Source organism: Streptomyces sp. NBC_01233 (assembly GCF_035989305.1).
GTDB lineage: Bacteria > Actinomycetota > Actinomycetes > Streptomycetales > Streptomycetaceae > Streptomyces.
This window is the reverse complement of sequence record NZ_CP108514.1, coordinates 1,783,931-1,897,966: the sequence shown is the minus strand read 5'-3', so window position 1 is coordinate 1,897,966 and position 114,036 is coordinate 1,783,931. Positions and strand designations below refer to the sequence as shown.

The 114,036-nt window shown below is 71.4% G+C and carries 112 protein-coding genes, 3 pseudogenes and 1 riboswitch; of the genes and pseudogenes, 85 read left to right on the top strand and 30 right to left on the bottom strand.

What is annotated here, in order from left to right:
- Positions 1-15: 15 nt before the first annotated feature.
- Positions 16-1,411 (bottom strand): annotated as a pseudogene (locus OG332_RS08680) (ATP-binding protein); the annotation flags it as partial.
- Between the two features lie 51 nt (positions 1,412-1,462).
- On the opposite strand from OG332_RS08680, the gene OG332_RS08675 reads away from it, so the two are divergent.
- The 15 genes from OG332_RS08675 (at position 1,463) to nusB (ending at position 14,882) form a co-directional block, all read left to right on the top strand.
- A complete protein-coding gene (locus OG332_RS08675; protein ID WP_327412902.1) occupies positions 1,463-1,906 on the top strand; it encodes a DUF948 domain-containing protein in 444 nt (147 codons plus the stop codon).
- An 8-nt stretch (positions 1,907-1,914) separates the two neighbouring features.
- A complete protein-coding gene (locus OG332_RS08670; RefSeq protein ID WP_327412901.1) occupies positions 1,915-2,259 on the top strand; it encodes a DUF6167 family protein in 345 nt (114 codons plus the stop codon).
- The gene (gene alaS, locus OG332_RS08665; protein ID WP_327412900.1) at positions 2,259-4,928 is read left to right on the top strand and encodes an alanine--tRNA ligase; all 2,670 of its coding nucleotides are present in this window, start codon (positions 2,259-2,261) and stop codon (positions 4,926-4,928) included. The genes OG332_RS08670 and alaS overlap by 1 nt, the downstream gene beginning before the upstream one ends.
- 2 nt (positions 4,929-4,930) lie before the next feature.
- The gene (gene ruvX, locus OG332_RS08660; protein WP_150256582.1) at positions 4,931-5,401 is read left to right on the top strand and encodes a Holliday junction resolvase RuvX; all 471 of its coding nucleotides are present in this window, start codon (positions 4,931-4,933) and stop codon (positions 5,399-5,401) included.
- Between the two features lie 128 nt (positions 5,402-5,529).
- Complete coding sequence (gene mltG, locus OG332_RS08655; protein WP_327412899.1) at positions 5,530-7,281, top strand: endolytic transglycosylase MltG; 1,752 nt, start codon at positions 5,530-5,532, stop codon at positions 7,279-7,281.
- 6 nt (positions 7,282-7,287) lie between these two features.
- Positions 7,288-8,115, top strand: a complete 828-nt coding sequence (locus OG332_RS08650) for a shikimate dehydrogenase (RefSeq protein ID WP_327412898.1) — start codon at positions 7,288-7,290, stop codon at positions 8,113-8,115.
- Positions 8,116-8,242: 127 nt separating this feature from the next.
- On the top strand, positions 8,243-8,434 hold the full coding sequence (locus OG332_RS08645; protein ID WP_327412897.1) for a hypothetical protein: 192 nt from the start codon (positions 8,243-8,245) through the stop codon (positions 8,432-8,434).
- A gap of 134 nt (positions 8,435-8,568) precedes the next feature.
- Positions 8,569-9,753, top strand: a complete 1,185-nt coding sequence (aroC, locus tag OG332_RS08640; RefSeq protein WP_327412896.1) for a chorismate synthase — start codon at positions 8,569-8,571, stop codon at positions 9,751-9,753.
- Entirely contained in the window at positions 9,750-10,268 is a 519-nt protein-coding gene (locus tag OG332_RS08635) for a shikimate kinase (RefSeq protein WP_327412895.1), read from the top strand. The genes aroC and OG332_RS08635 overlap by 4 nt, the downstream gene beginning before the upstream one ends.
- Entirely contained in the window at positions 10,265-11,356 is a 1,092-nt protein-coding gene (gene aroB / locus OG332_RS08630) for a 3-dehydroquinate synthase (protein ID WP_327412894.1), read from the top strand. The genes OG332_RS08635 and aroB overlap by 4 nt, the downstream gene beginning before the upstream one ends.
- Positions 11,353-11,793, top strand: coding sequence for a type II 3-dehydroquinate dehydratase (gene aroQ / locus OG332_RS08625; protein WP_327412893.1), 441 nt, complete (start codon positions 11,353-11,355; stop codon positions 11,791-11,793). Before aroB ends, aroQ begins: the two co-directional genes overlap by 4 nt.
- A gap of 92 nt (positions 11,794-11,885) precedes the next feature.
- Complete coding sequence (locus tag OG332_RS08620) at positions 11,886-12,644, top strand: AAA family ATPase (protein ID WP_327412892.1); 759 nt, start codon at positions 11,886-11,888, stop codon at positions 12,642-12,644.
- Between the two features lie 73 nt (positions 12,645-12,717).
- On the top strand, positions 12,718-13,824 hold the full coding sequence (locus OG332_RS08615; RefSeq protein ID WP_327412891.1) for a M24 family metallopeptidase: 1,107 nt from the start codon (positions 12,718-12,720) through the stop codon (positions 13,822-13,824).
- Between the two features lie 59 nt (positions 13,825-13,883).
- Positions 13,884-14,450 (top strand): elongation factor P, encoded by a 567-nt coding sequence (gene efp, locus OG332_RS08610; RefSeq protein WP_327412890.1) that lies wholly within the window; start codon positions 13,884-13,886, stop codon positions 14,448-14,450.
- A 3-nt stretch (positions 14,451-14,453) separates the two neighbouring features.
- A complete protein-coding gene (gene nusB / locus OG332_RS08605) occupies positions 14,454-14,882 on the top strand; it encodes a transcription antitermination factor NusB (protein ID WP_319721152.1) in 429 nt (142 codons plus the stop codon).
- 150 nt (positions 14,883-15,032) lie between these two features.
- Here the strand turns inward: nusB and bldD are convergent, their stop codons facing one another.
- Entirely contained in the window at positions 15,033-15,533 is a 501-nt protein-coding gene (gene bldD / locus OG332_RS08600) for a transcriptional regulator BldD (protein ID WP_007263032.1), read from the bottom strand.
- 289 nt (positions 15,534-15,822) lie between these two features.
- Between bldD and pyrR the strand changes: the two genes are divergently transcribed.
- The 13 genes from pyrR (at position 15,823) to metK (ending at position 30,209) form a co-directional block, all read left to right on the top strand.
- Positions 15,823-16,398: a bifunctional pyr operon transcriptional regulator/uracil phosphoribosyltransferase PyrR gene (gene pyrR / locus OG332_RS08595; RefSeq protein WP_327412889.1), complete on the top strand. Its 576-nt coding sequence runs from the start codon at positions 15,823-15,825 to the stop codon at positions 16,396-16,398.
- 114 nt (positions 16,399-16,512) lie between these two features.
- Positions 16,513-17,505 (top strand): aspartate carbamoyltransferase catalytic subunit, encoded by a 993-nt coding sequence (locus OG332_RS08590; protein WP_327412888.1) that lies wholly within the window; start codon positions 16,513-16,515, stop codon positions 17,503-17,505.
- A 2-nt stretch (positions 17,506-17,507) separates the two neighbouring features.
- Positions 17,508-18,794 (top strand): dihydroorotase, encoded by a 1,287-nt coding sequence (locus OG332_RS08585; RefSeq protein ID WP_319721156.1) that lies wholly within the window; start codon positions 17,508-17,510, stop codon positions 18,792-18,794.
- A complete protein-coding gene (locus OG332_RS08580) occupies positions 18,791-19,372 on the top strand; it encodes a PH-like domain-containing protein (RefSeq protein WP_327412887.1) in 582 nt (193 codons plus the stop codon). The genes OG332_RS08585 and OG332_RS08580 overlap by 4 nt, the downstream gene beginning before the upstream one ends.
- Complete coding sequence (gene carA, locus OG332_RS08575; RefSeq protein ID WP_327412886.1) at positions 19,369-20,532, top strand: glutamine-hydrolyzing carbamoyl-phosphate synthase small subunit; 1,164 nt, start codon at positions 19,369-19,371, stop codon at positions 20,530-20,532. The genes OG332_RS08580 and carA overlap by 4 nt, the downstream gene beginning before the upstream one ends.
- On the top strand, positions 20,525-23,833 hold the full coding sequence (gene carB, locus OG332_RS08570) for a carbamoyl-phosphate synthase large subunit (RefSeq protein WP_327412885.1): 3,309 nt from the start codon (positions 20,525-20,527) through the stop codon (positions 23,831-23,833). Before carA ends, carB begins: the two co-directional genes overlap by 8 nt.
- 99 nt (positions 23,834-23,932) lie before the next feature.
- Positions 23,933-25,042, top strand: coding sequence for a quinone-dependent dihydroorotate dehydrogenase (locus OG332_RS08565; protein WP_327412884.1), 1,110 nt, complete (start codon positions 23,933-23,935; stop codon positions 25,040-25,042).
- The gene (gene pyrF / locus OG332_RS08560) at positions 25,039-25,881 is read left to right on the top strand and encodes an orotidine-5'-phosphate decarboxylase (RefSeq protein ID WP_327412883.1); all 843 of its coding nucleotides are present in this window, start codon (positions 25,039-25,041) and stop codon (positions 25,879-25,881) included. Before OG332_RS08565 ends, pyrF begins: the two co-directional genes overlap by 4 nt.
- A gap of 304 nt (positions 25,882-26,185) precedes the next feature.
- The gene (locus OG332_RS08555; RefSeq protein ID WP_030008746.1) at positions 26,186-26,509 is read left to right on the top strand and encodes an integration host factor; all 324 of its coding nucleotides are present in this window, start codon (positions 26,186-26,188) and stop codon (positions 26,507-26,509) included.
- 61 nt (positions 26,510-26,570) lie between these two features.
- The gene (gene gmk / locus OG332_RS08550) at positions 26,571-27,134 is read left to right on the top strand and encodes a guanylate kinase (RefSeq protein ID WP_327412882.1); all 564 of its coding nucleotides are present in this window, start codon (positions 26,571-26,573) and stop codon (positions 27,132-27,134) included.
- Positions 27,135-27,209: 75 nt separating this feature from the next.
- The gene (rpoZ, locus tag OG332_RS08545) at positions 27,210-27,482 is read left to right on the top strand and encodes a DNA-directed RNA polymerase subunit omega (protein ID WP_004948662.1); all 273 of its coding nucleotides are present in this window, start codon (positions 27,210-27,212) and stop codon (positions 27,480-27,482) included.
- Positions 27,483-27,589: 107 nt separating this feature from the next.
- Entirely contained in the window at positions 27,590-28,804 is a 1,215-nt protein-coding gene (coaBC, locus tag OG332_RS08540) for a bifunctional phosphopantothenoylcysteine decarboxylase/phosphopantothenate--cysteine ligase CoaBC (protein WP_327412881.1), read from the top strand.
- 196 nt (positions 28,805-29,000) lie between these two features.
- Positions 29,001-30,209 (top strand): methionine adenosyltransferase, encoded by a 1,209-nt coding sequence (gene metK / locus OG332_RS08535; protein WP_319721164.1) that lies wholly within the window; start codon positions 29,001-29,003, stop codon positions 30,207-30,209.
- A gap of 153 nt (positions 30,210-30,362) precedes the next feature.
- Here metK and OG332_RS08530 read toward each other — a convergent pair whose 3' ends face one another.
- A complete protein-coding gene (locus tag OG332_RS08530; protein WP_327411792.1) occupies positions 30,363-31,724 on the bottom strand; it encodes an IS110 family transposase in 1,362 nt (453 codons plus the stop codon).
- A gap of 363 nt (positions 31,725-32,087) precedes the next feature.
- On the opposite strand from OG332_RS08530, the gene OG332_RS08525 reads away from it, so the two are divergent.
- Positions 32,088-34,217: a primosomal protein N' gene (locus tag OG332_RS08525; protein ID WP_327412880.1), complete on the top strand. Its 2,130-nt coding sequence runs from the start codon at positions 32,088-32,090 to the stop codon at positions 34,215-34,217.
- A gap of 171 nt (positions 34,218-34,388) precedes the next feature.
- Here OG332_RS08525 and OG332_RS08520 read toward each other — a convergent pair whose 3' ends face one another.
- Positions 34,389-34,937: a hypothetical protein gene (locus OG332_RS08520; protein ID WP_327412879.1), complete on the bottom strand. Its 549-nt coding sequence runs from the start codon at positions 34,935-34,937 to the stop codon at positions 34,389-34,391.
- Between the two features lie 275 nt (positions 34,938-35,212).
- Here OG332_RS08520 and fmt point away from each other — a divergent pair, with 275 nt between their 5' ends.
- From fmt to OG332_RS08490, 6 genes are all read left to right on the top strand, one after another.
- Positions 35,213-36,157, top strand: a complete 945-nt coding sequence (gene fmt / locus OG332_RS08515; protein ID WP_327412878.1) for a methionyl-tRNA formyltransferase — start codon at positions 35,213-35,215, stop codon at positions 36,155-36,157.
- Positions 36,158-36,297: 140 nt separating this feature from the next.
- Positions 36,298-37,758, top strand: coding sequence for an RsmB/NOP family class I SAM-dependent RNA methyltransferase (locus OG332_RS08510; protein ID WP_327412877.1), 1,461 nt, complete (start codon positions 36,298-36,300; stop codon positions 37,756-37,758).
- Between the two features lie 137 nt (positions 37,759-37,895).
- Positions 37,896-38,105, top strand: coding sequence for a hypothetical protein (locus tag OG332_RS08505; protein WP_327412876.1), 210 nt, complete (start codon positions 37,896-37,898; stop codon positions 38,103-38,105).
- Between the two features lie 60 nt (positions 38,106-38,165).
- Entirely contained in the window at positions 38,166-38,339 is a 174-nt protein-coding gene (locus tag OG332_RS08500) for a hypothetical protein (RefSeq protein ID WP_327412875.1), read from the top strand.
- Positions 38,340-38,527: 188 nt separating this feature from the next.
- Entirely contained in the window at positions 38,528-39,127 is a 600-nt protein-coding gene (locus OG332_RS08495) for a hypothetical protein (RefSeq protein WP_327412874.1), read from the top strand.
- Positions 39,128-39,243: 116 nt separating this feature from the next.
- Positions 39,244-39,540 (top strand): transposase, encoded by a 297-nt coding sequence (locus OG332_RS08490; RefSeq protein ID WP_442816122.1) that lies wholly within the window; start codon positions 39,244-39,246, stop codon positions 39,538-39,540.
- A gap of 46 nt (positions 39,541-39,586) precedes the next feature.
- On the opposite strand, the gene OG332_RS08485 is transcribed toward OG332_RS08490, so the two are convergent.
- The 4 genes from OG332_RS08485 to OG332_RS08470 all read right to left on the bottom strand — a co-directional run bounded on the left by OG332_RS08485 (position 39,587) and on the right by OG332_RS08470 (position 43,175).
- On the bottom strand, positions 39,587-40,276 hold the full coding sequence (locus OG332_RS08485; protein WP_442816121.1) for a recombinase family protein: 690 nt from the start codon (positions 40,274-40,276) through the stop codon (positions 39,587-39,589).
- Between the two features lie 123 nt (positions 40,277-40,399).
- Positions 40,400-41,278 carry a helix-turn-helix transcriptional regulator gene (locus OG332_RS08480; protein ID WP_327412872.1) on the bottom strand — a complete coding sequence of 293 codons (879 nt, stop codon included), beginning with the start codon at positions 41,276-41,278 and terminating at the stop codon, positions 40,400-40,402.
- Positions 41,279-41,390: 112 nt separating this feature from the next.
- Positions 41,391-42,152, bottom strand: a complete 762-nt coding sequence (locus tag OG332_RS08475; RefSeq protein WP_266403952.1) for an SDR family oxidoreductase — start codon at positions 42,150-42,152, stop codon at positions 41,391-41,393.
- Between the two features lie 456 nt (positions 42,153-42,608).
- Positions 42,609-43,175 carry a Tn3 family transposase gene (locus OG332_RS08470; RefSeq protein WP_327419146.1) on the bottom strand — a complete coding sequence of 189 codons (567 nt, stop codon included), beginning with the start codon at positions 43,173-43,175 and terminating at the stop codon, positions 42,609-42,611.
- 621 nt (positions 43,176-43,796) lie between these two features.
- Here OG332_RS08470 and OG332_RS08465 point away from each other — a divergent pair.
- The 6 genes from OG332_RS08465 (at position 43,797) to OG332_RS08440 (ending at position 47,913) form a co-directional block, all read left to right on the top strand.
- On the top strand, positions 43,797-44,669 hold the full coding sequence (locus tag OG332_RS08465; RefSeq protein ID WP_327412871.1) for an alpha/beta hydrolase: 873 nt from the start codon (positions 43,797-43,799) through the stop codon (positions 44,667-44,669).
- Positions 44,670-44,811: 142 nt separating this feature from the next.
- Positions 44,812-45,498 (top strand): ribulose-phosphate 3-epimerase, encoded by a 687-nt coding sequence (gene rpe / locus OG332_RS08460; protein ID WP_327412870.1) that lies wholly within the window; start codon positions 44,812-44,814, stop codon positions 45,496-45,498.
- Positions 45,499-45,636: 138 nt separating this feature from the next.
- Entirely contained in the window at positions 45,637-46,653 is a 1,017-nt protein-coding gene (locus tag OG332_RS08455; protein ID WP_442816339.1) for a sugar-binding transcriptional regulator, read from the top strand.
- Between the two features lie 102 nt (positions 46,654-46,755).
- A complete protein-coding gene (locus OG332_RS08450) occupies positions 46,756-46,977 on the top strand; it encodes a CarD family transcriptional regulator (RefSeq protein ID WP_189740325.1) in 222 nt (73 codons plus the stop codon).
- A gap of 49 nt (positions 46,978-47,026) precedes the next feature.
- Positions 47,027-47,485 (top strand): ribonuclease domain-containing protein, encoded by a 459-nt coding sequence (locus OG332_RS08445; protein WP_327412868.1) that lies wholly within the window; start codon positions 47,027-47,029, stop codon positions 47,483-47,485.
- On the top strand, positions 47,482-47,913 hold the full coding sequence (locus OG332_RS08440) for a barstar family protein (protein WP_327412867.1): 432 nt from the start codon (positions 47,482-47,484) through the stop codon (positions 47,911-47,913). Before OG332_RS08445 ends, OG332_RS08440 begins: the two co-directional genes overlap by 4 nt.
- 232 nt (positions 47,914-48,145) lie before the next feature.
- Here the strand turns inward: OG332_RS08440 and OG332_RS08435 are convergent, their stop codons facing one another.
- The 5 genes from OG332_RS08435 to OG332_RS08415 all read right to left on the bottom strand — a co-directional run bounded on the left by OG332_RS08435 (position 48,146) and on the right by OG332_RS08415 (position 51,577).
- Positions 48,146-48,616, bottom strand: a complete 471-nt coding sequence (locus OG332_RS08435; protein ID WP_327412866.1) for a group II truncated hemoglobin — start codon at positions 48,614-48,616, stop codon at positions 48,146-48,148.
- Positions 48,617-48,621: 5 nt separating this feature from the next.
- On the bottom strand, positions 48,622-48,942 hold the full coding sequence (locus OG332_RS08430; RefSeq protein ID WP_327412865.1) for a putative quinol monooxygenase: 321 nt from the start codon (positions 48,940-48,942) through the stop codon (positions 48,622-48,624).
- 73 nt (positions 48,943-49,015) lie between these two features.
- Complete coding sequence (locus OG332_RS08425; protein ID WP_327412864.1) at positions 49,016-49,525, bottom strand: hypothetical protein; 510 nt, start codon at positions 49,523-49,525, stop codon at positions 49,016-49,018.
- 55 nt (positions 49,526-49,580) lie between these two features.
- Positions 49,581-51,308, bottom strand: coding sequence for an FAD-dependent oxidoreductase (locus OG332_RS08420; protein WP_327412863.1), 1,728 nt, complete (start codon positions 51,306-51,308; stop codon positions 49,581-49,583).
- Positions 51,305-51,577 carry a UBP-type zinc finger domain-containing protein gene (locus tag OG332_RS08415; protein ID WP_442816120.1) on the bottom strand — a complete coding sequence of 91 codons (273 nt, stop codon included), beginning with the start codon at positions 51,575-51,577 and terminating at the stop codon, positions 51,305-51,307. Before OG332_RS08415 ends, OG332_RS08420 begins: the two co-directional genes overlap by 4 nt.
- A 281-nt stretch (positions 51,578-51,858) precedes the next feature.
- On the opposite strand from OG332_RS08415, the gene OG332_RS08410 reads away from it, so the two are divergent.
- The 27 genes from OG332_RS08410 to OG332_RS08280 all read left to right on the top strand — a co-directional run bounded on the left by OG332_RS08410 (position 51,859) and on the right by OG332_RS08280 (position 78,750).
- Positions 51,859-52,683, top strand: a complete 825-nt coding sequence (locus OG332_RS08410) for a type 1 glutamine amidotransferase domain-containing protein (RefSeq protein ID WP_327412862.1) — start codon at positions 51,859-51,861, stop codon at positions 52,681-52,683.
- 42 nt (positions 52,684-52,725) lie between these two features.
- The gene (locus OG332_RS08405; protein WP_327412861.1) at positions 52,726-54,363 is read left to right on the top strand and encodes a thiamine pyrophosphate-binding protein; all 1,638 of its coding nucleotides are present in this window, start codon (positions 52,726-52,728) and stop codon (positions 54,361-54,363) included.
- 43 nt (positions 54,364-54,406) lie between these two features.
- Entirely contained in the window at positions 54,407-54,841 is a 435-nt protein-coding gene (locus OG332_RS08400; RefSeq protein WP_327412860.1) for a nuclear transport factor 2 family protein, read from the top strand.
- Positions 54,842-54,864: 23 nt separating this feature from the next.
- Positions 54,865-55,320, top strand: a complete 456-nt coding sequence (locus OG332_RS08395; RefSeq protein ID WP_327412859.1) for a nuclear transport factor 2 family protein — start codon at positions 54,865-54,867, stop codon at positions 55,318-55,320.
- A 14-nt stretch (positions 55,321-55,334) separates the two neighbouring features.
- Positions 55,335-55,706 carry a nuclear transport factor 2 family protein gene (locus OG332_RS08390; RefSeq protein WP_327412858.1) on the top strand — a complete coding sequence of 124 codons (372 nt, stop codon included), beginning with the start codon at positions 55,335-55,337 and terminating at the stop codon, positions 55,704-55,706.
- A gap of 11 nt (positions 55,707-55,717) precedes the next feature.
- Positions 55,718-57,322: a GMC family oxidoreductase gene (locus OG332_RS08385; protein ID WP_327412857.1), complete on the top strand. Its 1,605-nt coding sequence runs from the start codon at positions 55,718-55,720 to the stop codon at positions 57,320-57,322.
- Complete coding sequence (locus tag OG332_RS08380) at positions 57,315-57,926, top strand: DJ-1/PfpI family protein (protein WP_327412856.1); 612 nt, start codon at positions 57,315-57,317, stop codon at positions 57,924-57,926. Before OG332_RS08385 ends, OG332_RS08380 begins: the two co-directional genes overlap by 8 nt.
- A complete protein-coding gene (locus OG332_RS08375) occupies positions 57,926-58,381 on the top strand; it encodes a VOC family protein (protein ID WP_327412855.1) in 456 nt (151 codons plus the stop codon). Before OG332_RS08380 ends, OG332_RS08375 begins: the two co-directional genes overlap by 1 nt.
- A gap of 1 nt (position 58,382) precedes the next feature.
- Positions 58,383-60,206, top strand: coding sequence for an AGE family epimerase/isomerase (locus OG332_RS08370; protein ID WP_327412854.1), 1,824 nt, complete (start codon positions 58,383-58,385; stop codon positions 60,204-60,206).
- 37 nt (positions 60,207-60,243) lie between these two features.
- Entirely contained in the window at positions 60,244-60,618 is a 375-nt protein-coding gene (locus OG332_RS08365; protein ID WP_327412853.1) for an STAS domain-containing protein, read from the top strand.
- Complete coding sequence (gene glgX / locus OG332_RS08360; RefSeq protein ID WP_327412852.1) at positions 60,615-62,753, top strand: glycogen debranching protein GlgX; 2,139 nt, start codon at positions 60,615-60,617, stop codon at positions 62,751-62,753. Before OG332_RS08365 ends, glgX begins: the two co-directional genes overlap by 4 nt.
- Positions 62,754-62,769: 16 nt before the next feature.
- On the top strand, positions 62,770-63,081 hold the full coding sequence (locus OG332_RS08355) for an STAS domain-containing protein (protein ID WP_215147958.1): 312 nt from the start codon (positions 62,770-62,772) through the stop codon (positions 63,079-63,081).
- A complete protein-coding gene (locus tag OG332_RS08350) occupies positions 63,078-63,551 on the top strand; it encodes an ATP-binding protein (RefSeq protein ID WP_327412851.1) in 474 nt (157 codons plus the stop codon). Before OG332_RS08355 ends, OG332_RS08350 begins: the two co-directional genes overlap by 4 nt.
- Entirely contained in the window at positions 63,533-64,792 is a 1,260-nt protein-coding gene (locus OG332_RS08345) for a PP2C family protein-serine/threonine phosphatase (RefSeq protein ID WP_327412850.1), read from the top strand. The genes OG332_RS08350 and OG332_RS08345 overlap by 19 nt, the downstream gene beginning before the upstream one ends.
- Positions 64,793-65,536 carry a MinD/ParA family protein gene (locus OG332_RS08340; RefSeq protein WP_327412849.1) on the top strand — a complete coding sequence of 248 codons (744 nt, stop codon included), beginning with the start codon at positions 64,793-64,795 and terminating at the stop codon, positions 65,534-65,536. It abuts the gene before it with no gap.
- Positions 65,537-65,605: 69 nt separating this feature from the next.
- A complete protein-coding gene (locus tag OG332_RS08335) occupies positions 65,606-66,346 on the top strand; it encodes a type 1 glutamine amidotransferase domain-containing protein (protein WP_327412848.1) in 741 nt (246 codons plus the stop codon).
- 32 nt (positions 66,347-66,378) lie between these two features.
- A complete protein-coding gene (locus tag OG332_RS08330; RefSeq protein WP_327412847.1) occupies positions 66,379-67,863 on the top strand; it encodes an aldehyde dehydrogenase family protein in 1,485 nt (494 codons plus the stop codon).
- A gap of 23 nt (positions 67,864-67,886) precedes the next feature.
- The gene (locus tag OG332_RS08325; RefSeq protein WP_327412846.1) at positions 67,887-68,501 is read left to right on the top strand and encodes an NADPH-dependent F420 reductase; all 615 of its coding nucleotides are present in this window, start codon (positions 67,887-67,889) and stop codon (positions 68,499-68,501) included.
- Between the two features lie 2 nt (positions 68,502-68,503).
- Entirely contained in the window at positions 68,504-69,028 is a 525-nt protein-coding gene (locus tag OG332_RS08320) for a (2Fe-2S)-binding protein (RefSeq protein ID WP_327412845.1), read from the top strand.
- A 5-nt stretch (positions 69,029-69,033) separates the two neighbouring features.
- Positions 69,034-71,439: a xanthine dehydrogenase family protein molybdopterin-binding subunit gene (locus tag OG332_RS08315; protein ID WP_327412844.1), complete on the top strand. Its 2,406-nt coding sequence runs from the start codon at positions 69,034-69,036 to the stop codon at positions 71,437-71,439.
- Positions 71,436-72,266 (top strand): FAD binding domain-containing protein, encoded by an 831-nt coding sequence (locus tag OG332_RS08310; RefSeq protein WP_327412843.1) that lies wholly within the window; start codon positions 71,436-71,438, stop codon positions 72,264-72,266. Before OG332_RS08315 ends, OG332_RS08310 begins: the two co-directional genes overlap by 4 nt.
- A 42-nt stretch (positions 72,267-72,308) precedes the next feature.
- Positions 72,309-73,577 carry an MFS transporter gene (locus OG332_RS08305; protein ID WP_327412842.1) on the top strand — a complete coding sequence of 423 codons (1,269 nt, stop codon included), beginning with the start codon at positions 72,309-72,311 and terminating at the stop codon, positions 73,575-73,577.
- Complete coding sequence (locus tag OG332_RS08300) at positions 73,574-75,085, top strand: ATP-binding protein (protein ID WP_327412841.1); 1,512 nt, start codon at positions 73,574-73,576, stop codon at positions 75,083-75,085. Before OG332_RS08305 ends, OG332_RS08300 begins: the two co-directional genes overlap by 4 nt.
- Positions 75,086-75,097: 12 nt before the next feature.
- Positions 75,098-75,439, top strand: coding sequence for a nuclear transport factor 2 family protein (locus OG332_RS08295; RefSeq protein ID WP_030656331.1), 342 nt, complete (start codon positions 75,098-75,100; stop codon positions 75,437-75,439).
- A gap of 117 nt (positions 75,440-75,556) precedes the next feature.
- Entirely contained in the window at positions 75,557-76,204 is a 648-nt protein-coding gene (locus tag OG332_RS08290; RefSeq protein ID WP_327412840.1) for a TMEM175 family protein, read from the top strand.
- A 72-nt stretch (positions 76,205-76,276) separates the two neighbouring features.
- The gene (locus OG332_RS08285; RefSeq protein ID WP_327412839.1) at positions 76,277-77,593 is read left to right on the top strand and encodes an IS701 family transposase; all 1,317 of its coding nucleotides are present in this window, start codon (positions 76,277-76,279) and stop codon (positions 77,591-77,593) included.
- Positions 77,593-78,750: an XdhC/CoxI family protein gene (locus tag OG332_RS08280; RefSeq protein WP_327412838.1), complete on the top strand. Its 1,158-nt coding sequence runs from the start codon at positions 77,593-77,595 to the stop codon at positions 78,748-78,750. The genes OG332_RS08285 and OG332_RS08280 overlap by 1 nt, the downstream gene beginning before the upstream one ends.
- 87 nt (positions 78,751-78,837) lie before the next feature.
- Here OG332_RS08280 and OG332_RS08275 read toward each other — a convergent pair.
- Together OG332_RS08275 and OG332_RS08270 are read right to left on the bottom strand one after the other, a co-directional pair.
- Positions 78,838-79,251, bottom strand: a pseudogene (locus OG332_RS08275) (serine hydrolase); the annotation flags it as partial.
- Between the two features lie 66 nt (positions 79,252-79,317).
- Positions 79,318-79,683 carry a hypothetical protein gene (locus tag OG332_RS08270; protein ID WP_327412837.1) on the bottom strand — a complete coding sequence of 122 codons (366 nt, stop codon included), beginning with the start codon at positions 79,681-79,683 and terminating at the stop codon, positions 79,318-79,320.
- Between the two features lie 236 nt (positions 79,684-79,919).
- On the opposite strand from OG332_RS08270, the gene OG332_RS08265 reads away from it, so the two are divergent.
- Positions 79,920-81,362 (top strand): GuaB1 family IMP dehydrogenase-related protein, encoded by a 1,443-nt coding sequence (locus tag OG332_RS08265; protein ID WP_327412836.1) that lies wholly within the window; start codon positions 79,920-79,922, stop codon positions 81,360-81,362.
- A gap of 415 nt (positions 81,363-81,777) precedes the next feature.
- Here OG332_RS08265 and OG332_RS08260 read toward each other — a convergent pair whose 3' ends face one another.
- From OG332_RS08260 to OG332_RS08235, 6 genes are all read right to left on the bottom strand, one after another.
- Entirely contained in the window at positions 81,778-83,013 is a 1,236-nt protein-coding gene (locus tag OG332_RS08260) for a sensor histidine kinase (protein ID WP_327419144.1), read from the bottom strand.
- Between the two features lie 5 nt (positions 83,014-83,018).
- Positions 83,019-84,776 (bottom strand): sodium/solute symporter, encoded by a 1,758-nt coding sequence (locus OG332_RS08255; protein WP_327412835.1) that lies wholly within the window; start codon positions 84,774-84,776, stop codon positions 83,019-83,021.
- A gap of 135 nt (positions 84,777-84,911) precedes the next feature.
- Positions 84,912-85,187 carry a hypothetical protein gene (locus OG332_RS08250; RefSeq protein ID WP_327412834.1) on the bottom strand — a complete coding sequence of 92 codons (276 nt, stop codon included), beginning with the start codon at positions 85,185-85,187 and terminating at the stop codon, positions 84,912-84,914.
- 196 nt (positions 85,188-85,383) lie between these two features.
- Positions 85,384-86,208, bottom strand: coding sequence for a LytR/AlgR family response regulator transcription factor (locus OG332_RS08245; RefSeq protein ID WP_327412833.1), 825 nt, complete (start codon positions 86,206-86,208; stop codon positions 85,384-85,386).
- 123 nt (positions 86,209-86,331) lie between these two features.
- Positions 86,332-87,285, bottom strand: a complete 954-nt coding sequence (locus OG332_RS08240) for an SCO0930 family lipoprotein (RefSeq protein ID WP_327412832.1) — start codon at positions 87,283-87,285, stop codon at positions 86,332-86,334.
- 118 nt (positions 87,286-87,403) lie between these two features.
- Positions 87,404-88,423 (bottom strand): GDSL-type esterase/lipase family protein, encoded by a 1,020-nt coding sequence (locus tag OG332_RS08235; RefSeq protein WP_327412831.1) that lies wholly within the window; start codon positions 88,421-88,423, stop codon positions 87,404-87,406.
- 444 nt (positions 88,424-88,867) lie between these two features.
- On the opposite strand from OG332_RS08235, the gene OG332_RS08230 reads away from it, so the two are divergent.
- Positions 88,868-90,343 (top strand): amino acid permease, encoded by a 1,476-nt coding sequence (locus tag OG332_RS08230; RefSeq protein ID WP_327412830.1) that lies wholly within the window; start codon positions 88,868-88,870, stop codon positions 90,341-90,343.
- Between the two features lie 16 nt (positions 90,344-90,359).
- Positions 90,360-90,815: an Lrp/AsnC family transcriptional regulator gene (locus OG332_RS08225; RefSeq protein WP_030027017.1), complete on the top strand. Its 456-nt coding sequence runs from the start codon at positions 90,360-90,362 to the stop codon at positions 90,813-90,815.
- 81 nt (positions 90,816-90,896) lie between these two features.
- Here OG332_RS08225 and OG332_RS08220 read toward each other — a convergent pair.
- A pseudogene (locus OG332_RS08220) lies at positions 90,897-91,198 on the bottom strand (WhiB family transcriptional regulator).
- A gap of 92 nt (positions 91,199-91,290) precedes the next feature.
- Positions 91,291-91,518 (bottom strand): GNAT family N-acetyltransferase, encoded by a 228-nt coding sequence (locus OG332_RS08215; RefSeq protein ID WP_442816119.1) that lies wholly within the window; start codon positions 91,516-91,518, stop codon positions 91,291-91,293.
- A 45-nt stretch (positions 91,519-91,563) separates the two neighbouring features.
- On the opposite strand from OG332_RS08215, the gene OG332_RS08210 reads away from it, so the two are divergent.
- The 3 genes from OG332_RS08210 (at position 91,564) to OG332_RS08200 (ending at position 94,610) form a co-directional block, all read left to right on the top strand.
- Positions 91,564-91,872, top strand: a complete 309-nt coding sequence (locus OG332_RS08210) for a hypothetical protein (RefSeq protein ID WP_327412828.1) — start codon at positions 91,564-91,566, stop codon at positions 91,870-91,872.
- A 199-nt stretch (positions 91,873-92,071) separates the two neighbouring features.
- Positions 92,072-92,872 (top strand): carbon-nitrogen hydrolase family protein, encoded by an 801-nt coding sequence (locus OG332_RS08205; protein WP_327412827.1) that lies wholly within the window; start codon positions 92,072-92,074, stop codon positions 92,870-92,872.
- Between the two features lie 40 nt (positions 92,873-92,912).
- Positions 92,913-94,610 carry a flavin monoamine oxidase family protein gene (locus tag OG332_RS08200; protein ID WP_327412826.1) on the top strand — a complete coding sequence of 566 codons (1,698 nt, stop codon included), beginning with the start codon at positions 92,913-92,915 and terminating at the stop codon, positions 94,608-94,610.
- Positions 94,611-94,677: 67 nt separating this feature from the next.
- Here OG332_RS08200 and OG332_RS08195 read toward each other — a convergent pair whose 3' ends face one another.
- The 4 genes from OG332_RS08195 to OG332_RS08180 form a co-directional block, all read right to left on the bottom strand.
- Positions 94,678-95,259 (bottom strand): hypothetical protein, encoded by a 582-nt coding sequence (locus tag OG332_RS08195; RefSeq protein ID WP_327412825.1) that lies wholly within the window; start codon positions 95,257-95,259, stop codon positions 94,678-94,680.
- A gap of 46 nt (positions 95,260-95,305) precedes the next feature.
- Entirely contained in the window at positions 95,306-95,983 is a 678-nt protein-coding gene (locus OG332_RS08190; protein WP_327412824.1) for a DUF5995 family protein, read from the bottom strand.
- 90 nt (positions 95,984-96,073) lie between these two features.
- Complete coding sequence (locus tag OG332_RS08185; RefSeq protein WP_327412823.1) at positions 96,074-97,456, bottom strand: uracil-xanthine permease family protein; 1,383 nt, start codon at positions 97,454-97,456, stop codon at positions 96,074-96,076.
- Positions 97,457-97,549: 93 nt separating this feature from the next.
- Positions 97,550-98,788, bottom strand: a complete 1,239-nt coding sequence (locus tag OG332_RS08180) for an MFS transporter (protein WP_327412822.1) — start codon at positions 98,786-98,788, stop codon at positions 97,550-97,552.
- Between the two features lie 55 nt (positions 98,789-98,843).
- Between OG332_RS08180 and OG332_RS08175 the strand changes: the two genes are divergently transcribed.
- The gene (locus tag OG332_RS08175) at positions 98,844-99,995 is read left to right on the top strand and encodes an ROK family transcriptional regulator (protein ID WP_327412821.1); all 1,152 of its coding nucleotides are present in this window, start codon (positions 98,844-98,846) and stop codon (positions 99,993-99,995) included.
- Positions 99,996-100,574: 579 nt separating this feature from the next.
- Here OG332_RS08175 and OG332_RS08170 read toward each other — a convergent pair.
- The 3 genes from OG332_RS08170 to OG332_RS08160 form a co-directional block, all read right to left on the bottom strand.
- A complete protein-coding gene (locus tag OG332_RS08170; RefSeq protein ID WP_327412820.1) occupies positions 100,575-101,324 on the bottom strand; it encodes an SDR family oxidoreductase in 750 nt (249 codons plus the stop codon).
- A gap of 52 nt (positions 101,325-101,376) precedes the next feature.
- Positions 101,377-102,276: an RNA polymerase sigma-70 factor gene (locus OG332_RS08165; RefSeq protein WP_327412819.1), complete on the bottom strand. Its 900-nt coding sequence runs from the start codon at positions 102,274-102,276 to the stop codon at positions 101,377-101,379.
- A gap of 78 nt (positions 102,277-102,354) precedes the next feature.
- On the bottom strand, positions 102,355-104,709 hold the full coding sequence (locus OG332_RS08160) for a chitinase C-terminal domain-containing protein (protein WP_327412818.1): 2,355 nt from the start codon (positions 104,707-104,709) through the stop codon (positions 102,355-102,357).
- A gap of 297 nt (positions 104,710-105,006) precedes the next feature.
- A riboswitch (FMN riboswitch) is annotated at positions 105,007-105,137 on the top strand.
- Positions 105,138-105,287: 150 nt separating this feature from the next.
- Here OG332_RS08160 and ribD point away from each other — a divergent pair.
- The 10 genes from ribD to OG332_RS08110 all read left to right on the top strand — a co-directional run bounded on the left by ribD (position 105,288) and on the right by OG332_RS08110 (position 113,954).
- Complete coding sequence (gene ribD, locus OG332_RS08155; protein WP_442816118.1) at positions 105,288-106,424, top strand: bifunctional diaminohydroxyphosphoribosylaminopyrimidine deaminase/5-amino-6-(5-phosphoribosylamino)uracil reductase RibD; 1,137 nt, start codon at positions 105,288-105,290, stop codon at positions 106,422-106,424.
- Positions 106,425-107,054, top strand: coding sequence for a riboflavin synthase (locus OG332_RS08150; RefSeq protein ID WP_327412817.1), 630 nt, complete (start codon positions 106,425-106,427; stop codon positions 107,052-107,054).
- Positions 107,051-107,707 (top strand): nicotinamide mononucleotide transporter family protein, encoded by a 657-nt coding sequence (locus OG332_RS08145; RefSeq protein ID WP_327412816.1) that lies wholly within the window; start codon positions 107,051-107,053, stop codon positions 107,705-107,707. Before OG332_RS08150 ends, OG332_RS08145 begins: the two co-directional genes overlap by 4 nt.
- The gene (locus tag OG332_RS08140) at positions 107,704-108,993 is read left to right on the top strand and encodes a bifunctional 3,4-dihydroxy-2-butanone-4-phosphate synthase/GTP cyclohydrolase II (protein ID WP_327412815.1); all 1,290 of its coding nucleotides are present in this window, start codon (positions 107,704-107,706) and stop codon (positions 108,991-108,993) included. The genes OG332_RS08145 and OG332_RS08140 overlap by 4 nt, the downstream gene beginning before the upstream one ends.
- 51 nt (positions 108,994-109,044) lie before the next feature.
- Positions 109,045-109,542 (top strand): 6,7-dimethyl-8-ribityllumazine synthase, encoded by a 498-nt coding sequence (ribH, locus tag OG332_RS08135; protein WP_327412814.1) that lies wholly within the window; start codon positions 109,045-109,047, stop codon positions 109,540-109,542.
- 46 nt (positions 109,543-109,588) lie between these two features.
- The gene (locus tag OG332_RS08130; protein WP_327412813.1) at positions 109,589-109,870 is read left to right on the top strand and encodes a phosphoribosyl-ATP diphosphatase; all 282 of its coding nucleotides are present in this window, start codon (positions 109,589-109,591) and stop codon (positions 109,868-109,870) included.
- A gap of 56 nt (positions 109,871-109,926) precedes the next feature.
- The gene (gene hisG, locus OG332_RS08125) at positions 109,927-110,775 is read left to right on the top strand and encodes an ATP phosphoribosyltransferase (protein WP_327412812.1); all 849 of its coding nucleotides are present in this window, start codon (positions 109,927-109,929) and stop codon (positions 110,773-110,775) included.
- 44 nt (positions 110,776-110,819) lie between these two features.
- Entirely contained in the window at positions 110,820-111,284 is a 465-nt protein-coding gene (locus tag OG332_RS08120) for a PH domain-containing protein (protein ID WP_327412811.1), read from the top strand.
- Between the two features lie 199 nt (positions 111,285-111,483).
- On the top strand, positions 111,484-112,914 hold the full coding sequence (locus tag OG332_RS08115) for a hemolysin family protein (protein WP_327412810.1): 1,431 nt from the start codon (positions 111,484-111,486) through the stop codon (positions 112,912-112,914).
- Complete coding sequence (locus OG332_RS08110; RefSeq protein ID WP_327412809.1) at positions 112,911-113,954, top strand: hemolysin family protein; 1,044 nt, start codon at positions 112,911-112,913, stop codon at positions 113,952-113,954. The genes OG332_RS08115 and OG332_RS08110 overlap by 4 nt, the downstream gene beginning before the upstream one ends.
- The last annotated feature ends 82 nt before the right edge of the window (positions 113,955-114,036 follow it).

Here is a 114,036-nt window from a genome sequence, read left to right as displayed (position 1 = left end):
CCCAGGGCCTCGCGACCACAGGGTGCCCGCCAGGTACTGGCCCAGGTGCACCTCGTCCGGCTCGGCGAGGCAGCACTCCAGGGCGAGCCGCAGGTTCGGCAGCTCCGCCTCCACCAGCGCGGCGACCTCCTGCCGGCGCGGGCTGAACCAGTCCAGCTCGCACCAGGTGGCCAGCCCCATGTACCAGTCCCGGTGCCGCCTGCGCAGCCGCCGGGCGTCGCCCGGCGACTCCAGCCGGCCCGCCTCGTACACCCGTACGGTCTCCAGCATCCGGAAGCGCACCCCGGCGGCCGTCTCCTCGCGGACCAGCAGGGACTGGTCCTGGAGCTTCCCGACGAGGTCCAGTACGTCCTCCACCGGCAGGTCGGGACCCGCGCACACGTATTCGACGGCGTCCAGGTCGCACTGCCGGCGAACACCGACAGCCGCGTCCACAGCAGCCGCTGCGCGGGCGTGCACAGCTCGTGGCTCCAGCCGATCGCCGTGCGCAGCGCCCGGTGCCGGGGCAGCGCCCCGCGCGCACCACCCGTCAGCAACGCGAAGCGGTCCTCCAGCCGGGCCGGCACCTGCACGGGGGACAGGGTCCGCAGCCGGGCCGCCGCCAGCTCCAGGGCGAGCGGAATCCCGTCGAGGCGCTCGCACACCTCGACCAGGCGTTCCGGTTCGCCGCGGTCACCGCGAAGGCCGGATCGGCCGCGGCGGCCCGCGCCGCCAGCAGGGCCAGCGCCTCCTCCGGGACCGGCGGGGCCAGCGGGAAGGCCGGCTCCCCGTCCAGGGCGAGCGGGCGCCGGCCCGCCGCGAGCACCCGCAGGCCGGGGGCGCGGCGCAGCAGGTCCCCCACCAGGTCCGCGGTCTCGTCGACCAGCTGCTCGAAGGCGTCCAGGACCAGCAGCAGCCGCCGTCCGGCCAGGTGTTCGGCCAGGACGGTCCGGGGCGGCCGGGTGGTGGGGTCGGTCAGCCCGAGCGCCTCGGAGACGGTCAGCTCCAGAAGCGCGGGATCCCGTACGGAGGCCGGCTCGGCCAGCCACACCCCGTCACCGTGGCGTTCCTGCGCCGCCCGTTCCGCGAGCGTCCCCTCCGCCGCCCGCGCTCCCGGGGCCCCGTGCGCCGCCTCGGCGGCCGACCGGGCGGCCGCGAGCACGAGCCGGGACTTGCCCACCCCGCCCACGCCGGTCACCGTCACCAGCCGGGAGGAGTCCAGGAGCCGTTCCAGCTCGGCGAGTTCGGCACCCCGCCCGATGAACCGGCCCAGCTCCGAGGGAAGATTGCCCCAGGGCCTGGCTCGCAGGGGTCTGTGTCGCAGGGGACGCGGAGGGTACTGGCCCGGCTGCGCTGCGTTCAAGGCGGTGCCTCCCGGCCCCGTATTCCGGTACGGCCGGGGATCCCCGGCGCGATAGGGTCGGAGGGCCATTGAGGAATCGGTGCAGCCGGCAGTTCAGGCGCAGACAGAGAGCGGTGTGACGTGTCCGGTGTAGAGGTGGCCGGGATCATCGTGGCCGTCTTCTGGGCCATCCTGATCTCCTTCCTCGCCGTGGCGCTGGCGAGGCTGGCCCAGGTGCTCAGGGCGACCACCAAGCTGGTGGCCGACGTGACCGACCAGGCCGTTCCGCTGCTGGCCGACGCCTCCACGACCGTCCGCTCCGCGCGCACCCAGCTGGACCGGGTCGACGCCATCGCGAGCGACGTCCAGGAGGTCACCTCCAACGCCTCCGCGCTGTCCTCCACCGTGGCCACCGCCTTCGGCGGGCCGCTGGTGAAGGTCGCGGCCTTCGGCTACGGCGTCCGCAAGGCGCTGGGCAAGGGGGATGCCGCGACGTCGGGCGGCATGCCGCCGAAGACATCCCGACGTAACGTGATCGTTGGCCGTACGGTGCCGCCCGCCCGGCGCCGGAAGCAGAAGGGCTGAGACCGCCGATGTTCCGCCGAGCCTTCTGGTTCACCGCCGGCGCAGCCGCCGGCGTGTGGGCCACCACCAAGGTCAACCGTCAGCTCAAGAAGCTGACACCGGAGAGTCTCGCGGCCCAGGCGGCCGACAAGGCCGTCGAGGCGGGTCACCGCCTCAAGGACTTCGCCCTCGACGTCAAAGCGGGAATGACGCAGCGCGAGGACGAGCTGAACGACGCACTGGGGCTCCACCAGGACCCAGCCCGGCCCGACAACGTCACCGCCCTCCCCGGGCCGCGGCGGCTGCGGGCCATCGAGAACGACCACACCACCCACCGACCAACGTTTTCGTACGACCGGAATGAGGACCACTGATGGAGTCGGCTGAAATTCGCCGCCGCTGGCTGAGCTTCTTCGAGGAGCGCGGTCACGCCGTTGTCCCTTCGGCGTCGCTCATCGCGGACGACCCGACTCTGCTGCTGGTGCCCGCGGGCATGGTGCCGTTCAAGCCCTACTTCCTGGGCGAGGTCAAGCCTCCGGCGCCGACGCTCACGAGCGTGCAGAAGTGCGTCCGTACGCCGGACATCGAAGAGGTCGGCAAGACCACCCGCCACGGCACGTTCTTCCAGATGTGCGGCAACTTCTCCTTCGGCGACTACTTCAAGGAAGGCGCCATCAAGTACGCCTGGGAGCTGCTCACCAGCTCCGTGGCGGACGGCGGCTACGGCCTCGAGCCGGAGAAGCTCTGGATCACCGTCTACCTCGACGACGACGAGGCCGAGACGATCTGGCGCGACGTGATCGGCGTGCCCGCCGAGCGGATCCAGCGCCTGGGCAAGAAGGACAACTTCTGGTCCATGGGCGTCCCCGGCCCCTGCGGTCCGTGCTCCGAGATCAACTACGACCGCGGCCCCGAGTTCGGCGTCGAGGGCGGCCCGGCCGTCAACGACGAGCGCTACGTGGAGATCTGGAACCTGGTCTTCATGCAGTACGAGCGCGGCGCCGGCGACGGGAAGGAAGACTTCCCGATCCTCGGCGACCTGCCGTCGAAGAACATCGACACGGGCCTGGGCCTGGAACGCCTCGCGATGATCCTGCAGGGCGTGCAGAACATGTACGAGACCGACACCCTGCGCGTGGTCATGGACAAGGCCACCGAGCTGACCGGCGTGCGGTACGGCGCCGAGCAGGGCACGGACGTCTCGCTGCGCGTGGTCGCCGACCACATCCGCACCTCGACCATGCTCATCGGCGACGGCGTCACCCCCGGCAACGAGGGCCGCGGCTACGTGCTGCGCCGCATCATGCGCCGGGCCATCCGCAACATGCGCCTCATGGGCGCCACCGGTCCCGTCGTCCAGGACCTGGTGGACGTCGTGATCAACACGATGGGCCAGCAGTACCCGGAGCTCGTCACCGACCGCAAGCGCATCGAGACCGTCGCGCTCGCCGAGGAGGCCGCCTTCCTCAAGGCCGTCAAGGGTGGCACCAACATCCTCGACACCGCCGTGACCGAGACCAAGGCCGCCGGCGGCACGGTCCTCTCCGGCGACAAGGCGTTCCTGCTCCACGACACCTGGGGCTTCCCGATCGACCTCACCCTGGAGATGGCCGCCGAGCAGGGCCTCTCCGTGGACGAGCCCGGCTTCCGCCGCCTGATGCAGGAGCAGCGCGACCGCGCCAAGGCCGACGCCAAGGCCAAGAAGACCGGCCATGCGGACATGTCCGCCTACCGGGAGATCGCCGACGGCTCCGGCGCCACCGAGTTCACCGGCTACGCCACCACCCAGGGCGAGTCCACCATCGTCGGCCTCCTGGTCAACGGCGTCTCCGCGCCCGCCGCCTCCGAGGGCGACGAGGTCGAGGTCGTCCTCGACCGCACCCCCTTCTACGCCGAGGGCGGCGGCCAGCTCGCCGACCAGGGCCGCATCAAGCTCGACACGGGCGCCGTCATCGAGGTCCGCGACGTCCAGCAGCCCGTCCCCGGTGTCTCCGTGCACAAGGGCTCCGTCCAGGTCGGCGAGGTGACGGTGGGCGCCTCCGCGTACGCCGCCATCGACATCAAGCGCCGCCGGGCCATCGCCCGCGCCCACTCGGCCACCCACCTGACCCACCAGGCGCTGCGCGACGCCCTCGGCCCGACCGCCGCCCAGGCCGGTTCGGAGAACTCCCCGGGCCGCTTCCGCTTCGACTTCGGTTCGCCGAACGCCGTTCCCGGCTCGGTCCTCACCGACGTCGAGCAGAAGATCAACGACGTGCTCTCGCGCGAGCTGGACGTCACCGCCGAGGTCATGAGCATCGACGAGGCCAAGAAGCAGGGCGCCATCGCCGAGTTCGGCGAGAAGTACGGCGAGCGCGTGCGCGTCGTCACCATCGGCGATTTCTCCAAGGAGCTGTGCGGCGGCACGCACGTCGGCAACACCTCTCAGCTGGGCCTGGTGAAGCTGCTCGGCGAGTCCTCCATCGGTTCCGGCGTGCGCCGTGTCGAGGCCCTCGTCGGCGTGGACGCGTACCACTTCCTCGCCAAGGAGCACACGGTCGTCGCCCAGCTCCAGGAGCTGGTCAAGGGCCGTTCGGAGGAGCTGCCGGAGAAGATCGCCTCCATGCTCGGCAAGCTGAAGGACGCCGAGAAGGAGATCGAGAAGTTCCGCGCGGAGAAGGTCCTGCAGGCAGCCGCCGGTCTCGCCGCGAACGCCCAGGACATCCACGGCGTCGCCCTGGTCATCGGCCAGGTGGCGGACGGCATCGGCGCCGACGACCTGCGCAAGCTGGTCCTCGACGTCCGCGTCCGGATCCCCGGCGACCGTCCGGCGGTCGTGGCCCTGTTCACCGTGGCCAATGACCGCCCGCTGACCGTCATCGCGACCAACGAGGCGGCCCGCGAGCGCGGCCTCAAGGCCGGCGACCTGGTCCGTACGGCCGCCAAGACCCTCGGCGGCGGCGGTGGCGGCAAGCCGGACGTCGCCCAGGGCGGCGGCCAGAACCCGGCCGCCATCCCGGAGGCCATCAGCGCCGTCGAGCGCCTCGTCGTCGAGACGGCCTGACGATGACGCTGCGCCGCGGACGCCGGCTCGCCATCGACGTCGGGGACGCCCGGATCGGGGTCGCCTCGTGCGACCCCGACGGGGTGCTCGCCACTCCGGTGGAAACCGTCCCGGGCCGGGACATCCCGTTCGCCCACCGGCGGCTGCGGCAGCTCGTCGAAGAATACGAGCCCCTCGAAGTCGTGGTCGGCCTCCCCCGCTCGCTCAGCGGGCGGGAGGGGCCGGCCGCGGCCAAGGTGCGCGCCTTCGCGAACGAACTCGCCAAGGGGATCAAGCCGGTGACGGTCCGTCTGGTGGACGAGCGGATGACCACGGTCACCGCCGCCCAGGGTCTGCGGGCCTCCGGCAAGAACGCGAAGAAGGGCCGGTCGGTCATCGATCAGGCGGCCGCTGTGGTGATCCTTCAGAACGCTCTTGAGACCGAACGGGTATCAGGTAATCCGCCTGGTGAGTGCGTCGAAGTGGTTGTCTGATCGCGATACGGTAACGTTCCGCGCGATGAGACGGCATTCGAACAGCCGTCGCCCACCGTCAAAGAGACGGAACCGGGTGCCACGGACGACGGAGTCCGTGGCCTCCGTCTCGCGGCTCTAGGGGACCGATGACTGAGTATGGCCGGGGCCGTGGCCCCGAACCCTGGCACCCCGAGGATCCCCTGTACGGGGACCAGGGGTGGACCGGGCACCAGACCCAGCAGGGCCAGGTGCCCCACGGCGGTGCCCCGCAGCAGGAGTACCCGCCGCAGGAGCCCCAGTACCAGCAGCAGTACCCCCAGCAGTACCCGGAGTACGAGCAGCAGCAGTACCAGCAACAGCAGTACCAGCAGCAGTACCCCGACCAGCAGCAGTACGCCGCGCAGCAGGAGGCCTATGCCCCGCAGCAGCAGGCGTACCCCCCGCAGCAGCAGGCCTACGCCCCGCAGCAGGCGCAGCCCCACCCCCAGCAGCCGGTGTACGACAACCAGGGCTGGGACACCGGCCAGGGCCAGTACGTTGCCGCCGTGCAGGCCGACCCCTACGTGGGCGCGGACCCGTACGCGCAGCAGTCCGTCTCCGGCTATCCCGGTGAGGCACCCGACCTCTACACCACGCCCGAGGCCTACCCGCCGCCGCAGCCCCCGGGCCGGCGCCACCTGGAGCCGGAACCGGTCGAGGAGGAGGCCGAGGAGCCCGAGGGCGGCTTCTTCGCCGGCGGCGGTCGCGACGACGACGGCGACGAGCCCGGCGACGGTCGCCGGGGCGGCCGCCCGAAGGGCGGCAAGCAGAAGAAGCGCAGCGGCATGGCCTGTCTGATCGCGGCCGTCGTCATCATCGGCGTGGTCGGCGGTGGCGGCTACTACGGCTACAGCTACCTCAAGGCGAGGTTCGGCGCAGCCGAGGACTTCGCGGGCGAGGGCACGGACGAGCTGGTCGACGTGGAGATCCCCAAGGGCGCGCTCCTGGGGCAGATGGGCCGCATCCTCAAGGACGCCGGCGTGGTCGCCAGCGCCCAGGCCTTCGTCGACGCCGCGAACATCAACCCCAAGGGCAAGACGATCCAGCCCGGCATCTACCCGATGAACAAGAAGATGTCGGGTGCGGCCGCCGTCGCGCTGATGGTCGACCCCAGCAAGCTGAACGTCATCACCGTCACCGAGGGCATGCGCAACACCAAGGTGTACGACGCGATCGACAAGAAGCTGGGCAAGCCCGCCGGCACCACCAAGGACATCGCGCTGCGCGACGCCAAGAACCTCGGCCTGCCGGCCTGGGCGGGCAACGACCCGAAGCTGATCGACCCGCTCGAAGGCTTCCTCTACCCGACGCGCTACGACCTGGGCAAGGACAGCACTCCCGAGTCCCTGCTCAAGGAGATGGTCAAGAACGCGAACGCCAAGTACGCGGAGCTGGGCGTCGAGGGCAAGGCCAAGGAGCTGGGCCTGGACAACCCGCTCCAGGTGGTCACGGTCGCCAGCCTCGTCAACGCCGAGGGCAAGAACCACGACGACTTCCGGAAGATGGCGGAGGTGGTCTACAACCGCCTCAAGAAGACCAACGACGTCACGAACCAGAAGCTCCAGTTCGACTCGACGTACAACTACGTCAAGGGCCAGAGCGAGATCAACTTCAACCTCAAGGAAGCCCAGGCGTTCAACCACCCCTACAACACGCACTTCATCAGGGGACTGCCCACCGGCCCGATCGGGAACCCGGGCATGGACGCGCTGACCGCTACGCTCAACCCGGACCACGGCGGATGGATGTTCTTCGTGTCGGTCGACGGCAACACGACGACCTTCACCCAGACCTACGACGAGCACCTCAAGCTCGTGGACGAGTTCCAGGAACGGCAGAAGCAGAAGAACGGCGGATAGCAGGACATGTCAGGGATAAGGGCCGCGGTGCTGGGTTCGCCCATCGAGCACTCCCTCTCACCGGTGCTGCACCGCGCCGCCTACCAGGAGCTCGGCCTCGACGACTGGTCGTACGACCGCTTCGAGATCGACGAGGCCGCGCTCCCGGAGTTCGTCGCCGGACTCGGCCCCGAGTGGGCCGGGCTGTCGCTGACGATGCCGCTCAAGCGGGCGGTCATGCCGCTCCTGGACGGCATCAGCGACACGGCCGCCTCCGTCGAGGCGGTCAACACGGTCGTCCTCACGGAGGACGGCCGGCGCCTCGGTGACAACACGGACATCCCCGGCATCGTCGCCGCGCTCCACGAGCGCGGCGTCGAGAAGGTGTCCTCGGCCGCCGTCCTCGGCGCCGGAGCCACCGCCTCCTCGGCGCTCGCCGCGCTCTCCCGGATCTGCTCCGGCGAGGTCACGGTGTACGTCCGCTCGCGGGCGCGCGCCGACGAGATGCGGCAGTGGGGCGAGCGGCTGGGGGTTCCCGTCCGCACGGCCGACTGGTCGGAGGCGGCCGGGGCGCTGGCCGCCCCCCTGGTCATCGCCACCACCCCGGCCGGGGCCACCGACGAACTGGCCACCGCCGTGCCCGACGCGCCGGGCACCCTCTTCGACGTCCTCTACGACCCCTGGCCCACCGCCCTCGCCGCAGCCTGGTCGCGGCGCGGGGGCAAGCTCCTCGGCGGCCTGGACCTCCTGGTGCACCAGGCGGTCTTCCAGGTCGAGCAGATGACCGGCCGCTCCCCGGCGCCGCTCGAGGTGATGCGGCGTGCGGGCCTCGCGGCCCTCTCGGGATCCCACTGAGGTTCCGGCCGAGGTTCCGGCGCCGCCGGGCGATCCCGCCAGGTCCGACGGTCTTGGCGGGAAATTGGGTACTCGCCGGTAATATCACCCGTTAGGCTGTTCACCTGCACATTTACAGGGGGATGGGATGGACGGGGCGGACACGGACCAGGTACTCGCGTCGAAGTGGGACCTCCCCTTCGCGCTCTTCAGCCTCGTCAGGGTGGCCTTCGGAGACCTGCCCGTCTGGGCCAAGGCCACCGTTTTCGGACTCCTAGGTTCCGTTGCCGTGTGGACGGGGATCAGCTGGCTCCGCGGGCGCCGCAGCCGGGTCCGCTGACCGGCCGGGCGTCCGACAGCTGGACCGGGGCCCGGGAAACCGCTCCGGACATGGGAGGATTCGGGTGAGGCGGGTCCGGGCCGCGCACCCCGATCGCGCCGTCGCTGTACCAGGCGCGAGCATGAGGAGCATCGTTGAGCAGGTTGCGTTGGCTGACCGCCGGGGAGTCGCACGGACCGGCGCTGGTAGCGACGCTGGAGGGCCTTCCCGCCGGCGTCCCGGTCACCACCGAGCTGGTGGCCGACCACCTGGCCCGGCGTCGGCTCGGCTATGGCCGCGGTGCCCGGATGAAGTTCGAGCAGGACGAGATCACCTTCCTGGGCGGCGTCAGGCACGGCCTGTCCCTGGGTTCGCCCGTGGCCGTCATGGTCGGCAACAGCGAATGGCCCAAGTGGGAGACGGTCATGTCGGCCGACCCGGTGGACCCCTCGCTGCTCAAGGACACCGGCCGTAACGCGCCGCTCACCCGCCCGCGGCCCGGCCACGCCGACCTCGCGGGCATGCAGAAGTACGGCTTCGACGAGGCCCGGCCGATCCTGGAGCGCGCCAGCGCCCGCGAGACCGCCGCCCGCGTCGCCCTGGGCGCGATCGCCCGCTCCTTCCTCAAGGAGGTCGCCGGCATCGAGATCGTCTCGCACGTGGTGGAACTGGCCGCGGCCAAGGCCCCGTACGGCGTCTACCCGACCCCGGCCGACGTCGAGAAGCTCGACGCCGACCCGGTGCGCTGCCTCGACGCCGACGCGAGCAAGGCGATGGTCGCGGAGATCGACCAGGCCCACAGGGACGGCGACACCCTCGGCGGCGTCGTCGAGGTGCTGGCGTACGGCGTCCCCGTCGGCCTCGGCTCGCACGTCCACTGGGACCGCCGCCTCGACGCCCGCCTGGCCGCAGCCCTCATGGGCATCCAGGCCATCAAGGGCGTCGAGGTCGGTGACGGCTTCGAACTCGCCCGCGTGCCCGGCTCGAAGGCGCACGACGAGATCGTCTCCACCCCCGAGGGCCTGAGGCGCACCTCCGGCCGCGCCGGCGGCACCGAGGGCGGTCTGACCACCGGTGAGCTGCTGCGCGTACGGGCCGCCATGAAGCCCATCGCGACCGTTCCGCGCGCCCTGGCGACCGTGGACGTGGCGACCGGAGAGGCGACGGTGGCCCACCACCAGCGCTCCGACGTCTGCGCCGTCCCGGCCGCGGGCATCGTGGCCGAGGCCATGGTCGCCCTCGTGCTGGCCGACGCCGTCGTCGAGAAGTTCGGCGGCGACTCGGTCCCGGAGACCCGCCGCAACGTCCAGTCGTACCTCGACCACCTCCAGATCCGGTGACGGGCGGACCACTGGTCGTCCTCGTCGGCCCCATGGGGTCCGGCAAGTCCACGGTGGGGGCGCTGCTCGCCGAGCGGCTCGGAGTCCCCTACCGGGACACCGACGCGGACATCGTCGCGGCCCAGGGCCGGGAGATCTCCGACCTCTTCGTCGACGAGGGCGAGCCGTACTTCCGTGAGCTGGAGCGGGAGGCGGTCGCCGCCGCCGTCGCCGAGCACACCGGAGTCCTCGCCCTCGGCGGCGGCGCCGTGCTCGACGAGGGCACCCGCAAGCTGCTCACCGGCCTGCCCGTCGCCTATCTGTCGATGGACGTCGAGGAAGCCGTACGGCGCGTGGGCCTCGGTGCCGCGCGCCCGCTGCTCGCCGTCAACCCGCGCCGCCAGTGGCGCGAGCTGATGGATGCCCGCCGCCCCCTGTACACCGAAGTCGCGCGCGTCGTCGTGGCCACCGACGACCGCACCCCCGAAGAGGTCGCCCAGGCGGTCCTCGACGCTCTGGAGTTGAAGGACGTATGACAGACCAGGTGACGCGGATCCAGGTCGGCGCCAGCGCCGGACACGACGCGTACGACGTGCTGGTCGGCCGGCAGCTGCTCGGCGAGCTCGGCTCCCTGATCGGTACGAAGGCCCAGCGGGTCGCCGTGATCCACCCCGAGGCGCTCGCCTCGACCGGTGAGGCGCTGCGCGACGACCTCGCCGAGCAGGGCTACGAGGCGGTCGCCATCCAGGTGCCGAACGCCGAGGAGGCCAAGACCATCGAGGTCGCCGCCTACTGCTGGAAGGCCCTCGGCCAGTCCGGCTTCACCCGTACCGACGTCATCGTCGGCGTCGGCGGGGGAGCCACCACCGACCTCGCGGGCTTCGTCGCGGCCAGCTGGCTGCGCGGGGTGCGCTGGATCGCCGTACCGACCACCGTCCTCGCGATGGTGGACGCGGCCGTCGGCGGCAAGACGGGCATCAACACCGCCGAGGGCAAGAACCTGGTCGGCGCCTTCCACCCGCCGGCCGGCGTGCTGTGCGACCTCGCGGCGCTGGACTCGCTGCCGGTCAACGACTACGTCAGCGGCCTCGCCGAGATCATCAAGGCCGGATTCATCTCCGACCCGACGATCCTCGACCTGATCGAGGAGGACCCGCAGGCGGCCCGCACGCCCGAGGGCCCGCACACCGCCGAGCTCATCGTGCGCTCCATCCAGGTCAAGGCCGACGTGGTCTCCAGCGACCTCAAGGAGTCGGGGCTGCGCGAGATCCTCAACTACGGCCACACCCTCGCGCACGCCATCGAGAAGAACGAGCGCTACAAGTGGCGGCACGGTGCGGCCGTCTCGGTCGGCATGGTCTTCGCCGCCGAACTCGGCCGGCTCGCGGGCCGGCTCGACGACGTGACCGCAGACCGGCACAAGGAGATCCTCGCCGCCGTCGGGCTGCCGCTCACCTACCGCGGCGACCAGTGGCCCAAGCTGCTCCAGACCATGCAGGTCGACAAGAAGTCCCGCGGCAACCTGCTGCGCTTCATCGTCCTCGACGGACTGGCCAAGCCGACCGTCCTGGAGGGCCCCGACCCCGCGCACCTGATCGCCGCCTACGGCGAGGTGTCGGCGTGAGCCGCCGGGTACTCGTGCTGAACGGGCCGAACCTGGGCCGGCTCGGCTCGCGCGAGCCCGACGTGTACGGGGCCACCTCGTACGCCGGACTGGTCGACAGCTGCCGCACGCTGGGCGAGGAGCTCGGCTTCGACGTCGAGGTCCGGGAGACCAACGACGAGGGCGAGCTCGTGCGCTGGCTGCACGAGGCGGCGGACGGGAAGATCCCCGTGGTCATCAACCCGGGGGCCTTCACCCACTACTCGTACGCCATGCGGGACGCGGCCGCGCAGCGCACGGCGCCGCTGATCGAGGTGCACATCTCGAACCCGTACGCCCGCGAGGAGTTCCGGCACACCTCGGTCATCGCGGCCGTGGCGACCGGCACGGTGGCGGGCTTCGGCATCGGTTCGTACCGGCTCGCGCTGCGCGCACTGGCGGACGAGATCTCCACCTGACACTCTGCCTGACGGTGCTGGTGGACGCTCTGACCTCTGCGGTCATATAACGTTCTCGCATCAGTCGCCGGAACGAGACGGAGTGGCAGCGGATGCACCAAGGAGTGGGGGGCGGGGGAGCGGGATGGGGACAGCCGGGACCGCACCCGGCGGCGCCCCCGCAGCCGCCCATACCCCCGGCGCAGGGCTGGCCGGGCACTCCCCAGCCCGGGCACCGGCCCCCGCCGCCCCCGCACCCGGTGCCACCCGTGCCGGAGGCCACCGGACACATCCCGCTGCCGCCCGCGGTGGCGGGTACCGGAGCGGCCGTGCTCGCCGTACTGCTGATCGGCCCGGCCGGCGCGGGGAAGACCACCGTCGCGCGGCACTGGGCCGGCACCCGGCCCGTGCCGACGGCCCACATCAGCCTGGACGACGTCCGGGAGTGGGTGTGCTCGGGCTTCGCGGACCCGCAGGCGGGCTGGAACGAGCACTCCGAGGCCCAGTACCGGCTCGCCCGCCGCACCTGCGGCTTCGCCGCCCGCAACTACCTGGCGAACGGGATCTCCTGCATCCTGGACGACGCCGTCTTCCCCGACCGGCCCGTGGTCGGGCTGGGCGGCTGGAAGAGGCACGTGGGCCCCACGCTGCTCCCGGTCGTGCTGCTGCCCGGCCTGGAGATCGTCCTGGAGCGGAACACGCACCGCTCCGGCAACCGCCGCCTCTCCGACGAGGAGGTCGCCCGGATCCACGGCAGGATGGCCGGCTGGTACGGCTCGGGCCTGCCCATCATCGACAACTCCCACCTCGACGTCGAGGGCACGGCGCGCGCCCTGGACGACGTGCTGGCCCGGGCCCTGGCGGGGCAGTAGACGCGGCCGGCCGGCGCCCCGTCCGGACGCGCTCACCAGGCCGGATCCGCGGGGCGCTCGTACGCTCGAAGACATGTCAGACGTGTACGCCGCCCGCCGGGGCCTGCTTCGCGACCGATGCGCCGCCGCGGGGAACGCCGCCGCACTGATCACGCGTCCGGCGAACGTCCGCTACCTCTCCGGGGCGTTCCCGCTCGGCGCCGTACTGCTGGTCGGGCCCACCGAAGACGTGATGTTCTGCGCCGGCGCGCCCACCGGCGAGGCGGACGAGGGGCGCCCCGACGAGCACCTGAGGGTCTCCGTGCTGGGGAACCCCGGCGCCGACCCGGCCGTCGCGGCCGCCGACATGGCCGCCGGCGTAAGGGCCGACTCGCTCGCGGTGGAGGAACACCACCTCACCGTCGGCCGGCACCGGGCCCTGCGCTCCGTGGCGCCCAAGCTGCACCTCGCCGACCTCGGGACCGCGGTGGAGCAGCAGCGCCTCGTCAAGGACGAGGAGGAGATCGCCTGCCTGCGGATCGCCGCCGAGATCGCCGACCAGGCCCTCGGCGAGCTGCTGGAATCCATCCTCGTGGGACGCACCGAACGGCACCTCGCCCTGGAGCTGGAGCGGCGGCTCGTCGACCACGGGGCGGACGGTCCCGCCTTCCCGACCTCCGTCGGCACCGGCCCGCACTCGGGGCGCTCCCGGCACCGGCCCTCCGACCGCCGGGTGGAGGAGGGCGACTTCCTCTCGGTCTGTCTCGGCGCCAACTACCGCGGCTACCGGTGCGAGATCGGCCGGACCTTCGTGATCGGCACCAGCCCTGCGGACTGGCAGATCGCGCTGTACGACCTCGTGTTCACCGCCCAGCGGGCGGGCCGCGAGGCCCTGCTGCCCGGTGCGGCGTACCGGGACGTGGACCATGCCGCACGCTCCGTCCTGGACTCCGCGGGCCACTCGGAAGCCATCGCTCCGTGGACCGGACACGGCGTGGGCCTCGAAATCGACGAGGACCCGCAGCTTGCACCTACGGCAATGGGTAAACTGGACGCTTGCGTGCCGGTCACCGTCGAACCGGGGGTTCACCTCCCGGGCCGGGGAGGTGTCCGGATCGATGACACGCTCGTCGTACGCCCCGAGGCGGACGGCGGTCCCGAGCTACTCACCATTACGACCAAGGAGCTGCTCGCGCTCTAGCCCGCTCTGCCGGGCTGTGCGCGCACCCGTGGTCTTCCAGTGCAGGAGATTCCGCAACCGTGGCTTCCACGAACGACCTCAAGAACGGCATGGTGCTGAAGCTCGACGGGGGCCAGCTCTGGTCCGTCGTCGAGTTCCAGCACGTCAAGCCCGGCAAGGGCCCGGCCTTCGTGCGCACCAAGCTCAAGCACGTGCTCTCCGGCAAGGTCGTCGACAAGACCTTCAACGCCGGCACGAAGGTCGACACGGCCACGATCGACCGCCGCGACATGCAGTTCTCTTACATGGACGGCGAGTACTTCGTCTTCATGGACATGACCACCTTCGACCAGCTGATGGTGGACAAGAAGGCTGTCGGCGACGCCGCCAACTTCCTGATCGAGGGCTTCACCGCCTCGGTCGCCCAGCACGAGGGCGAGGTGCTCTACGTCGAGCTCCCGGCCGCGGTCGAGCTCAAGATCGAGCACACCGACCCGGGCGTCCAGGGCGACCGCTCCACCGGTGGCACCAAGCCCGCCACCCTGGAGACCGGCTACGAGATCCAGGTCCCGCTCTTCGTCACCACCGGCGAGACGGTCAAGGTCGACACCCGCACCAGCGACTACCTCGGCCGGAAGAGCAACTAACCCGTGGCTGCTCGGAGCAATGCGCGCAAGCGCGCCTTCCAGATCCTTTTCGAGGCGGACCAGCGCGACGTGCCCGTGCGCGAGGTCCTCGCGGACTGGATCCGCCACTCGCGGTCGGACGACCGGCAGCCGCCGGTCAGCGCCTTCACGATGGATCTCGTCGAGGGGTACGCCGACAAGGTGAACCGCATCGACGACCTGATCGTCACCTACGCCGTGGACTGGGAGCTCGACCGCATGCCGGTCGCGGACCGGAACATCCTGCGGCTCGGTGCCTACGAGCTGATCTGGGTGGACGACACCCCGGACGCCGTGGCCATCGACGAGGCCGTCCAGCTGGCCAAGGAGTTCTCGACGGACGAGTCGCCCTCGTTCGTGAACGGGCTGCTGGCCCGGTTCAAGGACCTGAAGCCGAGCCTGCGCCGCGAGTAGCCTCCGGCGGTTCGGCACAGCGGAGGGGCCGCAGCGCGTGCGCTGCGGCCCCTCCGCTTTTCAAGAACAACGAAAACCGGCGGGTGCCGGGAACCCTCTCGGGCTCCCGGCACCCGCCGGTAACGTTTCTGCTGGTCCTGGGACCGGGGACTAGATGTCCTCGTGCGCCACCGCACGGCGCGCGTCCGCGTCCAGCACGCCCCAGCTGATCAGCTGCTCGGTCAGGACTGAGGGGGACTGGTCGTAGATGACGGCCAGGGTGCGCAGGTCGTCCTGGCGGATCGACAGCACCTTGCCGTTGTAGTCGCCGCGCTGGCTCTGGATCGTGGCCGCGTAACGCTGCAGCGGGCCGGCCTTCTCGGCGGGAACGCCCGCCAGGCGCTCCAGGTCGAGGCGCAGCTTCGGCGGCGGCTCGGCAGCCCCGCCGGGAGTCGTGCCCGGAAGCAGTTCCTGCACCGGAACCCCGTAGAAGTCCGCCAGCTCGGCAAGGCGCTGGACGGTCACGGCGCGGTCCCCGCGCTCGTAGGACCCGACCACCACGGCCTTCCACCGGCCCTGGGACTTCTCCTCGACACCGTGGAGGGAAAGGCCCTGCTGGGTGCGGATGGCGCGGAGCTTGGCCCCGAGCTGTTTGGCGTATTCGCTGGACATAACGCTCCCGGACGCTGTGACGCTGTGACGACATGGACGCTGTGACGACATTGACCACGTGCGGCTCCGCCGCGCGGCTGGTAACTCACTGTGAGGTTACGCAGCGTTACTTGGATGCGTCAAGCCGAATGGTCTTCACCGCCCCCGCAAGAGGGGCCCCTGCAGCCCCGTGAGAGCCCCTCCGCACCAGGCCGGTGCCCGAGGACCGGCCGCGCCCTGGTACCGTGGGACACGTACATCAGACGTCCTTTAAGGTCCGTCCCGTGAGGCGGAGAAGGAGGTCCTTTTCATGGACACCCAGCAGCACGCAGATTCCATGCGCCCCGTACTCGAAGCGCAGGACATCGCGCGGGTCCTGACCCGCATCGCCCACGAGATCGTCGAACGCGCCAAGGGCGCCGACGACGTGGTGCTCCTCGGCATTCCCACCCGCGGTGTGTACCTCGCCCGCCGGCTGGCCGCCAAGCTCGAAGAGATCACCGGCTCGAAGATCCCGGTCGGCTCCCTCGACATCACCATGTACCGCGACGACCTGCGGATGAAGCCCGCCCGCGCGATCGGGCGCACCGAGATCCCCGGCGACGACCTCGACGGCCGCCTCGTCGTCCTCGTCGACGACGTGCTCTTCTCCGGCCGCACCATCCGCGCCGCGCTCGACGCCCTCGGCGACCTCGGCCGCCCGCGCGCCGTGCAGCTCGCCGTCCTCGTCGACCGCGGCCACCGCGAACTGCCGATCCGCGCCGACTACGTCGGCAAGAACCTCCCCACGTCGCTGCGGGAGACCGTCAAGGTCCAGCTCGAGGAGGAGGACGGCCGTGACGCCGTGCTGCTCGGCCAGCGGACCGCCCAGGCAGCAGGGCTGTAGCCCTTCCGGAGTGACGGGCCCCCGAGGGGGGTCCGCGCCGAAGCCTGCCCTGCCCGCTCGCACCTCCGCCCGTCAGTCCGCCTGCCTGCCCTCCCGACCTACGGAGCCATCCAGATGAAGCGCCACCTCATCTCGGCCGCCGATCTCACGCGCGACGACGCCGTCCTGATCCTCGACACCGCCGAGGAGATGGCCCGCGTCGCGGACCGGCCGATCAAGAAGCTGCCCACCCTGCGCGGTCTCACGGTCGTCAACCTCTTCTTCGAGGACTCGACCCGCACCCGGATCTCCTTCGAGGCGGCCGCCAAGCGACTCTCCGCCGACGTCATCAACTTCTCCGCCAAGGGTTCCTCCGTTTCCAAGGGCGAATCCCTGAAGGACACCGCGCTGACCCTGGAGGCCATGGGCGCCGACGCGGTCGTCATCCGCCACCACGCCTCCGGCGCGCCCTACCGGCTCGCGACCTCCGGCTGGATCGACTCCGCCGTGGTCAACGCCGGCGACGGCACCCACGAGCACCCCACCCAGGCCCTGCTGGACGCCTTCACCATGCGCCGCCGCCTGGTCGGCCGCGACGCCGGCCTCGGCAAGGACCTGAACGGCCGCCGGATCACGATCGTCGGCGACGTCCTGCACAGCCGCGTGGCCCGCTCCAACGTCCACCTGCTGCACACCCTCGGCGCCGAGGTCACCCTGGTGGCCCCGCCCACGCTCGTCCCGATCGGCGTCGAGACCTGGCCGTGCGAGGTCTCGTACAGCCTCGACGACGTGCTGCCGAAGTCCGATGCGGTGATGATGCTGCGTGTGCAGCGCGAACGCATGAACGCCGCCTTCTTCCCGACGGAGCGCGAGTACTCCCGCCGGTACGGGCTCGACGGCGACCGCATGGCGAAGATGCCCGAGCACGCCATCGTGATGCACCCCGGCCCCATGAACCGCGGCATGGAGATCACCGCCCAGGTCGCCGACTCCGACCGCTGCACGGCCGTCGAGCAGGTCGCCAACGGCGTCTCCACCCGGATGGCCGTCCTGTACCTGCTGCTCGGAGGCTCCGAGCCCGCCGTCACCACCACCCCCGCCGCCGCGCGCACCGAGGAGACCAAGTAACCATGAGCAAGATCCTTATCCGTGGCGCGAAGGTACTCGGCGGCGAGGCGCAGGACGTCCTGATCGACGGCGAGACCATCGCCGAGGTCGGCACCGGCCTGTCCGCCGAGGGCGCGACCGTCATCGAGGCCGAGGGCCAGGTCCTCCTGCCGGGCCTCGTCGACCTGCACACCCACCTGCGCGAGCCCGGCCGCGAGGACTCCGAGACCGTCCTCACCGGCACCCGCGCCGCAGCCTCCGGCGGCTACACCGCCGTCTTCGCGATGGCGAACACCTTCCCCGTCGCCGACACCGCCGGCGTGGTCGAGCAGGTCTGGCGCCTGGGCAAGGAGTCCGGCTACTGCGACGTGCAGCCCATCGGCGCCGTCACCGTCGGCCTGGAGGGCAAGCAGCTCTCCGAGCTGGGCGCCATGCACGACTCCGCCGCCCGCGTCACCGTCTTCTCCGACGACGGCAAGTGCGTGGACGACGCCGTGATCATGCGCCGCGCCCTGGAGTACGTGAAGGCCTTCGGCGGCGTCGTCGCCCAGCACGCCCAGGAGCCCCGCCTCACCGAGGGCGCCCAGATGAACGAGGGCATCGTCTCCGCCGAGCTCGGTCTGGGCGGCTGGCCGGCCGTCGCCGAGGAGTCGATCATCGCCCGCGACGTCCTCCTCGCCGAGCACGTCGGCTCCCGCGTCCACATCTGCCACCTCTCCACCGCCGGCTCCGTCGAGATCGTCCGCTGGGCCAAGTCCCGCGGCATCGACGTCACCGCCGAGGTCACCCCGCACCACCTCCTCCTCACCGAGGAGCTCGTGCGCTCGTACAACGCGGTCTACAAGGTCAACCCGCCGCTGCGCACCGAGCGCGACGTGCTGGCCCTGCGCGAGGCCCTCGCCGACGGCACGATCGACATCGTCGCCACCGACCACGCCCCGCACCCGCACGAGGACAAGGACTGCGAGTGGGCCGCCGCCGCCATGGGCATGGTCGGCCTGGAGACGGCGCTCTCCGTCGTCCAGCAGACGATGGTGGAGACCGGGCTGCTCGACTGGGCCGGGGTCGCCGAGCGGATGTCCTTCGCTCCGGCGCGCATCGGCAGCCTGGAGAACCACGGCCGTCCCGTCTCGGCAGGTGAACCCGCGAACCTGACCTTGGTCGATACCTCGTACCGTGGTGTCGTGGACCCCGCACACTTCGCCTCCCGCAGCCGCAACACGCCTTACGAGGGCCGTGAGCTGCCGGGGCGCGTCACTCACACCTTCCTGCGGGGCCGGGCAACGGTCGTGGACGGGAAACTGGCGTGACACCTGCAGTAATCCAACTGGCCGCCGAGGCCGCCGAACGACAGTCGGCGGAGGTGACCAGCGTCGGCGCCCGCATCGCGTGGGTGGTCGGCCTGATCGTCTTCATCGCGTTCGTGTACTGGCTGATGCGGCAGGGCTGGAAATGGCGCGGCGCTCTGCAGAACGATCTGCCGGAGCTGCCCGCCGCCCCCGACGGCCTTCCCGAGCACCGGCTGGCCCTGACCGGCCGGTACCACGGGTCCACCACCGCCGGGCAGTGGCTCGACCGGATCGTCGCCCACGGCCTGGGCCTGCGCAGCCGGGTCGAGCTCACGCTCACCGACGCGGGCCTCGACGTGGTCCGACCGGGGGCCAACGACTTCTTCGTACCGGCCGCGCAGCTGCGCGGCGCCCGCCTCGACAAGGGAATCGCGGGCAAGGTACTCACCGAGGGCGGTCTGCTCGTCGTCACCTGGGCGCACGGCGACAAGCTGATCGACTCCGGATTCCGCTCCGACCGCGCGGCCGAACACGCCGCCTGGGTCGAGGCGATCAACTCCATGAACTCATCCATCACGACGGAAGGCGCCGAACGATGACGACCTCCACCAGGGGAGCAGCCAAAGCTCCCGCCGTACTCGTCCTGGAGGACGGTCGGATCTTCCGCGGCCGTGCCTACGGCGCTGTGGGGGAGACCTTCGGCGAGGCCGTGTTCTCCACCGGCATGACCGGATACCAGGAGACCCTCACCGACCCGTCGTACCACCGGCAGGTCGTCGTGATGACCGCCCCGCACGTGGGCAACACCGGCGTCAACGACGAGGACCCCGAGTCCTCCCGCATCTGGGTGGCCGGCTACGTCGTGCGCGACCCCGCACGCGTCCCCTCCAACTGGCGCTCGCAGCGCTCGCTGGACGAGGAGCTGGTCAAGCAGGGCGTCGTCGGCATCTCCGGCATCGACACCCGCGCCCTGACCCGCCACCTGCGCGAGCGCGGCGCCATGCGCGTCGGCATCTTCTCCGGCGACGCCTGGACGGGCATCCGCGACGAGGCCCTGCTGGCCAAGGTCCAGTCGCAGCCGCAGATGAAGGGCGCGAACCTCTCCGCCGAGGTCGCCACCAAGGAGGCGTACGTCGTCCCCGCGATCGGCGAGAAGCGCTTCACCGTCGCCGCCGTCGACCTCGGCATCAAGGGCATGACCCCGCACCGGATGGCCGAGCGCGGCATCGAGGTGCACGTGCTGCCCGCCACCGCCACCGTCGAGGACGTGTACGCGGTCAACCCGGACGGCGTGTTCTTCTCCAACGGCCCGGGCGACCCGGCCACCGCCGACGGCCCCGTCGCCGTCATGCAGGGAGTGCTGGAGCGCAAGACCCCGCTCTTCGGCATCTGCTTCGGCAACCAGATCCTGGGCCGCGCGCTCGGCTTCGGCACCTACAAGCTGAAGTACGGCCACCGCGGCATCAACCAGCCGGTGCAGGACCGCACCACCGGCAAGGTCGAGATCACCGCGCACAACCACGGCTTCGCCGTCGACGCGCCCCTCGACAAGGTCACCGAGACCGCCTACGGCCGCGCCGAGGTCTCCCACGTCTGCCTGAACGACCAGGTCGTCGAAGGCCTCCAGCTGCTCGACCAGCCGGCCTTCTCCGTCCAGTACCACCCCGAGGCGGCTGCCGGCCCGCACGACGCCGCGTACCTCTTCGACCGCTTCACGTCTTTGATGGAAACCGCCCTGATGGAGGCCGAGCGTGCCTAAGCGCACCGATATCCAGTCCGTCCTGGTCATCGGCTCCGGCCCGATCGTCATCGGACAGGCCGCCGAGTTCGACTACTCCGGCACCCAGGCCTGCCGCATCCTCAAGGCCGAGGGCCTGCGGGTCATCCTGGTCAACTCCAACCCCGCGACGATCATGACCGACCCGGAGATCGCCGACGCCACGTACGTCGAGCCGATCACCCCCGAGTTCGTCGAGAAGATCATCGCGAAGGAGCGCCCCGACGCGCTCCTGCCGACCCTCGGCGGCCAGACCGCGCTCAACACCGCGATCTCCATGCACGAGCAGGGTGTGCTGGAGAAGTACGGCGTCGAGCTCATCGGCGCCAACGTCGAGGCCATCAACAAGGGCGAGGACCGCGACCTCTTCAAGGGCGTCGTCGAGGCCGTCAAGGCGAAGATCGGCTACGGCGAGTCCGCCCGCTCGGTCATCTGCCACTCGATGGACGACGTCATCAAGGGCGTCGAGACCCTCGGCGGCTACCCGGTCGTCGTGCGCCCCTCCTTCACCATGGGCGGCGCCGGCTCCGGCTTCGCCCACGACGAGGAGGAGCTGCGCCGCATCGCAGGCCAGGGCCTCACGCTCTCCCCGACCACCGAGGTGCTCCTGGAGGAGTCCATCCTCGGCTGGAAGGAGTACGAGCTGGAGCTGATGCGCGACACCAAGGACAACGTGGTCGTCGTCTGCTCCATCGAGAACTTCGACCCGATGGGCGTCCACACCGGTGACTCGATCACCGTCGCCCCGGCGATGACGCTGACCGACCGCGAGTACCAGCGGCTGCGCGACATCGGCATCGCGATCATCCGCGAGGTCGGCGTCGACACCGGCGGCTGCAACATCCAGTTCGCGATCGACCCGACCGACGGCCGCGTCATCGTCATCGAGATGAACCCGCGCGTCTCGCGCTCCTCGGCGCTCGCCTCGAAGGCCACCGGCTTCCCGATCGCCAAGATCGCCGCCAAGCTGGCCATCGGCTACACGCTCGACGAGGTCCCCAACGACATCACCGAGAAGACGCCGGCCTCCTTCGAGCCGTCCCTCGACTACGTCGTCGTCAAGGCCCCGCGCTTCGCCTTCGAGAAGTTCCCGCTCGCCGACGCCACCCTCACCACCACCATGAAGTCGGTCGGCGAGGCCATGGCCATCGGCCGCAACTTCACCGAGGCGCTCCAGAAGGCCCTGCGCTCCCTGGAGAAGAAGGGCTCGCAGTTCACCTTCGTCGGCGACCCGGGTGACAAGGACGAGCTGCTGCGCACGGCGGTCCGCCCGACCGACGGCCGCATCAACACCGTCATGCAGGCCATCCGCGCCGGCGCCACCCAGGAAGAGGTCTTCGAGTCCACGAAGATCGACCCCTGGTTCGTCGACCAGCTCTTCCTCATCAAGGAGATCGCGGACGAGCTGACGGCGGCCGACAAGCTCTACCCCGAGCTGCTCGCCGAGGCCAAGCGCCACGGCTTCTCCGACGCCCAGATCGCCGAGATCCGCGGCCTGCGCGAGGACGTCGTCCGCGAGGTCCGCCACGCCCTCGGCGTCCGCCCGGTCTACAAGACGGTCGACACCTGCGCCGCCGAATTCGCCGCGAAGACCCCGTACTTCTACTCCTCGTACGACGAGGAGTCCGAGGTCGCCCCGCGCACCAAGCCCGCGGTCATCATCCTGGGCTCCGGCCCGAACCGCATCGGCCAGGGCATCGAGTTCGACTACTCCTGCGTCCACGCCTCCTTCGCGCTCAGCGACGCCGGCTTCGAGACCGTGATGGTCAACTGCAACCCGGAGACCGTCTCCACGGACTACGACACCTCCGACCGCCTGTACTTCGAGCCGCTGACGCTCGAGGACGTGCTGGAGATCGTCCACGCCGAGTCGCTGGCCGGCCCCATCGCCGGTGTCATCGTCCAGCTCGGCGGCCAGACCCCCCTGGGTCTCGCCCAGGCGCTCAAGGACAACGGCGTGCCCGTCGTCGGCACCTCGCCCGAGGCCATCCACGCCGCCGAGGACCGCGGTGCGTTCGGCCAGGTCCTCGCCGAGGCCGGCCTGCCGGCCCCCAAGCACGGCACCGCCACCACCTTCACGGGTGCGAAGGCCATCGCCGACGAGATCGGCTACCCGGTCCTCGTCCGCCCGTCCTACGTGCTCGGCGGCCGCGGCATGGAGATCGTCTACGACGAGGCCCGCCTGGAGTCGTACATCGCCGAGTCCACCGAGATCTCCCCGACCCGCCCCGTGCTGGTCGACCGCTTCCTCGACGACGCGATCGAGATCGACGTCGACGCCCTCTACGACGGCCACGAGCTCTACCTCGGCGGCGTCATGGAGCACATCGAGGAAGCCGGCATCCACTCCGGCGACTCGGCCTGCGCGCTGCCCCCGATCACGCTCGGCGGCTACGACATCAAGCGCCTGCGCGCCTCCACGGAGGCCATCGCCAAGGGCGTCGGCGTCCGCGGCCTGATCAACATCCAGTTCGCGATGGCGGGCGACATCCTCTACGTCCTGGAGGCCAACCCGCGCGCCTCCCGGACCGTCCCCTTCACCTCGAAGGCGACCGCCGTCCCGCTGGCGAAGGCCGCCGCCCGCATCTCGCTCGGCACCACCATCGCCGAGCTGCGCGAGCAGGGCCTGCTGCCGAAGACCGGCGACGGCGGCACCCTGCCGATCGACGCGCCGATCTCCGTCAAGGAGGCCGTCATGCCGTGGTCGCGCTTCCGCGACATCCACGGCCGCGGCGTGGACACCGTCCTCGGCCCGGAGATGCGCTCCACCGGCGAGGTCATGGGCATCGACGCCGTCTTCGGCACCGCCTACGCCAAGTCGCAGGCCGGCGCCTACGGCCCGCTGCCCACCAAGGGCCGGGCGTTCATCTCCGTCGCCAACCGCGACAAGCGCTCGATGATCTTCCCGGCGCGCGAGCTCGTCGCCCACGGCTTCGAGCTGATGGCCACCTCCGGCACCGCCGAGGTGCTGCGCCGCAACGGCATCAACGCCACCGTGGTGCGCAAGCTCAGCGAGGGCGAGGGCCCGAACGGCGAGAAGACCATCGTCCAGCTGATCCACGACGGCCAGGTCGACCTGATCGTCAACACCCCGTACGGCACCGGCGGCCGCCTCGACGGCTACGAGATCCGCACGGCGGCGGTGGCCCGCAGCGTCCCCTGCCTGACCACGGTCCAGGCGCTCGCCGCGGCCGTCCAGGGCATCGACGCGCTCAACCGCGGCGACGTGGGCGTGCGCTCCCTCCAGGAGCACGCGGAGCACCTGACCGCGGCCCGCGCCTGACCAGTCCGTACAGCCCGCACAGCCCGGTAACGGGAGGGGGGACACCGGTTTCACGACGGGTGTCCCCCTTTCCATGAGCGCAGAGGGATCCTCTCGACGATGTACGAACTCTTCTTCAACCTGGTCTTCAAGCGGATGGACCCGGAGAAGGCCCACCACACGGCCTTCCGCTGGATCCGCCTCGCGGCCCGCACCCCCGTGCTGCGCACCTTCGTGGCGGCCTACCTCGCCCCCCGCCACAAGGAGCTCCGCACCGAGGCCCTCGGCCTGCGCATGCACGGCCCCTTCGGCCTCGCGGCCGGCTTCGACAAGAACGCCGTGGCCATCGACGGCATGTCGATGCTCGGCTTCGACCACATCGAGATCGGCACGGTCACGGCCGAGCCGCAGCCCGGCAACCCCAAGAAGCGGCTGTTCCGCCTCGTACCGGACCGCGCGCTGATCAACCGCATGGGCTTCAACAACGAGGGCTCCGCGGCCGTGGCGGACCGCCTGGCGGCCCGCCGGCCCGTCTTCAAGACGGTCGTCGGCGTCAACATCGGCAAGACGAAGGTCGTGCCGGAGGAGGAGGCGGTGGCGGACTACGTCGCCTCCACCGAGCGGCTCGCCCGCCACGCCGACTACCTCGTCGTGAACGTCTCCTCGCCGAACACCCCGGGGCTGCGCAACCTCCAGGCCACCGAGTCGCTGCGCCCGCTGCTCACGGCCGTACGGGAGGCCGCGGACCGCACGGTGACCGACCGCCGGGTCCCGCTGCTGGTCAAGATCGCCCCCGACCTGGCCGACGAGGACGTCGACGCGGTCGCCGACCTGGCCCTGGAGCTGGGACTCGACGGCATCATCGCGACGAACACCACGATCGCGCGGGAGGGGCTCGGCCTGAAGTCCTCCCCGTCCCTCGTGAAGGAGACCGGCGGACTGTCCGGCGCCCCGGTCAAGGAGCGCTCGCTGGCGGTCCTGCGCCGCCTGTACGCCCGTGTGGGGGACCGGCTGGTCCTGGTCGGGGTCGGCGGCATCGAGAACGCCGAGGACGCCTGGCAGCGGATCCTGGCCGGGGCCACGCTGATCCAGGGCTACAGCGCCTTCATCTACGAGGGCCCCTGCTACGCCCGCGCCATCCACAAGGGCCTGGCCGCGCGCCTGGCCGTCAGCCCGTACGCGACGCTCGCCGAAGCGGTGGGCGCCGAGACCCGAAAGGCCGCGAAGTGAGCGCTGTGACCCCGTTCGGCACCCGCCTGCGCCAGGCGATGGACACCCGCGGACCCCTGTGCGTGGGCATCGACCCGCACGCCGAGCTGCTGGCCCAGTGGGGCCTGTCCGACGACATCGCGGGCCTGGAGCGGTTCTCCCGCACCGTCGTGGAGGCGCTCGCGGAGTCGGTGGCGGTCTTCAAGCCGCAGGCGGCCTTCTTCGAGCGGTTCGGCTCCAAGGGCGTGGCCGTCCTGGAGCAGACCGTGGCGGACGCCCGGGCGGCCGGGACCCTGGTCGTCATGGACGCCAAGCGGGGCGACATCGGCTCGACCATGGCCGCGTACGCCTCGGCCTTCCTGGACCCGGCCTCGCCGCTGTTCTCGGACGCGCTGACGGTCTCCCCGTACCTGGGCTACGGCTCGCTGAAGCCCGCGGTGGACCTGGCCCGAGCCTCGGGCGCCGGCCTGTTCGTGCTCGCCCTGACCTCGAACCCGGAGGGCGCGGAGGTCCAGCGGGCGGTCCGGGAGGACGGCCGGACCATCGGCGCGACGATGCTGGCGCACCTGGCGGCGGAGAACGCGGACGCCGCTCCGATGGGGTCCTTCGGCGCGGTGGTCGGAGCCACGCTGGGCGACCTGTCCTCCTTCGACCTGGACATCAACGGGCCCCTGCTGGCCCCCGGCATCGGCGCGCAGGGCGCGACGGCGGCGGACCTGCCGGCGGTGTTCGGCAAGGCCGTGCGCAACGTCGTCCCGAACGTGTCGCGGGGCGTCCTGAAGCACGGTCCGGACGTCACGGCGCTGCGCGACTCGGCGCGTCGGTTCGCCGACGAGATCGGCGAGGCCGTCTCCGCGTAATCGACCGTCCGTGGAGGCCGCCCGCATCTCCCGCGGCGCGGCCTCTCGCACTTCTTGGCGAAACCCGAACGCTCTTCATCGGACAAAACAGAGGTATTTTGTCCGTGATGTACGGTTCAGTGGAGGCTGACCAGGACTTTTCGTCCGTTCTCGCTGACTGGAGCGGTGTTGCCCGCTAGTCTCCGAGCAGAGTGAACGTGCAGCGAACGCGTTTCCATCGCTGTTCGGGAGCTCGCCAGGTGTGGTGCCTTCGGGCTGCCCACCGGTCCGTATCCGACAGTTCGACATCCGAGGTGACGTAGGCGTGGCTCTTCCGCCCCTTACCCCTGAACAGCGCGCAGCCGCGCTCGAAAAGGCCGCCGCGGCTCGCCGGGAGCGGGCCGAGGTCAAGAATCGACTCAAGCACTCCGGTGCCTCGCTCCAAGAGGTCATCAAGACGGGCCAGGAGAACGACGTCATCGGCAAGATGAAGGTCTCCGCCCTGCTGGAGTCTCTGCCAGGCGTGGGCAAGGTGCGCGCCAAGCAGATCATGGAGCGTCTCGGCATCTCCGAGTCCCGGCGTGTCCGAGGTCTCGGTTCCAACCAGATCGCCTCTCTGGAGCGTGAGTTCGGCAGCACCGGCGCCTGAGGCGTCGACTGAAGTTCTCCCGGCGTTCTCAGGCAGTCCCGAGAACCTGGATAATCGCTCTATGGCAGCAGAGGTTCGTCCGCGGCTGACCGTGCTCTCCGGCCCCTCAGGGGTCGGCAAGAGCACGGTCGTCGCGCATATGCGCAAGGTTCACCCCGAGGTATGGCTCTCGGTGTCGGCCACCACCCGCAAGCCGCGGCCCGGTGAGCGACACGGAGTCCACTACTTCTTCGTCAATGACGACGAGTTCGACAAGCTGATCGCCAACGGCGAGCTGCTGGAGTGGGCCGAGTTCGCGGGCAACCGCTACGGCACACCGCGCGGCGCGGTGCTGGAACGCCTGGACGGTGGCGAGCCGGTACTGCTGGAGATCGACCTCCAGGGCGCACGGCTCGTCCGCGAGTCGATGTCCGACGCCCGGCTCGTTTTCCTGGCACCGCCGAGCTGGGACGAACTGGTCCGCCGGCTCACCGGCCGGGGCACCGAATCGGCCGAGGTCATCGAGCGCCGGCTGGCCTCCGCCAAGATCGAGCTCGCTGCCGAGTCGGAGTTCGACACCACCCTGGTCAACACCTCCGTCGAGGACGTGGCTCGTGAGCTGCTAGCCTTGATGGAAGTTGGCTGAATCATTGGTCGATTTTTCATGATCGAGCAGATCTTGATCGATTCGATCTTTCCCACATTCTTCGGAAGGTAGAGCGTGTCCTCTTCCATTACTGCGCCCGAGGGCATCATCAACCCGCCGATCGACGAGCTGCTCGAGGCCACGGACTCGAAGTACAGCCTCGTGATCTACGCGGCCAAGCGCGCGCGTCAGATCAACGCGTACTACTCGCAGCTCGGTGAGGGCCTGCTGGAGTACGTCGGCCCGCTGGTGGACACCCACGTCCACGAGAAGCCGCTTTCGATCGCGCTGCGCGAGATCAACGCGGGTCTGCTGACCTCCGAGGCCATCGAGGCCCCGGCCCAGTAAGGCGCGAGAAATCCTTTCACCACAGGCCCGGCAGAACATCTGCCGGGCCTGTGGTGTGTCATGGGGAGGAACGACGGACGTCGACAAGGCTCGAAGGGGAGTGCGTGGTGGGTAAGCCGAAGGTCGTGCTGGGGGTCAGCGGCGGGATCGCCGCCTACAAGGCGTGCGAGCTGCTCCGTCTGCTGACCGAGTCCGGCCACGAGGTGCGGGTCGTGCCCACGGCGGCCTCCCTGAACTTCGTCGGCGAGGCGACCTGGGCCGCCCTGTCCGGGAACCCGGCCTCCACCGAGGTGTGGGAGACCGTGCACGAGGTGCCGCACGTGCGCATCGGGCAGTCCGCCGACCTCGTCGTCGTCGCCCCGGCCACCGCCGACATGCTGGCGAAGGCCGCCCACGGGCTCGCGGACGACCTGCTCACGAACACGCTGCTCACCGCCCGATGCCCAGTGGTCTTCGCCCCCGCCATGCACACCGAGATGTGGGAGCACCCCGCCACCCAGGAGAACGTGGCCACCCTGCGCCGGCGCGGCGCCCTCGTCATCGAGCCCGCCGTCGGCCGGCTCACGGGCAAGGACACCGGCAAGGGGCGGCTGCCCGACCCCGCGGAGATCTACGAGGTCTGCCGCAGGGTCCTGGCGCGCGGGGTGGGCGAGCCGGACCTCGCCGGGCGGCACGTGGTGATCAGCGCCGGCGGCACCCGGGAACCGCTGGACCCGGTCCGCTTCCTCGGCAACCGCTCCTCCGGCAAGCAGGGCTACGCGCTCGCCCGTACGGCCGTCGCCCGCGGGGCCCGCGTCACCCTGGTGGCCGCCAACACCGCGCTGGCCGACCCGGCCGGGGCGGACGTCGTACGGGTGGGGACGGCCGTGCAGCTGCGGGAGGCCGTGCTCGAGGCGGCCGCGGACGCCGACGTCGTGGTGATGGCCGCCGCCGTGGCCGACTTCCGGCCCGCCGAGTACGCGGGCGGGAAGATCAAGAAGAAGGACGGACAGGACCCCGCACCGGTCGCGCTCGTGCGAAATCCGGACGTTCTCGCCGAGATCTCGGCCGACCGGGCCAGGCCCGGGCAGGTGGTGGTGGGATTCGCCGCCGAGACCGACGACGTCCTCCCCAACGGCCGGGCCAAGCTCCTGCGCAAGGGATGTGATCTTCTCGTCGTGAACGAGGTCGGCGAGGCGCGAACCTTTGGTTCTGAGGAGAATGAGGCGATCATCCTGGTCTCTGAAGGGGCAGAGATCCAGGTGCCCTATGGACCGAAGGAGGCGCTGGCCGAAGCCATTTGGGACCAAGTGGCCGTCCGACTGCAGCCGCGACGCGCCTGAGCCGATTGCCCTTCTCCTGATCACCTCCGTGCGTCAGAATGAGGTGCCGCAGGTCACACGGCTCCCATAAGGCGAGACGGGTGGTCCCGGAAACGGTGGCGACCGATAAACTGCATGAGGAACGTGATCGGGCGCAGCCCCCGGTGTGGTTCCGCCAAATGATCAGCCAGCAGCCGCTGCAACCCCAGGGAGCGTTGTGTCCCGTCGTCTGTTTACCTCGGAGTCCGTGACCGAGGGCCACCCCGACAAGATCGCTGACCAGATCAGCGACACGATCCTCGACGCGCTCCTCTCCGAGGACCCGACCTCGCGCGTGGCCGTGGAGACCCTCATCACCACCGGTCTCGTGCACATCGCGGGCGAGGTGACGACGAAGGCCTACGCGCCGATCGCGCAGCTCGTCCGCGAGAAGATCCTCGAGATCGGCTACGACTCCTCGAAGAAGGGCTTCGACGGCGCCTCCTGTGGCGTGTCGGTGTCCATCGGCGCGCAGTCCCCGGACATCGCGCAGGGTGTCGACACCGCCTACGAGAAGCGGGTCGAGGGCGACGAGGACGAGCTCGACAAGCAGGGCGCCGGCGACCAGGGCCTGATGTTCGGCTACGCCTGCGACGAGACCCCCGAGCTCATGCCGCTCCCGATCCACATCGCGCACCGGCTCTCGCGCCGGCTGTCCGAGGTCCGCAAGAACGGGACGATCCCGTACCTGCGCCCCGACGGCAAGACCCAGGTCACCATCGAGTACGACGGTGACAAGGCCGTGCGCCTGGACACCGTCGTGGTCTCCTCGCAGCACGCCTCCGACATCGACCTGGACTCGCTGCTCGCCCCGGACATCCGCGAGTTCGTCGTCGAGCACGTGCTGGCCCAGCTCGTCGAGGACGGCATCAAGCTCGACACCGAGGGCTACCGCCTGCTGGTGAACCCGACCGGCCGCTTCGAGATCGGCGGCCCGATGGGCGACGCCGGCCTGACCGGCCGCAAGATCATCATCGACACCTACGGCGGCATGGCCCGCCATGGTGGCGGCGCCTTCTCCGGCAAGGACCCGTCCAAGGTCGACCGCTCCGCCGCGTACGCGATGCGCTGGGTCGCCAAGAACGTCGTCGCCGCCGGTCTCGCCTCGCGCTGCGAGGTCCAGGTCGCGTACGCCATCGGCAAGGCCGAGCCCGTGGGTCTCTTCGTCGAGACCTTCGGCACCGCCAAGGTCGAGGTCCAGAAGATCGAGGACGCGATCGGCGAGGTCTTCGACCTGCGCCCGGCCGCGATCATCCGCGACCTGGACCTGCTGCGCCCGATCTACGCCCAGACCGCCGCCTACGGCCACTTCGGCCGTGAGCTGCCGGACTTCACCTGGGAGCGCACCGACCGCGTCGACGCCCTGCGCACGGCCGCCGGTCTGTAAGCACCACCGCTCGCATGCGTTCGGCCCCGGACCTTCTGGTCCGGGGCCGTTCGCATGCCGCGGCTGAAGCTGAACGGAAAATCGAACCTCAGCCGGGCAGGCGGCAGCGTCCGTTCCGCGGAGCGGGACGGACGTCGGGAACGAGGAGTGCGGTCAGGCCGCAGTAGTGGGGGCGGCGAGGGTGACCTGGTGGCCGAGGGCCTGGAGCTGGCGGACGAGGTCGCGGGTCTTGCGGGCGGGGTTGAGATGTCGCTGGTGCCAGTCGGCGCCGAGTTCCTGGTAGCGGGCGTCGGGGTCGTTGATCAGGTGCCAGGTGATGACGAGTATCGAGCGGGCGACGGCGACGAGGGCTTTGGCGTGGCCGCGGCGTTTGACGATCCTGCGGTAGCGGGCGCCGAGGAAGGTGTCGGTGCGGGCGGCGGCGTTGGCGGCCTCGCCGAGGGCGCCCTTGAGCCAGGGGTTGCCTTTGCCGGCTGGGCCGGTGGTGTTCTTCGCTCCGGACTGGATCGTGCGGGGGCACAGCTTCGCCCAGGAGACCAGGTGCTCGGGGGTGGGGAAGCGGCTCATGTCCAAGCCGATCTCGGCGAGGATGATCTGGGCGGTGGCCGGTCCGATGCCGGGGACCGCGTCCAGACGCTCGGCCAGTTCCCGCGCGGTCACAGCGTCACGGGCTGACGACGTGCTGGTGTCGTCTGTGCGGGGCGGTCCGGTTCCGGTGCCGTCGTGCGGGGCCCTGGTCTGTTCCATGAGGTCGGCGATCAGCCGGTCGAGTTCCCGGACCTGCGCGGTGAGGTGGTCGATGGTGCCCAGCAACACTCCCAGCAGGCGGCCGTGATGTTCTTCGAACTGCCCGGTGAGTGCCTCGGCCAGGGCCGGCTTCTTCTTCACCAGGCTCCCCTTGGCGAGATCCGCCAGAGCTCGGGGGTTGCGTTCACCGGCGGCCAGGGCGTCGAGCATGGCCCGGCCGGAGAGGCCGAAGAGGTCCGAGACAACGTCGGACAGCTTGATCTGCGCGTCCTGCAGGGCCTTGTCCACCCGGTGCTTGTGCCGGGTGCGTTCCTGGATGAAGACCGTGCGGGTGCGGGTGAGGTCCCGTAGCTGCCGGACCGGCTTGGGCGGTACGAACGAAGCGCGGACCATGCCGCGTTCGGCGAGCTTGGCCAGCCAGACCGCGTCCAGCTTGTCGGTCTTCGGCCGGCCCGGGACGTTCTTCACATCGCGGGCGTTGACCAGCCAACATTCCAGGCCACGGGCCTCCAAGAGGTAGAAGAAGGGCCGCCAGTACGAGCCCGTCGCCTCCATCACCACCCGCTGGACACCCTGGCAGACCAGCCGGTCGCCGAGCTCGAGGATCGCGTTCGTGGTGGACGCGACCGTCCAGACCTGCTGGACGCGCCGGCCTTCAATGGTGTCGTGCGGGACGCGCAGACACACCATCCCGGACGCCTTGGCGATGTCGATCGCCGCGACCCGGGCAACACTTCCGTCGTCGTGGTCCTCCCTGGACTCCTCCATCGTCTTCCTCCCCTTGCGCAAGGTGCGGGCGGGGGCTGCCCGGGAAGCCTGAGGGGAGACAGAGAAGCTGAACGGCGTGCTCGAGACGACAGTGTGCGGCCCCTCGGACGGCTCCCTCACCAGACTCCTATGCGGGCTCACAGCCCAAACATCAAGCGGCGTCGGCGGACAGCCCCCGTACCGATTTTCACGCTCGCGAGGCGTCAACCGCAGGTGAACGGCTGACTCCTATCAGGTCATGTTCCACCTGGCCGGAGCCATGAAGAACGGGCCCCGGCAGCCGGACGGTACAGCCGGAAGACAACCCAGCAGGGTGTCAGTCAGTGGCAGAGCCACGACCACCGGAACCCGCTACGAGTATCAATGTCAGTGGGGTTTGGTAAGAATGCTGATGTGAGCAGCGCGAATGATTCCCCGCCGGAGCAGCTCGCGCTGATCCGGGAGATGGTCGCCGAGGCGAAGGCCAAGGCGCCCAAGGCGAAGCCGCGCACCTGGCGGGGGGCCGCGCTCGCGGCCGAGCTGCCCGTCGCCCGGATCCTCGTCAACAAGGGCGTGCTCCACCTCGACCAGCTCTGGGACTACGCCGTCCCCGAGGAGCTCTCCGAGGCCGCGCAGCCCGGCGTCCGCGTCCGGGTCCGGTTCGGGGCCGGCTCCCACCAGGTGCACGGCGGCCGCCGCGAGGGCGGTGGGCTCATCGACGGCTTCATCGTGGAGCGCCGCGCCGAGTCCGACTACACCGGAGCGCTCGCCGCCCTCGCCCACGTGGTCTCGCCCGAGGTCGTGCTCGGCCCCGCCATGCTGGCCCTCGCCCGGGCCGTCGCCGACCGGTACGCCGGCAGCCTCGCCGACGTGCTCCAGCTCGCCCTGCCCGCGCGGAGCGCCCGCGCCGAGGCCAAGCCCTCGCCGGAGCCCCTGCCCCCGCCCGCCGCGCCCGAGCCCGCAGGCTGGGAGCGGTACGGCGCGGGGCCCGCCTTCCTGCGGGCCCTGGCCACCGGCGCCGCCCCGCGCGCCGTGTGGACCGCCCTGCCCGGCCCGGGCTGGGCCGACGAACTCGCCCGCGCCATGGCCGCCACCCTGGCCTCCGGCCGCGGGGCCCTGGCCGTGGTGCCCGACGGACGTACCGCCGCCCGGGTGGACGCGGCGCTGACCGTCCTGCTCGGCGAGGGGCGGCACGCGCTCCTGACCGCCGAGTCCGGGCCGGAGAAGCGCTACCGCCAGTGGCTGGCCGTGAGCCGGGGCTCGGTGCGCGCCGTCGTCGGGACCCGGGCGGCGATGTTCGCCCCCGTACGGGACCTCGGGCTGGTCGCCGTATGGGACGACGGCGACTCCAGCCACAGCGACGACAACGCACCGTTCCCGCACGTCCGGGAGGTACTGGAACTGCGGGCGGTCAGCGACGGCTGCGCCTTCCTGGCCGGGAGCACGAGCTGCACCGTGGAGGCCGCGCAGCTGGTCGAGTCGGGCTGGGCCCGGCCGCTGGTCGCGAGCCGGGAGACGGTACGGGCCTGCGCGCCCCGGATCCGCACCGTGGGCGACGAGCTGCTCGCCCGCGACGAGGCGGCCCGTGCCGCGCGACTGCCGAGCCTGGCGTGGGAGACCGTACGGGAGGGGCTGAAGACCGGGCCCGTGCTCGTCCAGGTGCCGCGGCGCGGCTACGTCCCCCGGCTCGCGTGCGAGCGGTGCCGGACGCCCGCCCGCTGCAGGGTCTGTGCGGGCCCGCTGGAGGCCCCCGACCAGCGGGATCTGCAGTGCGGGTGGTGCGGGCGCGGCGAGCCGTCCTGGCACTGCGAGGAATGCGGCTCGTTCCGGCTGCGCGCCCAGGTGGTCGGTGCCCGGCGGACGGCCGAGGAGCTGGGCCGGGCCTTCCCGGCCGTGCCCGTACGGACCTCCGGGCGCGACCACGTCCTCGACGAGGTGCCCGACCGGCCGGCGCTGGTGGTGTGCACGCCGGGCGCCGAGCCGGTGGCGGCCGGCGCCGGGTACGCGGCCGCGCTGCTGCTCGACGGCTGGGCCATGCTGACCCGGCCCGACCTGCGGGCGGGCGAGGACGCGCTGCGGCGGTGGATCGGGGCCGCCTCGCTGGTCCGGGGGGACGGGCAGGTCGTGGTGGTCGCCGAGCCGACGCTGAGGCCGGTCCAGGCGCTCGTGCGGTGGGACCCGGTGGGCCACGCCGTACGGGAGCTCGCGGAGCGGGCTCAGCTCGGCTTCCCGCCGGTCTCGCGGATGGCGGCGGTGGCCGGGCGGGGCGAGGCGGTGGAGGCCTTCCTGGCGGGCGCCGGGCTGCCGCCGGACGCGGAGATCCTGGGCCCGGTCCCGATACCCGGGCGGCGCGGGGAGCGGTCCCCGGGGGACCGGGCGCTGGTCCGCGTCCCGCCGGGCAGCGGCGCGGCCCTGGCCGCCGCCCTGAAATCGGCGCAGGCGGCCCGGATGGCGCGGGGGGTGGCGGCGGCCGACGCGGTGCGGGTCCGCATCGACCCGCCGGACATCGGCTGACCGGACCGGCGGCGAAGGCCGCACCGCGAACGCCGCATCGCGCCCGTCGGAGCGGCAACGCAAAAGCCCCCGGCGGGAGACGCGTGGGTCGTCCCGCCGGGGGCGGCTTCAGGGGTGGCGAGCGGCGGCGGCCGGCCGTCGGGGGTCGGCGTCCCGGCGGCGGGACACAGGTCAGCCGTTGCGCGGACCGGGGAAGGCGGGGGAGCGGGGAGCCTCGCCGAGCGTGCGGCCCGCGGTCCCCCCGGTCGCGGCCTGGGCCTCCTCGCGCACCGGCTGCGGCGGCACCGAGCGAGCGGCCGGCACGGTGGGCAGCGGCCCCAGGGGCCGGGTGGCCGTCCCCTCGGCCAGCGGCTCCGCGGACTCGGCGGCCTGCGCCCGCCGGGCACCGTAACGGCGGTGCACGGCCTGCTTGGTGACGCCGAGCGCCGAGCCGACCGCATCCCATGAGAAACCGAGCGAGCGGTCGAAGTCCACGGCGGCGGTGACCAGCGTCTCGACGCTGTCCCGCAGCTCCTGCGCGAGGCGGACGGTGGGCGCGGGCGCCCGGCCGTAGACGACGAAGCCCGTGGAGGGACCGGAGCGGCGCGGGCGGTACACGTTGCCGAGCTGGGCGGTGAGCGTACGCAGAGCATCCACCTGCCGGCGAACCCGCTCGATGTCCCGCACCAGGAGGTGCAGGCTGGCCCGGGCTTGGGCGTCGTGGGTGGCGTGGTCGGCCATGAAGAAGCCTCTCGAACCGGTGCTGAAGGGCGGATCGGGCCGCAGACACCGTTAGCACGCGGCCCGTTTTGGTCAATCTCTCTTGACCAACGCGCCACCCGGCGCCCAGGTCACGCTGCGGGGGCGTGTCGGCATATGCGAGGGGCGCGTGAGTGTGCGTACGCCCCCTCGGCGCCGCAGGTGGGCCCTGGCGGGGTATCCGCCGGATCGCCCGTCGGCGCACGCCCCATAGACTGGTGTGCTGCTGACAGCCGAGATAGCGAGGTAGGACCCCAGTGAAGCTCGTCTTCGCAGGCACCCCCGAGGTCGCCGTACCCGCCCTGGACGCCCTGATCGCCTCCGGGCGGCACGAGGTCGCCGCCGTCGTCACCCGGCCCGACGCACCGGCAGGCCGTGGCCGCCGGCTCGTCGCCAGCCCGGTCGCAGAGCGCGCCGAGGAGGCCGGCATCGAGGTCCTCAAGCCCGCCCGGCCCCGCGACCCCGACTTCCAGGCCCGGCTGCGCGAGATCGCCCCGGACTGCTGCCCCGTCGTCGCCTACGGGGCCCTGCTCCCCAAGAGCGCCCTCGACATCCCCAAGCACGGATGGGTCAACCTGCACTTCTCGCTGCTGCCCGCCTGGCGCGGCGCAGCGCCCGTCCAGCACTCGATCATGGCGGGCGACCAGGTCACCGGCGCCTCCACCTTCCTCATCGAGGAGGGCCTGGACTCCGGCCCGGTCTACGGCATCCTCACCGAGGAGATCCGCCCCACCGACACCAGCGGCGACCTGCTCACCCGGCTGGCCTTCGCCGGCTCGGGGCTGCTGGCCGCCACCATGGACGGCATCGAGGACGGCACCCTGCGCGCCGTCGCGCAGCCCCACGACGGCCTCTCCCTCGCGCCCAAGATCACCGTGGAGGACGCCCGGATCGACTGGACGGCGCCCGCGATGCGCGCCGACCGCGTGGTGCGCGGCTGCACGCCGGCCCCGGGAGCCTGGACCGTCTTCCGCGGGGAGCGGCTCAAGCTGATCTCGGTGGGTCTGGTGGCCGACCGCACCGACCTGGCGCCGGGCGAGCTGGCCCCGGCCAAGAACAACGTCTACGTCGGAACCGGCTCGCACGCCGTGGAACTCCTGTGGGTGCAGCCCCAGGGCAAGAAGCCGATGCGCGGCGCCGACTGGGCCCGCGGGGTGCGGATCGCGCCGGGCGAGCGGCTCGGCGGGGCCGACGTAGGCTGAATCCAGCCGAGCGGATTCCAGCCGCGCCGTCCGCAGCGGCGCGGACCCGCCGCCGTACGGACCGCCGCCCCGCCGGGGCGGCGCCCGCCACCTTTTCACGTCATGACCGCAGCACCTCGTAAACCCGGAGCACCTTTCACGTGACCGAACAGCCCCGTCCCCGTCGCAGCCCCGCAGGCCAGCGTCAGGCCAAGCCGCACCGGCGGCCCCAGAAGGACCCCGTCCGGATGCTGGCCTTCGAGGTGCTGCGGGCGGTGGACGAGCGCGACGCCTACGCGAACCTCGTGCTGCCGCCGCTGCTGAAGAAGGCTCGCCAGGACGAGAGCTTCCAGGCGCGCGACGCGGCACTGGCCACCGAGCTGGTCTACGGGACCCTCCGCCGGCAGGGCACCTATGACGCCGTCATCAAGGCGTGCATCGACCGGCCGCTGCGGGAGGTGGACCCGCCGGTGCTCGACGTGCTCTCGCTCGGCGCGCACCAGCTGCTCGGCACCCGGATCCCCACGCACGCCGCGGTCTCCGCGAGCGTGGAGCTGGCCCGGGTGGTGCTCGGGGACGGGCGCGCCAAGTTCGTGAACGCCGTGCTGCGGAAGATCGCCGCGCACGATCTCGACGCCTGGCTGGAACGGGTCGCGCCGCCGTACGAGGACGACGCCGAGGAACACCTCGCGGTGTACCACTCGCACCCCCGGTGGATCGTCAGCGCCCTGTGGGACGCGCTCGGCGGCGGCCGCGCGGGGATCGAGGACCTGCTGGAGGCCGACAACGAGCGGCCCGAGGTGACCCTGGTCGCGCGCCCCGGCCGGTCCACCCCGCAGGAGCTGCTGGACGCGGTCGGCGAGGAGTCGGCGCTGCCCGGCCGCTGGTCGCCGTACGCCGTCCGGATGGCCGAGGGCGGCGAGCCCGGCGCCCTGGAGGCGGTGCGCGAGGGCCGCGCCGGCGTGCAGGACGAGGGCAGCCAGTTGGTGGCGATGGCCCTGGCGGCCGTGCCGGTCGAGGGCAGCGACGAGCGCTGGCTCGACGGGTGCGCGGGCCCCGGCGGCAAGGCGGCGCTGCTCGCCGCGCTCGCGGCGCAGCGCGGCGCGTTCCTGCTCGCCTCGGAGAAGCAGCCGCACCGGGCGCGGCTCGTGGAGCGCGCTCTCGCGGGCAACCCCGGCCCGTACCAGGTGATCACGGCGGACGGCACCCGGCCGCCGTGGCGGCCCGGCTCTTTCGACCGCGTCCTGATGGACGTCCCGTGCACGGGCCTGGGTGCGCTCCGTCGTCGCCCGGAGGCCCGCTGGCGGCGTCGCCCGCAGGACCTGGAGGGCTTCGCGCCGCTCCAGCGCGGGCTGCTGCGGGAGGCGCTGTCGGCGGTCCGGGTGGGCGGCGTCGTGGGCTACGCCACGTGCTCGCCGCACCTGGCGGAGACCCGGGTCGTCGTGGACGACGTCCTGAAGGGGCGCGGCGCGGGAGCGTCGCCGGTGTCCGCGGAACTGATCGACGCGAGGCCGTTCATGGCGGGCGTACCGGGCCTGGGCGACGGCCCCGACGTCCAGCTGTGGCCCCACCTGCACGGGACGGACGCGATGTACCTGGCACTGCTGAGGCGCACGGCGTAGGGCGGGGCCCCGATCCCGTGACCCCCGAGCGGGGCGGGCGCCCGTGCACCTGGGTACGGGTACTCATGAGCCGTGCTTCGGTGCGAGGTAGTGTTCCCGGCTGGTGTGATCAACGGGAACAATCGGGGGCTGCGCGCATGGCGTGGGACGAGTGGGAACAGATCAAAGCCGGTGCGGGCGAGGGGCACGTGGGCATGAGGCTCAACCAGGTGCCCGCCGATCCCGGCACCGGCGCCCCGAGCGCTGTGACGGGGGGCCTTCAGTCCAGCAAGAAGGCGTGGACCACGGCCGGTGAGGGCGTGGGCTCCCTCCGCCAGACCATCGGCACCGCGCTCACCAAGCTCTAGGACGGGCAGAACGGGATCGGCTCGACCGCCGGGTGTCTGACCGCGGTCGCGCAGAAGGACGTGTACGACTCCTGGAAGAAGTACGCCGAGAGCGTCAGCGAGCGGTGCGGCGCGGTCCAGGGAATCCTGAACCAGGTGGGCCGCGACGTGCTGACGACCGACGAGGGCGTCCAGGCGGAGATGGACAGGGCCGGGCGCCGAGAAGGCCTCGGAGGGCGGCACGGTGACCGGTAGCGCGGGCGGGACCGAGACCTCCGACGCCCTGGAATGTCAGGCGGCGAACATCCACCCGAACCCGAACCCGAACTACGGCAAGGCGATGGGGTACGCGAACCGCATCGCCGACGCGCTCAAGGAAGCCACGGACGCGGACGCCAAGTGGGAGCCGAAGATACGGGCCCTCAAGGCCGACCGACCTGACCGTGTCCGCCGGCGACTGGACCGACGCCACCTCCGACGAGGGAGGCGTGCGCGGGGCGGCCGACGCGTATCTCCGCACGGTCAAGCCGCCGCCGAAGAACGACTGGCCCCAGGACAACGCCAACTGGTGGAACGGCCTCACCGAGGAACAGCGCGAGGCCTACGTCTCCATGCACCCCGCGAGCATCGGGGGCCTCGACGGCCTCCCCTCCGCCGTACGCGATGACGCGAACCGCCTCGTCCTCGCGGAACAGCGCGCCGCCAAGCAGGTGGAGTACGACGCCTGGCTCAAGAAGGAGCCGGAGCACTACAGGCCCTACATCAGCCCCATCACGGGCCGTGAGGTGAAGGGCGCGATGGTCCCGACGGACGAGTGGAAGGCGTGGGAGAAGAAGAGGAAGGAGATCGAGGACGGATCCAAGGGCATGGACGCCATACAGAAACGATTCGACAGCTACACGAGCGAGAGCAGCCGCCCCTATCTCCTCGGCTTCGACGGCAAGGACATGGGGCGCGCCATCGTCTCGATCGGCAACCCGGACACCGCCGACAACGTGGTGACGTACGTGCCGGGGACGTTCGCCGAGTTGGGGTGCCGGTAAGAACGCTGTCACCGATCCTGCTGGCCAATTCCGTTGCGGGTCGGTTGTGATGCTCGTTGGTCCTGTAGCGGTCGTGCTCTTCCGTCTGCGGCCGCGGGGTGGGGTGTGGGGTGTCGATGCGGGCGCGGCCGTGGCCGCAGGTGCCGGAAACGACCGGGCGGGCAGCGCGGGCCGCGGCGGCGAAGGGGCCGTATCCCACCCGCGCCGGCGTCGAGGGCACCATCCACCAGGCCGTCGCGGTCACCGGCATGAGACGTGCCCGCTACCGAGGCCTGAAGAAAACCCACCTGGAACACGCATTCTCAGCAGTCGCGCTCAACCTCATCAGGCTCGACGCCTGGTGGAACGGCCATCCCCTCGACCGAACCCGCACCAGCCACCTCGCCCGACTCGACCTCTCCCTCACCGCATGATCCGGAATTGGCCAGCAGGATCGTCACCAGCCGCAAACGGCGGTGATCAGCCCTCTGACCTGGTGGGTTGGGGCAGTTCGGGCATGCTCGTCGCCTCAGCGAGTGCGAGGCGACCACCCTTGAGTTCGGGCACGTAGTTGTAGATGGTGTTGCGGGAGACGCCGAGGAGCTTGGCGATCGAGGTGACGGTGTTCTCCGGGCGGGCGAGTAGGTCGCGGGCGTGACGTACCTGCTCCTCGGTCATCGCCGGCGGGCGGCCGAGTCGGGCGCCGCGGGCGCGGGTGGCGTCCAGGCCCTCGTTGGTGCCCTGCACGATAAGTTCGCGGATGAACTCCGCCAGGGCCGCGAACACGTGGAAGACCAGGTGCCCGCCGGGCGTGGTCGTGTCGAGCGCCTCGTGTAGCGAGGTGAACCCGATGCCGCGCTTGCGCAGGCCGGACACGATCGCGATGAGGTCCTGGATGGAGCGGCCGAGCCGGTCCAGCGACGGGACGACGAGGGTGTCGCCCTCGCGCAGGTAGTCGAGGGCCTTCCATAGCTCCTCGCGTTCGGCGTTCTTGCCGGACTTCTTGTCGGAGAAGATCCGGATGCACCTTGCTTCGGTGAGTGCGTGGATCTGCCGGTCGAGCAACTGGCCTTTGGTGGACACGCGTGCGTATCCCACGAGGCTGCCGGTCCGTACGGCCGGAACGGGGTCGAGGAGATCGGCGGTGTCGTTGTCCTGGGGTGGCTGCACCTGCCAGATCGCACAGAAAAGGGTGCTCCTCAAGTTCTTGAGCACATCGACTTTCTGACACCGTTTTATGGGCATGATCCGGTGCCGATCCGGTCGCGCGCCGCCACTTCTCGATCTTGCTCATCAATCGGTCGGTTGATGAGCACCAGTGGCTGTGGGGGCGGTCCACGCAAGCAGCATGTGAAGGGCGTCGTGGGACGAGGTGTCCGGCTGGGCCGCATACGTGATCAGTGCCTGGTCGGGGTCGTCGGCAGCGCGCAGGGTCTCGTAGGTCAGTTCCAGGTCGCCGACCAACGGGTGGTGGAACCGCTTGATGCCCGAGGTCTTGTCCTGGACCGGGTGTTCTGCCCACCAGCGGCGGAAGTCCTCGCTCTTCAACGACAGCTCCCCGATCAGGTGTGCCAGTCGCGGGTCGCTGGGGTGGTTCCGTCCAGCCTCCAGGTGGAGGTAGGCCACGTTCTCGCGGGCGCAGGAGGACCAGTCCGCGTACAGGTCTCGGGACGCCGGGTCGAGGAAGGTGATCCGGGCGATGTTGCGCTCGGCCGGGTCCACGGCGGCGTAGTCGCCGAAGAGGGCGGCCGCTGCCGGGTTCCAGGCCAGGATGTCCATGTGCCGGCCCATTACCATGGCCGGTATGTCCTTCAGCTCGTCCAGCAGCCGCTGGAGCATCGGCCGTACGTGCTGCCGGCTGACCTGGTGCCTGCGCGCCGGACGGGCGGTCTGCCGCGGTTGGGCCAGCTGGTGCAGGTGCCGGCTCTCGTCGTCGTTCAGCCGCAGTGCGCGGGCGAGGGCGTCGAGCACGGTGTCCGAGGGGTTGGCCACGCGGCCCTGTTCCATCCGGGTGTAGTAGTCGACGCTGACCCCTGCGAGTTGGGCGACCTCCTCGCGGCGCAGGCCGGCGACCCGGCGCGTGCCGCCGAAGTCCGGCAGGGCCACATCCTGCGGGTGAAGGCGGGCGCGGCGGGTCCGGAGGAAGTCGCTCAGGCTGGTTGCGGTGCTCATACGACGATTGTGGCCGATCACGGCGGTGTGCTGCCTGGCCCTGCTGGGGCCAGGCAGCACACCCACTGGTCAGGAGGCAGGGATGGCGGCCCCGGCGGGTGACCGGGAAATGTCAGGCCTGGCGGGTCGGCAGGACGATCGACTGGCGCAGGTTGACGTGCCGGCGACGGCTGACGATGTACGCGACGAGGTCGGCGATGTCCTCGGCGGTGAGGGCGGGGATCGCGGTGAACATCCCGCCGAGCTGCTCGCGCAGTTCCGGGTTGTCGATGTGCCCACCGAGTTCGGTGTCGGTCAGGCCCGGCTCGATGGTGCTGACCCGGACGTCGCGTGGGCCCAGCTCGGTGCGCAGTGCGGCGGACAGCTGGGTGAGGGCGGCCTTGGTGGCCCCGTACACGGCGTAGTCGGGGAAGAGGACGTGGGAGGCGATGGAGGAGACGTTGACCAGGTCGGCGGTGCTGCCGTCGGCGGCGGCCTCGGTGAGGTCGGGAGTGAACGCGCGGATGACGCGCAAGGCGCCGGTGAGGTTGGTGTCGATCATGCGGGTCCACTCGTCGAGCCGACCCTCGGTGAGGGGATTGGGCAGCATCACGCCCGCGTTGTTGACCACCAGGTCGACCCGGCCGTAGGCATCGTGGACGGCCTTGGCGGCGGCGTCGACGGATGCCTGGTCGGTGACGTCGGCGGTGACAGCGAGGGCCTGGCCTCCGGCGGCGGTGAGTTCGGCGGCCAGCGCGTCCAGCCGGTCGGTACGCCGGGCGAACAGGGCGACACGGGCGCCACCCGCCGCGAGCAGGCGGGCGGTGGCCGCGCCCATGCCGCTGGCCGCTCCGGTGACGACAGCGGTACGGGCGGCGAGGGCGGGGTAGCTCATGGGGTGCTCCTGGGTCTGCTGCGCGGGCCGGTGCTGGTGGACCGGCCCGGCCGGTGCGGTGGGCGGATGCGGACCACTTTGCGCCCGCTCGGGACGGCCAACCAGAGCTTGCCGTTCCCTGGGAAGGCCAGGACCACCCTGGGCTGGGCGGCCCGGTCTACGCTGCGGGCATGGAGAACGCGGGCTTGGAGAACGCGGGCAGCCGCTCGGCGACCGTATCGACCAGCTCGCCATGGCGGCCGGGTACGACGCGGCGGATTGGTCGCACATCGCAGACCGGCACGAGCAGACCAGCGCGCGGGAATGGCAACGCTCACGCCTCCGTACGTTCCTCGGCCAACTCCCCATCGTCCGCAGTGCGGGGGCCGGGCACCGCGGCCACTGTGAGATTGAGACGAGCGTCCATGTCGAGGTTCACCTCGCCGTACGGACGCACGTGGGACCAGAACAGCGGGGTCAGGCCGCGTCGGTCGGCCGATGTGAGCAGTCCGCCCACTCCGGCTCGTCCAGGACGTCCTGGAGCATGAGGGTGTTCACGTAGACCAGGGCGGACTGGAGGATGCGCAGGCACAGCACGAACATCTCTTGCTCGTCGCGCCGGTTGGAGGCGATCTCCCCGCCCTTGCCGTAGGCGATCACGGAGTTGGCGCCGTTGGAGGACTCCATGACGTTCAGGCCCTCCTCGATCTCCCGCTGGAGATCCCGAAGCCGCAGGTAGCGGGCCACGAAGATGGTCTTCTGTGCGCGGCCGACCTCCAGCATCGCCGCGTAGGTGGGGTGGGAGGCGTTGCGGGTGAAGCGGCGCAGGATCGCCTCGGTGGAGGCGGTACGGGTACGGATCGCGGTGGCGTACTTGATCATCTGGTCGTACTGCTGGGCGATGAGTTCCCAGCGGATCGGGCGGGTCAGCGCCGGGGTCAACTGCGGGTAGGCGTCCGGGTCGCCCACCACCGGCCGGTACAGCTTCACCTTGTTGATCCGCTTGATACGCGGCAGCAAGTCGAAGTTCAGCAGTCTCGTGATGCCAAACCCGATTTCCGACTGGCCATGCGAGTCCGTGTAGTTGGCCTCGACAGTCGGTTCGCTGCTGCCCGCCGGCCTTCACCAGGCCTTTGCTCTTCAATGCGGTCAGCAGCAGGTCCAGGGCCCGCTCCTCCAGGTTGTGAGCGACCAGACGGGCACGGAACTCGGACAGCACCGAGGCGTCGAAACCTGGATCGTCCAGTTCCAGGCCCAGCGCGTACTTGAAGTCCATCCCGAACCGCACCCGATGCGCCGCGGCCCGGTCGGTGAGGTTCTCGGCGAACTGCACACCGTCACCAGTGCCAGCTGCCCCGGTGACCACCCTTGCCGGCCTCGTACCCCGAACGCCTGGGCGAACTCGACATCCGCGAACAGCTCGCCGAGCTCGTCGCGGACTCGCATCGCCAAGGGATACGGCCCCTTCGCCGCCGCGGCCCGCGCTGCCCGCCCGGTCGTTTCCGGCACCTGCGGCCACGGCCGCGCCCGCATCGACACCCCACACCCCACCCCGCGGCCGCAGACGGAAGAGCACGACCGCTACAGGACCAACGAGCATCACAACCGACCCGCAACGGAATTGGCCAGCAGGATCGGTGACAGCGTTCTTACCGGCACCCCGAGTTGAAGTCCATCGACGGGGACATCGGCAGGGCCGAGCGTCTCCAGGCACAAGCGGAAGCCACCGACGGCTCCCGGAAGACGGCTTCGATCGTCTGGCTCGGTTACGACGCCCCTCAGGGCATCGCGACCGATGCGACGGAGACGAAGTGGGCGGACAACGCCAGGGAGCCGCTCGGCAACTTCATCCAGGGGATCGAGGAAGCCAATCACGTGGGCAGCGGCGTGAACCAGACGCTCCTGGGGCACAGCTACGGGTCCCTGGTGGTGGGCGAGACGATGAGCATGCACATAGACCTGCCGGTCGACAACGCGATCATGGTGGGCAGTCCCGGCGTGGGAGTGGACCACGCGAAGGACCTGAACATCTCGCCGGACCGGGTCTTCGCGGCCACGTCCGACCACGACCTCATCAACTTGGCCCCGCCGACGTCCCGGGACCCGCTGGCCTCGGGAGTGACCCCGGCCGGTCCCGCCGCCGCGTTCGAGGCCCCCTCGGCCGACGACCCCGCCACGCGCCGGGCCCTCGGCCACTCCAGCCGGATCTACGACGCGCTGCAGGTCGGATCGGCGCCCACGCAGCCCGGGGGAGGCCTCAGCACGGTCCGGGACGCGTCCGGAACCTCGGTCCACCACACCTGGTCGACCGAGCCGCTGCCGCAGGACGAGAGAGCGGCCGCCGTGGAGCGCGCGCAGACCTTCTTCCAGAGTGCGGGATGGACCGTGCGCCGTGCGCCGACGGTCGAGGGCACCCCGGCCGTCGTCGCCGGCCACCCAAGAGACCGCACGGTCGCGCAGGTCGCGGCCTCGACCACCGGCGCGGTGCGCGTCGCGGTGACGACGCCCGCCACCGGTCCGGCGTCCGCCGACGTGTGAGAGCCGGCGGGACCGGGTTCCGGTCCCGCCGGCCTTTAAGGACGGCTGAAGCATCCCGCGCGATCGGTTAAGCAATGCTACCCCCGCCCCGACTTGCGGGGTCGTGGCCGGAACCGGTCGCAGGCATGGCAGGCTTGGGGGCATGGCCGCGCAGATTTATCCCAGCATCCTGTCCGCCGACTTCGCCCGACTCGCCGAGGAGGCGAGGGCCGTCGAGGGGGCCGACTGGCTGCATGTCGACGTCATGGACAACCATTTCGTCCCGAACCTCACCCTCGGCATGCCCATCGTGGAGTCCCTGAGCCGGGCGACGGACATCCCGCTGGACCTCCACCTGATGATCGAGAACCCGGACCGCTGGGCCCCGCAGTACGTGGAGGCCGGTGCGGGTTCGGTCACCTTCCACGCCGAGGCCGCGGCGGCGCCCGTGCGCCTCGCGCGGGAGATCCGGGCGAAGGGGGCGCGGGCGTCGATGGCGCTCAAGCCCGCGACGCCCATCGAACAGTACGAAGACATCCTCCCCGAGCTCGACATGCTGCTGATCATGACGGTCGAGCCCGGCTTCGGCGGCCAGCCCTTTCTCGACATCATGCTCCCCAAGATCCGCCGGACCCGGGAGCTGATCTCCAAGCACGGCCTGGAGCTGTGGCTGCAGGTCGACGGCGGGGTCTCGGCCTCGACCATCGAACGCTGTGCCGAGGCCGGCGCCGACGTATTCGTCGCGGGCAGCGCGGTCTACGGCGCGGTCGATCCGGCCACCGCCGTGAGCACGCTGCGTGACCAGGCGGGTGCGGCGATCGCCGCCGCGCCGTGGGCTTGCGACCACTGAGCCAAGGGTTGATGAACAGCTCGGTGAACGGGAGCTGTCCAGGCTGATCAACGGCCGCCGGATCTGACAGGATGAACGGCGAGTCGAGAGTGTGAACACGAGAGTGTGAACAGCAGTGAGGAGAACGCGGTGTCTGCAATGTCGGCGGGACGGTCAGCCCTGCGGATGGGACCCGCGGAGCTGGTGCAGGCGGCGGCCATGGCGCGCCGTTTCTACCTCGAGGGCAAATCCAAGATCCAGATCGCCGAGGAGTTCGGCGTGAGCCGCTTCAAGGTGGCCCGGGTCCTGGAGACCGCCCTGGAGCGGGACCTCGTACGGATCGAGATCCGGGTACCGGCCGAACTCGACGCGGAGCGTTCGGACGCGCTCAGGGCCCGGTACGGGCTCCGGCACGCCGTCGTGGTGGAGTCGCCCGCCGACGCCACCGAGGACGCGCCCGATCCGGAGAACCTGGGCGCGGTCGCCGCCGACCTGCTGGGCGAGCTGGTCAACGAGGGCGACGTACTGGGCCTGGCGTGGGGGCGGTCGACCATTCACATGGCCGCCTCCCTGCACCGGCTGCCGCAGTGCACCGTGGTCCAGCTGACCGGCGTGTACGACGCGGGGACCGCCGAGCGCGGTTCGGTCGAGGCCGTGCGCAGGGCCGCCCAGGTCTCGGGGGGCGACGCGCACCCGATCTACGCGCCGATGCTGCTGCCCGATCCGGCGACCGCGGCCGCGCTGCGCAGCCAGACCGGGATCGCGCGCGCCTTCGAGTACTTCGACAAGGTCACGGTGGCGGCCGTCTCCATCGGCTCGTGGGAGACGGGCATCTCCACCGTCCACGACATGCTGACGGACGAGGAGCGGGCCCACTACGCCTCGCTGGGCGTCGCGGCCGAAATGTCCGCCCACCTGTTCGATTCCGAGGGTCGGCGGGTCGGCCGGGACCTCGGCGAGCGGTGCATCACCGTCGAGGCGGACCGGCTGCGGCGGATCCCGGAGGTCGTGGCGATCGCGGGCGGTCTGCGCAAGGCCTCCGCGATCGGGGCGGTGCTCCGGTCCGGTCTGGTGACCAGCCTCGTCACCGACACGGCCGTCGCCGACTACCTGCTGACCGAGTCGGCCCCCGGGCTCCGGCCGGCGCTGGATCGGGCCGATCCCGACGACCTGTAGCGGCGGATCGGCGGTCCGCCGCCACGGCTGGTGCGGATGGTGCCGGAATTGAGATCCGAACGGCGGACCGCGCGGCGGCCTGCTGGGCGCATACTGGTTCCAATGACAAAGTCAGCAGTACCTCGCCGCCATTTGCCGTCCAGCCCGTTCAAGGCCCCCGTGGAACAGCCCATCCGGCAGTTCAGCGTCGGCGACCGGGTCACTCACGATGAGCACGGCCTCGGCCGTGTCGTCGGAATCGAGGAGGGGATCGCTGTTCTCGTCGACTTCGGTTCGGTCCAGAAGCGAATCCTGAGTCCCTACACCAAGATGGCCGCGCTCTGAGGCCACCGGGCGATTCGCGAGCGAATCGGACATTTGGCACGATCGGTGCATGATCTTTCGGAACGTGCCCCGATCGTTGCTGCGTTTGCTGGGGGCCGCGTTCCTCTGTGCCGCGCTGGTCGGCGCGGTGGGCTGTGGCGGGCAGCAGCCCGCGCCCGCCGCCGCCAGCGCCAGTGCCAGCACCCGCGGTGCCAGTCCCGGTAGCAGTACCGCTCCCGCGTGGGCGAAGGGCATGGCCGTCGTACGGGCCGACGCGCTGCCGCAGCAGGCACGTGACGTGCTCGCGCTCATCGACCAGGGCGGGCCGTATCCGTACCGGCAGGACGGCGCCGTCTTCGGGAACTTCGAGAAGACCCTGCCCCGGCAGAAGCGCGGCTACTACCACGAGTTCACGGTGCGGACCCCGGGGGAGCGGGACCGCGGGGCCCGGCGGATCGTGACGGGTTCGGGTGGGGAGTTCTTCTACACGGACGACCACTACGACACCTTCAAGGGGGTTCTCCGATGACCCTGGACCCGCGGCCGCTCGCCCCCGCGCTCGAGGCGGCCGATGCCGCCGGCTGGACGACCGTACGGCTGGACTTGGACGGCGTACGGGGCAAGGCGGAGCTGATGCGGCGGTGCGGGGTCGCCTTGCGGCTGCCGGAGTGGGTCGGCGGGAACTGGGACGCGCTCGCGGACGCGATGCGGGACCTGTCGTGGCTGCCGGGTGCCGCGGGGCGGCTGGTCGCGGTGACCTCGTGGCGTGGCTATGCCGCCGCGCGACCCGGCGAGTGGGAGACGTTGGTGGAGGTGCTGGAGGAGGCGGTCGACTTCTGGCGGGAGCAGGAGGGCGGGCCGGGGCTGACGGTCCTGCTGGCCGAGGCCGAGGCCGGGCCCGGGCCGGCTGCCGGGGCTCTGTCCCGGACCCCGCGCCTCAAACGCCGGCGGGGCTGAAAGATCGGAGCTCCGCCCCGGACCCCGCGCCTCAAACGCCGGCGGGGCTGAAAGATCGGGGCTCGCCCCGGGCCCCGCGCTTCAAGCGCCGGCGGGGCTGAGTTGTGTCGGCCGGGGTGAACAGATCGGGGCTCGCCCCGGGCCCCGCGCCTCGAGCGCCGGCGGGGCTGGATGGTGTGGCGGGGCTGGAATGCGTGGGAAGACCCGGGGCTGTGCCCCGGGTCTTCGTCGTTCAGTCCGTTTTCGGGATCCACGGCGGGGTCTGGCCCCAGGACCAGGCCGGGATCTTGGCCGCGTCCACCGGGGGTGGGTTGGGGCCCGAGTAGATCAGGGCCATGCGCGTGCCCCACTCGATGTAGTAGGCGAAGACCCCGCGGAACTCGGGGTCCGTGGGGAGGCCGACCTCGTCGGCCGTGTCCATGAGCAGGTCCACCCAGCGGCGGCGCTGCTTCTCGGTGATCGCGCGGCCCAGGTGCTTGGTGGCCATGTGCTGGTGGCCGCCGTGGTGGTCGGTGTACTCCGAGGGGCCGCCGAAGACCTCCGACAGCCAGACCGCGACGTGCTGCGGGTGCTCCGAGTCCATGCCGGCGAAGACCGGGGCCAGGATCTCGTCCTGCAGGGCGTGGGCGTAGAAGGCGTCGGTGAGGCGGTCCATCGCCTCCGCGCCGCCCATCCACTCGTAGATGGTGGGTGTGGTGCTCATCGTCGTCAGGTGGCCTTTCCCGTGCCCACGACGCCCGTCACGAGGTAGTGCTGCATCTCCTCGATGGCCGTCACGTACGGTCGGATCGCGCTGAAGAACGCCGGGAAGTGCTCACCCTTGCGGAATCCGCCCAGGTGGGCCTCGATCGAGGTCCAGCGGATGCGCAGGATGTAGCGCTCCTTCTCCTCCTCGCACCGGGCCAGTTCGTAGTCGATGCACTCGGGTGACGCGGCCAGGGCCTCGGCGGCCCGGGCGTACGCGTGCTCGAAGGCCGGCTGGTCGTCCAATGCGATCCGGTAGCGGATGTATTCGACGGTGGTGGTCATGGGTGCGTGCCTCTCCCTGGTTGGTGGTCCCGGCCAGCCTTACGCGATCATGCGCCGGAGTGGGGCCGATCCGTCATTCGGACCCGGACTTCCTGGAGTCGGTCCCGTCGGAGACGTCCGGGCCCTGGTCGCGGACCTGGCGGACCTTGTCCAGGGAGTCGCGCAGTTCGGTCAGCCAGGTGTCGGTGTTGCGCCCCACGAGGCGGACGCACCAGGCCAGGGCGTCGGCCCGGCTGCGGGCGACCCCGCCGGCGACCAGGGTGTCGAGGACCTGGCGTTCGGACTGGCGCAGGCGGGTCATGACCGGGACGGCGAGGTGGGTGAAGAGCGTCGTCTCCTCACCCGCCCGCACGCCCCAGGCGACCTTGCGGCGGTAGAGGGACTCGGCCTCGCGGGCCACCTCGATGCGCTGTTCGCGGGTGCGTTCGCGGAACTCCTTGACCGACTCGGTCGCCGGTATGACGCCGACGACCGTGATCTCCTCGCGGTCGGCCGTGACCGAGACGAGGGACTCGTAGACGTCCACCGGCAGGCGCTCGGCGAACCACGCGCGGAGCTGTTCGCTCTGTTCGGCTGTAATCATGTAATCAACGTTGCATCCGATGCCTTCTTGATCGCAAGGAGGCTGGCGTTCGCTCTCAGCCCATCGAGCGGTAGCGGTGGATCAGCGAGACGGCCATCGCGCCCTCGCCCACGCCCGAGGCGACCCGTTTGACCGAGTGGGCGCGGACGTCGCCGGCCGCGAAGACGCCGGGGACGCTCGTCTCCAGCGGGTAGGGGGCGCGCTCAAGGCTCCACTCGGCCGGGAGTTCGCCGCCGTTCGCGATCAGGTCCGAGCCGGTGAGGACGAAGCCGTACTCGTCCCGCTCGACGACGCCGGAGAGCCAGTCGGTGTGCGGGCGGGCGCCGATGAAGGTGAACATGAACCGGGCCGGGACCTCCGTGTTCCCGCCCGTGTCCGCGTCGTGGAGGGTCAGCCGCTCCAGGTGTTCGTCGCCGTCGAGGCGGACCACCGTCGTGCGGACCCTCACCTCGATGTTCGGGGTGCGGTCGATCTCGTCGATCAGGTAGCGGGACATGCTCGCGTCGAGGGAGGCCGCGCGGACCAGGATCGTCACCCGGGCGGCGTACTTCGCGAAGTGCACCGCCGCCTGGCCGGCCGAGTTGGCGCCGCCCACGATGAACACGTGCTGCGAGATGCAGGCGGAGCTTTCGGTGGTGGCCGCGCCGTAGTAGAGCCCCGCGCCCTCGAAGCGGTCCGCGCCGGGGGCCTCCAGACGGTTGTACGAGACGCCGGTGGCCAGCAGGACCGTCTCCGCGCTGATCTCCGTGCCGTCCGCCAGCGTGAGGATCTTCGCCGGATCGTCCCGGGTCAGCGAGACCACCTCCACCGGGTGCAGGATCTCGGCGCCGAACCGGGAGGCCTGGATCGTGGCCCGGCGGGTCAGGTCGCCGCCCGAGAGGCCCGAGGGGAAGCCGAGGTAGTTCTCGATCAGGCTGGAGGTGCCGGCCTGGCCGCCCGGGGCGCGGGAGTCCAGCATCAGCGTGGAGAGGCCCTCGGAGGCCGAGTAGACCCCGGCCGCCAGGCCCGCCGGGCCCGCGCCGACGATGACGCACTCGTAGTGCGGGCGCGAGGCGGTGGTGGCCAGGCCCAGGCGCTGGGCGAGCTGGGTGTCGGTGGGGGCGGAGAGCACCGTGCCGTCCGGGAAGCGGACGAGGGGGAGCGCCCCGTCGGGCTGGGCCGCGATCAGGGTCAGGGCCTCGGGGTCCCGTTCGACGTTGAGGAAGCGGAACGGCTGGCCGTTGCGGGTGAAGAAGTCCCGGACGGCGTGGGTGCCGGGGGAGACCAGGTGGCCGGCGACGATGATCCCGTCGTACGCCGGGCGGTAGGTGGCCAGCCAGTCCGACAGCAGGTCGTCCAGGACCGGGAAGAGCCGCTCGTGCGGCGGGTCCCATGGTTTGAGCAGGTAGTAGTCCAGCCGGACCCGGTTGATGGCGGTGATCGCCGCGTCGGTCTCCGCGTAGGCCGTCAGCAGCACCCGGCGGGCGTCCGGGAAGCGGCTGACCGCCTCCAGCAGGAACTCGACGCCGGTGACGTCGGGCATCCGCTGGTCCACGAGGAACAGCGCCGGGTCGTGGCCGCGTTCGTCGAGGGAGTCCAGGATCTTCAGGGCGTCGGCCGCCGAGGAGGCGCCGAGCACCCGGTAGCGGTCGCCGTAGGCGCTGCGCAGGTCGCGGCGGACGGCGCGCAGCACCTGCGGGTCGTCGTCCACGGCCAGGATGACCGGCTTCTTGTTCTCGGCGCGCTCGGCGGCCGCCGCCGCGGACACGGCCGGGGCGGCCGAGCTCTCCGGGGCCGCGCTCATGCCGGGTCCAGCATCAGCTTGTCGGCGTAGCACCAGGCCCAGTCCTCGCCGGGCTCGTGGGAGGCGGCTATGGCGTGCTCGGTGGTCCGGTAGTGCCGGGTGGCGTGACGGTTCTTCGACGAGTCGCAGCATCCGACGTGCCCGCAGCTGAGGCACATCCGCAGGTGCACCCAGATGTCGCCGGCTGCGAGGCACTCCTCGCAGCCGGCGGCGGTGGGTTTCACCGGACGTATCTGATCGATGTGTGTGCACAACAGGTCCATCGTCATCGTCCCCGTCCCTCTCTCGTGCTCGTTCACCAACACGGCTCGCGCGCCCGTCATTCACGGCGCGTCCAGACCATAGGGCGGGGACGCGGTAATGGTTCATCGAATCAGCCGAAGTCAGGTAGTCCTGAAGCTACTTCCTGACGTCCGCCGGTGACTTCCTGAGGTGCTGCCATGACCTGGGCGGCTACCTCACGAAGTCGCATGCCAGCGCTTTGACGCAGGCTCCGGGCGCGGCCAGTGTGGGGGACGCCAACGACAACAGGCGGCGCCTGGAGGAATACGTGAGCAGAAAGATTCTGGTCATTGTCTCCGAACACGGTTACTGGGCCGAGGAACTGATCGGACCGGTATCGAAGTTCGACGAGCGGGGCTACGAGGTCATATTCGCCACGCCGACCGGAAAGCGTGCACACGCTCTTCCGCCGAGCCTCGACGCGAACTACATCGATCCTCCACTGGGACGCTCGGTCACCAGCGGGGAGAACGCCCGGCTGGGGCGGGAGTTCGAGCAGTCGAGCCGGCTGGACTCGCCGCTCGACATCGAGGCGTGGGTCCCCGAGCGTCCGTACACGAGCGACGAGGGCTACCTGCGCAAGCTGGAGCAGTACCACCGGGATCTGGACAAGCTCGACGCCGACATCGCGGACTACGACGCGATCCTCATCGTCGGAGGCAGCGGCCCGATCGCGGACCTCGCCAACAACGAGCGCGTGCACGCCCTGATCCTGGCCTTCAAGAAGGCCGGCAAGGTCGTGGCCGCGGAGTGCTACGGGGTCGCCTGCCTGGCCTTCGCCCGGGACTGGAGCGACCGCAAGAGCATCATCTGGGGCAAGCACGTGACCGGCCACTGCAAGGAGTACGACTACAAGGACGGCACCGGATTCCTCGGTACCGATTTCAACATGGGGCCGCCGCCGTATCCGCTGGAGTACATCCTGCGCGATGCGACGGGCCCGGGCGGCGCGTATCACGGGAACTTCGGCAAGCCGGTCTCGGTGATCGTCGACTTCCCCTTCGTCACCGGACGTTCCACCCCCGACTCGTATCTCACGGGGCAGAAGATCGTGGAAGTCCTGGAGGACGGTCTCACCCGATACGGCTGGTAATCCCGGAGGCCGCAGAGAAATCGGAGATTTGAGGGGGAATTCATGGAAGCCACTCCCGGACGGGAAAGGCTGATCGAGCAGTTCAAGGCCGACGGCCTGAAGGTGATGTTCGGAAATCCGGGGACGGTGGAACAGGGATTCCTCGACGCGGTGGACGCGGCGGAGGACTTCACCTACATCCTCGCCCTCCAGGAGACCGTCGCCGCCGGCATCGCCGACGGGTACGCCCGGGCGACCGGCGGCGCGGCCCTGCTCCAGCTGCACTCCGGGGTGGGGCTCGGCAACGGCATCGGCATGCTCTACCAGTCGCTGCGCGGCCACACCCCGCTCGTCGTGGTCGCCGGTGACGCCGGGGTGCGCTACGACGCCATGGACGCCCAGATGGCGTCCGACCTGGTGGCGATGGCCAAGCCGGTGACGAAGTACGCGACCCGGGTCACCGACCGGCACTCCGTGCTCCGCACCATCCGGCGGGCCGTGAAGATCGCGCTCACCCCGCCCCGGGGGCCCGTCTTCGTGGCGCTGCCGATGGACGTGCTGGACGAGCTCAACTCCGAGCCCGTCCTGCCGGCCACGGTGCCGCTCACGGACGTGGCGCCCTCGCCGGCCTCGGTGGGGCGGGCGGCCGAGCTGCTCGCCTCCGCGCAGCGGCCGGTGGTCCTCGTCGGGGACGGGGTCTCGCTCTCCGGGGCGCAGAACGAACTCGCCGCCGTCGCCGAGCTGCTGGGCGCCGACGTGTACGAGGTCGACTCGTCCGAGGTGAACATCGCGGCCTCGCACCCGCTGCGGCGCGGCCAGACGGGCCACATGTTCGGCCCGCACAGCAAGGAGCTGGTCGGGGACGCCGACGGGGTGCTGATCGTCGGCACCTATGTCTTCCCGGAGGTGTTCCCCGAGCTGGAGAGCCCCTTCCGGGCGGGCGCGAAGGTCGTCCACATCGACCTCAACGCCTACGAGATCGCCAAGAACCACCCCGTGGACCTGGGCCTGGCCGCCGACCCCCGGCAGGCGCTGCGCGCGCTGGCCGGCGTACTGGACCGGCTGCTGAGCCCGCAGCAGCGGGCCGCGGCGTCCGCCCGGCTCGACGCACGGACCCGGGAGCGGGCCCGCGAGGCGCAGGCGGCCACGGACGACGGCTCGCCGATGGCCGTCTTCCTGAAGACGCTGGCCGAGCGCACCGGCGGGGACCTGATCGTCTTCGACGAGGCGCTGACCACCTCGCCGCTGGTCACGCGGTACCTGCCGGCGGAGCGGCCCGGAGACTACCACCTCACCCGGGGCGGTTCGCTCGGCGTGGGCTTCCCGGGCGCGGTCGGCGCCAAGCTGGCCCGGCCGGACCGCCTCGTCGTCGGCTTCGCGGGCGACGGCGGGTCGATGTACACGTACCAGGCGCTGTGGACCGCCGCCCGGCACGGCATCGACGCCAAGTTCGTGGTGTGCAACAACCGCAAGTACCGGCTGCTGGACGACAACATCGCCGAGTACTGGCGGGAGCGGGACATCCCGGCGCACGGCTTCCCGGGCTCCTTCGACCTCTCGCACCCCGAGATCGACTTCGCCGGGCTGGCCCGGTCGCTCGGCGCCGGCGGGATGCGTGTGGAGAAGCCGGACGAGGCGGTCTCCGCAGTGGGCCGGATGCTGTCCCACCCCGGCCCCTTCCTCGTCGACATCCAGATCTGACAGCCATCCGACACGAGTCCCCGTACGGACAGGAGGAGACCGCATGCCCGCCGAGCGGCAGCTGACCGAGGACGCGATCCGCAGTTTCGCGGAGAAGTGGTACGTGGCGCTGGACCAGCACGTGGGGGCGGCCGACGTGCTCGCCCTGATCACCGAGGACCTGGAGTTCAAGGTCCCCGAGGACACCTTCCTCGGACACGAGGGCTTCGGACGCTGGTACGAGGCCGTCACCCACCGCTTCTTCGACGAGGTGCACACGGTCACGAAGGTGGAGCCCGTCATCGAGGGCGACCGGGCGGTCGTCCGGGTCCTCGTCAACTGGCAGGCCAAGATCTGGAACCCGCCGGCCGCCCGCAGCGAGTGGCTCGGCTTCGACGCCGATCAGACGTGGACCGTGGTCGCCGGTCCGAACGGACCGCTGATCAAGCAGTACACCGTCAACGACCTGGCGCCGATGCCCGGTTCCGGCTCCCTCTGACCGCCGGCGAAGGAGAAGCGACCATGACCGAAGTGACGCAGGAGCGGGTGCGGGCGGCCTACGCCGCCCTCGGCTCCGGCGACCGGGCGCGCATCCTCGAGTACTACTCCGAGGACCTGCGCTGGCTGGTGCCGGGCAACCACCCGCTGGCCGGCTGGTACGAGAGCCTGGACGCCTTCCTGGAGCTGATGGGCCAGACCCACAAGCTCACGGGCGGCACCTTCCGGATGGACCTGGAGGCGGTCCTCGTCGGCGAGGACTGTTCCGCGGACGTGTGCCGCAACGTCGCCCTGCGGGCCGGCGCGGACGGGACGAGCGGGTCCCCGTACGAGCGGATGGACTACCCGGTCTTCCACTACATGCGCTGGCAGGACGGCCGGATCGTCGAGGGCCGCGACGGGCTCTTCGGGGACTCGGCGTCCGCCTTCAGCCAGTTCTGGGCGCCTTTCGCGCCGGACGGAACCCGCAGGGACCGATAAGGGGGATGAGCGCGATGGACGCACGACAGATCCTTCAGAAGTACTACGAGTACGCCAACGCCGGGGACTGGGACCGCTGGTGCGACCTGTTCGCCGACGACCAGGTCATGGACGAGCAGCTGGCCGGCCACATCGAGGGGCTCGAAGTCCTGCGCTCGATGATGAAGGGCATGGGCACGATGTACCGGGTCTTCCGGAACGAGCCCGTGCACTTCCTCGTCGACGGTGAGAAGGCCGCGGCCGTCTCGCACCTGACCGCGGTCAGCCCTGCCGGCGAGGCCATCGAGGCCGAGGTCATGAACTTCTTCCGGATCGTGGACGGAAAGATCGCCTACATGGCGAACTACCACGACACGGTCCCCTTCCAGGTGCTGAACCAGGGCTGAGAGGGAGACCCGTGAGCGTGGAAGAGTACGACTACATCGTCGTGGGATCCGGCACCGCCGGCAGCGTCCTGGCCAACCGGCTCTCCGAGGACCCGGACGTCTCCGTCCTCGTCCTGGAGGCGGGCGGCTCCCGGATCCCGCCCGAGGTGGACGACCCGTCCTCCTGGTACAAGCTCCTCGGCGGTCCCGTGGACTGGGGCTACACCAGCACTCCGCAGCCCGGCCTGGACGGCCGCCGCACGTACGAACCCCGCGGCAAGGCCCCCGGCGGCAGCAGCAACCTCTACATCATGATGCACATCCGCGGTCACGCCTCGGACTTCGACAACTGGGCCTACCAGGGCGCGGCCGGCTGGGCACACGAGGACGTGCTGCCGTACTTCGCCCTGCTGGAGGGCCAGGAGGACGTCACCGCCGCCACCACCGGCACCCGGGGGCCGCAGCGGATCACCAACGCCGGGCGGCACGGTGCCAACCCGGTCTCGCGCGCCTTCATCGACGCCGCCGTCGAGCTGGGCCACGAGGAGATCGCCGACTTCAACACCGACGGGCCCCGGCGCGGTCTCTTCGGCACCGGCTGGCACCACATCGACGTGGCCGACGGCCGCCGCCAAGGGGTGCTCGCCGCCTACCTGGAGCCCGCCCTGGACCGCGCCAACCTGACCCTGCGCACCAACGCGCAGAGCACCCGGCTGCTCTTCGACGGGGACACCTGCACGGGTGTCGAGTACGCCCAGCTCCGGGCCCCCGCCGAGTTCGCCGGCCGGACGGTCCGGGACGCGCACAGCAGCGTCGCGGCGCCCGGGCTGCACACCGTACGGGCCCGCCGGGAGGTGATCGTGGCCGCCGGGGCGATCGAGTCCCCGAAGCTGCTGCTGCTCTCCGGCATCGGCCACCCCGAGCAGCTGCGCGAGCACGGCATCGAGGTCACCGCGGCCCTGCCCGGGGTCGGCGAGAACTTCCACAACCACGTCCTGACCGGACTGATGGCCGAGGTCACCCAGGAGCTCCCGCCGCCGGCGCAGAACCTGTCGGAGAGCGCTCTGTTCCTGTCCTCGCAGCCCGGACTGCCCGCGCCCGACCTCCAGATCGCCTTCGTCCACGTGCCCTTCGACGTGATCGTCGGCCAGGACCACCCCAACACGGTGTCCATCCTGCCCGGTGTCGTACGGCCGGTCTCGCGCGGCTGGATCAGGCTCGCGAGCGCCGACCCGGTGGCCCACCCGCTGATCAACCCGAACTACCTCGGCGACCGCTGGGACCTGGAGCGGATGGTGCAGGGCGTCAAGACCGCCCGGGAGATCTTCGCGACCTCCGCCTTCTCCCCCTGGTACAAGCAGGAGCTCCAGCCCGGACCCGGCTACGTGAGCGACGACGACCTGCGGACCTTCGTGAAGCAGAAGTCGGAGAGCTACCACCACCAGGCCGGCTCCTGCCGCATGGGCATCGACGACCTCTCCGTCGTCGACCCCGAGCTGCGGGTGCACGGCGTACGGAACCTGCGCGTCGTCGACGCCAGCGTGATGCCCGCGGTCCCGTCGGGCAACTGCCACACCGCCATCGCGATGATCGCCGAGCGCGCGGCGGACTTCCTGAGGGGGACCTCCCGTGCCTGATGCCGTCCTGCGCGAGGGCGCGCTGTCCGGGACCCGGATCGCGGTCCTGGTCGAGAGCGACTACTACGAGCCGGAGATCTTCTACTACCGGCACCGGTTCGCGGAGGAGGGTGCCGAGGTCGACTTCCTGACCCGGCTGTGGGGCAACGACTCCATCACCTTCACCGGGCACGAGTACCGGGCGCCCTTCACCGCGAACCAGTCCCTGGAGGGGCTGAGCGACGACGACCTGCGCCGGTACGCGGCGGTCATCGTGCCCTCCGGCATGGTGGCCGACCGGCTGCGCTACACCGAGGACGTGGACCGGCTGGCCCCGGCGACGGAGCTGCTGCGCCGGGCCTTCGAGGAGCCAACGGTCCTCAAGGGGATCATCTGCCACGGCATGTGGCTGGCCTCCTCGATCCCGGACAAGGTGCGCGGCCGCAAGGTCGTCTGCCACAACAACCTCATCGGGGACGTCCGGAACATGGGCGGCCAGTACGTCGACGAGGACGTGGTGGTGGACGGGGACCTGGTCACCGGCCGCACTGGCGCCCACCACCACCTCTTCGCCCGCCGGATCATCGAGCTGATCGCGGCCGGGCGGGGCCGGGGGCAGGCCTGATGGCCGGGCCGGTCTGGTCGCACGTGGGCCTGAACTGTGCGGACCAGAAGACCACCGAGGAGTTCTACACCCGGTACTTCGGCTTCACCCGGGCCCGGGTGGTCGACCTGGGAGAGGCCCAGATCGTGTTCCTGCGCAAGGGGGACGCGTACCTGGAGCTCTTTGCGGCAGGCGCCGAACCGGCCCGCCCGGCGCACGAAGACGGGCCGCAGGCTCCGGGACGGATGCGCCACCTGGCCTTCCAGACCGACAGCGTGGACGCGTTCCTGGCCGAGCTTGGCGACGCGGCCGAAGTGACCCTGGGGCCGCTGGACTTCGACGACTTCATCTGCGGCTGGCGGACCGTGTGGATCCGCGACCCCGACGGGGTGATCGTCGAAGTCGGCCAGGGATACGAGGACGACCGCACTCACGACCGTACTCACGAGGGCTCTCACGACAAGGACGGTGCTTGACATGGCGGATGCCGTGAGCTTCTCCTTCTCCGACACCATCGCCGGCTACGTCGAACGCTTCGACTCCGGGTCGCGCGTGCTGCGTCTGAAGACCTCCGACGGGCGCGGGTTCGACGTCTCGCTCGCCGGCGACCCCAGCGCCGAGCTGGTCCGCAACCTGGACGAGCCCCACATCGACGCCTCCGGGCACATCGACGAGATGCTCTCGCCGGGCCGGTTCCTCTTCGTCTACGGAGTCCACTACCCGGAGCACGGCGGGCGGTTCGACGCCAAGCGCCTGGTCTTCCTGGGCCGCGGCGCCGAGGACTACCGCTTCGAGGAGCCCAGCTGGTGGATCAAGCAGATCGAGTCGCTGGCCGACTTCTACAAGCGGGCCCAGTTCGGCGACGGGCCGGTGGACTTCGCCGAGTACCGCACCGAGATCCGGCTCGGCGGTGACAAGACCGCCAGCCACGTCCAGGAGACCGACACGATCTCCCGCCTGGTCTACGGCATGGCCTCGGCCTACCTGCTGACCGGCAAGGACGAGTACCTGGAGGTCGCCGAGCGCGGCACCGAGTACCTGCGCAAGCACATGCGGGTCGTGGACAGCGAGGAGGACGTGGTCTTCTGGTACCACGGCATCAGCGTCGACGGGGACAGCGAGCGCAAGCTCTTCACCTCGGAGTTCTCCGACGACTACGACGCGATCCCGATGTACGAGCAGATCTACGCGCTGGCCGGCCCCATCCAGACGTACCGGGTCACCGGCGACGTCCGGATCAAGAACGACGCGGACGCCACCATCCGGCTGTTCGACAAGTTCTTCTTCGACCCGGAGCAGGGCGGCTACTACTCGCACATCGACCCGATCCTCTTCAGCGCCGACCACGAGTCCCTCGGCGAGAACGCCGAGCGCAAGAACTGGAACTCGGTCGGCGACCACGCGCCCGCGTACCTGATCAACCTCTACCTGGCGACGGGCGAGCAGAAGTACGCCGACTTCCTCGAGTACACCTTCGACACCATCGCGGACAAGTTCCCGGACTACAAGAACAGCCCCTTCGTCCAGGAGCGCTTCTTCCGCGACTGGTCGCACGACACCGCCCACAGCTGGCAGCAGAACCGCGCGGTCGTCGGCCACAACCTGAAGATCGCCTGGAACCTGATGCGGATGAACTCGCTGAAGGCCAAGCCGGCGTACGAGGACCTCGCGAAGAAGATCGGCGAGATCATGCCGGCGGTCGGCAGCGACGTGCAGCGCGGCGGCTGGTACGACGTCGTCGAGCGGATCAAGTCCGGGGACGAGGAGACGTATCGTTTCGCCTGGCACGACCGCAAGGCCTGGTGGCAGCAGGAGCAGGCGATCCTCGCCTACCTCATCCTGAACGGCACCGTCGGCGGCGACGCGAACCTGCGCGAGGCCCGGCAGGCGCAGTCCTTCTACAACACCTTCTTCCTCGACCACGACGAGGGCGCCGTCTACTTCAACGTGCTCGCCAGCGGTACGCCGTACCTGCTCGGCACCGAGCGCCTCAAGGGCAGCCACTCGATGTCCATGTACCACTCGGCGGAGCTCTGCTACCTCTCCGCCGTCTACAACAACCTGCTCGTCAACGGCCGGGAGATGGACTTCCACTTCCAGCCCGACCCGACCGGCCTGCCCGACCGGGTCCTGCGCGTCTCGCCCGACCTGCTCCCGGCCGGCTCGGTGCGGATCGCGTCCGTCGAGATCGACGAGAAGCCGTACACGGACTTCGACGCGGACGCCCTCACCGTGCGGCTGCCCGACGTCCAGGGCCGGGTGAAGGTCAAGGTGCGGCTGCGTCCAGTGGCCAAGAAGTAGCGCTCAACGGGGGGCGCCCCAACCAGAGGGGAATGCAATGACTCTCAACGTCAAGGAACGCCGGAACAAGACGGGCACCGTGCTCGTCGCCACCGGCGAGATCAACAGCGAGACATCCGGTTCGCTGCTCCAGGCCCTGCTGCCGCTCGTCCGCGAGGGCAAGCCGCTGAAGATCGACCTCACGGCCGTCACCTACGTCTCCAGCGCCGGCCTGCGCACCCTGCTCGTCGTCTACCGCGAGGCGCAGCACGCCGGCGTCGCCGTCACCCTCTACGGGGTGAGCGAGGAAGTCCGGTTCGTCATGTCGGCCACCGGCTTCCTCGACTTCTTCGAGACCGGCGAGGCCGTCGCGGCGGCCGCCAAGGCCAAGGCCAAGGCCAAGGCCAAGGCCAAGGCCAAGGCCGCACGATGAGCGAGACCCAGTCCGAGCAGGTCCTGCGCGTCGACGCGTACCCGACCCACGAGGTGGGCGGGTACCGCGTCCGCGCGGGCAAACCGTTCCCCTTCGGGGCCAACGTGGTCCCCGGCGGGGTCAGCTTCTCCGTCTTCTCCGACCAGGCCACGTCCATGACCCTGGTCATCTACAAGCGCGGAGAGCCCGAACCGATGGCCGAACTGGAGTTCCCCGAGGAATTCCGCACCGGCAGCGTGTTCGCGATGACCGTCTTCGGCCTCGACCACGAGAACATCGAGTACGGGTACCGGGCGGACGGCCCCTACGACCCGGTCACCGGCCACCGCTTCGACGCCCGCCAGGTCCTCTCCGACCCCTACGCCCGGCTGATCGCCGGCCGTGACGTGTGGGGCGTGGAGCCGGACCGCAGCCGCGGCTACCAGTACCGCTCCCGCGTCTGCCTCCAGGACTTCGACTGGGGCGACGACACACCGCTGGGCATCCCCGCCGAGGACCTCGTCGTCTACGAGGCCCACGTGCGCGGCTTCACCCGGCACCCCAACTCGCAGGTCACCGCGCCCGGCACCTTCGCCGGGCTGCGCGAGAAGATCCCGTACCTCAAGGAACTCGGGATCAACTGCATCGAGCTCCTGCCGGTGTTCGAGTTCGACGAGAGCGACAACCCGCGCTCCAACCCGGAGACGGGCGAGCGGCTCTTCGACTACTGGGGCTACAACACCGTCTCCTTCTTCGCGCCCAAGGCCGGCTACGCGGCCACCGGGCGGTACGGGATGCAGGGGGACGAGTTCCGCACCCTGATCAAGGACCTGCACGCGGCCGGCATCGAGGTCATCCTCGACGTCGTCTTCAACCACACCGCCGAGGGCAACGAGCAGGGCCCGACGATCTCCTTCAAGGGGCTCGACAACGCCACGTACTACATGCTCACGCCCGAGGGGTACTACTTCAACTTCAGCGGCACCGGCAACACCGTCAACTGCAACCACCCCGTCGTGCGCAACTACGTGCTCGACTGCCTGCGCCACTGGGTCGCCGACTACCACATCGACGGCTTCCGCTTCGACCTCGCGGCCATCCTCGGCCGGGCCCTGGACGGCACCCCGCTGCCCAACCCGCCGCTGCTGGAACTGCTCGCCTACGACCCGGTCCTGCGGCATACCAAGCTCATCGCCGAGGCCTGGGACGCCGGCGGCCTCTACGAGGTCGGCAACTTCCCGGCGTACGGCCGCTGGGCGGAGTGGAACGGCAAGTACCGCGACACCGTGCGCCGCTTCCTCAAGGGCGACGCCGGGGTCACCGGAGAACTGGCCACCCGCATCGCCGGCTCGCCCGACCTGTACTCCAGCCGCGGCACCGCCGCCTCGGTCAACTTCCTGACCGCGCACGACGGCTTCACCCTCGCCGACCTGGTCTCCTACAACGACAAGCGCAACGACGCCAACGGCGAGAACAACAACGACGGCGCCAACGACAACAACAGCTGGAACTGCGGCGCCGAGGGGCCCACCGAGGACCCCGAGATCAACGCGCTGCGCACCAGGCAGATGAAGAACGCGATCGCCATCCTCTTCACCAGCCAGGGCATTCCGATGCTGCTGTCCGGGGACGAGGTCGCGCGCACCCAGCAGGGCAACAACAACACGTACTGCCAGGACAACGAACTCTCCTGGTTCGACTGGGACCAGGTCGACGACAACGCCGAACTGCTCCGGTTCACACGGGAGATGATCGCCTTCCGCAAGCACCACCGCGAGCTGCGCTCCACCGCCCACCCCACCGGCCAGGTCCGCGAGAACCTGGGCCTGCCGGACATCAGCTGGCACGGGGAGCGGGCCTGGCAGCCCGACTGGTCCTCCGAGAGCCGGCTGATCGCCGTGGCCCGGTGCGGCACCGGGGACGACGACGTGGTGTACGTGGCCATGAACGCGCACTGGGAGTCGCACGACCTCGAACTGCCCGCCCTGCCGGGAGGCCGGAGCTGGCACCTGTTCGCCGACACCGGGGCCGAGGCACCGCACGACATCCGCACCCCCGGCGGCGAGCAGGAACTGGACAACGCCGGGAAGTACCTGATCGGCCCGCGCTCGGTCGTGATCCTGGTGGGCCGTACCGATGATCCCGAGATGCTGTGACCGAAGGAGACCTGACATGCCGCTTTCCGTGTCCCTGAGCATCGAGGGCGACACCACCGTCATCGAGCTGACGGGCGAGCTGGACGCCAAGACCGCGCCGGACTTCCACCAGACCATCGAGAAGGCCGCCGGGCACGGCACCAGCACCGTCGAGATCAGGATGGCCGGCGTCGGCTACATGGCCAGCGCCGGACTGCGCTCCCTGGTCTTCGCCCAGCAGAAGGTCGCGAACAACGTCACCATCAAGGTGGTCGGTGCCATCGAGCCCGTGTCCCGGACCATCCGGACGGCCGGACTCGACCGCAGCATCGTGCTCTCCGATGAGTGACCACCGTGACTGACATGGCCGAACTGGCGAGGTCGTCCTCCCTGCTGGAGGTGCCCGCGACGGTGGGGGCACTGGGCGACATCGCCGCGTTCGTCCTGCGGCTGGCCGGCCGGGCGGGCCTGGGCAAGGGCGCCACGTACCGGATCCGGCTGGCCGTGGACGAACTGGCCACGAACATCGTGATGCACGGGTACCGGTGCGGCGACGGACGGATCACCGTCCGCGGCCGCTCCGGCCCGGGCGGGGTGCAGATCACCATCGAAGACGCCGCACCCGCCTTCGACCCCGTCGAAGGCCGCCTTCCGCCCGCCCCCGGGGTCCCCCCGGAGGACCGGCGGATCGGTGGCCTCGGCATCCACCTGGCGCTGACCAGCGTGGACGAGTTCAGCTACGCGCACCGGGACGGCCGCAACATCAGCACGCTGACTGTGAAGGCTGAGGAGACGGACCGATGCCCTCCACGACCGTGATCATCCTCGACGCGTACCCGCCACCGCCGCCCGAGCTCCTGCAGGCGCTGCGGATCATGGACGCGGAACTCGTCACCCGTACGCTGACGGAGCTGCTCGCGGGCCCGCTGGAACTGCTGCCCGTCGCGGACGTGCTGCTGGCCCCGGCCGAGTCCGACGGGGAGTCCGTCCGCACCGCCGTCCGCCGGCTGCGCCGCTGGGCCGGGGCCCCCATCGTCGTCGTCTGGACCGTGACGGAGTTCGCCGCCCTGGAGGCACACGTCCGGATCGGGCACGACTACCTCGTACCACCCTTCCTGCCCGCCCTCGTCGGGGCCCGGCTGCACAGCTGCTCGGAGCGCGCCGGACTCGGCCGCACCCTGCGGGAGGCCGACGCCCGCGCCGAACTCATGGGCTACGAGAAGGAACTGGAGATCGGCCGGGAGATCCAGGCGGGCTTCCTGCCCGAATCACTGCCCGTACCGGCGGGCTGGGAGATCGACGTGCGCTTCCGGCCCGCCCGGCAGGTCGCCGGGGACTTCTACGACGTCTTCGAGATATCCCGCGGCCGCCGGCTGGCGTTCGTCGTCGCCGACGTCTGCGACAAAGGGGTCGGCGCCGCGCTGTTCATGGCGCTCATCCGCTCCCTGCTCCGGCACACCGCACAGAACAGCGGCCTGCAGCACCTGGTCGCCGCCGGACGCGCCGGCGGCAGCCGGCGCATCCCGGTCGTCGGCGCCACGCCGCTGCTCAACGCGGTCACCGCCACCAACGGCTACCTCACCCGCAACCACCTGCGGCAGGGCTACTTCGCCACCCTGTTCTTCGGGGTGCTGGACCCGCTCACCGGCAGCCTCGTCTACATCAACGGCGGCCACAACCCGCCCCTGCTGCTGCCCGCCGACGGCAGCCCGCCCCGGACCCTGGACGTCACCGGCCCGGCCGTCGGGGTCCTGCCCGACTGCGTCTACACCCTCGGCTACGCCCAGCTGAACCCGGGCGACACCCTCTTCGCCTTCACCGACGGAGTGCCCGAGGCCCGCTGCCCGAACGGCAGCTTCCTCGGCGACGAACGGATGCTGGAACTGCTCGCCGGCCCTCTGGTGAGCGGCAAGGACGTGGTCGACCGGATGGACCTGGCGGTGCGCGAACACACCGGCACCGCCGAACAGCACGACGACGTCACCATGCTGGCCCTGCACCGGCCACGCGCGGCGCGGGGGCCGCACGCGGACGGCGCCGGGCACCGGGTGGTGGCCTAGATGGCCCGCACCATCGTGGTGCACTCGCACCGCGGTGGCACCGGGAAGTCCTCGGTCCTGGCGAACCTCGCGCTGCTGATCGCGGCCGGGGGGCGCCGGGTGGGGGTGGTGGACACCGACATCCAGTCACCCACCCTGGACCTGCTCTTCCGGCTCGGACCCGGTGCCTCCCTCGCCGACTACCTCCTCGGCCGCTGCGAGATCGAGGCCACCGCCCAGCAGGCGGGCCCACCCGGGCTGTACGTCGTACCGGCCCGGACCGGGACGGCCGCCCTGCGCGAGATCATGACCAGCGGTTACGACGTGGGGCTGCTGCCGGAGGGCTTCGACCGGCTGGCCGAGCACTACGCGCTCGACGTGCTGCTGCTCGACACCCACGCCGGACTCAACAACGAGTCGGTGACCGCCATGGCGAGCGCCGACGTACTGATGATCATGGCCAGGGCGGACCGGATCGACCTCTCCGGGGTCGAGGAGACCATCGCCCTCGCCGGCCGCCTGACCTGCCGGCGGATCCTGGTGCTGAGCATGGCCCCCGAGGACATCGACCGGGAGAACGCCCGGCGGCGCGCCGAGGAGGTCTACGGGGCACCGCTGGCCGGAATCCTTCCGTACTCGCCGGAAATGGCGGCGCTGTACGGGGAACGCATATTCGCAGACGCCCATCCCGGCCACCCCCTGGTCCGTGAATTCCGCACCATCATCTCGGCGTTGGACGCACGTGACGAAGTATCGCGGGCCTGACGTCTCCCCCTTACGCCCCTTGCGGGGGGCGTGTTGAATCGGCAGCGAATCCAGAACAAGGAGAGAATCATGAAGATTCTCGTCGTCATGACGGCCAAGGCCACACTGCACCTGCTGGACGGCGAACAGCATCCCTCGGGATTCTGGGCCGAGGAATTCGTCGTCCCCTATCAGCTCTTCAAGGCCGCCGGCCACGCAGTGGACGTGGCGACGATCGGTGGCCAGGCACCCACCGTCGACCAGACGAGCATCGACCCCCAGTTCCTCCAGTGGGTCCGCCCCCAGGGTTCGCCGGACGAGGACGCGGCCAACGCCGCCGAGTACGTCCGGGTCATCGGGGACACCCCCCGGCTGAGAGCTCCCCTCGCGCTGGAGGACCTCACCGAGAAGGACATCGCCGACTACGACGGCGTGTACGTCAGCGGCGGCCACGGCGCCATCGGCGACCTGCCCAAGTCCGACGAGCTCGCGCAGATCCTGCGCTGGGTCATCGCCCAGGACAAGCCGCTCGCGACCGTCTGCCACGGCCACACCTCGCTGCTCGCGCTGCGCGACGGCGAAGGCCGCTGGCCGTTCGAGGGCTACCGGATGACGGCCTTCTCGCACAGCGAGGAACTGGTCACCAACATGGCCGGCCGGCTCCCGCTGATCCTGGAGGTCGAGCTCACCCGGCTCGGCGCCCGCTACGAGAAGGCCGAAGCCATCTGGGACTCGCACGTGGTCGTGGACCGCAGGCTGACGACCGGCCAGAACCCCTACTCCTCCAAGGCCCTCGCCGAGACTTTCTTACGGCAGCTCGCGAAGGGCTAGTACCGCCCCGCACCCGACACCGGAAGGCAGCCATGACCAAGCGTGAGCTGAGCGGCCAGCCCCTCGCGAACCCCGGGAAACTGTTCATCGGCGGCACATGGGTCCCGGCCCAGGACGGCCGTACCGAACCGGACATCAGCCCCGTGGACGGGCAGGAGATCGTGCCGGTGGCCCAGGCCACCGCCGCCGACGCGGACGCGGCCGTCGCCGCCGCGCGCACGGCGTACGAGGAAGGCCCGTGGAGCAGACTGTCCGCCCAGGAACGCGCGCTGCGGCTGAACCGGGTCGGTGAGCTCATCGAGCGCGACCTGGAGGAGATCGCCCTGCTGGAGACCGTGGACATGGGCAAGCCGTTCGCCTTCTCCAGCACGGTCGACGCCCCCATGGCCGCTCAGCTCATGCACTACTACGCCGGCGCCGTGACCCGCGTCGACGGCTCCTCGCGGGCCCCGGCCGGCGGACAGCTCGCCTACACCCTGCGCGAACCGCTGGGCGTGGTCTGCGCCATCACCCCGTTCAACTTCCCGCTGCTGCTGTCGATGACGAAGATCGCGCCGGCCCTCGCGGCGGGCAACACGGTGGTCCACAAGCCCTCCCCGGCCACCCCGCTCACCGCTCTGAAGATCGCCGAGCTCTTCCAGGAGGCGGAGATCCCGGACGGCGTGCTGAACGTGATCACCGGTCCCGGCGTGGAACTGGGGGAGACCCTCACCGACCACCCGGACATCGACAAGATCGCCTTCACCGGCTCCACCTCGGTCGGCCAGTCCATCATCCGCAAGGCGGCCGGCACCCTGAAGAAGGTGACGATGGAGCTCGGCGGCAAGTCCGCCAACATCGTCTTCGCCGACGCCGACCTCGACGCCGCGGAGGAACTCGCCTTCTTCGGCATCTACTACAACAAGGGCGAGATCTGCACCGCCGGCTCCCGGCTGCTCCTGCACCGGCCCATCCACGACGAGATGGTCGAACGCCTCGTCCGCCGGGCCGCCGCCCTCAAGCCCGGCGACCCGCGCGACCCGGCCACCCTCTTCGGGCCGCTGGCCCACCGCGGCCAGTTCGACAAGGTCAGCTCCTACATCGAGGTCGGCGAGAAGGAGGGCGCCCTCCTGCGCACCGGCGGCACCGGCTGGACCCCCGAGGGCGCTTCCAGCCAGGGCCTGTACTTCCTGCCGACCGTCTTCACCGGCGTCGACAACGGGATGCGGATCGCCCAGGAGGAGATCTTCGGCCCGGTCCTGTCGATCATCCCCTTCGACACCGAGGAGGACGCCGTACGCATCGCCAACGACAGCGCGTACGGCCTCGCCGCCGGCGTCCACACCAAGGACCTCAGGCGCGCCCACCGGGTCGCCTCGCAGATCAAGGCCGGCACGGTCTGGGTCAATTGCTACAACCAGTACGACCCCTCCGTGCCCTACGGCGGCTACAAGGCCTCCGGCTACGGCCGCGAGTGCGGCCCCGAGTCGCTGGAGAGCTACACCCAGACCAAGTCGGTCTGGATCGGCATGGACTGAGGTCCCCTCCCGAAGGAGCGGCAATGCGCACAGGCATCATCGGCACCGGGCGGATCGGCTCGACCCTGGCCAGGATCCTGGTGGCGGCTGGCCACCAGGTCGTCCTCGCCAACGCCCGGGGCCCGCAGACCCTCGGCCCGCTCGTGGCCGAGCTGGGACGGGCGGCCTCGGCGGCGCACCCCGCCGAGGCCGCCGCCCAGGCCGAACTCCTGGTGCTGATGGTGCCCTTCGACAGCGTCCGGGGTCTGCTCCCGCCGCGCGTCGTGCAGGACAAGGTGCTGGTGGACGCCACCAATGCGTTCGGCGGCCCCGGCACCCCTGCCGCGCGAGACGGGCGCGGCTCCAGCGACCTGGTCGCCGAGTGGTACCCCGACGCCCAGGTCGTGAAATCCCTGAACACCATGCATTTCGAAACCCTCGCCGTCGCCGGCACCGCATCCGGAGAGCGCCTGGCGCATTACACGGCGGGCGACGACGCGAAAGCGAAGGAAATCGTCGCGGGAATCATCACGGATCTGGGATTCGCGCCCGTAGACACAGGCCCGTTGCACTCCGGAGGAATTCTCCAGCAGCCCGGCGGGCCCCTCTTCAACCGGCCGCTCACGGAAGCGCAGGCGCTGGCATGGATATCACACTGAATGTGAACGGAAGACCGGAGCAGTTCTCGGCGCAGCCGAACGAACTGCTCGTGGAACGGCTCCGCGACGGCCTCGGACTCACCGGCACCAAGGTCGGCTGCGACACCGGCCAGTGCGGCTCCTGCGTCGTCCGGCTCGACGGCAGGTCCGTCAAGAGCTGCCTGGTCCTCACCGCCTCGGCCGCCGGCAGCGAGGTGGCCACCATCGAGGGCGTCACCACCCCGGGCGGCGAACTGACCGGACTCCAGGAGGCACTGCGCCAGGAGCACGGCACCCAGTGCGGCTTCTGCACGCCCGGCATGGTCATGGCGCTCGGCGAACTCGTCGACACCACCGCCGGCGGCGAGGCCCCCACCGAGCCCGAGATCCGCGAGTGGCTCACCGGGAACCTGTGCCGCTGCACCGGCTACCACAGCGTCGTACGGGGCGTGCAGCGCGCCTGCGCCGCCGCCCGGGCCGAGGAGCCCGCGGCCCTCGCCGAGTCCGGCGCCGTCGCCGCGTCCACCGCTGCCGGACAGGAGGTGTGAGGGACATGACCGCAGTGACGGGGGACGCCCCTGCCGTGGGAGGCGGAGTGCTCGGGCAGCCGCTGGACAGCCGCGAGGATCCGCAGCTGCTGCGCGGCGAGGCGACGTACGTGGCGGACATCGACCTGCCGGGCACCGCCCACATGGCCATCCTGGGCAGCCCGGTCGCCCACGCGAAGATCCTCTCCATCGAGACCAAGGCCGCGGAGCAGCTGCCCGGCGTGCTGAAGGTGGCCACCGCCGCCGACTTCACCGACGTCATGCCGCTGCCCTGCATCTGGATACCCGGCGGGGTCGAGAGCCACTTCCCGCCCCACCCCTACGGCCTTCCCGGCGCCCGCCCGGTCCTCACCGGCGACACCGTGCGGCACGTCGGCGACCCGATCGCCGTGGTCGTCGCCGAGACCCCGCGCCAGGCCACCGCGGCGCTCGCCGCCATCGCCGTCGAGTACGAGCCGCTGCCCGTGGTCACCCGGGCCGACGAGGCACTCGCCGAAGGCGCGCCCCAGCTGCACGAGGCGGTCCCGGGCAACCTGAACGCGTACTGGACCTGCGGCGACAAGGACCGCACCGACGCGGCCATCGCCGAGGCCGAGGTCACCGTCGAGCTCGACCTGGTCAACCAGCGCACCATCAACAGCCCCATCGAGCCCCGCGGCGCGGTCGGCGACTTCAATGCCGCCACCGGCGAGTACACGCTCTACGCCTCCACCCAGGGCCCGCACAACCACCGCTTCCTGCTCTCCGCGCTGGTCCTCGGCATCCCCTTCAACAAACTCCGGGTGATCGCCCCGACGGTCGGCGGCAGCTTCGGCACCAAGGGGTACCTGTACCCCGACATGGCGCTGGTCCTGCTGCTCTCCAAGGCGCTCGGCCGGCCCGTGAAGTGGGTGGACACCCGCACCGGGCTGATGAACTCCACCGTCCAGGGCCGCGACCACCGCCAGCACGTCACCCTCGCCGGCACCCGCGACGGCCGCATCACCGCCGTGCGCGCGACCAGCTACGCCAACCTCGGCGCCTACCCCTCCACCATCGGCCCCGGTGTCGCCACCGCCCTGATGGGCCGCTCCATCAGCGGCATGTACGACATCGGCGCGGCCTTCTGCGAGGTCTACGCCGCCTTCACCAACACCGTCTCGCTCGGCGCCCAGCGCGGCAGCGGGCGCGCCGAGGCCGCCTTCCTCATGGAGCGCCTGGTCGACCGGTACGCCTCCGAGATCGGCATGGACCCGGCGGCCGTACGGCGCAAGAACCTGGTGCCGAAGGAGAAGTTCCCGTACGACAACGGTCTGGGCTGGACCTACGACTCCGGGAACTACGAGCTGAACTTCGACCGGGCGATCGAGCTGTCGGGCTACGCCGACATGCCCGCCCGCAAGGCCGAGGCCCGCACCCGCGGCAAGCGCCTGGGCGTCGGCCTCGCCACCTACGTCGCGATCTGCGGGGTGGGCCCCTCCACCCGGATGTCCCAGGAGGGCATGCTCGGCGGCACCTGGGAGAGCGCGAACATCCGCGTCCACCCGACCGGAGAGGTCACCGTCACGGTGGGCTCCGCCTCCACCGGCCAGAGCCACGGCACCGTCTTCGCGATGGTCGCCGCCGACGAGCTCGGCATCGACCCGGACACGATCCAGGTCCTCGAAGGCGACACCCAGAAGGCCCCGTACGGGCAGGGCACCTACGGCTCGCGCTCCTACAGCATGGCCGCGCCCGCCGTCGCCCTCACCGCCCGGAAGATCAAGAGCAAGCTGCTGAAGGCCGGCGCGGTGTTCCTGGGCGTCCCCGAGGAGAAGGTCGTCTACGAGGGCGGCAAGGTCTGCGAAGAGGGCAACCCGGAGAACGCCAAGACCTTCGCCGAACTGGCCATGTCCATGTGGTACGGCTGGGGGCTGCCCCCGGAGATCGAGCCGGCCCTCGACGAGACCACCCACTTCGACCCGCCGGACTTCAACTACCCCTTCGGGACGCACGTCGCGGTCGTGGAGATCGACGAACTGACCGGCGAGACCGAGGTGGTGGCCTACACGGCCGTCGACGACGCCGGGAACATCGGCAACCCGAAGATCGTCCACGGGCAGATCGAGGGCAGCATCGTGCACGGCCTCGGCCAGGCCCTCATGGAGGCCGCCGAATACGACGAGAACGGGCTGCTGGTCAGCTACGACCTCAACCACTACGCCCTGCCGCGCGCCGCCGACGTGCCGTTCTTCGCGCTCGACAAGACCGTCACGCCCAGCCCGCACAACCCGCTCGGCGCCAAGGGCGCCGGCGAGATCGCCACCGTCCCGCCCGCCGCGGCCGTCGTCAACGCCGTCGTCGACGCCCTTTCCGACCTGGGCGTCCAGCACATCGACATGCCGCTCACCCCCGAGAAGGTCTGGCGCCGCCTGAGAGGGGAATCCCAGTGATCCTCACCGAATTCGACTACGTCCGGCCCGCCGGCCTCGACGAGGCGCTGGCCCTGCTCACCGGGACGCGCGGCGCCCGGATCCTGGCCGGCGGACAGAGCCTGCTGCCCGACCTGCGCACGGGAGCAGACCGCGCCCGCCTGCTGGTCGACATCCGGCGGCTGGAGGAACTGCGGGGCGTCCGGCGCGACCCCGGCGGCGGGCAGCTGCGGATCGGGGCCCTCACCACGCTCGCCGAGCTCGCCACGGACCCGCTGGTGCTCGCCGAGGCGCCCGAACTGGCCGCCGCGGCCCGCGCCAACGGCGACCCGCAGGTCCGCAACCTCGGCACGGTCGGCGGCAACCTCGCCGCGGCCGGGCGGGCCACCGACCTGCCGGTCGCCGCGATCGCCGCGGACGCCGCCGTCGAACTGGCCGGCCCCGACGGGCGGTCGGCGCTGCCGGCCGAGGAGTTCGCCGCCGGCAGCGCACCCGCCGCCGCGGTGCTCACCGCCCTGCTGGTGCCCGCCGCCGGCCGGGCCGCCGCCTTCGAGAAGACCGCCGACCGGGCCAGCCGCTACCCGGTGTGCGCCACCGCCGTACGGATCGCTCCCGACGGGCCGCGCATCGCCGTCACCGGGGCCACCTCCCGCGCGCTGCGGCTGCGCGGGGTCGAAGACCGCCTGCGCGGGGGCCCGTACAGCACCGACGCCGTGCTCGCGGCCTTCCGCGCCGAACCCCGGGAGCTCTTCGTCCCCGGGCGCGGCACCTCGGCCGAGTACCTCGGCCACCTCGCGGGGGTACTGACGGCCCGAGCCTTGCAGAGGGCCGAGCAGGCACTCGCCTGATCGCCCATCAAGGGGCCCGGAAAGGGCCCCATCACGGGGGAGTTGAGTGAAGCAGTGGCCGAACCATCGAAGACGACCACGGGGATCACCGTGCACCCGGCCGCACCCGCGGCAGGTGCGCCCAGAGGCTCCGGCTTCTGGGTGGTGGGAGCGGTCCTCGTCCTGCTGATGCTCTCCTCCTCCGTACCCTCCGCCCTCTACGTGCTCTACCAGCAGGAGTGGGGCCTGTCCTCCGGCATGATCACGGTGGTCTTCGCCCTGTACGCCGTCACCGTGCTCGCCGGCCTCCTGCTGTTCGGGTCCCTCTCCGACACCCTGGGCCGGCGCCCGGTCCTGGGCGCCGGACTGGTCCTGGCGATCGTCTCGATGGCCCTGTTCGCCGCAGCCGACGGGCTCGGCCTGCTCCTCGCCGCCCGCGCCGTACAGGGCCTGGCCGTGGGCCTCGCCACCGGGGCGATGGGCGCGGCCCTGCTGGAACTCAGCCCCGCCTCGAAGCCCGCGCTCGGCGCCCAGGTCAACAGCGCGGGCCCGACCGTGGGCATCGGCCTCGGCGGGATCGGGGCCGGACTGCTCGTCCAGTACGCGCCCGCACCGACCGTCCTGAGCTACCTGCTGCTGGTCGCGGCCTTCGCCGTGACCCTGGTGGGCGTGGTCAGGATGCGGGAGAGCGCGCCGGGCGCCGGCGGCCGCTTGCGCGTGGTCCCGCACCGGATCCGCGTGCCGGAGGGGGCCCGCGGCCGGTTCGCCGTCCTCGTGCTGACCATCGTCGCCGTCTGGTCGGTGGGCGGCTTCTACCTCTCGCTCGGCCCGCACCTGGCGCTCTCGCTGCTGGAGTCCACCAACTACCTCGTCGGCGGCGCCACGGTGGCCCTGCTCGCGGGCGCCGCCACCGTCGCCCAGCTGATGCTCGGCGGCACCGCGGCGCTGCGCACCGCCGTGCTCGGGCTGTTCGGCCTGCTCGCAGGGCTCGGCCTGGTACTGCTCGCGCTGGGCCTCGGCTCGGCCACGGTGTTCCTGGCGGCCACCGCGGTCCTCGGCAGCGGCTGGGGCGCCGCCTTCCTCGGCTCCTTCCGGGCGCTGAGCGCGCTCGCCGAACCGGCGCACCGCGGTGAACTGACCGCCGCCGTATACGTCTTCGCGTACCTCGCGATGAGCATCCCGGCGGTCCTCGCCGGGATGCTCACCAACATCCACGGGCTGCACCGTACCTCCGTCGGCTTCATGGCCGCCGTCGCCGGGGTGTGCGCGCTGGCCCTGCTGGCCACCCTGCGACTGGCCGCCCGCACCAGGGCAGAGGAGGGCACGGTATGAACCCGGCAGAACTGCGGTCCGCCCTGCGCTCGCTGGAGATCTTCGAAGGGCTGGCCGAGGACCAGCTGGACTGGCTGGTCTCGGTGTCCGAACCGCGGGTCCTCGCCGACGGGGAGGTGCTCTTCCGGGACGGTGAGGAGGCTGCCGGCTTCCACGTCCTGCTCTCGGGCGGGCTGGTCGTCACCAAGGTCGTCGACGGCCGGGAGGAGGTGCTCACCCGCCACTCCACGGAGCAAGAGAGCGCTTCCGCCGAGGAGCACGACGGCAAACCGTCCGCCGCCCACCGGTTCACCGGCGAACTGCCCCTGCTGACCGAGGGCTCGTACGTGGCCACCGCGGCCGCGAGCGGGCCGTCGACCACCGTCGTGGCGTACCCCAAGCCGGTGTTCTTCGACATGCTGACCCGCTGCCACGGGGTGGCCGCCGTGCTGATCCCCGTACTGGCCTGGCGGATCAAGTCCTCCGAGGTGCAGGCCCGCAAACGGGCCACGGTGGAGGCCCTCGGCACCCTCGCGGCCGGGCTCGCGCACGAGCTGAACAACCCGGCGGCCGCCGTGGCCCGGGCCGCGCAGGAGCTGGCCCCGGCCCTGGACCGGCTCACCCGGACCGCCCAGGCCTGGGGCGCGGCCGCCACCGGCGCGGAGCGGGCCGTCTTCGACCGGCTCGCCGAGGAACTGGACAAGCTGCCGCCGCCGGTGACCACCGACCCGTTCGCCCAGGCCGACGCCGAGGAGGAGATCGCCGACTGGGCCGAGGAGGAGGGCACCGAACGGCCCGGCCTGCTCGGTTCCGGGATCTCGGACCTCGGACTGGAACTGGGCTGGCTCCTGGAGCGGCTGGAGGGGGTCGGCGAGCCGGCCCTCGCCTGCGCCCTCGACCACCTGGCGGCGCTGCTGGAGATCCGCTCGCTCGCCGCGGAGCTCCGGGCGGCGGGTCCCAGGATCTCCCAACTCGTCTCCGCCACCCGGGATTACGCCAATCTCGACCGGGCGCCCGAACGGCGCTTCTCGGTGACGGAGGGACTGGAGAACACGCTGGTCGTGCTGCGTGCCAAGCTCACCGGCATCGGCATCGTGCGTGAGTACGAGCCGGGCCTGCCCGAACTGACGGGCTATCCGAGCGAGTTGAACCAGGTGTGGACCAACCTGGTCGACAACGCCGCCGAGGCCATGGAGGGCGCGGGCGTACTGACCCTGCGCGCCCGGGCCGAGGGCGTCTGCATGGTCGTGGAGATCTCCGACACCGGCCGCGGCATCCCCGGGGAGTCCCTGCCGCGGATCTTCGAACCCTTCTACACCACCAAGGACGTGGGCAAGGGCACGGGCCTGGGACTGCACCTCAGCTACCGCATCGTGACCCAGCGCCACCACGGCTCGATCACCGCGCGCTCGCGTCCGGGCGACACCCGGATGGTGGTCCGGCTGCCCTTCGCCGGCAGCGCCCAGTCCTGCGTGTCACCTGCCGCAACGCCCGATACGGCACCCGTCGAGGGCACCTCACCCAGTTGAAACGGAGTCGACATGGCCAAGTACGACATCTCCAAGCTGCACCCGGTGTTCGTCCGCCAGATGGAAGCGCTGGCCGCCCTGGACATCGAGGCGGTGATGAAGAACTACACCGACGACGCCGTGCTGCTGCGCTTCGAGGGGGTCTCGGTGGGCATCGAAGCCGTTCGCGAGACGTTCACCGGCTATCTCACGGTGAAGCCCACCCTCGTCGAACTCCAGGAGTACATCGAGACCGAAGACACCATCTTCTACCGGGCGATCATGAACCTGAACGGCGAACCGGAGCACGCGTTCGGGACACTTGTCGTCCGCGATGGCCGAATCTGGCGGCAGACTGCCGGGTTCGGCGGCTGACGGCCGAAATCTGGGTAGCGTGTGCGGGGAGGGCGGGAGAAACGCCCTCCCCGTATGTGTGGCATACCGCGCGTCGGCGGACTGCGCATATATGCGAGCAGTGGCAAAGGGGAGGCAATGGAAAACGAAACCGGGCGGATCGAGGCATTCAGTGACGGAGTATTCGCCATCATCATCACCATCCTTGTTCTGGAATTGAAGGTTCCGGAAGAAACGGGATCGGAGTTCTGGCACGGGGTCCGGGAGCAGTGGCCGCATTACGCCGCCTACGTCGTGAGTTTCCTCATCATCGGCGTGATGTGGGTGAACCACCACACCATCTTCAGTCACCTGAAGAGGGTCGACCGCCCCCTGTTGTTCCTGAATCTCCTGGTGCTGATGGTGGTGTCGGTGATTCCGTACACCACCAACGTCCTCGCCGAGCACCTCGTGGAGGAAGGCGGCTCCGCCAATGCGGCCGCGGTCCTCTACAGCGCCGTCACCGTGGCCTACGCCTTGGCCTTCCTGGCCTTCTGGTGGTACGTCACCCGGGTCGGCCACCTCTTCCACGAGAAGGTGGACCGGGAGGGCGCACGAGCCACACGGGTGCGTTTCGGCCTCGGTGCCATCGCCTACCCCCTCACCGTCGCGCTGGCCTTCTACTCCGCAACACTCACGCTTGTCGCACATTTCCTGATCGCGATCTACTATGCGGCGAACCAGATCCCCATCCCCCTCGTGGTAGAGGAAGAGCGGCTCGAAACTGCCAGCGACCTCAGGAAGTAGCCGCCGGGGCCTACGGCCGTTCTTCGCGGTCAAGTAGGGTATTGGATCTAGCTGGTCGCGGGGGAGGCCCAGATGGCTCGCGTAGTCCTGCCGGAGGATTCCACGAAGGAAATCTCCGAATTGATCGACGTCATGATCTCTCTGCTCTTTGAGTCCTTACCCCGGCGGGATCAGCGAAACTGGGCCCGCGTTTATCTGAACGGGTTGGTGCGGACCACAGGGAAGAAAACAATCCGTAACATCGCCGGAACAGGGGCCAGTTCCGTCGAGCAGAGCCTCCAGCAGTTCATCAGCAAGTCCCCCTGGGACTGGACCCCGGTCCGCCGCTCCCTCGCCCAGCACCTCGAACGCACCGCCCAGCGCCCCCTGGCCTGGGTGCTCCAGCCCATGGTCATAGAGAAGGCAGGCGACCGCTCGGTCGGCGTCGGCCGGCAGTTCGTCCCCCAGCTCGGCCGCACCGCCAACTGTCAGCAGGCCAGCGGGATCTGGCTCGCCTCCAGCGAGGCCAGCTTCCCGGTCGAATGGACCCTCACCCTCCCCGGGCCCTGGACCAGTGAACTCCTGCGCCGCCGACGGGCCGGCATCCCCGACACCGCCCGCTCCCTCACCCCCGCCCAGGACGCCGTACACGCCGTCCAGCGGATGGCCGCGACCTGGCAACTCCAGCGCCGGCCCGTGGTGATGGAGGTCGCCAACGGCGATCTGCCCCAGAGCATCGAGTCCTTCACGCTGCAGGACATCCCCTTCGTCTTCAAGGTCGACGGCTCCCTGCCCGTCTCCTTCGGCGGCGCCGGCCGCCACAAACCCGGACCGCACACCGCACCCGCCCGCGAACTCATCGACTCCCTGCGGTCCCAGCGCCGCGTCGTCGAATGGACCCGGCACGGCCGCGCCGAAGGCGCGGTGACCCTGCTGACCTCGGCCTCGATCCTCGCCACCCCCTGCGAGGACCGGCCCGTGCCCGCGCCGCCCACCCCGCTGCTGCTGGTCGGAGCCTGGACCGAAGCCGCCCTGCTGCCCTCCGAGTTCTGGATCACCAACATCGGCGACCGGCCCCTCGCCCAGCTCTTCCTGCTCGCCAAACTCACCGACAGGGTCTCCCTGGACTTCGCCGAGACCTGCGAACCGGTGGGCATCCGCGACTTCGAGGGCCGCTCCTTCCGCGGCTGGCACCACCACGCCACCCTCGCGAGCGTGGCCCACGCCGCCAAACTGCTCGGCACGCGGCCGCACCTGCCCGACGGATACCCCGGGCCCGCCCGCGCCGCCGTCACCCGGCCGGCCGCCACGGCGGCCCGGCCCGCCGCAGCCCGGCCGGCGACCCCGGCCGCGCTGCCGCCGCGCCCGTACCTCCCCGGCCAGACCCCGCGCCGCGAGTACATCCGCTGATGCTCGACATAGCCGACGAGCTACGCGCGTGGTGCGCCGCCCAACGGGAGTTCGCGCTGGCCACCGTCGTGGCCGTCAGCGGCAGCGCCCCGCGCGGCCCCGGTGCCTCCCTCGCCGTCGACGCCCGGGGCGCCGCGCTCGGCTCCATCTCCGGGGGCTGCGTGGAATCCGCCGTGCACGAGCTGTGCCTCGACGCGCTCGCCTCCGGCCAAGGCGGCCTGCACCGCTTCGGCTACAGCGACGACGACGCCTTCGCCGTGGGCCTGACCTGCGGTGGAGTCCTGGACGTACTGGTCACCCCGGTGCGCGGACTCGACCCGGTACGGCCCGTGCTCGGCTCCGTGCTCGCCGCCGCCGCAGGCGGCACCCGCGCCGCGCTCGCCCGGGTCGTCTCCGGCCCGCCCCGCCAACTCGGCCGGGCGCTCGCCGTCCACGCCGACGGCTCCTACGAGGGCGGGCTCGCCGGCGGCCCCGCCCTGGACCGGGCCGCCGCCGGGCGGGTACGGGCCCTGCTGCTGGCCGGGCGCACCGCCACCGCCGAGCTCGGCACCGCCGGCGGACTCTGCGGGGAGCCCCTCACCCTGCTCGTCGAATCGGCCGCCGAGCCGCCCCGGCTCATCGTCTACGGAGCCATCGACTTCGCCGCGGCCCTCGCGCGGATCGGCGCCTTCCTCGGCCACCGGGTCACCGTGTGCGACGCCCGGCCCGTCTTCGCGGCCCCGGAGCGCTTCCCCGACGCCGACGAGGTCCTCGTCGACTGGCCGCACCGGCACCTGGCCACGGAATGGGAGGCGGGCCGCCTGGACTCCCGTACCGCCGTGTGCGTCCTCACCCACGACGTCAAATTCGACGTACCGCTGCTGGAACTGGCCCTGCGGCTGCCCGTGGGCTACGTGGGAGCCATGGGGTCGCGGCGCACCCACGCCGAACGCGTCAGACGGCTGCGGGAGGAAGGGGTGACGGACGCAGCGCTCGCCCGGCTGCGCTCACCCATCGGGCTGGACCTCGGCGGCGCCACCCCCGAGGAGACCGCCCTGGCCATCGCCGCCGAGTTCACGGCGGTCCGGCACGGAGGAACGGTGCTCCCGCTGGCGCAGCGCCCCGGTCCGGTGCACCGGCGTGCGGCGCAGGTGGCCCGGGCGGCCGGGAGGGGATGAGGGCGTCGGCGCCCGCAGCACTGTGCGGATCGAGCGGAGCGGCGCCTGCACTGCACTGCGGACGGCGCGGTGCGGCCACCGACGGCGCTACTCCTTGGGCGGGATGTCGTACACGTTGTCCGGGGTCACGATGCCGGTGATCGTCTTGGCGAGGAGCGTGCTCGGCTCGCTGCCCCGGTGGTGGATGTCGGTGTTGATCAGGACGACCAGGGTCGCCCGCTCGGAGGGCAGGTGGACGGTCACGCTCTCGTATCCGGGCAGTGAGCCGTTGTGCCCGATCCATCCGTGGTTGTCGAAGATGCCGAGCCCGTAGTCGTTGCCGGGAAAGCCGGTGGGGAGCATCTTCATCCGCTCCGCCTGGGTGGTGGGGGACAGGAGCGTGCCGGTGGCGAGGGCCTGTGCCCAGCGCCGCATGTCGTCCAGGTCGGAGATCATCGCGGCGGCCGCCCACCCCCAGCTCGGATTCCAGTCGGTGGCGTCGACGGTCTTGCCGGCCTGCGTCGCATGTCGGGAGCGCCTCTTCCCGTGATCCTGGAGCCCGCGGTCCCCTGATCGGCCGGACGGCTCCTAGCCGGCCCGGGCCTTCACGTGGTCGAGCACCTTGTTGAACTCCTCGGTCGGGGAGAAGTCGACGTACTCGGTGTCGGTGAGCGCCACGGGGACGTGGCCCGGCCCCCAGTAGAAGGCCTGCCCCTCCTCGTACACCGTGTCCCCGTCCCGGGAGTGCATCAGCAGTCGGCCCTTGAGGAGGTAGCCCCAGTGCGGGCACTGGCACATGTCGTCCGGCAGCCCCTTGACCGCCGCCGTCATGTCCGTGCCCTCGGGCAGGCGGAAGAAGCCGACGGTGAGGTCTCCGCCGATCTCCTTGACCCGCACTTCCAGGCCACCGCCCTCGAGGGCGACGGGGGTCTCGTCCCGCGTCGTTCCCGCCATGGTCCGACCTCCGCTCTCCGTGCTTGTCTTCCTCTCCCTCCCTTCACTCTCCGCCCATCCGGCGCATCCCGCGCGCCCCTACGGGACCAAGGTCCCGTAGGAAAGAACCAGGCGGCCCGGCATGTCCTGGACGATCGGCCCGGACTGTGTAAACGCCAGGTCGTGGGAGAATGAAGTACGTGCGTTTCCTCGGCTGACCCGTCGGGGTACCTCCGATCGACTGGGATGTTCAGCACGTGCGTTTCCTCAATGACTCGAAGCCGCCGTACGACCTGACGTACGACGATGTGTTCATGGTTCCGAGCCGCTCCGCGGTCGGTTCCCGCCAGGGCGTCGACCTCTCCTCGCCCGATGGCACCGGCACCACCATTCCGCTGGTCGTGGCGAACATGACCGCCATCGCGGGCCGCCGGATGGCCGAGACCGTCGCCCGCCGCGGCGGCATCGTCGTCATCCCGCAGGACATCCCGATCGAGATCGTCACCGACGTCATCTCCTGGGTGAAGACCCGCCACCACGTGCTCGACACCCCGATCACGCTGGCGCCCACCCAGACGGTCGCCGACGCGCTGTCCCTGCTGCCGAAGCGCGCCCACGGAGCCGGAGTCGTCGTCGACGGCGAGGGCCGCCCGGTCGGCGTCGTCACCGAGCACGACCTGAGCGGTGTCGACCGCTTCACCCAGCTCTCCGAGGTCATGTCGAAGGAGCTGCTGCTCCTCGACGCGGACATCGACCCCCGCGAGGCCTTCAACCAGCTCGACGCCGGCCACCGCAAGCTGGCCCCCGCCGTCGACGAGGACGGCAAGCTCGTCGGCATCCTCACCCGCAAGGGCGCCCTGCGCGCGACCCTCTACACCCCGGCGACCGACGCCAACGGCAAGCTGCGCATCGCGGCCGCCGTCGGCATCAACGGCGACTTCGTGCAGAAGGCCAAGCAGCTGCTCGACGCGGGCGTGGACACGCTCGTCATCGACACGGCGCACGGCCACCAGGAATCGATGATCAACGCGATCAAGGCCGTCCGCGCGCTGGACCCGCAGGTCCCGATCGTGGCCGGCAACATCGTCGCCGCCGAGGGCGTCAAGGACCTCATCGACGCCGGTGCGGACATCATCAAGGTCGGTGTGGGCCCCGGCGCCATGTGCACCACCCGCATGATGACCGGCGTGGGCCGCCCGCAGTTCTCCGCGGTGCTGGAGTGCGCGGCCGAGGCGAAGAAGTACGGCAAGCACGTGTGGGCCGACGGCGGCGTCCGTCACCCGCGCGACGTGGCGATGGCGCTGGCCGCCGGCGCGTCCAACGTGATGATCGGCTCCTGGTTCGCCGGTACGTACGAGTCCCCGGGCGACCTCCAGCAGTCGGCCGACGGCCGCCTCTACAAGGAGTCCTTCGGCATGGCCTCGGCGCGCGCGGTGCAGAACCGCACGAGCGAGGAGTCGGCCTACGACCGTGCCCGCAAGGGCCTGTTCGAGGAGGGCATCTCCACCTCGCGCATGTTCCTCGACCCGTCGCGTCCGGGCGTCGAGGACCTGATCGACTCGATCATCGCGGGGGTGCGCTCCTCGTGCACGTACGCCGGTGCCGGGTCCCTCGCGGAGTTCGAGGAGAAGGCCGTCATCGGCATCCAGTCCGCGGCCGGCTACGCCGAGGGCAAGCCGCTGCACGCCAGCTGGAGCTAGCCCCACTCCACCGTGGCCCCGGCCGTCCCTTCGCGGACGCCGGGGCCACGCCCGTTCCCGGGGCCTGCCCCGCCCCCCGCCCCCCGCGCCTCGATCGCCGGCCGTGCGGGCGGGCCGGCCTCGGCCTCCGGCCGATCCAGCCGCGCCTGGCGGACGGTGCCGGCACATCCAGCCTCGCCGGCGTTCGAGGCGCGGGGTCTGGGGCGGAGCCCCGGGTCTTGAGCCGCGGCGGCACGATCCAGCCGCGCCCGGGGCGACCGTTCGGCGTGGCGGGTGACCGTTCGGCGCAGGCGGGAGCCGGATACGCCAAGCGGCGGATAACTCCGGGGCGTGGGTCGGTCACGCTGAGGTGGCCCGACCAGGAAGGGGCGCCGGTCGCGCCGCGCCCCTCCCCGGATGACACGGGATCGGCCGCTCAGGGGCGGGGGGGATGGTGTCCCGACGGTGAACTGTGCACGCCCGCACGGTATTTGGGAATGCGGATGGTGACCTTCATGCCGGCGCCGACGCCCGTCTCGATCACCGGCCCGTACTCGTCCCCGTACACCTGCCGGATCCGCTCGTCGACATTGGGCAGCCCGATGCCGGAGGTGGAACCGCTGTGCTCCCCGGCCAGGATCCGGCGCAGCAGTGCCGGATCCATTCCCACCCCGTTGTCCTCGACGGTGATCACCGCCTCCGCGCCCGCGTCCTGCGCGGTGATGGTGATCCGGCACTCCTCGGTGGAGTCCTCCAGCCCGTGCTTGACGGCGTTCTCCACCAGGGGCTGCAGGCACAGGAACGGCAGCGCCACCGGCAGCACCTCCGGTGCCACCTGCAGGGTCACCTTCAGCCGGTCGCCGAACCGGGCGCCGGCCAGCGCCAGATACTGCTGGACGGAGCGCAACTCCTCGGCGAGCGTGGTGAAGTCGCCGTGCCGCCGGAAGGAGTACCGGGTGAAGTCCGCGAACTCCAGCAGCAGTTCCCGGGCGTGCTCCGGATCGGTGCGGACGAACGAGGCGATCGCGGCCAGCGAGTTGAAGATGAAGTGCGGGGAGATCTGCGCCCGCAGCGCCTTGATCTCCGCCTCCATCAGCCGGGTCCGCGAGCGGTCCAGCTCGGACAGCTCCAGCTGCACGGACACCCACCGGGCGACCTCGGTCGCGGCCCGCACCAGTACCGCGGACTCCCGCGACCCGTACGCCACCAGCGCGCCCAGCATCCCGTCCTCGCCGGTGAGCGGGGCCACCACCGCCCACTTCAGCGGACAGTCGGGCCGCTGGCACTCGGTCCGCACGCTCTGGCTGCGGCCCGACTCCAGCATCACCGCCACCCGGGCCATCGCCCGCCGCTCGTGGTGGTCGGCGCCCGGGCCGTCCCAGGCCAGCACCGACTCCCGGTCCGTGAGGCACAGGGCCTCCGTACCCAGCAGCGACCGCAGCCGCCGGGCGGCCTTGCGGGCGGCGTCCTCGGTGAGCCCGGCGCGCAGCGGGGGAGCGGCCAGCGAAGCCGTGTGCAGGGTGTGGAAGGTGGCCCGCTCCACCGGCGTCCCGAGGTCCGGCCCGGCGGCCCGTTCACCGCGCAGGGCGTGCCGGCGGCCCGCCGCCCAGCCCGCGGCCAGCAGCAGGACCGCACCCGCCACCGCCAGCAGGGCCGGCACGGCCGGACACACCGCGCTCACCGCACGCCCTCCCCCTCGCTCCGCCGGGGGGACTCCCACGCCCGGTCCACGGCCACGTTCTCCGGCAGGTGCAGCCGGGCCAGGGTGGCCGCCGCCCCGGCCGGGACCCGCGACCGGGTGGCCAGCGACACCGCGACCATCGTCAGGAACCCGAGCGGCACCGACCACACCGCAGGCCACGCCAGCAGCGTGTGCACCCAGCCCGCCGGGGCCAGCCCCGTCCGCGTCGCCAGTACCGCGCTCAGCGCCGCGCCGCCGCCGGTGACCAGACCCGCCACCGCCCCGGGCGGGGTCAGCCCGCGCCACCAGATGCCCAGCACCAGCAGAGGACAGAACGACGACGCCGACACGGCGAAGGCCAGGCCCACCGCGTCCGCCACCGGCACCTCCGTCGCCGTCACGCTCCCGCCCAGCGGCACCAGGATCGCCACGAGCACCGCCGAACGGAAGCTGCGCACCCCGCGCGCCGGCAGCACGTCCTGGTGCAGCACCCCGGCCACCGCCATCGTCAGCCCCGAAGCGGTCGAGAGGAAGGCCGCGAAGGCGCCCCCGGCCAGCAGCGCCCCCAGCAGCTCGCCGAGCAGTCCGCCCAGCATCCGCTCGGGCAGCACCAGCACCGCCGCGTCCGCGTCGCCGGTCAGGGCGAGTTCGGGGGCGTAGATCCGGCCCAGTGCCCCGTACACCGGCGGCAGCAGGTAGAAGGCGCCGACCAGGCCGAGCACGACCAGCGTGGTGCGCCGCGCGGCCCGCCCGTTCGGGCTGGTGTAGAAGCGCACCGCCACGTGCGGCAGGCCCATCGTGCCGAGGAAGGTCGCCAGGATCAGCCCGTAGGTGGCGTACAGCCGGTGCTCCGGGCGGTCCCCGGACAGCGGCTCCGACCAGCCGGACACCCCGAGACCGGCTTCCGCGCGGGTGTCCGGGACGGGCGTGTCCGGGGCGAACTCCAGCCGCGCGTGCGCCCGTACGGAATGCCCGCCGGGGGCCAGGGTCAGCGGGACCGCCACGTAGCCGTGCCCGTCCACCTGCCCGGTCACCGTGACCGTCAGCGGCTCGTCCAGGGACAGCCGCACGTCCTCCGCGAGCGTCACCGAAGTGTGCTCCCGGAAGACCGCCGGGGCGTCGAACGTGGCCCGCGGCGCCCCGTCCCCGGCCCAGGCGGCCAGCAGGAAGAAGGCCGGGACCAGCAGGGCGGTGAGTTTGAGCCAGTACTGGAAGGCCTGTACGAAGGTGATGCTGCGCATCCCGCCGGCGGCCACCGCCGTGCTCACCACGAAGGCCACGACCAGCCCGCCGACCCAGTGCGGGGCCCCGGTCAGGATCTCCAGCGTCAGCCCGGCGCCCTGCAGTTGCGGCAGCAGGTACAGCCAGCCCACCCCGACCACGAACAGCACCGCGATCCGGCGCACCGCCTGCGACTCCAGCCGGGCCTCGGCGAAGTCGGGCAGCGTGTACGCGCCGGAGCGCCGCAGCGGCGCCGCCACCAGCGCGAGCAGCACCACGTAACCGGCCGTGTAGCCCACCGGGTACCAGAGCATCGCGGGCCCCTGGAGCAGCACCAGCCCGGCCACACCGAGGAAGGACGCGGCCGAGAGGTACTCCCCGCTGATGGCCGCCGCGTTGAGCCGGGGCCCCACCGTGCGCGAGGCCACGTAGAAGTCGGAGGTGGTCCGGGATATGCGCAGGCCCAGCGCGCCGACCAGGACGGTGGCCACCACGACGACGGCGACCGCGGTCAGCGCGTACGTCTGGTTCACCGGTCGGGTCCTTCGGCGCAGGGGCGTGGAGCGGAGACCGGAGTCTACGCACGAGCCCCGACCCGGCAACAGGCACGATCCGGCCCGGCGGCGCCGCTGCCGGGGCGCCGCCCGGGACCCCGCGCCGCTCGTGGATCAGACGGCCGGGTCGCGGTGCTCGGCGCAGTCCCGCAAGGCGATCTCCAGCTCCACGTACGACTCCTCCGCGCGCCGGAAGGCCAGCGTCAGGGCCGCCTCCGCACGGGGCGGCACCTGCTCGCGGACCCCCTCGCGGGCCTCGTACAGGAGGTCGGCCCAGCGGGCGGCCGCGCTGCGCAGCCGGGCCAGCAGCACCTCCGCCTCGGCGGGCCCGGCGGGCCGGGTACGGGGCAGTCCGCTCAGGGCGTCGACCAGCGCCTGGATCTCGGACATCTCGCTCCTCCCGCGCCGGAAGATCCACGATACGCAGGGGTGTTGGCGGTGGCGGGCCGTTCACGCCGCCGGTGCGGCCGACGGCTCCGGCGGATCGCCGTACGTCCCTCCCGGCGCGACGAACGGCGCCCGCGCGCGCCGGACGGTCGGGCGCCGGCGGACGGGCGGCCCGTACCGGCCCCGCCGGCGGCCGCTTTCAGCCAGTGGCCTGCCGCATCAGGAGGTCCCGCAGCTCCCGCGCGTGCCTGCGGCTGACCTGGAGCTCCGCCGCCCCGACCCGGACACTGGTCGTGCCCGCGTCCAGCCGGATCTCGTCGATCCGCGACAGCGCCACCAGATGGCGGCGGTGGATCCGTACGAACCCGCGCGCCGCCCAGCGCTCCTCCAGCGTGGACACGGGGATCCGGACCAGGTGGCTGCCCTCGTCGGTGTGGAGGCGGGCGTAGTCGCCCTGCGCCTCGACGTAGGCGATGTCGGCGATCGCCACGAAGCGGGTGACGCCGCCCAGTTCGACCGCGATCTGCTCCGGGGCGCGGTCGGTGACCGTGACCTCGGCGGCCGGTCGGCGCGGAGCCGCCACGGCCGACGGGCTCGCCGCCGGCTCGGCGGCCACCGGTGCCTCCCCGGCGCGGGCCAGCTGCGCGCAGGCCCGCCGCACGGCCTCGGCCAGCCGCTGGGGGCGCACCGGCTTGAGCACGTAGTCCACGGCCTTCAGGTCGAAGGCCTGTACGGCGAAGCCCTCGTGGGCGGTGACGAACACGATCAGCGGCGGCTGCGCGAACCCCGCCAGCAGCCGGGCGATGTCCAGACCGGTCAGCCCGGCCATGTGGATGTCGAGGAAGACGACGTCGATGCCGTCGGCCCCGTCCGGTCCGGACTCCAGTGCCCGGGTGACGCGGCGCAGGGCTTCGGTGGCGTCCGAGGCGCCCTCCGCGCTGAGCACGCGGGGGTCCGAGCGCAGCAGGTAGAGGAGTTCCTCCAGGAGCGGCTTCTCGTCGTCGACGGCCAGTACGCGCAGCATGCCGCCGAGTCTAGATACCGGCGCGCCGCGGCGGAACGGGGCGCGGCCCCTGCCCGGGGGGATGGGGGCAGGGGCCGCGCGACCGTGGTGGGGGGACCGGAGGGGACTTCGGGAGGTCCCGGGCTACTGGACGGTGATGAGCTTGCCCTCGGGGGAGACGGCGTACCACGTGCCGCCCACGCCCTGGCCGTTGATGTCACCGGGCTTCTTGTCGCCGGTGAAGGTGTAGACGGGCCAGCAGTCGACGCTCTGCTGCTTCAGGCCGTCCGGGCGGTTGAGCACCGTGTAGTTCTTCTCGGCGATCCCCTTGTCCTCGGCCTTCTCCACCGGCGGAACGACCGGCCACTTGGTCAGGCAGTCGCCCACGCACTTGGAGGTCATCGGCCACTGGGTGTCCGGCTTGAACCGGTAGACGGTCATGCCCCTGCCGTCGACGATGTGGTCGCCCAGCTTGGGGTCCTTGGCCACCGACAGCTTCCCGTCGGCCTCGGCGGCGCCGCCCGCGGCCGGCGGTGCCCCCTCGGTCGCCGCCCCCTTAGCGGCCTTCTTGCCGTCCGGCGCGAGCGCGAACCACACCCCGCCGACGCCCTGGCCGTTGAAGTCGCCCGCCTTGGCGTCCTTGTTGAAGCGGTACGCGGGCCAGCCGGCCACCGTCAGCTGCTTGCTGCCGTCGCTGCGCACGACCTCGCCGAGCAGCGAGGGGTCCATGCCCGCCGCGGCGGTGGCATCGCCGGCGGCGACCACCGGCCAGGTCTTCTCGCAGTCCCCGTCGCAGTTCGACTTCGGCGGCTTGGCCGTGTCCTTGTCGAAGCGGTAGAGGGTGAGCCCCGCGCTGTCGGTGAGCACCGCGCCCAGCTGGTCGTTGTTCGCGATGGCCAGCTGCCCGCCGGTCTTGGCGCCCGATCCCGAGTCCGCGGCGGGGGCCCCGTATCCCCCGTCCGCGGCGGGAGCCTGGGAGGCGGCACCGGCGGGCTGGGCCGAGTCGGCCGCCTTGTCGTCGGACGGACCGCAGGCGGTCGCCGCGAGGACGACCGTCATCGCGACGGCTGCAAGGGTGGTTCCGCGCTTGATGCCCATCTTGATCTCTCCCAGATGTGGTGTCTGTCGTGCCGTCGCCCCCGGCGGCGGCAACTGTGCTCAGGACACGCCCTGATGGCAGGGATCTGTTCAAGGGGGCTCGTGTGGGCTGTTTCACTCACCCCGCGCCGAACCCGGCGCGCCGCAGAGCCGTGGCCACAGCGAGGCCGAGTACCTGGTGTCCGCTGTCGTTGGGGTGCAGCCCGTCCTCCAGGTGCTCGGGACCGAGCAGGTCCCGGCCCGGGAGGACGGCGAGCCGGTCGTCCCCGGCGGCGATCCGGTCCCGGGTGGCGCGCTCCATCGCGTCGCGCAGGGCGCCCAGGGTGGCGCCGAGCTTGTTCGGGGTGCGCTCCGCGTCGGGTCGCAGTACCGGCGAGACCAGCAGCAGCGGGGTCCGCGGGTGCCCCTGTCGGACCAGTTCGAGGAAGGCGCGCGTGGTCTCGTAGAGCAGGGGCGCCGAGAAGGGCACCCGGGACCAGCAGTTGGTGCCGAAGGCGAGGGTGAGGACGTCGGCGGACAGGCCCGCGAGCTGTTCGGCGGTGGTGAGCTCGCCGCGCGCGGCGCCCGCGTAGCCGAGGTTGACGGTGTCCCAGCCGAGTGCGCGGCCGGTGACCGAAGGCCAGCCGTGCGCGGGGCGGGTGGACCACCAGCCCTCGGTGATGGAGTCGCCGTGCACCACCCAGCGCGGGGCGGGCGGCGCCGGGGTGAGGGAGCCGCCGATCCCGCGCAGGCCGAGGACCAGCGGGGACTGGGTCTCGGGCGGATGGACGGTGAACGGGCCGTTGCCGCCCCCCAGGCCGATCCGCACGACGGCCTCCGCGGCCGGCTCGGTGAACACCTCGGCGACCACCCCGTGCCGGTCCCACAGGGCGAAGCCGTGCGCGAGGTCGCGCAGGGCGTCGGTGGGGCCGGGCACGGTCGCCCGGTAGCGGATCTCCACCGCCCGCGCGGTCTCGGTGGTGAACTCCAGCCGGACCCCTATGGGCAGGGTGGAGCGCTCGCCGGTGTCCCAGGGCAGCCGCATGGTGTCGGCCGGGTCGGCCCGCACCGGGCGCCCCTTGTCCAGCCAGGCGACCCCGCGCAGGAAGGGCTGCGGATCCTGCCACGGCCACTGCTGGTCAGCGCCCGGTCTGCTCACGCTTCGCCTCCGATCGTGCCCGCCGTCCCGGTCCGGGAGCCTTCGGCTCCGGTCGCGGTCTCGGCGACCCGTACCCCGCGCGGGCCCGGATCCACCGCCTCCGGTCGCACCAAAGCCGTCAGGCGGCACGCTGCGGCACATCTGACGAAGAGTCAAGAAAGGGGGTTCAGGGAGGGCTGCGCAGCGATCGATCATCCGCACGCAACAAAGGACCATCCCGGACAGATCCGCGCAACGATCGTGCGCCAATGTGCAAGGATGGTGCATTACGGGCGGTATCACTCAGCTCGTAGGCTCACTCGCTGTACGTGGAGTGGCGGATCGCCTGCTCGGCGGTCCCCCCATGCTCAGGCCCTTCCCCCGTCGGGCCCTGTCCTGCTCCGGATCGTCGCGGTCGACGCCTCATCCCGACCTCCCCGATCCGCAGTGACAAGGAGTCCCCTCGTGCTCGACCACGGCCAGGCGCCACCGCTCGACTCGAAGCCCGTCAACCCGCTGCTCCGCCGCAAGCCGGTGGAGCAGCTGGTCGCCGAGGGCGGCCAGGGTGAGGGCGGTGCGCTGAAGCGCTCGCTCACCATGTGGCAGCTGACCATGATCAGCATCGGCGCCACCCTGGGCACCGGCATCTTCGTCGTCCTCGGCGAGGCCACCCCGATCGCCGGCCCGGCCGTCTTCATCGCGTTCATCATCGCGGGCCTGACCGCGCTGTTCTCGGCGCTGTCCTACGCCGAGCTCGCGGGCTCCATCCCCGTCTCGGGCTCCTCGTACTCGTACGCCTACGCCACCATGGGCGAGCTCATAGCCTGGGTCTGCGGCTGGTGCCTGATCCTGGAGTACGGCGTCTCCGTCGCGGCCGTCGCCGTCGGCTGGGGCCAGTACCTCAACGAGCTGCTCGACGGGACCCTCGGCATCACCATCCCCGAGGGCTTCTCCGCCCCGCTGGGCGAGGGCGGTTACATCAACATGCCGGCCCTGGTCGTGGTCCTGCTCTGCATGGTCTTCCTGCTCCGCGGGGCCAAGGAGAGCGCCCGGATCAACTCGATCATGGTGGCCGTCAAGATCGTGACGCTGGTGCTCTTCTGCGTCATCGGCTTCATGGGCATCAAGGCCGGCAACTACACCCCGCTGGCCCCGCTCGGCGTCACCGCCATCAGCACCGCCGCCTCCATGCTCTTCTTCTCGTACATCGGCTTCGACGCCGCCTCCACCGCCGGTGAGGAAGCCAAGAACCCGAAGAAGGACCTGCCGCGCGCGATCATGCTCTCGCTCGCCATCGTCACCGCGATCTACTGCCTCGTCGCCCTGGTCGCCGTCGGCGCCATGCCGTGGCAGGAGTTCGAGGGCAGCGAGGCCGCCCTGGCCCAGATCATGGAGAACGTCACCGGACACTCCTTCTGGAGCGTCATCCTGGCCGCGGGCGCCGTCGTCGCCATCGCCAGCGTCGTCTTCGCCGTCCTCTACGGTCAGACCCGCATCCTCTTCGCCATGTCCCGCGACGGCCTGATGCCCAAGGCGTTCGCCAAGGTCGACCCGAAGAGCGGCACCCCCCGCGTCAACACGATCATCGTCTGCCTCTTCTGCGGACTGCTCGCCGCCTTCATCCCGCTGGGTGAGCTGGCGAACGCCACCAGCATCGGCACGCTCTTCGCGTTCGCCCTGGTCAACGTCGCAGTCATCATCCTGCGCCAGACCCGCCCGGAGATGAACCGCACCTTCAAGGTCGCGCTCTTCCCGGTCACCCCGATCGTGGGCTTCCTGCTCTGCGCCTACCTGATGACGGAGCTGCCCGGAATCACCTGGCTGGTCTTCGGTGGCTGGATGGCCGTCGGGCTCGTGATCTACTTCTTCTACGGCATGCGCCGCTCCAGCCTGGCCACTGTGGCCGCCCTGGCCGCCACGGCCTCGGAGGTCGCTGAATAGAAGTGATTCACCCCCCGTGCGACTGAACGATCTCGACGAACGCATCGTGCACGCCCTCGCCGAGGATGCCCGCCGCTCCTACGCGGACATCGGCTCCGAGGTCGGGCTCTCCGCCCCCGCCGTGAAGCGGCGCGTGGACCGGCTGCGCGCCGAAGGCGCCATCACCGGCTTCACCGTCCGCGTGGACCCCGCCGCCATGGGCTGGGAGACCGAGGGCTTCATCGAGATCTACTGCCGCCACAACACCTCGCCGGACGACATCCGGCGAGGACTGGAGCGCTACCCCGAGGTGGTGTCCGCGTCGACCGTCACCGGCGACGCGGACGCCCTCGTCCAGATCTTCGCCTCGGACATGCGGCACTTCGAGCGGGTCCTGGAGCGCATCGCGGGCGAGCCCTTCGTGGAGCGCACCAAGTCGGTCCTGGTCCTCTCCCCGCTGCTTCGCCGCTTCACCTCCGGCGCTCCGGCGTAGCCCCTCGCGGACGCGGCCGGGGCCGGGCGGCCGATGCCGGCCGGGCCCCGTCCGCGTCCACAACCTCCCGGGGCAATACATCTAGGCCCGCGCCGCCAGGGTCATCCCCGCCGGGCCCTGGAGCGCGTGGCGCTCCTCCTCCGTCAGGCGCCGCCCCAGACGCCGAACGGCTCGCGGGTCCGCAGCGCGTGCTCCAGGCAGGCCGTCCGGACCGGGCAGGCCGCGCAGACCCGCTTGGCGGCGCCGTCCCGCTCCTCGCGGTCCTCGCCCCGCTCACCGGCGGGATGGAAGAAGCGGCCGGACCCCAGATCCCGGCAGGCCGCCCCGGCCTGCCACTGCCAGGAGTGGTGGACGGCGCCGGGCAGGCGCGACACGTCGGTCATGACGGTTCCTTTCTTCGGGATGTCCCGCGTGTGACCGCTCGCCGCCCCTTGAAACACCGCCACGCCCGGTACGCGGCCGGGCGCCCTCCGGATCAGGCCACCCGGGCCGGTGTGCGCAGGCCCAGGAAGAGCGGGCGGCGGCGCGGCGTGAAGCCCATCGACTCGTACAGCCGGACGGCGCCGGTGTTCGCCGCCGCCGCGTGCAGGAACGGGCTGTCCCCGCGCTCCCGCACCGCCGCCACGACCGCACGGGTCAGCCGGCCGGCCCGGCCCCCGCCCCGCGCGGCCGCATCGGGGCCGGTTTCTCCCCCGTCCCGCACCGCTACCGCCTCTACCTCCGCGCCGACTGTCCGCGCTCCCGGCGGGTGGCCGCCGCCCTCGCCCTGCTGGGCATCGAGGACTCCGTCGCCACCACGGTCCTCGGAACCGGCACCGACACCGTCGTCGAAACCGGCACCCTCGTCGACACCGGGACGGGCTGCGGCCCCGAAGCGGGCGATCACACCGCGCTGCGCCTCGCGTACGAGGCCGCCGGCCACCACTTCGACGGCACCCTGACCGTCCCGGCCCTCGTCGACACCTGGAGCGGCCGCATCGTCTCCGACCACACCCCCGACATCCTCGACGACCTGCACTTCCCGGCCGGCCACCCGGCCTTCCACAAGGCCTCGTAGGAGGGGCCCGCCGAGGGGGTCCGCGGCGGTCCTCAGGGGTTCCCCGGGAGCCTCTGGGGGTCCCGCGCAACGAATCGCCGCACCCGTCGCGGAACACGCAACGAATCGATGCGCGCAGCGCAACGGTCACGGCTTGTCCGGGTGCAACGCGCGAACGTACCTTCGTATGACCCCACCCCTCCTGTCACAGAGGTAGCCCATGCCTGCGCTGCGCACCGCCCTCCTCCAGAGCTCCGGAGTTCTCGGCGACACCGCCCGGAACCTCAAGGCGCTCGACGAGGCGGCGGCGCACGCCGCACAGGGCGGGTCCGGGCTCCTCGTCACCTCGGAGATGTTCCTGACCGGCTACGCGCTGGACCTCCAGGACATCCCCGGGCTCGCCGAACCGGCCGACGGCCCGTCCGCCGTCGCCATCGGCGAGATCGCCCGCCGCCACGGCATCGCCGTCCTGTACGGCTACCCGGAGCGGGCGGACGACGCCGTCTACAACGCGGCACAGCTCATCGGCCCCGACGGGGTGCGGCTCGCGAACTACCGCAAGACCCACCTCTTCGGCTGCTTCGAACAGGACGCCTTCACCCTCGGCGACACCCCCGTCGTCCAGGCGGACCTCGACGGCCTCCGCATCGGCATCATGATCTGCTACGACGTGGAGTTCCCCGAGAACGTCCGGGCGCACGCGCTCGCCGGCACCGACCTCCTCCTGGTGCCGACCGCGCAGATGCACCCGTTCCAGTTCGTCGCCGAACAGCTCGTCCCCGTACGGGCCTTCGAGAACCAGATGTACATCGCGTACGTCAACCGCACCGGCCCGGAAGGCGAGTTCGAGTTCGTCGGACTCAGCTGCCTGGCGAGCCCCGACGGGGTCACCCGGACCCGGGCCGGCCGCGGCGAGGAGCTGGTGTTCGGCGAGGCCGACCCCGAGCTGCTGGCCGCGTCGCGCGAGAACAACCCCTACCTGCGCGACCGCCGCCCCGGGCTCTACGCCTCCCTCGTCTAAGCCCCCTTCCCCCAGCCCTGCCGCAAGGAGACGTACCCCCATGACGTCCACGGTGCCCACCACCGCCGTCCCGCACAGCGACGGACAGCCGCCGATCACCATGTTCGGCCCGGACTTCCCGTACGCCTACGACGACTTCCTCGCCCACCCGGCGGGGCTCGGCCAGATACCCGCGACCGAACTCGGCACCGAGGTCGCCGTCATCGGCGGCGGTCTGTCCGGCATCATCTCGGCCTACGAGCTGATGAAGATGGGCCTCAAGCCCGTCGTCTACGAGGCCGACCAGATCGGCGGCCGGCTGCGCACCGTCGGCTTCGAGGGCGCCGGCACCGAGGAACTGACCGCGGAGATGGGCGCCATGCGCTTCCCGCCGTCCTCCACGGCCCTGCAGCACTACATCGACCTCGTCGGCCTGGTCACCGAGCCCTTCCCGAACCCGCTCGCCGAGGCCACCCCCTCGACGGTCGTGGACCTCAAGGGCGAGACCCACTACGCCGAGACCATCGCCGACCTCCCGCAGGTCTACCGCGACGTCGCCGCCGCGTGGAACGCCTGCCTCGACGAGGGCGCCGACTTCTCCGACATGAACACCGCGATGCGCGAGCGGGACGTCCCGCGCATCCGCGAGATCTGGGCCAAGCTCGTCGAGAAGCTCGACGACGAGACCTTCTACGGCTTCCTCTGCAAGTCCGAGGCCTTCCAGTCCTTCCGCAAGCGCGAGATCTTCGGCCAGGTCGGCTTCGGCACCGGCGGCTGGGACACCGACTTCCCGAACTCCATCCTGGAGATCCTGCGCGTCGTCTACACCGAGGCCGACGACCACCACCGCGGCATCGTGGGCGGCTCGCAGCAGCTGCCGCTGCGCCTGTGGGAGCGCGAGCCCGAGAAGATCGTGCACTGGGCCCAGGGCACGTCCCTGTCCACCCTGCACGACGGCACCCCGCGCCCGGCGGTGACCCGCCTGCACCGCACGGCCGGCAACCGCATCACGGTCACCGACTCCTCCGGCGACATCCGCACGTACCGCGCCGCGATCTTCACGGCCCAGTCCTGGATGCTGCTGTCGAAAATCGAGTGCGACGACACGCTCTTCCCGATCGACCACTGGACGGCGATCGAGCGCACCCACTACATGGAGAGCTCGAAGCTCTTCGTCCCCGTCGACCGCCCCTTCTGGCTCGACAAGGACGAAGAGACCGGCCGCGACGTCATGTCGATGACCCTCACGGACCGCATGACCCGCGGCACGTACCTCCTGGACAACGGCCCGGACAAGCCCGCTGTCATCTGCCTCTCGTACACCTGGTGCGACGACAGCCTGAAGTGGCTGCCGCTGTCCGCGAACGAGCGGATGGAGGTCATGCTGAAGTCCCTCGGCGAGATCTACCCGAAGGTCGACATCCGCCGCCACGTCATCGGCAACCCGGTCACCGTGTCCTGGGAGAACGAGCCCTACTTCATGGGCGCGTTCAAGGCCAACCTCCCGGGCCACTACCGCTACCAGCGCCGCCTGTTCACCCACTTCATGCAGGACCGCCTCCCCGAGGACAAGCGCGGCATCTTCCTCGCGGGCGACGACATCTCCTGGACGGCCGGCTGGGCCGAGGGCGCGGTCCAGACCGCCCTCAACGCCGTCTGGGGCGTCATGCACCACCTCGGCGGCTCCACGGACGCCACCAACCCGGGCCCGGGCGACGTCTACGACGAAATCGCCCCGGTCGAACTCCCGGAGGACTGACCCCTCCCGGCCCCTGATCACGGGCCGCCGCCCCGCGAACGTCAGCACGCGGGGCGGCGGCCCGTTCTCATGCCCGCCGTCTCCAGACCAGCCGCCACCGCTCCGCCCGGTCGGCGGCGATGCGGGCATCGTGGGGGCCCGGCCGGCTGGAGAGGCTCACCCCGCAGCCCGCGCAGAGCCGGTGGACCAGGGTCCCGTCGTGCCAGGGCACCGTGACCCGGCCCTCCGGACAGACCGGGCAGTGCGACAGGGCTCCCGGAGGGGCGCGCAGGATGCGCGGCATCACCGCTGCGAGCGGTTCAGCGGGGTGGAAGCCCGGGTCGGGGCACCACAGCATGCGGCGCGGCTCGGGCGGCTCCGGGACCCGTACCCCGGCGAGCTTCTGCACCCGGCGCGCTCCCTTCCAGGCCCGGAACGCGGCGAACCAGACCTCCCGCGCCGCGTGCAGTTCCTCGACGGCCCGCACCACCGCCTCCGGGTCCTGCTCCGGTTCGGGCGGGATCCCCGCGCTGTGGCACAGGTGGTGGTAGGTCGCGCGGAACCCGTACGGGGCGAACTCGGCGAGGCACGTGCACAGCGCGGCGAAGCGGAGCGCCGGCGAACGCGCGGGGTCGTGCGCCCGGAGGCGGTGCGTGGTGAAACTGGCCATCGCGCGAGCCTAGGGGGTGTCCTGCCGATCGTGCCGGGGCGGCGGGTCAGGCCCGGCTCGGGGACCGGCCCGCTTCGGAGGGCGTCCTGACGGGAGTCAGCAGGCAGCGGCCGACCAGGCCGACGCCGGCGTCCAGGGACTTCGTGAACTCCTCGGCCAGTTCGGGGGAGCGGCGCAGTGTCCAGAGCAGGCGGGCCGCCGCCCAGGCGGCCGCGCGGGCGCGGTCCAGGCTCCACGAGCCGACCAGATGGGTCAGCGGGTCGGCGACCTCCAGGAGGTCCGGGCCCGGCATCAGGTCCTCCCGGATGCGTTCCTCCAGGGAGACCAGGGTGTCGCCGACCCGGTCGAAGTCGGCTTCGAGGGCGGACGGTTCGCAGTCCAGGGCGCGGCATGAGGACACCACCGCCACCGCCAGGTCGTGGCCGATGTGCGCGTTGATCCCGGCCAGCGCGTGCTGGAGCGGGCGGATCCCGGGGTGGCGCCGGTACTGGAGGAGGGGGCGCCAGCAGGCCGGGGCCCGGTCCGCCTCCACCGCCGTCAGGTACCGCTCCGCGAACCGCACGCTGAGGGTCTGCGCCCTGCGCGGCGCGGGGAACCCCCCGTGCTCGATCCGCCGGTGCAGGGTCTCCGTCACCGTCAGGTAGACCCGGTTGAAGACGGCGACACCGTCCTGCGGCGGCAGCCGCTCGTCCAGGGCGCGCATCCGCGCCAGCACCGCTTCCATGGGAGGCAGAGTCGCAGGCGCCGCCGCGGAACCGGGGAACTTGGCCGTACGCTTCCCCGATTCGGGCGAAACCCGTCAACGGGGCTTGTCCTACGCCCCCGCGGAGTCGTCGTAGTCGGAGGTGCCCTCGTCGAGCAGGGGCTCCTGCTGCTTCAGGTGTGCGGGGGCGAGGTAGCGCAGCGCGTGGTAGCCCGTGATCACCACGATCGTGCCCAGTGCGATGCCGCCCAGCTCGAAGGTGTCGGTGATCTGGAGCCGCACGCCGCCGATGCCGATGATGATGCCCGCCGCGGCCGGCACCAGGTTCAGCGGGTTGCGCAGGTCCACCCCGCCGCTGATCCAGATCTGGGCGCCCAGCAGGCCGATCATCCCGTACAGGATCACGGTGATCCCGCCGAGCACCCCGCCCGGGATCGCGGCGACGATCGCGCCGAACTTGGGGCACAGCCCGAAGAGGAGCGCGAAGCCGGCCGCCGCCCAGTACGCCGCCGTGGAGTACACCCGGGTCGCCGCCATGACGCCGATGTTCTCGGAGTACGTGGTGTTCGCCGGTCCGCCGACCGCGGTGGACAGCATGGACGCGGCGCCGTCCGCCGCGATGGCCGTGCCGAGCTTGTCGTCGAGGGGGTCGCCGGTCATCTCGCCGACGGCCTTGATGTGTCCGGCGTTCTCGGCGATCAGCGCGATCACGACGGGCAGGGCGATCAGGATCGCCGACCACTCGAACTGCGGGGCGTGGAAGGCGGGCAGGCCGATCCAGTCGGCCTTGCCGACGCCGGAGAGGTCCAGGCGCCAGTGGTCCACGGCCTCCGGCCCGCCCGCGGTCGAGTGGATCTTGCCGAAGATCCGGTCGAGGATCCAGGAGAGCGCGTACCCGAAGAGCAGCCCGAGGAAGATCGCGATGCGTGACCAGAAACCGCGCAGGCAGACCACGGCCGCCCCGGTGACGAGCATGGTCAGCAGCGCCGTCCACTGGTCCTGCGGCCAGTACGTCGAGGCCGTCACCGGCGCCAGGTTGAAGCCGATCAGCATCACCACCGCGCCCGTCACCACCGGCGGCATCGCCGTGTGGATGACGCGGGCCCCGAAACGCTGGACGGCCAGACCGGCCAGGAAGAGGGCCACGCCGACGACGAAGATCGCACCGGTGACGACCGCGCTGTCCCCGCCCGAGGCCCGGATCGCCGCCGCGACGCCGACGAAGGACAGCGAGCAGCCCAGGTAGGAGGGGACCCGGCCGCGCGTCGCGAGGAGGAAGATCACCGTCGCGACGCCGGACATCATGATGGCCAGGTTCGGGTCCAGGCCCATCAGGACCGGTGCGACGAAGCTCGCGCCGAACATCGCCACGACGTGCTGGGCGCCGAGCCCGGCGGTCCGCGGCCACGACAGCCGCTCCTGTGGCCGTACCACCGCGCCGGGGGCGGGGGTCCGCCCGTCTCCGTGCAGGGTCCAGCCCACGCCGAGGCCCATGTTCCACTCCTCTTCTCCGGACGGCCACAGCGCCGGCCGCTCACACGTCGAGGCCGCAGCGCACGGATCGTGCCGCTGCGGCCAGTCGACATATTACGGCCGGATATCGATGGGTTCGTCCCGATCGGCCGGACCGGCCTTTTCGCCGGCCCCGCCCCCAGACTGCCCCACCGGCGGCCGCTGACGCAGTACTGCGGCGCCCGCGACCAGCGCGAAGGCCAGCAGCGTGACCAGTCCGAAGGACACCACCAGCGAGCTCGCGTCGGCCACCGCGCCGATCGCCGACGGCGCGATCAGCCCCGAGGTGTACGTGATCGTCGCGACGCCCGCGATGGCCTGCGCCGGGGCCGGCCCGCTGCGCGCCGCGGCCGCGAAGGCCAGCGGGACCACCACCGCGATGCCGAGCCCGATCATCCCGAAGCCGGCCAGGGCCGCCACCGGATGCCGCACCAGCACCACGAGCAGCCCGCCCGCGGTGGCCAGTACGCCGCCCGCCCGGACCGTGCGCACCGGCCCGAACCGGTCCACCACCCGGTCCCCGGCGAGCCGGGCCACGGCCATCGTGAGCGCGAAGGCCGTGGTGGAGGCGGCCGCCAGGCCGGCGTCCGTGTGCAGCACGTCCCGCAGGTAGACCGCCGACCAGTCCAGGCTCGCACCCTCGGCGAAGACCGCGCAGAACCCGATGGCCCCGATGAGCAGCGCGGACTTCGGGGGCAGCGCGAAGTGCGGCGGCGCCTGCGCCTCCGCGTCGCTCCTGAGGTCCAGCACTCCCCGTACGGCGACCAGCCCGGCCGCGGTGAGGACGAGTGCGGCGACCAGGTGGTGCAGGCGGGCGTCGGCCCCGCTGTGTGCGGCGACCATGCCGGCGGCCGAACCGAGCAGTGCGCCCACGCTCCACATGCCGTGCAGCGAGGACATGATCGAGCGGCGCAGCCGGTTCTCGGTCTCCACGCCCAGCGCGTTCATCGCCACGTCCGACATGCCGGAGGTGGCCCCGTAGACGAAGAGGGCGAAGCAGAGGGCGGGAAGGTTCGCCGCGAGGCTCGGGAGGATCAGGGAGAGGGTCCACAGCGCCAGCAGCGCCCGCAGCGCGGCGCGGGCTCCGAACCGGTGGTTGATCCGCCCGGCCAGCGGCATCGCGAGCGCCGCGCCGAGGGCGGGGAAGGCGAGGGCGAGGCCCAGGGTGCCCGCGCTGAGCTGGGCGTGGTCCTGGATCCAGGGGATGCGGGTGGCGAAGGATCCGGTGACAGCGCCGTGGGCGCAGAAGACGGCGGCGATGGCGAAACGGGCATGGCGCATGCGCGCCGGGCTGAGGTCGGTGTCCCCGGTCATGGCAAATAAACTATCAGGGACCCTGCCTGATAGATAACGCCTTCGACTCCCTAGGATGGGCGCCGTGACTTCCGCCCCCGCCCCGGTACCGTCCCCCGCCTCGCCCAGCACGGCGCGGGCCATCAACGACCGCCTCGCCCTGCGACTCCTCCAGGAGTCAGGGCCGCTGACGGCCACCCAGCTCAAGTCCATGACCGGTCTCTCCCGCCCCTCGGTCGCCGACCTCGTCGACCGGCTCACCGGAGCCGGGCTGATCGAGGTCGTCGGGGAGTCCGGTGAACAGCGGCGCGGCCCGAACGCCAAGCTGTACGGGATCGTCGCGAACCGCGCCCACCTGGCCGCCCTGGACGTCCGCACGGACCGGGTCACCGCCGTCGTCACCGACCTGCTCGGCCACCCCCTGGCCGAGGCCGCCCTGCCCGTCGGCGCACCCGAGGACGCGGTGGCGGCCCTGCTGCGCACCGCACACGAGGCCGGCGCCGCGGCCCTGCACACCGTCGTCATCGGGGCCCCCGGCCTGGTCACCCCGGCCACCGGCGAACTCCGCGACACCAGCGGCCTGCCGGCCTGGCACCGCGACCTGGTGACCGCCCTGCAGCGGACCCTGCCCGCCGTGGTGGTGGTCGAGAACGAGACCAACCTCGCCGCCCTCGCCGAGCAACGCCTGGGCGTCGCCCGCGACCTGGACTCCTTCGTACTCCTGTGGCTCGGCGCGGGGGTGGGCGCGGCGGTGGTCCTCGACGGCCGGCTGCGCCGGGGCGCGTCGGGAGGGGCGGGCGAGATCGGCTTCCTCCCGGTACCGGGCACCGGAGTCCTGCCCTCGGCCGCCGACTGCGGGGGCGGATTCCACGCCCTGGCGGGCCGGGACGGCGTGACCGCGCTCGCGCGCGCACACGGCTTCGCGGGCCCGGCGGAGGAAGCGGTGGCGGGAGCCGCCGGCGAGGCGTTCCTCGAAGCCCTGGCCGAGCGGCTCGCGCTGGGCGCGGCGGCCGCGGCGGCGATCCTGGACCCCGGCTGCGTGGTCCTCGGGGGCGAACTCGGCCGCGCGGGCGGCCCCGCCCTGGCGGCCCGGGTCGCCCACCGCCTGGCGAAGCTGACCCCGGTCCCGACGGAGATCCGCGCCACGACCCTGGGCGACCCGGCGGTCCTGGCCGGAGCCCGCCTGGCCGCACGGGAGGCGGCGCAGGACGTGCTGTTCGGGGGGTAGGCCCGGTTGGCTGCGCCGCTCGTGCGGGGCTGGGACCTGTGGGAGAGGTGGGGCTGGTCGCGCGCCGGGGCGTCTCCTCGGGCGCCGAACGTGGCGGGGGGTCGGAGGGCCGAACCACATGGCGTTCGACGCCCTGCGGGGATCGCCCCGGCACACACCCGGCTCGCCGGAACCCGGGAACGTCGGGGTCCGTGGCTGTGGTGTTCCGGTCGGCCGGGCCAAGGGCGCCCTGCGGGGAGTGCCCCCGCGCACACCCGGCCCTGGCGGAACCTGGGGGTGCGTCGGGGCTGTGGCTGCTGTGTTCCGGTCGGCGAGGCCTGGGGCGCCCTGCGGGGAGTGCCCCCGCGCACACCCGGCCCTGGCGGAACCTGGGGGCGTGTCGGGGGCTGTGGCTGTTGTGTTCCGGCCGGCGAGGCCTGGGGCGCCCTGCGGGGATCGCCCCGGCACACACCCGGCCCCGCTGGAACCCGGGAGCGTCGGGGTTCGTGGCTGTTGTGTTCCGGCCGGCGAGGCCAAGGGCGCCTGCGGGGATCCCCCCGGCACACGCCCGACCCCGTCACAACCGTTGGGTCGGCCCTGTCACCGCCCCCGCCCCGCGAGGAACTCCGCGAACGTGCCCTTGCCCACCGCGTGGGACGGGGCCAGGTGGCCGCCCCGGCGGAAGGCGGCGTACGTCCTGCCCGCCAGGGGGACGGGGACCACCCGGCCGCGGCGGCCGGTCGCCTCGAGGTAGCTGCGGGCCAGGTCCGTCAGGCGCCGGATCTGCGGGCCGCCCATGTCGGGGACCCGGCCCGCCGGGGTGGGGACCGCGAGGCCGGCCAGCCGGTCCGCGACCTCCTCGACGGCGATCGGCTGCACCGGGACCCCCTTCGGCATCGGCACGACCGGCAGCTTGGCCGCCAGGTCGGTCACCTGCGCCACCAGGTCGTGGAACTGCGTGGTGCGCAGGATCGTCACCCCCAGCCCGGATCCCTCCAGCATCCGTTCCACCCGCAGCTTCGCCTTGTAGTAGCCGAGCGGAACCACGTCCACCCCGACGATCGAGATGTAGACGATGTTGCCGACCGTCCCCGCCCGGCGGGCCGCGTCGACCAGGTGCCCCGCGGCCACCTCGTCGCCCTTGCCCGCGCGGCGCGTGTCGCTCGCGCAGTGCACGACCACCTCCGCGCCCGCCGTCGCCGCGTCCAGTCCGCTGCCGTCCTGCAGGTCCACCGGATACTCGGGGGCGTGCCGGCTCAGGACGCGGACCTCGTGGCCCGCCTCCCGCAGCCGGGACACGACCAGCGTGCCGAGGGTGCCGGTGCCTCCGGTGACGAGGATGGTGCTCATGGGTCCGCCTTCCGCCGGGAACGTCTCTTCGCCAGCTGGGACAGGACAGCCCTCAGGAATGTGACAGCTGCCGCCGGAGGAAGGCCAGCTTCTCCGGATTGACCACCGTGTTGATGCCGCTGACCAGTCCATTCTCGAATTCCACCAAGAGGACCGCCACCTCGCCGAACAGCAGCGCGGGCGTGCCGTTGACCTCCGCGACGGTGACCGGCAGGCCTGCGGCGAATTTCTCCAGCACCCCGATCGAGAACCGGGCCACCTTGTCCCGCCCAAGGATCGGCCGCAGCGCCGCGCCGACCACGCCGCCGCCGTCCGACACGTACCGCACGTCGGCCGTCAGCAGGCCCTCCAGCCGGTCCAGGTCCCCGTCGCGCGCTGCCGAAAGGAAGGTCTCCACGAGGCTCTGCCACCGCTCGGGGTCCGGTGCGAAGCGCCGCTCCTCGGTGGCCGCCCGCTCCGCCGCCACCCGGCCCGCCGCCCGCCGGTAGAGCTGGCGGCAGTTGGCCTCGCCGAGGTCCAGGAGCCCGGCGATCTCCCGGTGGCCGTACGCGAAGGCCTCGCGCAGCACGTAGACCGCCCGCTCCACCGGCGTGAGCTGCTCCAGCAGCACCAGCAGGGCCATGGACACGCTGTCCCGCTGCTCCGCCGACTCCAGCGGGCCGAGCGTCCCGTCCCCGGTGAGGACCGGCTCCGGGAGCCAGGGTCCGACGTACTCCTCGCGCCGGACGCGCGCCGAGGTGAGGTGGTTGAGGCACAGGTTCGTGACGACCTTGGCGAGCCAGGCCCCCGGCTGCCGGATGTCCGCGCGGTCGGCCGACACCCAGCGCAGGTACGCGTCCTGCACGGTGTCCTCGGCCTCCGCGGCGGAGCCGAGCATGCGGTAGGCGATGCCGAACATCCGGGGCCGGTGTTCCTCGAAGTCCGCGTCGGTCGCGGTGACATGGGTGTTCACCGGGACAGCCTAGGCACGGGCGAGGACCCGGTGGCCGCCGGGCCACCGGGTCCTCACCCGCTCACGCACGGACCGGGGTCAGCAGGTGCCCTGGTCCTTCCAGACACCCCATTCTCCGGTGGTGCCGGGCTCTTCGTTCTGCGTCCACCACTGGGCCTTCCAGTTGCGGCCCTTGTGGGAGACGACGTTGCCGCTGTTGTAGACCGTGCCCGCCACGTACGCCGGACTGGTGCAGGTCCCGCCCGTCGGGGGAGGGGTGGTGGGCGGGGGAGTCGTCGGCGGGGTGGTCGGGGGAGTGGTCGGCGGCTGGGTGCCGCCCGGTTCCGTCACCGTGGTGCCGCGTGCCAGGTCACCGGCGAGGGCGTAGGTGGTGCCGGAGATGTTCACCGTCCAGTTGGAGGGCGTGGAGACCGGCAGGTAGTAGTTGAACGCCAGGTCCACCGAGGCGCCGGGGGCCAGCGTCTGCCAGGCCGGGAGCTTGAGGGAGACCCGCTGGAAGTCTCCCTTCAGGCCGCCGACGTTGTTGCCGGTGTGACCGCTGCCGATCACCTTCGTGCCGAAGCCCGACTGGTCGGAGGCGTTGTCCGGGGCCGAGGTCCCGTAGTCGAACTGGAACTCGGTGCCGCCGGGCAGCGTCGTGTTCGTGTTGTTGGTGATCTTGAGCTTCGGGGTGAGCGGGTAGTTGGAGTCGCCCAGCTTGAACTCGGTGAACTCCGTCTTGATGTTCACGGCCTGGGCGGGAAGCGCCGCGTTGGACTTCTTCGCGCCGTACGGGGAGGCCGACTTGAACTTCTGGTACATCGCGTCGGTGAGGGTGTCGCCCATCTCGTACTGGCCCTTGGCCGCGTTGTACGAGTAGTCGCCCGCGAGCTCCCAGACCATCGTGCCGCCGATGCCCTTGTTGACCACGTAGTCGGCCTTGGCGCTGACCGACTGCTCGTCCTCCGTCGAGAGGAAGACCTTCTTCTGCGCGTTCCACAGCCACGGCGCCACCAGGGTGGAGTCGTACTTGCGGACGTAGGTGCCGGTCAGCGTGGTGTTCGCCGGGAAGCCGTACTTGGTGACGTAGTCGCCGACGACCCCCTTCTCCAGGTTCTTGGCGTGCCACATCGGGTTGGAGCCCGCCGGGGACTCGACCCCGTTGGTGTCCTTGTCGTGCCACAGGTTGTCGATGCCGACCGCGCCGTCACCGCACTTGGTCAGGCCCGCGCCGGCCGGGCAGGTGGTCGCGGGTGCCTTGCCCCACAGGCCGTCGGTGCCGCCCTGCACGTTCTTGAAGCCGCGGGTGTAGTAGGGCAGGCCGATGTTGATGCGGCCGCCCGGCATCGAGCCGCGGAAGTAGTGGTACGCCCAGTCGGTGTTGAGGTAGCCGATGCCGCCGTACTGGGAGGTGGAGTAGACGCCCGCGGCGGCCAGTTCGCCGTCCTTGCCGTCGTCGAAGAGCGAGGCGTTGGGGCCGACGTGCTCGTTCCAGGCGCCGTGCAGGTCGTAGGACATGATGTTGACGTAGTCCAGGTACTTCTGGACCTGGAACGTCTCCATGCCCCGCAGCAGGTAGCCGGAGGAGGGGGCGGCGACGGAGAGCAGGTAGTGCTTGCCGTCGGCGGCGCCCGCGCGGTCGAGCTTCTCGCGCAGGGACTTCATCAGGGCCGCGTAGCCCTGGACCAGGCCGGCGCGGCGGGCGTTGGCCAGCTGCCAGTCGAGCGGGTTGCCGGCGTCCTTCATCGTGGTCGGGTACTCGTAGTCGATGTCGACGCCGTTGAACCCGTACTTGCGGATGAACTCGACCGAGGAGTCGGCGAAGGTGTCGATGCCGGCCTGGTTCACGGAGCCGTCGGCGTTCGTGGCCATCGAGTAGAAGCCGCCGGAGGCGACCCGGTTGCCGTCGTCACCGAAATAGCCGCCGGTCTCCGCCCAGCCGCCGACCGAGATCAGTGTCTTGACGCCCGGGTACTGCTTCTTGAACTTCGTCAGCTGGTTGAAGTGGCCCTTGTAGGGGAGGGCCGGGTCCATCTCGGCGCCCGCGACGCCGGGCCAGGTCATCCCGGTGGCGGCGTTGTTCACGTTGTCCGAGCCGACCGAGATCTTGTTGTCGGCGCCCACGTGGGCGAAGGCGTAGTTCAGGTGGGTGACCTTGGACCACGGGATGTTGTGGGCGAGGTAGGCGGGCGTGCCGTCCTTGCCGGTGCGCCAGCCGGTGAAGTATCCGATGACGCGGCGCTGGTGGTCGGCGCCCATCTTCTCGCGGCCTTCGGAGTCGTAGACCGAGCAGTACGGGACGTCGACGCCGGCCGTCTTGTACAGCCCGTCGGGGCGACAGGACTCGTTGTCGGCGGCGTGCGAGACGCCCGCGGAGAGCCCGCCCACCAGCAGTCCGGCGATTGCGGCGCCGGATGCCAGGAGCATCGCTCTCGTACGTGTGGGGGACGGCATGGTGCCTCCTGGGGAGGGGAGGATGCAGGACGCAACTGGACACAACGTGAAGCAACAGGGGTGGTACAGAAGCGTGTTGGCCCGTGACGTGCGCACATCTGACGGGCTGTTCCCGGGAAGATGAAGGGAACGTTAAGAGGACTAGACCACCCCGTCAATAGGTCTGGACCAACCCCCGGTCCACTTGGCCGGGTCCCGGACGCGGTCACCTCCGGGTCACCCTCTGTGAGCCAGGCCACACCGCATCACCTGCATGGCGGCCGATCACCCGTGGCAGACTGGCTGGAGTACCAGTAGCAGCGCACTCCGGGGTCGGTGTAATTCCGAACCGGCGGTTATAGTCCGCGACCCGTCCGCAGCCAGCGGCCGGTTGACCAGGTGAGATTCCTGGACCGACGGTTAAAGTCCGGATGGGAGGCAGTGCGCGGCGGGCCAGTCACGGGTACGCCGCCGTCGGCGGTTCATCGGCATATCCCTGCGGACATGCCCGATCGGACCGTTTTTTCGGCCTCGGCGTCCCCCTGTGAGCTGGACCGCTTCATCTGTCGTATCCCGACAGGCCCCGGAGTCCGTGCCCGATGAGGCAGGAGGACCCGGTGGCGACACACGCCGCGCACGCAGCACCCGCATCCGACGCGGGTACCCGTGCCATGCGCCGAGCCGTCGAGCTCGCCGCCCGCGGACTCGGCTCCACCAGCCCCAACCCCGTCGTCGGCTGCGTCATCACCGACGCCTCCGGCACCGTCGTGGGCGAGGGCTGGCACGAGCGGGCCGGCGGCCCGCACGCCGAGGTCAACGCCTTGCGCACCGCAGGCGACGCGGCCCGCGGCGGCACCGCCTACGTCACCCTCGAACCCTGCAACCACACCGGCCGTACGGGACCTTGCGCCCGCGCCCTCGTCGAGGCCGGGATCGCCCGCGTGGTCTACGCCGTCTCCGACCCGAACCCGCGGGCCAGCGGTGGCGCGGCCACCCTGCGCGCCGCCGGGGTCGACACCGAGGCCGGATTCCTGGAGGCGGAGGCCGAGGCCGGCAACACCGCCTGGCTGACCTCCGTCCGGCTCGGCCGCCCCCACGTGACCTGGAAGTACGCCGCCACCCTCGACGGCCGCAGCGCCGCAGCCGACGGCACCAGCCGCTGGATCAGCTCCGCCGAGTCCCGCGCGGACGTCCACCGGCTGCGCGCCGAGGCCGACGCCGTCCTGGTGGGCGGCGGCACCCTGCGCGCCGACGACCCGCACCTGGCCGTACGCGGCATCGACGGAGCCACCCAGCCCCTGCGCGTGGCCCTCGACACCCACGCCGGACTCCAGCCGGGCGCCCGCATCCTCGACGACTCCGCGCCCACGCTGCTGGTCGTCGCCGAGGATGCCGACACCCGCCACCTGCCCGGCGTCGACCTCCTGCGGCTGCCCCTGCAGGACGGCCGGATCCCGGTCCTCCGGCTCCTGGAGGAGCTGTACGCCCGTGGCGTGCGCTCCCTCCTCCTGGAGGGCGGTCCCACCCTGGCGGGCGCCTTCGTCGAAGGCGGAGCCGTCGACCGGGTCGTCGGCTACCTCGCCCCGGCCCTGCTCGGCGCCGGCCCCGCGGCCTTCGGCGACGCAGGCATCACGAACATCTCCCACGCCGTCCGCCTCGAGCTCACCGAGGCCGTCCGCGTGGGCCCCGATCTCCGCATCACCGCCATCCCCGCCACCGCCCCCAAGGAGCGCTGAGTGTTCACCGGAATCGTCGAAGAACTGGGCGAGGTCGCCGCCGTCGAGCAGCTCGAGGAGGCCTCCCGCTTCCGGCTGCGCGGTCCCCTGGTCACCGAGGGCGCCAAGCACGGCGACTCCATCGCCGTGAACGGCGTCTGCCTGACCGTCGTGGAGACCGCCGACGGCGAGTTCACCGCCGACGTCATGCAGGAGACCCTGAACCGCTCCAGCCTCGGCGCCCTCGCCGAGGGCTCCCGGGTCAACCTGGAGCGTCCGATGGCCCTCGGCGGACGACTCGGCGGCCACCTGGTCCAGGGGCACGTGGACGGCACCGGCGAGATCCTCTCCCGGACCCCCTCCGAGCACTGGGAGATCGTCAAGGTCGCCCTCCCGGAGAACCTCGCGCGGTACGTGGTCGAGAAGGGCTCCATCACGGTCGACGGCGTCAGCCTCACCGTGGTCGAGGCAGCCGCCGACTGGTTCACGATCAGCCTCATCCCCACCACCCTCGCCCTGACCACGCTCGGCATCAAGCAGCCCGGCGACCCGGTCAACCTGGAGGTCGACGTCCTCGCGAAGTACGTCGAGCGCCTCCTGGCCGCCGGGGTGGACCCGCTGCGCGCGAATCCGGCGGGAGACGATCAGTGACCGCCCTGACCTGGCTCAACGCCGAGGCCTTCACCGTCTTCGGCCAGAAGGTCATCTGGTCCGACATGATCGGCAACCTGATGGGCCTGGCCGCGCTCGCCCTCGGCTGGCGCCGCTCCATATGGACCTGGCCCGCCCAGCTCCTCTCCGGCCTGATCCTCATCGCCGCCTACGCCTCCGCCCACCTCGCGGGCGGCGTCGGCAAGCAGCTCCTGGTCATCGGCGTGGCCGCGTGGGGCTGGCGGGCCTGGCAGCTCGGCCGGCAGCAGGCCCAGGACGGCTCCATCGCCGTGCGCACCGCCACCTGGAAGGAGCGCGGACTGCTCCTCGCCGGAGCGGCGCTCGGCACCCTCGCCGTCGGCGGCCTGTTCACGCTCTACCCGGACCTGTCCTGGAGCCCGTGGGCCGACGCGTACATCTTCGTCGGCACCATCGTCGCCATGGTCGCCCAGGCCCGCGGCCTCGTCGAGTTCTGGATCGCCTGGCTCCTCGTCGACCTGGTCGGCGTCCCCCTCGCCTTCAACAACGGCCTGGCCTTCTCCGGCCTCGTCTACGTCGTGTACTTCGCCCTCGTGCTCTGGGGCGCCTACGACTGGTACCAGCGCTCGCGCACCACCACCCCCGCCCCGGCCCCGGAAGGAGCAACGGCATGACCACCCTCAAGCCCGTGCCCGAGATCCCCGAAGAGACCTTCCGCCTCGACCCCGTCGAGCAGGCCGTCCGCGACATCGCGGCGGGCCGGCCGGTGGTCGTCGTCGACGACGAGGACCGCGAGAACGAGGGCGACCTCGTCATCGCCGCCGAGAAGGCCACCCCCGAGATCATCGCCTTCATGATGAGCGAGTGCCGCGGCCTGATCTGCGCCCCCATGGAGGGCCCCGAGCTGGACCGGCTCGAACTCCCCCAGATGGTCCAGAACAACACCGAGTCGATGAAGACCGCCTTCACCGTCTCCGTCGACGCGAGCGCCGCCCACGGCGTCTCCACCGGCATCTCGGCCGCCGACCGCGCCACCACCCTGCGGCTCCTCGCCGACGGGGTCTGCGGTCCCGGCGACTTCGTCCGCCCCGGCCACATCTTCCCGCTGCGCGCCAAGCCGGGCGGCGTCCTGGTCCGCAACGGCCACACCGAGGCGGCCGTCGACCTCGCCCGCCTCGCGGGCCTGCGCCCGGCCGGTGCCATCGTGGAGATCGCCGGCGAGGACGGCGTCATGCTGCGCCTGCCCGAGCTGATCCCCTTCGCCCGCAAGCACGGCCTGACGATCATCTCCATCGAGGACCTGATCGCCTACCGACGCTCCGCCGAGCCCACCGTGCGCCGCGAGGCCGAGGTCAGCCTGCCGACCGCCTTCGGCGCGTTCACGGCCTACGGCTACCGCTCCACCGTCGACGGCGTCGAGCACGTCGCCCTCGTCCACGGTGAGATCGGCGACGGCACCGACCTCCTGGTCCGCATGCACTCCGAGTGCCTCACCGGCGACATCTTCGCCTCCCAGCGCTGCGACTGCGGCCCCCAGTTGCACGCCTCCATGGAGCGGATCAAGGTCGAGGGCCGCGGGATCGTCGTCTACCTGCGCGGCCACGAGGGCCGCGGCATCGGACTGCTGTCCAAGCTGCGCGCGTACGAACTGCAAGAGCGCGGCCGCGACACCCTCGACGCCAACCTGGAACTGGGCCTGCCCGCCGACGCCCGCGACTACGGGGCCGGCGCGCAGATCCTCGCCGACCTCGGCGTGCACGACGTCCGCCTGCTGACCAACAACCCCGACAAGTCCGCCGCCCTCGTCCGGCACGGCATCGAGGTCACCAGCCGGGAGGCCATGCCGGTGGAGGCGGGCGAGCACAATCTGCGGTACCTGCGCACCAAGCGGGACCGGATGGGGCACGACCTGCCCTGGCTGGACGGGGCCGTGACCACGTCCGCCTGCGGCAACCAGTAAGCAAGCACCACCACCCCTACGTACATCCACGAACCACCGAGGAGCAGAGCTGTGAGCGGCAAGGGCGCACCCGAACTGAGCGTGAAGAACTGCGGAGACCTCCGAGTCGCCGTGATCGCGGCCCAGTGGCACGAGAAGGTCATGGACGGACTGGTCGACGGCGCACTGCGGGCGCTGCACGAGCTGGGCATCGACGAGCCCACCCTGCTCCGCGTCCCGGGCAGCTTCGAGCTGCCGGTCGTGGCGAAGGTGCTGGCCGGCCGCGGATACGATGCGATCGTCGCCCTCGGTGTGGTCATCCGCGGCGGCACCCCGCATTTCGACTACGTCTGCCAGGGCGTCACCCAGGGCCTGGTCCAGGTGTCGATCGACACCGGAGTCCCCGTCGGCTTCGGTGTGCTGACCTGCGACAACGACGAGCAGGCGCTGGATCGCGCCGGGCTCGAGGGGTCGAACGAGGACAAGGGGCACGAAGCGGTCACCGCCGCCGTGTCCACCGCCATGACCCTGCGGACCGTCAGCGAACCCTGGCGCAAGTCCAAGGAGTGAAACCCGGCACGGGGACACCCGGGTGAGCCCTTACCCTAGGGACATCATGGCGAACGAACCCTCCAAGACCTTTGAAGAGCTCTTCACCGAGCTCCAGCGCAAGGCCGCCGAAGGCGACCCCAGCACCTCCCGCACCGCCGAGCTCGTCCACAAGGGCGTCCATGCCATCGGCAAGAAGGTCGTCGAGGAGGCCGCCGAGGTCTGGATGGCCGCCGAGTACGAGGGCAAGGAAGCCGCCGCCGAGGAGATCTCCCAGCTGCTGTACCACGTCCAGGTGATGATGGTCGCGCGCGGGATCTCCCTCGACGACGTCTACGCGCACCTCTGATCCACGGCACGCACACCCGCCCGTAACCATGCACACCACGCACCAAAGGAAGTCCCATGCTGCGCATCGCCGTCCCCAACAAGGGTTCACTCTCCGGACCGGCGTCGGCGATGCTCCATGAGGCCGGCTACCGGATGCGCAAGGAGTCCAAGGAGCTCGTGGTCGTCGACCCCGAGAACGAGGTGGAGTTCTTCTACCTCCGCCCCAAGGACATCGCGATCTACGTCTCCTCCGGCAAGCTCGACATCGGCATCACCGGCCGCGACCTGCTGCTCGACTCCGGCGCCAGCGCCGAGGAGATCCTGCCGCTGAACTTCGGCCGGTCCACCTTCCGCTACGCCACCACCCCCGGCACGGCGCAGGGCCCCGAGGACTTCCACGGGATGACGATCGCCACCTCGTACGAGGGAATCGTCGCCAAGCACCTCGCCGAGAAGGGGATCGACGCCTCCGTCGTCCACCTCGACGGCGCGGTCGAGACCGCGATCCAGCTCGGTGTCGCCCAGATCATCGCGGACGTCGTCGAGACCGGCACCAGCCTGCGCAACGCGGGCCTGGAGGTCATCGGCGAGCCGATCCTCACCTCCGAGGCCGTCGTGATCCGCGGCAACGGCGCCGACGCCGACGACCCGCAGGTCCAGCAGTTCCTGCGCCGTCTCCAGGGCGTCCTGGTCGCCCGCAGCTACGTGATGATGGACTACGACTGCCGCGCCGAGCACCTGGAGCGCGCGGTCGCCCTCACCCCGGGCCTGGAGTCGCCGACCGTCTCCCCGCTGCACAACGAGGGCTGGGTCGCGGTCCGCGCCATGGTCCCGGCCAAGGAGGCCCAGCGGATCATGGACGGCCTGTACGAGCTCGGCGCGCGCGCGATCCTCACCACCTCGATCCACGCCTGCCGGCTCTGACCCGTCCGACCCGCGCCACCACTGCAGAAGGCACCTGAACCACCATGGCCGAGTCCGCCGCCCAGCCCGAACCGCCCGCCCTGCCGGTCACCTTCCGGCCGACCCGTACCCGGGCGGTCCTGCTGGGCGTCGGCCTCGCCATGTTCGCCACCATCACCTCCATCGCGGTGATGCTGGAGCGCCTGCAGCCCGGCGAGCGGATCAGCTTCGTCTTCGTCGCCGTCCTGCTGTCCTCCGTGCTCGTCCTGCTCAGCCGACCCAAGGTGGTCGCGGACGAGGCCGGAGTCACCGTGGTCAACCTGACCACCACCCGCCGCCTGGAGTGGGCGCAGATCCTGGGGGTGAACCTCCGCCCCGGCGACCCGTGGGTGTTCCTGGACCTCAGCGACGGCACCAGCCTGCCCGTCCTCGGCATCCAGCCGGGTGTCGCCAAGCAGCAGGCGATCGGCGACGCCCGCGCCCTGCGCGCCCTCGTCGATTCCCGCGGAACCGGCGCGAACGACAACTGAGACCGCCGATCCTCGTCGCTGCGTACCGTTGCGGCCGGGATCTCAATGACTACCCTGGTGGCGGGGCGCAGTCGTGCGCCCTCCCACCGGCCCGGGACCCCGAGGTCCGTGGGCACCTGCGACTTGAGGAGTGACTCCCTCCAGCAATGGACGGATCGTCCGGTAGTACCCGCGCCGCCCTCCCCCCGGAGGCGGCGGCATGACCATTCCGCTACTCCTGCTCGCGGCGGCATTCGCCCTGATCCTCGCCAACGGTTTCTTCGTGGCAGCCGAATTCGGCCTCGTCACCGTGGAGAGACCCGAGGCCGAGCGCGCCGCAGCCGACGGTGACCGCCGTGCCCGCACGGTGGTCGAAGCCCTGAAAGAGCTCTCCTTCCAGCTGTCCGGCACCCAGCTCGGCATCACCATCACCTCCCTCGTGGTCGGCATGCTCGCCGAGCCCGCCCTCGCCGCACTGCTGGCCGGGCCGCTCGCCGCGACCGGCCTGCCGAAGGGAGCCGTCCCCGGCGTCGCCGTCGTCATCGGCATGCTGCTCGCCTCCGCCGTCCAGATGGTCGTCGGCGAGCTCGTACCGAAGAACTGGGCGGTCTCCCGGCCGCTCCAGGTGGCCCGCTTCGTCGCCGGCCCGCAGAACGCCTTCTCCCGCGCCTTCCGGCCGGTCATCGCCGGCCTCAACGCCGTCGCCAACCGGCTCGTCCGGGCGCTCGGCGTGGAGCCGACCGAGGAGATGGCCTCCGCCCGCACCCCCGGCGAACTGGTCTCCCTGGTCCGCCATTCGGCCCAGGCCGGCGCCCTCGAACAGGACACCGCCGACCTCTTCGTACGGACCCTCTCGCTGGGCGAGCTCACGGCCCAGCACGTCATGACCCCCCGGGTGAAGGTCAGCGCCCTGATGCACACGGCCACCGCGGCCGACGTGCTCAACCTGACCCGCGCCACGGGTCTGTCCCGCTTCCCGGTCTACCGCGACCGCATCGACGAGGTCACCGGCGTGGTCCACCTCAAGGACGCCCTCGCCGTGCCCGAGTCCGACCGCGACCGCACCACCGTGAGCCGGATCTGCGTCGCCCCTCTGCTGGTGCCCGGCTCCCTGCCGGTGCAGCCGCTGCTGGAACGATTGCGCAGCGAACAGCCGATGGCCGTGGTCGTCGACGAGTACGGCGGCACCGCCGGCGTGGTCACGCTGGAGGACATCGTCGAGGAACTCGTCGGCGAGGTCCGCGACGAGCACGACCTGGCAGAGGACGGCAGCCCCGAACTGGCCGCCGTAACGGCCGAGGACGGCCGCCCCTCCTGGGAGGCCGACGGCAGCTGCCGGGTGCAGACCCTGCGCCGGATAGGCCTGGAGGTGCCCGAAGGACCGTACGAGACCGTCGCGGGCCTCGTCGCCGACCTGCTCGGCCGGATCCCCGCCCCCGGGGACCGCGCCGAACTCCCCGGCTGGAAGCTGTCCGTCCGCCGGGTCGGCCGCAACCGCGCCGAGCTCGTCCGCCTGGTCCGGCAGACGGCGGTGCCCGCGGCCGGCGGGTACCGGCCCGCCTCCGTGGCCGACGGCGCCGGCCTGCTCGGCTCCGGCCGGCACGGCGAAGGCGCCCCGCAGCGGGCCGAGCTGGAAGGCGCCTCCCGGTGAACGTGCTCCAGCTCCTCTTCGCCCTGCTGCTGGTCCTCGCCAACGGCTTCTTCGTCGGCGCCGAGTTCGCACTCGTCTCCGTACGGCGCAGCCAGATCGAGCCCCTCGCGGCCGACTCCAAGCGGGCCCGCCAGGTGCTCCACGGCCTGGAGAACCTGCCGCGCATGATGGCCGCCGCGCAGTTCGGCATCACCATCTGCTCGCTCACCCTCGGTGCGGTCGCCGAGCCCACCGTGGCCCGGCTGCTGGAGCCCGTCTTCCACGCCGTCCACGTACCGCAGGGCCTGATCCACCCCCTCGGCTACGTGCTCGCGCTCGCCGCCGTGGTCTTCCTGCACCTGGTCATCGGCGAGATGGTCCCCAAGAACCTCGCCATGGCCGCCCCGGAGAAGACCGCCCTGTGGTTCAGCCCCGGCCTGGTCGCCTTCGCCCGTCTGTGCGGGCCGGTCACGACCGCGCTCGGCGCCTGCGCCAAGCTCGTCCTGAAGCTCTTCAAGGTCGAACCCAAGGACGAGGTCGAGGCCGTCTACACCTCCGCCCAGCTGGGCCGGCTCCTCAAGGACTCCCGGCAGGCCGGGCTCCTGGAGCCGGTGGAGCAGGAGCGGCTGGAGGACGCCCTCGAACTGGGCAGCCGCCCCGTCAGCGACGTCCTCCTCGACCGGGACCGCCTGGTCACGGTCGGCCCCGACGTGACCCCGCGCCAGATCGAGCAGCTGACCGTGCGCACCGGCTACTCCCGGTTCCCCGTCCGTGCCGCCAGCGGTGCCTTCATGGGCTACCTGCACGTCAAGGACGTACTGGACCTGGAGGACCGGGAGCGGGCCGTGCCCCAGCGGGTCTGGCGCCGGATGACCACGCTGTGCGCCACCGTCCCGCTGGACGACGCCCTCGGCGTGATGCGCCGCGACGCCACCCACCTGGCGCAGGTCGCCGACCCCGGCGGCCGGGTCCTGGGCCTGGTCGCCCTGGAAGACGTCCTGGAAATGCTGGTCGGCGAGGTCCGCGACCCGTCACACCGCGCTTACGCGCGCGGCGCGTAGCCGCAGCTCTGCTGCGCCGGGTCCGGGGGCTCCGACCCCGGACCCGCGCTTCTCGAACGCCGGCGGGGCTGGATGTTCCAGC

What these genes read in the sequence shown, in the direction of transcription:
- OG332_RS08670 (WP_327412901.1), top strand. Translation starts at nt 1,915, where the DNA reads ATGTTCCGCCGAGCCTTCTGGTTCACCGCCGGCGCAGCCGCCGGCGTG.
- alaS (WP_327412900.1), top strand. Translation starts at nt 2,259, where the DNA reads ATGGAGTCGGCTGAAATTCGCCGCCGCTGGCTGAGCTTCTTCGAGGAG.
- ruvX (WP_150256582.1), top strand. Translation starts at nt 4,931, where the DNA reads ATGACGCTGCGCCGCGGACGCCGGCTCGCCATCGACGTCGGGGACGCC.
- mltG (WP_327412899.1), top strand. Translation starts at nt 5,530, where the DNA reads ATGACTGAGTATGGCCGGGGCCGTGGCCCCGAACCCTGGCACCCCGAG.
- OG332_RS08650 (WP_327412898.1), top strand. Translation starts at nt 7,288, where the DNA reads ATGTCAGGGATAAGGGCCGCGGTGCTGGGTTCGCCCATCGAGCACTCC.
- OG332_RS08645 (WP_327412897.1), top strand. Translation starts at nt 8,243, where the DNA reads ATGGACGGGGCGGACACGGACCAGGTACTCGCGTCGAAGTGGGACCTC.
- aroB (WP_327412894.1), top strand. Translation starts at nt 10,265, where the DNA reads ATGACAGACCAGGTGACGCGGATCCAGGTCGGCGCCAGCGCCGGACAC.
- OG332_RS08620 (WP_327412892.1), top strand. Translation starts at nt 11,886, where the DNA reads ATGCACCAAGGAGTGGGGGGCGGGGGAGCGGGATGGGGACAGCCGGGA.
- OG332_RS08615 (WP_327412891.1), top strand. Translation starts at nt 12,718, where the DNA reads ATGTCAGACGTGTACGCCGCCCGCCGGGGCCTGCTTCGCGACCGATGC.
- bldD (WP_007263032.1), bottom strand. Translation starts at nt 15,533, where the DNA reads ATGTCCAGCGAATACGCCAAACAGCTCGGGGCCAAGCTCCGCGCCATC.
- pyrR (WP_327412889.1), top strand. Translation starts at nt 15,823, where the DNA reads ATGGACACCCAGCAGCACGCAGATTCCATGCGCCCCGTACTCGAAGCG.
- OG332_RS08590 (WP_327412888.1), top strand. Translation starts at nt 16,513, where the DNA reads ATGAAGCGCCACCTCATCTCGGCCGCCGATCTCACGCGCGACGACGCC.
- OG332_RS08585 (WP_319721156.1), top strand. Translation starts at nt 17,508, where the DNA reads ATGAGCAAGATCCTTATCCGTGGCGCGAAGGTACTCGGCGGCGAGGCG.
- carA (WP_327412886.1), top strand. Translation starts at nt 19,369, where the DNA reads ATGACGACCTCCACCAGGGGAGCAGCCAAAGCTCCCGCCGTACTCGTC.
- OG332_RS08565 (WP_327412884.1), top strand. Translation starts at nt 23,933, where the DNA reads ATGTACGAACTCTTCTTCAACCTGGTCTTCAAGCGGATGGACCCGGAG.
- gmk (WP_327412882.1), top strand. Translation starts at nt 26,571, where the DNA reads ATGGCAGCAGAGGTTCGTCCGCGGCTGACCGTGCTCTCCGGCCCCTCA.
- OG332_RS08530 (WP_327411792.1), bottom strand. Translation starts at nt 31,724, where the DNA reads ATGGAGGAGTCCAGGGAGGACCACGACGACGGAAGTGTTGCCCGGGTC.
- OG332_RS08525 (WP_327412880.1), top strand. Translation starts at nt 32,088, where the DNA reads ATGTCAGTGGGGTTTGGTAAGAATGCTGATGTGAGCAGCGCGAATGAT.
- OG332_RS08520 (WP_327412879.1), bottom strand. Translation starts at nt 34,937, where the DNA reads ATGGCCGACCACGCCACCCACGACGCCCAAGCCCGGGCCAGCCTGCAC.
- OG332_RS08505 (WP_327412876.1), top strand. Translation starts at nt 37,896, where the DNA reads ATGGCGTGGGACGAGTGGGAACAGATCAAAGCCGGTGCGGGCGAGGGG.
- OG332_RS08490 (WP_442816122.1), top strand. Translation starts at nt 39,244, where the DNA reads ATGCGGGCGCGGCCGTGGCCGCAGGTGCCGGAAACGACCGGGCGGGCA.
- OG332_RS08480 (WP_327412872.1), bottom strand. Translation starts at nt 41,278, where the DNA reads ATGAGCACCGCAACCAGCCTGAGCGACTTCCTCCGGACCCGCCGCGCC.
- OG332_RS08475 (WP_266403952.1), bottom strand. Translation starts at nt 42,152, where the DNA reads ATGAGCTACCCCGCCCTCGCCGCCCGTACCGCTGTCGTCACCGGAGCG.
- rpe (WP_327412870.1), top strand. Translation starts at nt 44,812, where the DNA reads ATGGCCGCGCAGATTTATCCCAGCATCCTGTCCGCCGACTTCGCCCGA.
- OG332_RS08455 (WP_442816339.1), top strand. Translation starts at nt 45,637, where the DNA reads ATGTCGGCGGGACGGTCAGCCCTGCGGATGGGACCCGCGGAGCTGGTG.
- OG332_RS08450 (WP_189740325.1), top strand. Translation starts at nt 46,756, where the DNA reads ATGACAAAGTCAGCAGTACCTCGCCGCCATTTGCCGTCCAGCCCGTTC.
- OG332_RS08445 (WP_327412868.1), top strand. Translation starts at nt 47,027, where the DNA reads ATGATCTTTCGGAACGTGCCCCGATCGTTGCTGCGTTTGCTGGGGGCC.
- OG332_RS08440 (WP_327412867.1), top strand. Translation starts at nt 47,482, where the DNA reads ATGACCCTGGACCCGCGGCCGCTCGCCCCCGCGCTCGAGGCGGCCGAT.
- OG332_RS08435 (WP_327412866.1), bottom strand. Translation starts at nt 48,616, where the DNA reads ATGAGCACCACACCCACCATCTACGAGTGGATGGGCGGCGCGGAGGCG.
- OG332_RS08430 (WP_327412865.1), bottom strand. Translation starts at nt 48,942, where the DNA reads ATGACCACCACCGTCGAATACATCCGCTACCGGATCGCATTGGACGAC.
- OG332_RS08425 (WP_327412864.1), bottom strand. Translation starts at nt 49,525, where the DNA reads ATGATTACAGCCGAACAGAGCGAACAGCTCCGCGCGTGGTTCGCCGAG.
- OG332_RS08420 (WP_327412863.1), bottom strand. Translation starts at nt 51,308, where the DNA reads ATGAGCGCGGCCCCGGAGAGCTCGGCCGCCCCGGCCGTGTCCGCGGCG.
- OG332_RS08415 (WP_442816120.1), bottom strand. Translation starts at nt 51,577, where the DNA reads ATGACGATGGACCTGTTGTGCACACACATCGATCAGATACGTCCGGTG.
- OG332_RS08405 (WP_327412861.1), top strand. Translation starts at nt 52,726, where the DNA reads ATGGAAGCCACTCCCGGACGGGAAAGGCTGATCGAGCAGTTCAAGGCC.
- OG332_RS08400 (WP_327412860.1), top strand. Translation starts at nt 54,407, where the DNA reads ATGCCCGCCGAGCGGCAGCTGACCGAGGACGCGATCCGCAGTTTCGCG.
- OG332_RS08395 (WP_327412859.1), top strand. Translation starts at nt 54,865, where the DNA reads ATGACCGAAGTGACGCAGGAGCGGGTGCGGGCGGCCTACGCCGCCCTC.
- OG332_RS08390 (WP_327412858.1), top strand. Translation starts at nt 55,335, where the DNA reads ATGGACGCACGACAGATCCTTCAGAAGTACTACGAGTACGCCAACGCC.
- OG332_RS08375 (WP_327412855.1), top strand. Translation starts at nt 57,926, where the DNA reads ATGGCCGGGCCGGTCTGGTCGCACGTGGGCCTGAACTGTGCGGACCAG.
- OG332_RS08370 (WP_327412854.1), top strand. Translation starts at nt 58,383, where the DNA reads ATGGCGGATGCCGTGAGCTTCTCCTTCTCCGACACCATCGCCGGCTAC.
- OG332_RS08365 (WP_327412853.1), top strand. Translation starts at nt 60,244, where the DNA reads ATGACTCTCAACGTCAAGGAACGCCGGAACAAGACGGGCACCGTGCTC.
- glgX (WP_327412852.1), top strand. Translation starts at nt 60,615, where the DNA reads ATGAGCGAGACCCAGTCCGAGCAGGTCCTGCGCGTCGACGCGTACCCG.
- OG332_RS08355 (WP_215147958.1), top strand. Translation starts at nt 62,770, where the DNA reads ATGCCGCTTTCCGTGTCCCTGAGCATCGAGGGCGACACCACCGTCATC.
- OG332_RS08345 (WP_327412850.1), top strand. Translation starts at nt 63,533, where the DNA reads ATGCCCTCCACGACCGTGATCATCCTCGACGCGTACCCGCCACCGCCG.
- OG332_RS08340 (WP_327412849.1), top strand. Translation starts at nt 64,793, where the DNA reads ATGGCCCGCACCATCGTGGTGCACTCGCACCGCGGTGGCACCGGGAAG.
- OG332_RS08335 (WP_327412848.1), top strand. Translation starts at nt 65,606, where the DNA reads ATGAAGATTCTCGTCGTCATGACGGCCAAGGCCACACTGCACCTGCTG.
- OG332_RS08330 (WP_327412847.1), top strand. Translation starts at nt 66,379, where the DNA reads ATGACCAAGCGTGAGCTGAGCGGCCAGCCCCTCGCGAACCCCGGGAAA.
- OG332_RS08325 (WP_327412846.1), top strand. Translation starts at nt 67,887, where the DNA reads ATGCGCACAGGCATCATCGGCACCGGGCGGATCGGCTCGACCCTGGCC.
- OG332_RS08315 (WP_327412844.1), top strand. Translation starts at nt 69,034, where the DNA reads ATGACCGCAGTGACGGGGGACGCCCCTGCCGTGGGAGGCGGAGTGCTC.
- OG332_RS08300 (WP_327412841.1), top strand. Translation starts at nt 73,574, where the DNA reads ATGAACCCGGCAGAACTGCGGTCCGCCCTGCGCTCGCTGGAGATCTTC.
- OG332_RS08295 (WP_030656331.1), top strand. Translation starts at nt 75,098, where the DNA reads ATGGCCAAGTACGACATCTCCAAGCTGCACCCGGTGTTCGTCCGCCAG.
- OG332_RS08290 (WP_327412840.1), top strand. Translation starts at nt 75,557, where the DNA reads ATGGAAAACGAAACCGGGCGGATCGAGGCATTCAGTGACGGAGTATTC.
- OG332_RS08285 (WP_327412839.1), top strand. Translation starts at nt 76,277, where the DNA reads ATGGCTCGCGTAGTCCTGCCGGAGGATTCCACGAAGGAAATCTCCGAA.
- OG332_RS08280 (WP_327412838.1), top strand. Translation starts at nt 77,593, where the DNA reads ATGCTCGACATAGCCGACGAGCTACGCGCGTGGTGCGCCGCCCAACGG.
- OG332_RS08270 (WP_327412837.1), bottom strand. Translation starts at nt 79,683, where the DNA reads ATGGCGGGAACGACGCGGGACGAGACCCCCGTCGCCCTCGAGGGCGGT.
- OG332_RS08250 (WP_327412834.1), bottom strand. Translation starts at nt 85,187, where the DNA reads ATGTCCGAGATCCAGGCGCTGGTCGACGCCCTGAGCGGACTGCCCCGT.
- OG332_RS08245 (WP_327412833.1), bottom strand. Translation starts at nt 86,208, where the DNA reads ATGCTGCGCGTACTGGCCGTCGACGACGAGAAGCCGCTCCTGGAGGAA.
- OG332_RS08240 (WP_327412832.1), bottom strand. Translation starts at nt 87,285, where the DNA reads ATGGGCATCAAGCGCGGAACCACCCTTGCAGCCGTCGCGATGACGGTC.
- OG332_RS08205 (WP_327412827.1), top strand. Translation starts at nt 92,072, where the DNA reads ATGCCTGCGCTGCGCACCGCCCTCCTCCAGAGCTCCGGAGTTCTCGGC.
- OG332_RS08200 (WP_327412826.1), top strand. Translation starts at nt 92,913, where the DNA reads ATGACGTCCACGGTGCCCACCACCGCCGTCCCGCACAGCGACGGACAG.
- OG332_RS08195 (WP_327412825.1), bottom strand. Translation starts at nt 95,259, where the DNA reads ATGGCCAGTTTCACCACGCACCGCCTCCGGGCGCACGACCCCGCGCGT.
- OG332_RS08190 (WP_327412824.1), bottom strand. Translation starts at nt 95,983, where the DNA reads ATGGAAGCGGTGCTGGCGCGGATGCGCGCCCTGGACGAGCGGCTGCCG.
- OG332_RS08185 (WP_327412823.1), bottom strand. Translation starts at nt 97,456, where the DNA reads ATGGGCCTCGGCGTGGGCTGGACCCTGCACGGAGACGGGCGGACCCCC.
- OG332_RS08180 (WP_327412822.1), bottom strand. Translation starts at nt 98,788, where the DNA reads ATGACCGGGGACACCGACCTCAGCCCGGCGCGCATGCGCCATGCCCGT.
- OG332_RS08175 (WP_327412821.1), top strand. Translation starts at nt 98,844, where the DNA reads ATGGGCGCCGTGACTTCCGCCCCCGCCCCGGTACCGTCCCCCGCCTCG.
- OG332_RS08170 (WP_327412820.1), bottom strand. Translation starts at nt 101,324, where the DNA reads ATGAGCACCATCCTCGTCACCGGAGGCACCGGCACCCTCGGCACGCTG.
- OG332_RS08160 (WP_327412818.1), bottom strand. Translation starts at nt 104,709, where the DNA reads ATGCCGTCCCCCACACGTACGAGAGCGATGCTCCTGGCATCCGGCGCC.
- ribD (WP_442816118.1), top strand. Translation starts at nt 105,288, where the DNA reads ATGAGGCAGGAGGACCCGGTGGCGACACACGCCGCGCACGCAGCACCC.
- OG332_RS08140 (WP_327412815.1), top strand. Translation starts at nt 107,704, where the DNA reads ATGACCACCCTCAAGCCCGTGCCCGAGATCCCCGAAGAGACCTTCCGC.
- OG332_RS08130 (WP_327412813.1), top strand. Translation starts at nt 109,589, where the DNA reads ATGGCGAACGAACCCTCCAAGACCTTTGAAGAGCTCTTCACCGAGCTC.
- hisG (WP_327412812.1), top strand. Translation starts at nt 109,927, where the DNA reads ATGCTGCGCATCGCCGTCCCCAACAAGGGTTCACTCTCCGGACCGGCG.
- OG332_RS08120 (WP_327412811.1), top strand. Translation starts at nt 110,820, where the DNA reads ATGGCCGAGTCCGCCGCCCAGCCCGAACCGCCCGCCCTGCCGGTCACC.
- OG332_RS08115 (WP_327412810.1), top strand. Translation starts at nt 111,484, where the DNA reads ATGACCATTCCGCTACTCCTGCTCGCGGCGGCATTCGCCCTGATCCTC.